The organism is Pseudomonas sp. MCal1 (assembly GCF_026341415.1).
Taxonomy (GTDB): Bacteria; Pseudomonadota; Gammaproteobacteria; order Pseudomonadales; family Pseudomonadaceae; genus Aquipseudomonas.
On sequence record NZ_JAKUMP010000008.1, the window covers coordinates 169,102 to 280,377 of the forward strand.

General features: G+C 60.9%; 107 protein-coding genes and 4 pseudogenes (1 of these 111 only partly in view). 52 read left to right on the plus strand and 59 right to left on the minus strand.

The genetic code is table 11. The features are described from left to right. Window positions 1-699: a CoA transferase subunit A gene (locus tag MKZ87_RS15150; RefSeq protein WP_266201234.1), complete on the minus strand. Its 699-nt coding sequence runs from the start codon at window positions 697-699 to the stop codon at window positions 1-3. A 268-nt stretch (window positions 700-967) separates the two neighbouring features. Here MKZ87_RS15150 and MKZ87_RS15155 point away from each other — a divergent pair, with 268 nt between their 5' ends. Beyond that, on the plus strand, window positions 968-1,846 hold the full coding sequence (locus MKZ87_RS15155; protein WP_085704107.1) for a LysR family transcriptional regulator: 879 nt from the start codon (window positions 968-970) through the stop codon (window positions 1,844-1,846). On the opposite strand, the gene MKZ87_RS15160 is transcribed toward MKZ87_RS15155, so the two are convergent. Further along, window positions 1,830-2,678: an NAD-dependent protein deacetylase gene (locus MKZ87_RS15160; protein WP_085704110.1), complete on the minus strand. Its 849-nt coding sequence runs from the start codon at window positions 2,676-2,678 to the stop codon at window positions 1,830-1,832. The two genes, MKZ87_RS15155 and MKZ87_RS15160, sit on opposite strands and share 17 nt — an antisense overlap. Window positions 2,679-2,759: 81 nt before the next feature. Continuing rightward, complete coding sequence (locus tag MKZ87_RS15165) at window positions 2,760-3,806, minus strand: class I SAM-dependent methyltransferase (protein WP_085698666.1); 1,047 nt, start codon at window positions 3,804-3,806, stop codon at window positions 2,760-2,762. A 305-nt stretch (window positions 3,807-4,111) separates the two neighbouring features. Here MKZ87_RS15165 and MKZ87_RS15170 point away from each other — a divergent pair, with 305 nt between their 5' ends. Then, window positions 4,112-4,951, plus strand: a complete 840-nt coding sequence (locus MKZ87_RS15170) for a DUF692 domain-containing protein (RefSeq protein ID WP_266201235.1) — start codon at window positions 4,112-4,114, stop codon at window positions 4,949-4,951. Continuing rightward, complete coding sequence (locus MKZ87_RS15175; protein WP_266201236.1) at window positions 4,944-5,693, plus strand: DNA-binding domain-containing protein; 750 nt, start codon at window positions 4,944-4,946, stop codon at window positions 5,691-5,693. Before MKZ87_RS15170 ends, MKZ87_RS15175 begins: the two co-directional genes overlap by 8 nt. Before the next feature lies 1 nt (window position 5,694). Here MKZ87_RS15175 and MKZ87_RS15180 read toward each other — a convergent pair whose 3' ends face one another. From MKZ87_RS15180 to MKZ87_RS15195, 4 genes are all read right to left on the minus strand, one after another. After that, entirely contained in the window at window positions 5,695-6,729 is a 1,035-nt protein-coding gene (locus MKZ87_RS15180) for an NAD(P)/FAD-dependent oxidoreductase (RefSeq protein WP_266201237.1), read from the minus strand. Continuing rightward, a complete protein-coding gene (locus MKZ87_RS15185) occupies window positions 6,716-8,899 on the minus strand; it encodes a hypothetical protein (RefSeq protein WP_266201238.1) in 2,184 nt (727 codons plus the stop codon). Before MKZ87_RS15185 ends, MKZ87_RS15180 begins: the two co-directional genes overlap by 14 nt. A 229-nt stretch (window positions 8,900-9,128) precedes the next feature. After that, on the minus strand, window positions 9,129-10,436 hold the full coding sequence (locus MKZ87_RS15190) for a sensor histidine kinase (protein WP_085698670.1): 1,308 nt from the start codon (window positions 10,434-10,436) through the stop codon (window positions 9,129-9,131). Beyond that, a complete protein-coding gene (locus MKZ87_RS15195; RefSeq protein WP_085698671.1) occupies window positions 10,433-11,173 on the minus strand; it encodes a response regulator in 741 nt (246 codons plus the stop codon). Before MKZ87_RS15195 ends, MKZ87_RS15190 begins: the two co-directional genes overlap by 4 nt. A gap of 306 nt (window positions 11,174-11,479) precedes the next feature. Between MKZ87_RS15195 and MKZ87_RS15200 the strand changes: the two genes are divergently transcribed. The 5 genes from MKZ87_RS15200 (at window position 11,480) to MKZ87_RS15220 (ending at window position 14,700) form a co-directional block, all read left to right on the plus strand. Beyond that, entirely contained in the window at window positions 11,480-11,749 is a 270-nt protein-coding gene (locus MKZ87_RS15200) for a DUF2790 domain-containing protein (protein ID WP_085698672.1), read from the plus strand. A gap of 30 nt (window positions 11,750-11,779) precedes the next feature. Beyond that, entirely contained in the window at window positions 11,780-12,076 is a 297-nt protein-coding gene (locus MKZ87_RS15205) for a hypothetical protein (RefSeq protein ID WP_085704127.1), read from the plus strand. A gap of 77 nt (window positions 12,077-12,153) precedes the next feature. Continuing rightward, window positions 12,154-13,368 (plus strand): cytochrome c biogenesis protein DipZ, encoded by a 1,215-nt coding sequence (locus MKZ87_RS15210; protein WP_266201239.1) that lies wholly within the window; start codon window positions 12,154-12,156, stop codon window positions 13,366-13,368. 221 nt (window positions 13,369-13,589) lie between these two features. Continuing rightward, window positions 13,590-13,862, plus strand: a complete 273-nt coding sequence (locus MKZ87_RS15215; protein ID WP_085698675.1) for a DUF4242 domain-containing protein — start codon at window positions 13,590-13,592, stop codon at window positions 13,860-13,862. A 25-nt stretch (window positions 13,863-13,887) separates the two neighbouring features. Beyond that, on the plus strand, window positions 13,888-14,700 hold the full coding sequence (locus MKZ87_RS15220) for a class I SAM-dependent methyltransferase (protein ID WP_085698677.1): 813 nt from the start codon (window positions 13,888-13,890) through the stop codon (window positions 14,698-14,700). 114 nt (window positions 14,701-14,814) lie between these two features. On the opposite strand, the gene pcsA is transcribed toward MKZ87_RS15220, so the two are convergent. Next, window positions 14,815-15,537 carry a phosphatidylcholine synthase gene (pcsA, locus tag MKZ87_RS15225; protein ID WP_041475528.1) on the minus strand — a complete coding sequence of 241 codons (723 nt, stop codon included), beginning with the start codon at window positions 15,535-15,537 and terminating at the stop codon, window positions 14,815-14,817. A gap of 259 nt (window positions 15,538-15,796) precedes the next feature. On the opposite strand from pcsA, the gene MKZ87_RS15230 reads away from it, so the two are divergent. The 4 genes from MKZ87_RS15230 to ligD all read left to right on the plus strand — a co-directional run bounded on the left by MKZ87_RS15230 (window position 15,797) and on the right by ligD (window position 21,591). Then, a complete protein-coding gene (locus MKZ87_RS15230; RefSeq protein WP_234204840.1) occupies window positions 15,797-16,519 on the plus strand; it encodes a tellurite resistance TerB family protein in 723 nt (240 codons plus the stop codon). A 167-nt stretch (window positions 16,520-16,686) separates the two neighbouring features. Further along, a complete protein-coding gene (locus MKZ87_RS15235; protein ID WP_227235202.1) occupies window positions 16,687-18,063 on the plus strand; it encodes an iron-containing redox enzyme family protein in 1,377 nt (458 codons plus the stop codon). Between the two features lie 10 nt (window positions 18,064-18,073). Continuing rightward, on the plus strand, window positions 18,074-19,027 hold the full coding sequence (locus MKZ87_RS15240; protein WP_266201242.1) for a class I SAM-dependent methyltransferase: 954 nt from the start codon (window positions 18,074-18,076) through the stop codon (window positions 19,025-19,027). A 17-nt stretch (window positions 19,028-19,044) separates the two neighbouring features. After that, window positions 19,045-21,591, plus strand: coding sequence for a DNA ligase D (gene ligD, locus MKZ87_RS15245; RefSeq protein ID WP_266201243.1), 2,547 nt, complete (start codon window positions 19,045-19,047; stop codon window positions 21,589-21,591). Here the strand turns inward: ligD and MKZ87_RS15250 are convergent, their stop codons facing one another. Continuing rightward, the gene (locus MKZ87_RS15250) at window positions 21,592-21,996 is read right to left on the minus strand and encodes a hypothetical protein (RefSeq protein WP_176247761.1); all 405 of its coding nucleotides are present in this window, start codon (window positions 21,994-21,996) and stop codon (window positions 21,592-21,594) included. Between the two features lie 130 nt (window positions 21,997-22,126). After that, window positions 22,127-22,441, minus strand: coding sequence for a DUF2388 domain-containing protein (locus tag MKZ87_RS15255; RefSeq protein ID WP_085698689.1), 315 nt, complete (start codon window positions 22,439-22,441; stop codon window positions 22,127-22,129). 247 nt (window positions 22,442-22,688) lie between these two features. Here MKZ87_RS15255 and MKZ87_RS29055 point away from each other — a divergent pair. The 3 genes and pseudogenes from MKZ87_RS29055 to mqo all read left to right on the plus strand — a co-directional run. After that, window positions 22,689-23,447, plus strand: a pseudogene (locus MKZ87_RS29055) (MCP four helix bundle domain-containing protein); the annotation flags it as partial. A 129-nt stretch (window positions 23,448-23,576) separates the two neighbouring features. Beyond that, window positions 23,577-24,302: a methyl-accepting chemotaxis protein gene (locus tag MKZ87_RS29060; protein WP_371917932.1), complete on the plus strand. Its 726-nt coding sequence runs from the start codon at window positions 23,577-23,579 to the stop codon at window positions 24,300-24,302. A 491-nt stretch (window positions 24,303-24,793) separates the two neighbouring features. After that, window positions 24,794-26,443: a malate dehydrogenase (quinone) gene (gene mqo, locus MKZ87_RS15265; protein ID WP_007957153.1), complete on the plus strand. Its 1,650-nt coding sequence runs from the start codon at window positions 24,794-24,796 to the stop codon at window positions 26,441-26,443. Window positions 26,444-26,509: 66 nt separating this feature from the next. Here mqo and MKZ87_RS15270 read toward each other — a convergent pair whose 3' ends face one another. The 3 genes from MKZ87_RS15270 to MKZ87_RS15280 all read right to left on the minus strand — a co-directional run bounded on the left by MKZ87_RS15270 (window position 26,510) and on the right by MKZ87_RS15280 (window position 29,108). Beyond that, window positions 26,510-26,938 (minus strand): nuclear transport factor 2 family protein, encoded by a 429-nt coding sequence (locus tag MKZ87_RS15270; protein WP_085704153.1) that lies wholly within the window; start codon window positions 26,936-26,938, stop codon window positions 26,510-26,512. A 403-nt stretch (window positions 26,939-27,341) separates the two neighbouring features. Then, window positions 27,342-28,208, minus strand: a complete 867-nt coding sequence (locus tag MKZ87_RS15275) for a CAP domain-containing protein (RefSeq protein ID WP_085704155.1) — start codon at window positions 28,206-28,208, stop codon at window positions 27,342-27,344. A gap of 129 nt (window positions 28,209-28,337) precedes the next feature. Beyond that, complete coding sequence (locus tag MKZ87_RS15280; RefSeq protein ID WP_227235207.1) at window positions 28,338-29,108, minus strand: alpha/beta hydrolase; 771 nt, start codon at window positions 29,106-29,108, stop codon at window positions 28,338-28,340. A gap of 111 nt (window positions 29,109-29,219) precedes the next feature. Here MKZ87_RS15280 and MKZ87_RS15285 point away from each other — a divergent pair, with 111 nt between their 5' ends. After that, on the plus strand, window positions 29,220-30,164 hold the full coding sequence (locus MKZ87_RS15285) for an aldo/keto reductase (RefSeq protein WP_085704161.1): 945 nt from the start codon (window positions 29,220-29,222) through the stop codon (window positions 30,162-30,164). 55 nt (window positions 30,165-30,219) lie between these two features. Here the strand turns inward: MKZ87_RS15285 and paoC are convergent, their stop codons facing one another. The 3 genes from paoC to paoA are packed head-to-tail and all read right to left on the minus strand — an operon-like array spanning window position 30,220 to window position 34,009. Further along, window positions 30,220-32,418: an aldehyde oxidoreductase molybdenum-binding subunit PaoC gene (paoC, locus tag MKZ87_RS15290; protein ID WP_266201245.1), complete on the minus strand. Its 2,199-nt coding sequence runs from the start codon at window positions 32,416-32,418 to the stop codon at window positions 30,220-30,222. After that, window positions 32,415-33,371, minus strand: a complete 957-nt coding sequence (locus tag MKZ87_RS15295; protein ID WP_266201246.1) for an FAD binding domain-containing protein — start codon at window positions 33,369-33,371, stop codon at window positions 32,415-32,417. The genes paoC and MKZ87_RS15295 overlap by 4 nt, the downstream gene beginning before the upstream one ends. Next, the gene (gene paoA, locus MKZ87_RS15300) at window positions 33,368-34,009 is read right to left on the minus strand and encodes an aldehyde dehydrogenase iron-sulfur subunit PaoA (RefSeq protein WP_234204850.1); all 642 of its coding nucleotides are present in this window, start codon (window positions 34,007-34,009) and stop codon (window positions 33,368-33,370) included. Before paoA ends, MKZ87_RS15295 begins: the two co-directional genes overlap by 4 nt. A gap of 320 nt (window positions 34,010-34,329) precedes the next feature. On the opposite strand from paoA, the gene MKZ87_RS15305 reads away from it, so the two are divergent. Further along, window positions 34,330-34,536, plus strand: coding sequence for a hypothetical protein (locus MKZ87_RS15305; protein WP_039770932.1), 207 nt, complete (start codon window positions 34,330-34,332; stop codon window positions 34,534-34,536). A gap of 43 nt (window positions 34,537-34,579) precedes the next feature. Here the strand turns inward: MKZ87_RS15305 and MKZ87_RS15310 are convergent, their stop codons facing one another. Next, complete coding sequence (locus MKZ87_RS15310; protein WP_085698720.1) at window positions 34,580-34,852, minus strand: hypothetical protein; 273 nt, start codon at window positions 34,850-34,852, stop codon at window positions 34,580-34,582. Between the two features lie 222 nt (window positions 34,853-35,074). Here MKZ87_RS15310 and MKZ87_RS15315 point away from each other — a divergent pair, with 222 nt between their 5' ends. Together MKZ87_RS15315 and MKZ87_RS15320 are read left to right on the plus strand one after the other, a co-directional pair. Beyond that, window positions 35,075-36,154, plus strand: a complete 1,080-nt coding sequence (locus tag MKZ87_RS15315; protein WP_227235215.1) for a hypothetical protein — start codon at window positions 35,075-35,077, stop codon at window positions 36,152-36,154. Between the two features lie 2 nt (window positions 36,155-36,156). Beyond that, the gene (locus MKZ87_RS15320; RefSeq protein ID WP_085698724.1) at window positions 36,157-36,510 is read left to right on the plus strand and encodes a DUF1428 domain-containing protein; all 354 of its coding nucleotides are present in this window, start codon (window positions 36,157-36,159) and stop codon (window positions 36,508-36,510) included. Window positions 36,511-36,525: 15 nt separating this feature from the next. Here MKZ87_RS15320 and MKZ87_RS15325 read toward each other — a convergent pair whose 3' ends face one another. Next, window positions 36,526-36,720: a hypothetical protein gene (locus MKZ87_RS15325; protein ID WP_085698726.1), complete on the minus strand. Its 195-nt coding sequence runs from the start codon at window positions 36,718-36,720 to the stop codon at window positions 36,526-36,528. Between the two features lie 107 nt (window positions 36,721-36,827). On the opposite strand from MKZ87_RS15325, the gene thpR reads away from it, so the two are divergent. After that, window positions 36,828-37,367: an RNA 2',3'-cyclic phosphodiesterase gene (gene thpR, locus MKZ87_RS15330; protein WP_227235216.1), complete on the plus strand. Its 540-nt coding sequence runs from the start codon at window positions 36,828-36,830 to the stop codon at window positions 37,365-37,367. Between the two features lie 261 nt (window positions 37,368-37,628). On the opposite strand, the gene MKZ87_RS15335 is transcribed toward thpR, so the two are convergent. The 5 genes from MKZ87_RS15335 to MKZ87_RS15355 form a co-directional block, all read right to left on the minus strand. Further along, entirely contained in the window at window positions 37,629-38,726 is a 1,098-nt protein-coding gene (locus MKZ87_RS15335) for a polyamine ABC transporter substrate-binding protein (protein WP_234204851.1), read from the minus strand. A gap of 101 nt (window positions 38,727-38,827) precedes the next feature. Continuing rightward, the gene (locus MKZ87_RS15340) at window positions 38,828-39,712 is read right to left on the minus strand and encodes an ABC transporter permease subunit (protein ID WP_011333555.1); all 885 of its coding nucleotides are present in this window, start codon (window positions 39,710-39,712) and stop codon (window positions 38,828-38,830) included. Beyond that, on the minus strand, window positions 39,709-40,590 hold the full coding sequence (locus tag MKZ87_RS15345) for an ABC transporter permease subunit (protein ID WP_170929740.1): 882 nt from the start codon (window positions 40,588-40,590) through the stop codon (window positions 39,709-39,711). The genes MKZ87_RS15340 and MKZ87_RS15345 overlap by 4 nt, the downstream gene beginning before the upstream one ends. Before the next feature lie 29 nt (window positions 40,591-40,619). Next, window positions 40,620-41,762: an ABC transporter ATP-binding protein gene (locus tag MKZ87_RS15350; RefSeq protein WP_085686388.1), complete on the minus strand. Its 1,143-nt coding sequence runs from the start codon at window positions 41,760-41,762 to the stop codon at window positions 40,620-40,622. Between the two features lie 371 nt (window positions 41,763-42,133). Then, window positions 42,134-42,895: a gamma-glutamyl-gamma-aminobutyrate hydrolase family protein gene (locus tag MKZ87_RS15355; protein ID WP_085698732.1), complete on the minus strand. Its 762-nt coding sequence runs from the start codon at window positions 42,893-42,895 to the stop codon at window positions 42,134-42,136. 282 nt (window positions 42,896-43,177) lie between these two features. On the opposite strand from MKZ87_RS15355, the gene MKZ87_RS15360 reads away from it, so the two are divergent. The 4 genes from MKZ87_RS15360 to MKZ87_RS15375 all read left to right on the plus strand — a co-directional run bounded on the left by MKZ87_RS15360 (window position 43,178) and on the right by MKZ87_RS15375 (window position 48,453). Then, entirely contained in the window at window positions 43,178-44,554 is a 1,377-nt protein-coding gene (locus MKZ87_RS15360; RefSeq protein WP_227235220.1) for a glutamine synthetase family protein, read from the plus strand. Between the two features lie 164 nt (window positions 44,555-44,718). Then, window positions 44,719-46,209: an aldehyde dehydrogenase gene (locus MKZ87_RS15365; RefSeq protein ID WP_234204852.1), complete on the plus strand. Its 1,491-nt coding sequence runs from the start codon at window positions 44,719-44,721 to the stop codon at window positions 46,207-46,209. A 52-nt stretch (window positions 46,210-46,261) separates the two neighbouring features. Beyond that, entirely contained in the window at window positions 46,262-47,545 is a 1,284-nt protein-coding gene (locus MKZ87_RS15370) for an NAD(P)/FAD-dependent oxidoreductase (RefSeq protein ID WP_085698738.1), read from the plus strand. 359 nt (window positions 47,546-47,904) lie between these two features. Next, a complete protein-coding gene (locus tag MKZ87_RS15375) occupies window positions 47,905-48,453 on the plus strand; it encodes a cupin domain-containing protein (RefSeq protein WP_011333561.1) in 549 nt (182 codons plus the stop codon). 73 nt (window positions 48,454-48,526) lie between these two features. Here the strand turns inward: MKZ87_RS15375 and MKZ87_RS15380 are convergent, their stop codons facing one another. Further along, window positions 48,527-49,237, minus strand: coding sequence for a hypothetical protein (locus tag MKZ87_RS15380; protein ID WP_227235223.1), 711 nt, complete (start codon window positions 49,235-49,237; stop codon window positions 48,527-48,529). A 104-nt stretch (window positions 49,238-49,341) separates the two neighbouring features. Continuing rightward, window positions 49,342-49,626: a fructose-bisphosphate aldolase gene (locus MKZ87_RS15385; RefSeq protein WP_227235224.1), complete on the minus strand. Its 285-nt coding sequence runs from the start codon at window positions 49,624-49,626 to the stop codon at window positions 49,342-49,344. A gap of 593 nt (window positions 49,627-50,219) precedes the next feature. Here MKZ87_RS15385 and MKZ87_RS15390 point away from each other — a divergent pair. Next, window positions 50,220-50,633, plus strand: a complete 414-nt coding sequence (locus MKZ87_RS15390) for a hypothetical protein (RefSeq protein WP_227235225.1) — start codon at window positions 50,220-50,222, stop codon at window positions 50,631-50,633. Window positions 50,634-50,699: 66 nt separating this feature from the next. Here MKZ87_RS15390 and MKZ87_RS15395 read toward each other — a convergent pair whose 3' ends face one another. The 4 genes and pseudogenes from MKZ87_RS15395 to MKZ87_RS15410 all read right to left on the minus strand — a co-directional run bounded on the left by MKZ87_RS15395 (window position 50,700) and on the right by MKZ87_RS15410 (window position 53,304). Further along, window positions 50,700-51,131, minus strand: a complete 432-nt coding sequence (locus MKZ87_RS15395; protein WP_227235227.1) for a hypothetical protein — start codon at window positions 51,129-51,131, stop codon at window positions 50,700-50,702. 125 nt (window positions 51,132-51,256) lie between these two features. Next, complete coding sequence (locus tag MKZ87_RS15400) at window positions 51,257-51,877, minus strand: hypothetical protein (RefSeq protein ID WP_234204853.1); 621 nt, start codon at window positions 51,875-51,877, stop codon at window positions 51,257-51,259. 7 nt (window positions 51,878-51,884) lie between these two features. Next, on the minus strand, window positions 51,885-52,778 hold the full coding sequence (locus MKZ87_RS15405) for a glycine zipper family protein (RefSeq protein ID WP_227235229.1): 894 nt from the start codon (window positions 52,776-52,778) through the stop codon (window positions 51,885-51,887). Further along, a pseudogene (locus tag MKZ87_RS15410) lies at window positions 52,775-53,304 on the minus strand (PAAR domain-containing protein). Before MKZ87_RS15410 ends, MKZ87_RS15405 begins: the two are co-directional and overlap by 4 nt. A gap of 167 nt (window positions 53,305-53,471) precedes the next feature. Between MKZ87_RS15410 and MKZ87_RS15415 the strand changes: the two are divergent. From MKZ87_RS15415 to MKZ87_RS15425, 3 genes are read left to right on the plus strand one after another with little or no spacing between them, the layout of a single operon-like run. Next, on the plus strand, window positions 53,472-53,861 hold the full coding sequence (locus MKZ87_RS15415; RefSeq protein ID WP_227235231.1) for a hypothetical protein: 390 nt from the start codon (window positions 53,472-53,474) through the stop codon (window positions 53,859-53,861). Window positions 53,862-53,876: 15 nt separating this feature from the next. After that, window positions 53,877-54,299, plus strand: a complete 423-nt coding sequence (locus tag MKZ87_RS15420) for an HD domain-containing protein (protein WP_064382327.1) — start codon at window positions 53,877-53,879, stop codon at window positions 54,297-54,299. 28 nt (window positions 54,300-54,327) lie between these two features. Beyond that, window positions 54,328-55,347 (plus strand): AbrB family transcriptional regulator, encoded by a 1,020-nt coding sequence (locus tag MKZ87_RS15425; protein ID WP_227235232.1) that lies wholly within the window; start codon window positions 54,328-54,330, stop codon window positions 55,345-55,347. Between the two features lie 18 nt (window positions 55,348-55,365). Here the strand turns inward: MKZ87_RS15425 and MKZ87_RS15430 are convergent, their stop codons facing one another. The 3 genes from MKZ87_RS15430 to MKZ87_RS15440 are packed head-to-tail and all read right to left on the minus strand — an operon-like array spanning window position 55,366 to window position 59,024. Then, window positions 55,366-56,391, minus strand: a complete 1,026-nt coding sequence (locus MKZ87_RS15430) for a DUF2955 domain-containing protein (RefSeq protein WP_266201252.1) — start codon at window positions 56,389-56,391, stop codon at window positions 55,366-55,368. Further along, window positions 56,381-57,478, minus strand: a complete 1,098-nt coding sequence (locus MKZ87_RS15435) for an HlyD family secretion protein (RefSeq protein WP_266201253.1) — start codon at window positions 57,476-57,478, stop codon at window positions 56,381-56,383. The genes MKZ87_RS15430 and MKZ87_RS15435 overlap by 11 nt, the downstream gene beginning before the upstream one ends. Then, window positions 57,471-59,024: an efflux transporter outer membrane subunit gene (locus MKZ87_RS15440; protein WP_266201254.1), complete on the minus strand. Its 1,554-nt coding sequence runs from the start codon at window positions 59,022-59,024 to the stop codon at window positions 57,471-57,473. Before MKZ87_RS15440 ends, MKZ87_RS15435 begins: the two co-directional genes overlap by 8 nt. A gap of 131 nt (window positions 59,025-59,155) precedes the next feature. Between MKZ87_RS15440 and MKZ87_RS15445 the strand changes: the two genes are divergently transcribed. Together MKZ87_RS15445 and MKZ87_RS15450 are read left to right on the plus strand one after the other, a co-directional pair. Next, window positions 59,156-59,671: a transporter suffix domain-containing protein gene (locus MKZ87_RS15445; protein WP_085698766.1), complete on the plus strand. Its 516-nt coding sequence runs from the start codon at window positions 59,156-59,158 to the stop codon at window positions 59,669-59,671. A 273-nt stretch (window positions 59,672-59,944) separates the two neighbouring features. After that, window positions 59,945-60,730 carry a DeoR/GlpR family DNA-binding transcription regulator gene (locus tag MKZ87_RS15450; RefSeq protein ID WP_266201255.1) on the plus strand — a complete coding sequence of 262 codons (786 nt, stop codon included), beginning with the start codon at window positions 59,945-59,947 and terminating at the stop codon, window positions 60,728-60,730. Between the two features lie 49 nt (window positions 60,731-60,779). On the opposite strand, the gene MKZ87_RS15455 is transcribed toward MKZ87_RS15450, so the two are convergent. The 8 genes and pseudogenes from MKZ87_RS15455 to MKZ87_RS15490 form a co-directional block, all read right to left on the minus strand. Then, entirely contained in the window at window positions 60,780-62,063 is a 1,284-nt protein-coding gene (locus tag MKZ87_RS15455) for an NAD(P)/FAD-dependent oxidoreductase (RefSeq protein WP_266201256.1), read from the minus strand. 144 nt (window positions 62,064-62,207) lie between these two features. Beyond that, the gene (locus MKZ87_RS15460) at window positions 62,208-63,572 is read right to left on the minus strand and encodes a glutamine synthetase family protein (protein ID WP_266201257.1); all 1,365 of its coding nucleotides are present in this window, start codon (window positions 63,570-63,572) and stop codon (window positions 62,208-62,210) included. A 423-nt stretch (window positions 63,573-63,995) separates the two neighbouring features. Continuing rightward, window positions 63,996-65,342, minus strand: a complete 1,347-nt coding sequence (gene chrA / locus MKZ87_RS15465; protein WP_266201258.1) for a chromate efflux transporter — start codon at window positions 65,340-65,342, stop codon at window positions 63,996-63,998. 71 nt (window positions 65,343-65,413) lie between these two features. Next, a pseudogene (locus tag MKZ87_RS15470) lies at window positions 65,414-65,557 on the minus strand (molybdenum cofactor biosynthesis protein MoaE); the annotation flags it as partial. Then, the gene (locus MKZ87_RS15475; RefSeq protein WP_085698778.1) at window positions 65,556-65,807 is read right to left on the minus strand and encodes a MoaD/ThiS family protein; all 252 of its coding nucleotides are present in this window, start codon (window positions 65,805-65,807) and stop codon (window positions 65,556-65,558) included. The gene MKZ87_RS15475 and the pseudogene MKZ87_RS15470, both read right to left, overlap by 2 nt. Next, window positions 65,804-66,289, minus strand: a complete 486-nt coding sequence (moaC, locus tag MKZ87_RS15480) for a cyclic pyranopterin monophosphate synthase MoaC (protein ID WP_085698780.1) — start codon at window positions 66,287-66,289, stop codon at window positions 65,804-65,806. Before moaC ends, MKZ87_RS15475 begins: the two co-directional genes overlap by 4 nt. After that, entirely contained in the window at window positions 66,286-67,128 is an 843-nt protein-coding gene (gene fdhD / locus MKZ87_RS15485) for a formate dehydrogenase accessory sulfurtransferase FdhD (RefSeq protein WP_266201260.1), read from the minus strand. The genes moaC and fdhD overlap by 4 nt, the downstream gene beginning before the upstream one ends. A 108-nt stretch (window positions 67,129-67,236) precedes the next feature. Next, on the minus strand, window positions 67,237-68,136 hold the full coding sequence (locus MKZ87_RS15490) for a LysR family transcriptional regulator (protein ID WP_085698784.1): 900 nt from the start codon (window positions 68,134-68,136) through the stop codon (window positions 67,237-67,239). A 298-nt stretch (window positions 68,137-68,434) separates the two neighbouring features. On the opposite strand from MKZ87_RS15490, the gene moaB reads away from it, so the two are divergent. Then, window positions 68,435-68,974 (plus strand): molybdenum cofactor biosynthesis protein B, encoded by a 540-nt coding sequence (gene moaB / locus MKZ87_RS15495; RefSeq protein WP_085698786.1) that lies wholly within the window; start codon window positions 68,435-68,437, stop codon window positions 68,972-68,974. Continuing rightward, complete coding sequence (gene glp / locus MKZ87_RS15500; protein ID WP_266201264.1) at window positions 68,971-70,176, plus strand: gephyrin-like molybdotransferase Glp; 1,206 nt, start codon at window positions 68,971-68,973, stop codon at window positions 70,174-70,176. The genes moaB and glp overlap by 4 nt, the downstream gene beginning before the upstream one ends. Window positions 70,177-70,209: 33 nt before the next feature. Here glp and MKZ87_RS15505 read toward each other — a convergent pair whose 3' ends face one another. After that, on the minus strand, window positions 70,210-70,698 hold the full coding sequence (locus MKZ87_RS15505) for a GFA family protein (protein ID WP_085698790.1): 489 nt from the start codon (window positions 70,696-70,698) through the stop codon (window positions 70,210-70,212). A gap of 229 nt (window positions 70,699-70,927) precedes the next feature. Here MKZ87_RS15505 and MKZ87_RS15510 point away from each other — a divergent pair, with 229 nt between their 5' ends. The 4 genes from MKZ87_RS15510 (at window position 70,928) to MKZ87_RS15525 (ending at window position 75,679) form a co-directional block, all read left to right on the plus strand. Continuing rightward, window positions 70,928-71,812, plus strand: a complete 885-nt coding sequence (locus tag MKZ87_RS15510; RefSeq protein ID WP_266201266.1) for a LysR substrate-binding domain-containing protein — start codon at window positions 70,928-70,930, stop codon at window positions 71,810-71,812. A gap of 99 nt (window positions 71,813-71,911) precedes the next feature. Next, a complete protein-coding gene (gene aguA / locus MKZ87_RS15515; protein WP_085698794.1) occupies window positions 71,912-73,027 on the plus strand; it encodes an agmatine deiminase in 1,116 nt (371 codons plus the stop codon). Between the two features lie 2 nt (window positions 73,028-73,029). Next, on the plus strand, window positions 73,030-74,127 hold the full coding sequence (locus MKZ87_RS15520; RefSeq protein ID WP_266201267.1) for an extracellular solute-binding protein: 1,098 nt from the start codon (window positions 73,030-73,032) through the stop codon (window positions 74,125-74,127). A gap of 157 nt (window positions 74,128-74,284) precedes the next feature. Then, complete coding sequence (locus MKZ87_RS15525) at window positions 74,285-75,679, plus strand: hypothetical protein (RefSeq protein WP_266201269.1); 1,395 nt, start codon at window positions 74,285-74,287, stop codon at window positions 75,677-75,679. Window positions 75,680-75,739: 60 nt separating this feature from the next. On the opposite strand, the gene MKZ87_RS15530 is transcribed toward MKZ87_RS15525, so the two are convergent. Next, complete coding sequence (locus MKZ87_RS15530; protein ID WP_266201280.1) at window positions 75,740-76,366, minus strand: DNA-3-methyladenine glycosylase family protein; 627 nt, start codon at window positions 76,364-76,366, stop codon at window positions 75,740-75,742. Window positions 76,367-76,422: 56 nt separating this feature from the next. Further along, window positions 76,423-77,505, minus strand: a complete 1,083-nt coding sequence (locus tag MKZ87_RS15535; RefSeq protein ID WP_266201270.1) for a bifunctional transcriptional activator/DNA repair enzyme AdaA — start codon at window positions 77,503-77,505, stop codon at window positions 76,423-76,425. A 110-nt stretch (window positions 77,506-77,615) separates the two neighbouring features. Here MKZ87_RS15535 and MKZ87_RS15540 point away from each other — a divergent pair, with 110 nt between their 5' ends. From MKZ87_RS15540 to MKZ87_RS15550, 3 genes are all read left to right on the plus strand, one after another. Further along, on the plus strand, window positions 77,616-78,044 hold the full coding sequence (locus MKZ87_RS15540; protein ID WP_085698802.1) for a VOC family protein: 429 nt from the start codon (window positions 77,616-77,618) through the stop codon (window positions 78,042-78,044). A gap of 169 nt (window positions 78,045-78,213) precedes the next feature. Further along, complete coding sequence (locus MKZ87_RS15545) at window positions 78,214-78,819, plus strand: biliverdin-producing heme oxygenase (protein WP_266201271.1); 606 nt, start codon at window positions 78,214-78,216, stop codon at window positions 78,817-78,819. Further along, window positions 78,816-81,053: an ATP-binding protein gene (locus MKZ87_RS15550; RefSeq protein WP_266201272.1), complete on the plus strand. Its 2,238-nt coding sequence runs from the start codon at window positions 78,816-78,818 to the stop codon at window positions 81,051-81,053. Before MKZ87_RS15545 ends, MKZ87_RS15550 begins: the two co-directional genes overlap by 4 nt. Here MKZ87_RS15550 and MKZ87_RS15555 read toward each other — a convergent pair whose 3' ends face one another. Then, entirely contained in the window at window positions 81,054-81,818 is a 765-nt protein-coding gene (locus tag MKZ87_RS15555) for a type 1 glutamine amidotransferase domain-containing protein (protein ID WP_266201273.1), read from the minus strand. Between the two features lie 144 nt (window positions 81,819-81,962). On the opposite strand from MKZ87_RS15555, the gene MKZ87_RS15560 reads away from it, so the two are divergent. After that, window positions 81,963-82,550 (plus strand): LysE family translocator, encoded by a 588-nt coding sequence (locus tag MKZ87_RS15560; protein ID WP_085698809.1) that lies wholly within the window; start codon window positions 81,963-81,965, stop codon window positions 82,548-82,550. A 57-nt stretch (window positions 82,551-82,607) separates the two neighbouring features. Here the strand turns inward: MKZ87_RS15560 and MKZ87_RS15565 are convergent, their stop codons facing one another. After that, window positions 82,608-86,264, minus strand: a complete 3,657-nt coding sequence (locus MKZ87_RS15565) for a hypothetical protein (RefSeq protein ID WP_085698810.1) — start codon at window positions 86,262-86,264, stop codon at window positions 82,608-82,610. A gap of 738 nt (window positions 86,265-87,002) precedes the next feature. Between MKZ87_RS15565 and MKZ87_RS15570 the strand changes: the two genes are divergently transcribed. Beyond that, entirely contained in the window at window positions 87,003-87,374 is a 372-nt protein-coding gene (locus MKZ87_RS15570) for a DUF6124 family protein (RefSeq protein WP_085698812.1), read from the plus strand. 40 nt (window positions 87,375-87,414) lie between these two features. On the opposite strand, the gene MKZ87_RS15575 is transcribed toward MKZ87_RS15570, so the two are convergent. Together MKZ87_RS15575 and MKZ87_RS15580 are read right to left on the minus strand one after the other, a co-directional pair. After that, the gene (locus MKZ87_RS15575; RefSeq protein ID WP_085698814.1) at window positions 87,415-88,245 is read right to left on the minus strand and encodes a helix-turn-helix transcriptional regulator; all 831 of its coding nucleotides are present in this window, start codon (window positions 88,243-88,245) and stop codon (window positions 87,415-87,417) included. A 35-nt stretch (window positions 88,246-88,280) separates the two neighbouring features. Then, the gene (locus tag MKZ87_RS15580; protein WP_085698816.1) at window positions 88,281-88,784 is read right to left on the minus strand and encodes a VOC family protein; all 504 of its coding nucleotides are present in this window, start codon (window positions 88,782-88,784) and stop codon (window positions 88,281-88,283) included. A gap of 262 nt (window positions 88,785-89,046) precedes the next feature. On the opposite strand from MKZ87_RS15580, the gene MKZ87_RS15585 reads away from it, so the two are divergent. The 3 genes and pseudogenes from MKZ87_RS15585 (at window position 89,047) to MKZ87_RS15595 (ending at window position 89,741) form a co-directional block, all read left to right on the plus strand. Then, window positions 89,047-89,295 carry a transmembrane sensor/regulator PpyR gene (locus MKZ87_RS15585; RefSeq protein WP_085698819.1) on the plus strand — a complete coding sequence of 83 codons (249 nt, stop codon included), beginning with the start codon at window positions 89,047-89,049 and terminating at the stop codon, window positions 89,293-89,295. Window position 89,296: 1 nt separating this feature from the next. Further along, a pseudogene (locus tag MKZ87_RS15590) lies at window positions 89,297-89,602 on the plus strand (NnrS family protein); the annotation flags it as partial. Further along, window positions 89,592-89,741 carry a hypothetical protein gene (locus tag MKZ87_RS15595; RefSeq protein WP_170929737.1) on the plus strand — a complete coding sequence of 50 codons (150 nt, stop codon included), beginning with the start codon at window positions 89,592-89,594 and terminating at the stop codon, window positions 89,739-89,741. The pseudogene MKZ87_RS15590 and the gene MKZ87_RS15595, both read left to right, overlap by 11 nt. 16 nt (window positions 89,742-89,757) lie before the next feature. Here the strand turns inward: MKZ87_RS15595 and MKZ87_RS15600 are convergent, their stop codons facing one another. Next, entirely contained in the window at window positions 89,758-90,429 is a 672-nt protein-coding gene (locus tag MKZ87_RS15600; RefSeq protein ID WP_227235259.1) for a class I SAM-dependent methyltransferase, read from the minus strand. Window positions 90,430-90,467: 38 nt separating this feature from the next. Further along, window positions 90,468-91,616 carry a GGDEF domain-containing protein gene (locus MKZ87_RS15605; protein ID WP_266201275.1) on the minus strand — a complete coding sequence of 383 codons (1,149 nt, stop codon included), beginning with the start codon at window positions 91,614-91,616 and terminating at the stop codon, window positions 90,468-90,470. A 109-nt stretch (window positions 91,617-91,725) separates the two neighbouring features. Here MKZ87_RS15605 and MKZ87_RS15610 point away from each other — a divergent pair, with 109 nt between their 5' ends. Then, the gene (locus MKZ87_RS15610; RefSeq protein WP_234204870.1) at window positions 91,726-92,118 is read left to right on the plus strand and encodes a GFA family protein; all 393 of its coding nucleotides are present in this window, start codon (window positions 91,726-91,728) and stop codon (window positions 92,116-92,118) included. A gap of 38 nt (window positions 92,119-92,156) precedes the next feature. On the opposite strand, the gene MKZ87_RS15615 is transcribed toward MKZ87_RS15610, so the two are convergent. Continuing rightward, window positions 92,157-92,987: an alpha/beta fold hydrolase gene (locus MKZ87_RS15615; protein ID WP_234204871.1), complete on the minus strand. Its 831-nt coding sequence runs from the start codon at window positions 92,985-92,987 to the stop codon at window positions 92,157-92,159. Window positions 92,988-93,214: 227 nt separating this feature from the next. On the opposite strand from MKZ87_RS15615, the gene MKZ87_RS15620 reads away from it, so the two are divergent. The 6 genes from MKZ87_RS15620 to MKZ87_RS15645 all read left to right on the plus strand — a co-directional run bounded on the left by MKZ87_RS15620 (window position 93,215) and on the right by MKZ87_RS15645 (window position 99,206). Further along, window positions 93,215-94,147 carry an acetoacetate decarboxylase gene (locus MKZ87_RS15620; RefSeq protein WP_085698829.1) on the plus strand — a complete coding sequence of 311 codons (933 nt, stop codon included), beginning with the start codon at window positions 93,215-93,217 and terminating at the stop codon, window positions 94,145-94,147. Continuing rightward, window positions 94,144-94,827 (plus strand): type 1 glutamine amidotransferase domain-containing protein, encoded by a 684-nt coding sequence (locus MKZ87_RS15625; protein WP_085698831.1) that lies wholly within the window; start codon window positions 94,144-94,146, stop codon window positions 94,825-94,827. Before MKZ87_RS15620 ends, MKZ87_RS15625 begins: the two co-directional genes overlap by 4 nt. Window positions 94,828-94,963: 136 nt before the next feature. Then, window positions 94,964-95,419, plus strand: a complete 456-nt coding sequence (locus MKZ87_RS15630; RefSeq protein ID WP_007956954.1) for a (2Fe-2S)-binding protein — start codon at window positions 94,964-94,966, stop codon at window positions 95,417-95,419. 17 nt (window positions 95,420-95,436) lie between these two features. Further along, window positions 95,437-97,599: a xanthine dehydrogenase family protein molybdopterin-binding subunit gene (locus MKZ87_RS15635; RefSeq protein ID WP_234204873.1), complete on the plus strand. Its 2,163-nt coding sequence runs from the start codon at window positions 95,437-95,439 to the stop codon at window positions 97,597-97,599. 1 nt (window position 97,600) lies between these two features. Next, window positions 97,601-98,179, plus strand: a complete 579-nt coding sequence (locus MKZ87_RS15640; RefSeq protein ID WP_234204874.1) for a hypothetical protein — start codon at window positions 97,601-97,603, stop codon at window positions 98,177-98,179. Between the two features lie 61 nt (window positions 98,180-98,240). Further along, window positions 98,241-99,206, plus strand: a complete 966-nt coding sequence (locus MKZ87_RS15645; RefSeq protein WP_234204875.1) for a sensor domain-containing diguanylate cyclase — start codon at window positions 98,241-98,243, stop codon at window positions 99,204-99,206. 81 nt (window positions 99,207-99,287) lie between these two features. Here MKZ87_RS15645 and MKZ87_RS15650 read toward each other — a convergent pair whose 3' ends face one another. Then, window positions 99,288-99,713, minus strand: a complete 426-nt coding sequence (locus tag MKZ87_RS15650; protein ID WP_234204876.1) for a VOC family protein — start codon at window positions 99,711-99,713, stop codon at window positions 99,288-99,290. 113 nt (window positions 99,714-99,826) lie between these two features. Here MKZ87_RS15650 and MKZ87_RS15655 point away from each other — a divergent pair, with 113 nt between their 5' ends. Next, window positions 99,827-100,690, plus strand: coding sequence for a LysR family transcriptional regulator (locus tag MKZ87_RS15655; protein WP_085698843.1), 864 nt, complete (start codon window positions 99,827-99,829; stop codon window positions 100,688-100,690). Window positions 100,691-100,735: 45 nt separating this feature from the next. Here the strand turns inward: MKZ87_RS15655 and fabI are convergent, their stop codons facing one another. From fabI to gloB, 8 genes are all read right to left on the minus strand, one after another. After that, window positions 100,736-101,530: an enoyl-ACP reductase FabI gene (gene fabI, locus MKZ87_RS15660; protein WP_085698845.1), complete on the minus strand. Its 795-nt coding sequence runs from the start codon at window positions 101,528-101,530 to the stop codon at window positions 100,736-100,738. 19 nt (window positions 101,531-101,549) lie between these two features. Next, window positions 101,550-103,160 carry an ABC transporter ATP-binding protein gene (locus MKZ87_RS15665; protein ID WP_085698847.1) on the minus strand — a complete coding sequence of 537 codons (1,611 nt, stop codon included), beginning with the start codon at window positions 103,158-103,160 and terminating at the stop codon, window positions 101,550-101,552. A gap of 1 nt (window position 103,161) precedes the next feature. Continuing rightward, complete coding sequence (locus MKZ87_RS15670) at window positions 103,162-104,181, minus strand: ABC transporter permease (RefSeq protein ID WP_085698849.1); 1,020 nt, start codon at window positions 104,179-104,181, stop codon at window positions 103,162-103,164. Window position 104,182: 1 nt separating this feature from the next. After that, window positions 104,183-105,256: a microcin C ABC transporter permease YejB gene (locus MKZ87_RS15675; RefSeq protein ID WP_085686478.1), complete on the minus strand. Its 1,074-nt coding sequence runs from the start codon at window positions 105,254-105,256 to the stop codon at window positions 104,183-104,185. 4 nt (window positions 105,257-105,260) lie between these two features. Beyond that, on the minus strand, window positions 105,261-107,102 hold the full coding sequence (locus tag MKZ87_RS15680) for an extracellular solute-binding protein (RefSeq protein ID WP_085698851.1): 1,842 nt from the start codon (window positions 107,100-107,102) through the stop codon (window positions 105,261-105,263). Continuing rightward, window positions 107,099-108,931 (minus strand): extracellular solute-binding protein, encoded by a 1,833-nt coding sequence (locus MKZ87_RS15685; RefSeq protein WP_234204878.1) that lies wholly within the window; start codon window positions 108,929-108,931, stop codon window positions 107,099-107,101. Before MKZ87_RS15685 ends, MKZ87_RS15680 begins: the two co-directional genes overlap by 4 nt. A 176-nt stretch (window positions 108,932-109,107) precedes the next feature. Next, a complete protein-coding gene (locus MKZ87_RS15690) occupies window positions 109,108-110,583 on the minus strand; it encodes a transglycosylase SLT domain-containing protein (RefSeq protein ID WP_085698855.1) in 1,476 nt (491 codons plus the stop codon). A gap of 99 nt (window positions 110,584-110,682) precedes the next feature. Further along, a protein-coding gene (gene gloB / locus MKZ87_RS15695) for a hydroxyacylglutathione hydrolase (protein WP_085704299.1) crosses the window boundary here: on the minus strand, window positions 110,683-111,276 show its 3' portion. Its footprint extends 174 nt past the window's final position; 594 of the gene's 768 nt are visible here — the last part of the coding sequence; its start codon lies beyond the right edge, outside the window; it ends in the stop codon at window positions 110,683-110,685.

Sequence of the window (111,276 nt, forward strand, 5' to 3'; positions counted from 1 at the left end):
TTATTTGCGGATGGTGCGTTGTTCGATGCGTTTTTTGAACGTGCCGCAAATGACCCGGTCGACGTAGATGCCGGGCGTGTGGATGTGTGCCGGATCCAGTTCGCCGGGTTCGACGATTTCTTCGACTTCGACCACGGTGATCTTGCCGGCGGTGGCGGCCAGCGGGTTGAAGTTCTGGGCGGTGTGGCGGTAGATGACGTTGCCGAAGTGGTCGGCTTTCCAGCCTTTGACGATGGCGAAGTCGCCGGTGATGGACTCTTCCATCAGGTACTTGCGACCGTGGAATTCACGCACTTCCTTGCCTTCGGCGACCGGGGTGCCGACGCCGGTGGCGGTGAAGAAGGCCGGGATGCCGGCGCCGCCTGCGCGCATTTTTTCGGCCAGGGTGCCTTGCGGGGTCAGGACGACTTCGATGTCGCCCTTGAGCAGTTGCTCTTCGAACAGTTTGTTTTCGCCTACGTAGGAGGCGACCACCTTGCGGATCTGACGGTCGGTCAGCAGCACGCCGAGGCCGAAACCATCGACGCCGCAGTTGTTGGAAACGACGGTGAGGTCACGGGTGCCCTTGCGCTTGATCTCGGCGATCAGGTTTTCCGGAATGCCGCACAGGCCGAAGCCGCCGGCGATCACGGTCATGCCGTCTTCAAGACCTGCCATGGCTTCCTCGTAGGAATACACGCGCTTGTCGAAACCTGCCATATGCACCTCTTTTATTGTTTGTCGGGCGGCTGGCTAGCCGAATGGTTGGAGTGTCGCGCTGGAGGATATATTTGTTAAGTTGATTTTTAAGGTTGATTGATTGATAAAGCTCAATATTGGCCTCGTTGATCGTTCCCACGCTCTGCGTGGGAATGCCTCCGGGGACGCTCCGCGTCCCAGTGACGCGGAGCGTCACGGGCTGCGTTACCACGCAGAGCGTGGGAACGATCAATGAGGTGTTCAGCTTAGTCCCTTGAGTGAATCGTTCATGACCATCAAGCAGATCCGCGCCTTTCTCGCCGTGGCCCAGAGCCTGAGCTTCGCCGTGGCTTGCGAGCGCCTGCACCTGTCGCAATCGGCGTTGAGCCTGACCATCAAGGCGCTGGAAGAGGGGCTGGGCGGGCGTCTGTTCAGCCGCAACACCCGCAACGTGGCGCTGACCCCTGAAGGGGAGTCGCTGCTGCCGCTGGCCCGGCGCCTGATCGCCGACTGGGACAACGCCGAAGACGAAATGCGCCAGCGCTTCAGTCTGCAACGCGGGCGAGTGACGCTGGCTGCGATGCCGTCGTTTGCCGGCAACCTGCTGCCGCCGATCCTCAAGACCTTCCGCGCGCGTTATCCGAACGTCAACGTCACGGTCAACGACGTGATCAATGAGCAAGTGCTGGAAATGGTCCGTGATCGTCAGGTCGAACTTGGCGTGGCGTTTGAGCCGATGCAGAACACTTCGCTGAGCTTCACGCCGCTTTACCGGGATCGTTTCGTCGCGGTGGTGCCGCAGGATTCGCCGCTGGCGGGGCGCAGTGACATTGACTGGCAGACGTTGCTGCAGGAACCGTTCATCACCCTGCAACGACCGTCCACGGTGCGGGTGATGCTGGAAGAACACTTGCAGGCCCGAGGGATGAAACTGCCGGTGGAGTTTGAAAGCCATCAACTGGCGACGGTGGGGCGGATGGTGGCGAGCGGACTGGGCGTCAGTGCGGTGCCGGCATTGTGTGCCGGGCAGATGCGCGAACTGGGCGCGCATTGCCTGACCTTGCACGAGCCGGTGGTGGAGCGGGCGATTGGCGTGCTGACGGATTCGGGTAATGAATTGTCGGCAGCGGCTCAGGCGTTGTTCGACATCCTTAAGGCTGAGCATTGAGGCGTTGTGCCAATAGCGGCAGCAACTGTTCGCACGACCCCTCAATCTTCAAATCCAGCAACTCATCCGCCCGGGTCTTCCCCAGATTGATCGCAATCAGCGGTTTGCCCCGATCCGCAATCACCCGGCACAGGCGAAACGCCGAATAGGCCATCAGCGACGAGCCGACCACGAGCATCCCGGCGGCATTTTCCGCCAGCGCCATGGCCCGCGCCGCCGTCGGTTGCGCCACGTTTTCACCAAAAAACACCACGTCCGGCTTCATCCGTTCGCCTGCGCAATGCGGACAATGCGGCACCTGGAACCGCGCCTCGAAGGCCGGGTCGAGCAAGGTATCGCCATCCGGTGCCTGCACGGCATCGACACCCGCCAGGTAAGGGTTCTGCGTTTCCATCAATTGCTGAATCGAGTCCCGCTCGCTGCGCTGGCCGCAATCCAGACACAACACCCGGTGCAGGCTGCCGTGCAGTTCGATGACATCGTGACTGCCGGCCTGATCGTGCAGGGTGTCGACATTCTGGGTGATCAATCCGCCAATCCGCCCCTGGCTTTGCAGGCTGGCCAGCGCTTCATGGGCAGCGTTCGGCCGTGCCTGGCGCACGCGCGGCCAGCCGAGCATGGCCCGGGCCCAATAGCGCCGGCGCGATTGCGGGGCGGCGAGGAATTCCTGGTACATCATCGGCTGCCGGCCACGGCGCACACCGTCAGTGTCGCGGTAGTCCGGGATGCCCGACGGCGTGCTGATACCGGCGCCGGTCAGCACAATGAAGTCGCCGTCGGCCATGACCTGTTGCAGATAATCGAGTGGGTCGACGAAGGGACGGTCGAGCATGATCAGCGCTCCGCAGGCTGTAAGTGCCTTGCAGGTTAGCACCGACGGACGCCTCTTTTCAGAGGCGTCCGCTGCCCGAGGTTACTTTCTCGCCTCCAGAATCAGGTTGAACGGCGTCTGCGTTGCCCGCCGGAAGTGTTTGAAGCCGGCTTCGGTGAACACTTTGCGCAAGCGCGACTCGCCCGCCTGCGCACCGAGGCCGAGGCCCACTTCCTGGGACAGCGAGTTTGGCGTGCAGATGAACGTTGAGGCGGCGTAGAACAAACGCCCGACCGGCGTGATGTTTTCGTCCAGGGTGTCGTTGGCAAACGGCTCGACCAGCAGCACCGTGCCGTCGTCCTTCAAACAATCGTAGGCATGCTTCGCCGCACCGACCGGGTCGCCCATGTCGTGCAGGCAGTCGAAATAACAGATCAGGTCATAGTCATCGCCGGGATAGCTTTTCGCCGTACCCTGGAAGAACCGCGCGCGACTGCTGACCCCGCCTTCTTCGGCGCGTTGGGTGGCGACGGTGATCGAAGGCGCGTGATAGTCGAAGCCAACGAACCGCGAGTTGGGATACGCCTGAGCCATGATCACCGTGGACGCTCCGTGCCCACAGCCCACATCGGCGACCTTGGCGCCTTCTTCAAGTTTGGCCACCACGCCGTTCAGCGACGGCAACCATTCGGCAATCAAATGCCCCTTGTAGCCTGGCCGGAAGAAGCGCTCGGTGCCGGTGAACATGCACGGATGGTGATCGCCCCAGGGCAGGGCGCCGTTGCCGCGCATGGCTTTGACCAGTTTGTCCTTGTCATGGAAAAACGACGCCACCACGCCGAGCCCGCCGGCCACGTACACCGGCGAATCTTCCTTGGCCAGGGCCAGCGCCTGTTCTTCCGGCAGACGGAATTTGCCGTCGTGGTGTTCCATATAGCCGGACGCCGCGTGGGCGCTCAGCCATTCGCGTACCAGTCGCGGATTGCAGGTGGTTTTTGCAGCGAGGGACTCGGGACTGATCGGCTGACTGTCGGCCATTGCCCGGTAGAGGCCGAGTTCTTCGCCGACAATGACATTGGCCAGCATCGCCGCGCCACCCATGTCGTTGACCAGTTTGCCCATGAATTCGTTGAGTCTGGCCTCGTCCATTTCATGTGCTCCTTTGACAGGATCACAGTCCGGTGGCGGTGGGGTGTCGAGGCATTCACCACCGTGCGGTGGTCGTGGAAACGTGCAGGGCGACACTGCTGTCCTGCGGCCCCCTCGACTGGGTACTGATTGAGTCTAGCCGCTGTTGGAATCCGTGGTGGTCATGTATCGCTGTGTATCTCTGTTGCTGTTGGATACACAAGGTGCCAATTGTTCCGGCGGTCGAACACAGCAGCGACACAGTGGGCGCATTAACTGCAATGGTCAGTCGCTGATCTGGCGGCTCCCAAACAGAGTACTTGCCCATGCAGATTCCCCATCCCACCTTGCAGGCCAGCGTCGGGCTCGGCCTGCGTCGCGGCCTGATGAAAGACCTGCAAGCCGCGCGCACCGGCGATTTTGACTTTCTTGAGGTCGCCCCGGAAAACTGGATCGGCGTCGGCGGAGCCCATGGCGCTGCATTGCGCGAGCTGGCCGAGCGATATCCGTTGTCCTGCCACGGGCTGTCGTTGTCGCTCGGTGGTTCTGCGCCGCTGGACGTCGGGTTCCTCCGGGAAGTCCGGGCCTTTCTCGATCATCACAAAGTGCCGCTGTACAGCGAACACCTGAGCTATTGCAGCGACGACGGTCATCTCTATGACCTGCTGCCGTTGCCGTTCACCGAAGAGGCGGTGCACCACGTCGCCGCGCGGATCCGCCAGGCCCAGGACATTCTCGGCCGGCGACTGGCGGTGGAAAATGTTTCCTACTACGCCGCCCCCCGGCAGGACATGAACGAAGTGACCTTCACCAACGCCGTGCTGCGTGAGGCCGATTGCGACCTGCTGCTGGACGTCAACAACGTCTACGTCAACTCGATCAACCATGGTTTCGACCCGCAGGCATTTCTGGCCGCCATTGAACCGGGCCGGGTCGTCGGCATGCACGTGGCGGGGCACTTTGATGAGTCCGACACGCTGAAAATCGACACCCATGGCGCCTCGGTCAAACCGGTGGTCTGGTCGTTGCTGGCCAACGCTTATGCCCGATTTGGCGCGCAGCCGACGCTGTTGGAGCGGGATTTCAATTTCCCGGCGTTTTCTGAACTGGTGGCCGAACTGCAAACCATCCGCCGCCTGCAAACCGAAGGAGCCCCGCGTGGATAATCTTCTGCTGCAACAACAGGCCCTGACCCGCTATCTGCGCGATCCCGAGCACGAAGCGCCGCCGGCCGGCATGAACGCGGCGCGGGTCGATGTCTATCGCGACCTGGTGTTCAACAACGTCTCGCAACTGCTGGGCAGCACGTTTCCGGTGCTGATCCGGATCATCGGCCAGGAGCGCTGGCGCACATTGATTCGAGGCTTCCTGCGGGACTACCGCGCGCAGACACCGAAATTCGGCGAGATCGCCGAGGAGTTCGTCAGCTATCTCGCCTCGGAACCTGCCGTGTTGAACGCGGGCGGGTGGCCGGCGTTTCTGGTGGAACTGGCGCATTACGAATGGGTGGAAATGGTGTTGCAGCAGTCCGACGCCGAAGCCTTGCCTGCGAGTGATCCGGCGCATTTGCTGGAGCGGTCGCTGCAGGTGTCGGCACTGGCCTGGCCGTTGGCTTACACCTGGCCGGTGCAGATGCTCGGGCCGGATCATCAACCGGCCACGCCGCCGGCTCAACCGACGCTTTTGCTGGTGCGGCGCACGACGGACTGGAGCGTGAAATTTTCCGAGTTGAGCCCGCTGGCCTGGCGGTTGTTGCAGCGGATTGAGGAGTTCCCGTTGCTGAGCGGTCGTGAGCAACTGCAAGGGTTGGCGCTGGAGGCGGGATTGCCGGGAACGGTGTCGTTCATGGACAGCGGCCTGGCGTTGTTGCGGCAGTTGCATGAAGATCGGGTCATCGGCATTGTCTGAGTCAGTCGCGAGGTTGCAGCCAGCGCGGCGGATCGGGATGAAGGCGATAGAAGCGACGAAGTTGTGCCATGTCCTTCTCGAACCAGTCGCCCAGCCATTGGCTGTATTGCCTCTGAGCTGACGATTGCACGGAGGGCCGCCCGACGCAGTCGTATACCGCCTGCGCGGCTTGCATTCCGGTCATCAAGGCCTTGAGCACGCCATGGGAAGATGCCGGGTCGAGCTGACTGGCCGCGTCGCCGACCGTAAAGTAGCCGCCACCGGCTGCTGCCGTACTGATGCGCCACGTCACATCGGCGCCGTGGAGGGGGCCGTGCATGGGCAAGTGTTGCAGCGGTTGGGGAACGGCCGTGGAATGCACGTCTGGCGCGTCGAATGTCAGATGCGTCCAGTGCGTCAAATGCGCTTGCACTTTTGCTATCCACGTCCATCCATTGGGATCCGCCGATAGGTGCGGCGCGTTCTGATAAACGGACGGACAACCCCGGACATAACCGTAGCGCGCAATCAGACGTGGCGAACAGTGGCGGATGGTCAACCCCAGTTGTCGATGAAGCCAGGCGGATGCGCCGCTGGCATCGATCACATAGTCGGCGTGCAACGGGCCTGAATCGGTTCGCACGCCGGTCACGCGATGCTTTTCGCTGAGGACTGCGAGTGCGCGACACGGCTGAAGCACCCTCACTCCAAGCGTTGCGGCCTGCTTCAATAACGTCGTGTCCAGCGTTTCACGGGGAATCTGAAAGCCCTGCCATGGACCATTGTCGTCACTACCAAAACCGTTGAAGCGCAGCGGTTCGTGCCATTGCACCCAGTACCCGCTGAAACGCAACGCGTCCTGCGCACACAGTTGTTCGGCAACGCCCAGCTGCTGCAACACAGGTTCGACCCCTGGATGCAGGCTTTCTCCGGGGCGAAATCGCGGGAACTCATCACGCTCGATCAATGCCGTTCGCAGGCCACGCTGGGCGCAGCTGATCGCCGCCGCAGAGCCTGCCGGACCGCCGCCGATCACCACGACGTCAAAGGGCTTCATCGGCGAGTCGCCACGCAGCATCTTCGTGTTTGACCAGTATTGCTTCGGCGCTGACAAACAGTCGCACTTGTTGCTTGACCTGCACATCCCTCCATCTGAAGTCCTCGGCAGGCGTGCTTACGGTGCCACGTTCGTACATCAGGAAGCGAAAGACCCACCCGCGCAACGTTACGCCGACCTGCTGTTGCGCTGAATCAAGTTCCGGATCGGGGCGCTGCACGTGGATGAAGGACAGCAACGGCCACGCATGACGCTGAAGCTTGTCGGTACCTGCGCCGAGTACGTTGTATACGCGGTACATCGAGAGTATCCGGTTCTGGTATTGCTGCTGAGTGATTGCGCCGGTCTGTTGCAGGGAGAACCTGTTTTCAAGGGCGACTTGTGTGTAATCGCTGTATTCGTAGGCGCGGTACCGGACGAATGTGCTGCCGTGGTCCTGTATCAGTTGCGGGGATGGCTGGTTGTCCCAGGCAACGTTGCCGATTCCGGTTTCCGCATCGGTCAACGGGATGATGGTGTGCAGGCTGGAGCGTGGTTCGAAGGTGCGGGCGGAGTCCGGCGCAACGCCTGGCCAGAAGGAACCGAGTGCTGCACAGATACGCTTGTCTTCACAGAAGGGGCTCGCCATCTGATAACCGGCCAGCATATGAATCCAGTTTCCATCCATATCTTGCTGACGGACCTGACCGACCTCCCAGCCCGGACCAAAAATTCCGGCGGCAGCGTCCGGTAACGAAGACGGGCGAGGGGGCGAGGGACTCCAGGTTCCGGAGGCTGGACCCGGCGCCGACTTGTGCGGCAGCGTCACGATGGCGGTGATCCCGCGATCCTCAGACGTGAAGGGCTGATCTTTCAAACCAAGGTTTGCGCAGTTACGCACATTAGATAAGGCTTCCAGCCGCGCATGCCAGATATCGGGGCTGGAGAAGGCAGGTTCTTCCTTCACCCAGTGCAGGAGCCGGCGCTGAACACAAAACGGAAAGTAATCCGTGGCGCCGATGACCGAGTAGGCAGCCTTCGATGGCAGCTCGTCCGTAAGGGGCGGACAGATTGCCCGGACATAACCGTCTGCGGTGCCATCCTGATAGTGCAGGGCACGGTAACCACCTTGCCTGACCAGCTCGGCAACATCTTCACGATCATTCAGGTCCTCGATCTGGCCATCGACTCCCACTTTATGTCGGCCATGGACCATCCCCCCGGTGTTCGCCGGCATCGTGAACGACAGTGGTTGCCCCTTGTAATGAGCTAGCTCGACCAGATGTGGCCTGGGCTCGGGAGACAGAACTCCCGGCCCCAGATCCGGCTGCGCTGCCCAACCCGCAAGGTCTTCGGTGATGATGAACGGATATTCGGAAATCTCTGGTTCCTGCCAGCCAGTGCCGCTGTGGCGCAAGTGCACATGACGGATCTTCTCGTTGATGTGATGGATACCCAGCGTCAGGTTCAGATCCAGCCCAGACAGACACTCCACGCCATTGAAGAGCTTGTGCAATGGCACCTGGAAATCCAGCCCGTCATCCAGTCCCGCCTGAAAGTCCATGGGCCCGAAACGCTCGCCATCCCCCTTCAATTGCACCGCGATATAGGCGCTGTAATGCACCGGCATCACCCGTATCCCGTGGGCATCATCGTCAACGAAGGGCAGGAAGCATCGCAGGCGTTCGTCATAGCGGGCAGCTGCAGTCCCTGTGCGAGCTATCCCGGTGCGGGAGAAACACAAATCGGCATGCTGGCCGTGGACCGTGTCGTCGGCACAGCGGTATTCGCTGGCGAATACCGCCACCGACAGTGGTGCATATTGAGCCTGTTGCATCAGGTCGTTGAGTGTGGGTGGCTGGATGCCGAACACGTAGTTCAGAACCGTTTCGATTTCAGCATGGGTGGGGAAAACCCGCAGTTGCCGTCCAGTCTCGTCAGCCGTGACTCGCGGTGAAGCGAGCGCGTGGTAGAGCAGGCTATGTGCGGGTCGGGCTGGCTCTATGGCGCGGTAACCGTCAGGGCAGAAATCCTCGAAACCTTCCAGAGTCCGGTTGATGGTCAGTGGCTTGAGCAGTTCTGCCTTCAATGAAGGCGCCAGAATATCCAGGCCGTGCGCCAGCATCAGCGAACGCCAGCCACCCGCAGCCAATCGCTGACAGGTTCGGGTTACCGATTCGAGCAGATTCATGCGTGCTCCACGATACGGTTGTATGAGGTGCCATCGCATACCGATCAGTTGACGATTGCGACTGACAGAACTGACAGTCGCGACCAACGGAGCTAAACGCGGCGGCGGTGACCCACGATAGAGCCACGCACCGGATCAAAAAAATCGCCAATTTCCGAGAGAGGTGTAGCCGCCGGCTTCATATGACGTCATCCCTGACGTCCGGTGGTCGGTGTTGTTTAAACAGAGATCACGAATGCAGCGGCAACCTGAGCTCCGCACACAACCCGCCACCGTCGCGATTGCTCAGTGTCAGCGACCCGCCCAGTGCCATCGCCAGTTGCTGGGCAATCGCCAGCCCCAGCCCGGTGCCGCCGGTGCTGCGGTTGCGCGAGTTTTCCACGCGGTAGAACGGCTCCATCACTTGGGCCAGTTCTTCTTCGGCGATGCCCGGGCCGCGATCCATGACCTTGATCGACAGGCCGGTCCCGTCGCGCTGAATCAGCAGCTCGGCAGCGCCGGCGAATTTCAGCGCGTTGTCAGTCAGGTTGACCAGCACCCGGCGCAAGGCGTGGGGGCGGGTGTCGATGACCGCCTCACTCTTGCCGCTCAACTGCACTTCCTTGCCCATGTCCTGATAATCGAACACCAGGCTGTCGAGGAACGAATCCAGGTTGGTACGCCGGCTTTCCTCGGTCGAGCCATGGATGCTGCGGGCGTAGGCCACGCCTTCGCGCACCAGATGTTCCATTTCGCCGAGGTCGTTCCACAGTTTGTCTTTCTCGGCCGAATCGTCCATGAACTCCGCCCGCAGCTTCATGCGGGTGATCGGGGTTTGCAGGTCGTGGGAGATCGCCGCGAGCAGTTGCATGCGCTCTTTCAGGTACGCGGCAATGCGCGCCTGCATTGAGTTGAAAGCGCGGGCGGCGTAAGCCACTTCGTTCGGGCCTTTTTCGTCGAGGTTGATCGGGTGGGCGTTGGGGTCGAGGGTTTCCACGGCGTTGGCGAGGCGGGTGAGGGGGCGGATGGCGATACGCACCGCCAGCCAGGTACAAGCGAGCATCAGCGCCAGTTGCCCGAGCAATACCACCGGCAGCCACGGCGACAGCGGTACCATCGACGGGCGCACATCGATGGTCACCGGGCTGCCGTCGCTCAGGCGCAGGTGGCCCTGAAAGTGTTTTATCGGGCCGGGAATATCGGTGAACGTCAGCGGATAGGCCTCGCCAATTGCGTCGGTAATCGAGGTGACGGCAATCGGCACGTCCTGCGGATCCAGCGGTGTGCCCGGTTCGCCTTCGCTCAGCAGATAGCCGTAATTCTTGCGAGCCAGGCGTTTGAGCCACATCGGGCGCTCTTCGGCGGGCAGGCGGTCGAGGATGGCAATCGAGGTCGAGACGTCGGTTTCGAGGTTGCCGAGCATGGTGTTCTTCGCGCTTTCGTAGCGCTCGTAATATTGCGCGCCGAACGACAGCGCCTGAGCGAGGATCAGGCCGATCAGGAAAATCAGCGACAAGCGGGAGGCGAGGGTGCGCGGCCAGCGCAGGGCGACATTCATGCAGGGGCTCCGAGGACTTCGACCGGTAGCGAGAACACGTAGCCTTCGCTGCGCACGGTCTTGATGTAGGCCGGTTCACGGGCGTCATCCAGCAGGCGCTGGCGCAGACGGCTGACCAGCAGATCGATGGAGCGGTCGAACAGATCGGCGTCGCGGCCCTGGGTCAGGTTGAGCAATTGATCGCGGCTGAGCACTCGTTGCGGATGGTCGAGGAACACCCGCAGCAAGCGGTATTCCGCGCCACTGAGCGCGACCATGGTGCCGTCGGTGTCCAGCAGATGCCGGGCCGAGGTGTCGAGCTGCCAGCGACCGAATGCCAGCAGCCGACCGCTTTCAGTCACCACCAGATTCGGCGGCAGCATCCGTGTGCGGCGCAGCACGGCATTGATCCGCGCCAGCAGTTCGCGGGCGGCGAACGGTTTGGTCAGGTAATCGTCGGCGCCCATTTCCAGGCCGAGGATGCGGTCGGTTTCATCGTTGCGCGCGGTGAGCATCAGGATCGGTGTGGCCTTGTGTTTGCCCGAGCGCAGTTCGCGGCACAGCAGCAGGCCATCGTCGCCGGGCATCATGATGTCGAGCACGATCAGGTCGACGGTGTTGGCCTCCAGGAAACTGCGCATCTGGCGGCCATCGGCAACCACCGTGGTGCGCAGGCCGTTTTTTTTCAGGTAATTGCCGACCAGTTCGCGAATCTCGCGGTCGTCGTCGACGATCAGGATGTGATCGACATGTTCCATGGGGCCAAACCTCAATAAAAGGGGATTGCCGGGCAGTTTATCGAGCCTGCGCGAGGCCGCCTGCCTGCCTTTGTATTGCAGTGTATCCAGCGCTGCGACGGATACACGCCGACGCAAAAAGCGGATTTTCACAGGGTTTTGTATCGCTGTGTATCCCGCACGCGCGCGGATACGTAGCGATTTATACACGGCATTTGCCGACACATGCGCGATACCTCGCGAGCTTTAAATGAGCTCCATCGAGGCACACACAGAACGCCTCGGCCCACTCAACGATTCAACCATTGAAGCCCCGAGGAAAACGCCATGAACACCAAGACCAAATCGATCGCTGCCGCTTGCCTGTTTGCCGCTTTGAACATCTGCACCCTGTCGGCCCGCGCCGAAGCCGATGTCACCCCGCAAACCTACTCCTACGGCAGTCACCTGGACATCCAGAAAGTGGTGTCGCTGACCCAGGACAACTCGATGACCTGCGGCATCGTCGACGCCCGCCTGACCTACCTCGACTCGGCCGGCAAGACCCAGGTGCTCGACTACCGCAAATTTGCCGACGGCTGCAACCAGGACAACTGATTACCTCCTCTCTATAAAAGGAACATCGCCATGAACAACGTATCGCGCTATCTGACCGCTGTTGCCTTCTCCCTCGCCGGCGTTGCGGCCCACGCCAACGCTGCCGTCGAACAGCACAACTGTGGCAGCAGCACCTGCTTTCAACTGGCCCCGGTGGCCAAACCGGGCAGCGACGCTCTGATCGCCGCCGACGGCGCCAGCCGCACACCGCAGGGGCAGATGGTGGCCGCCGACGGTTCCAGCCATACGCCGCAAGGCCAGATGGTGGCGGAAAACGGTGCCAGCCGTACCCCGCAAAGCCAGTGGCTGGAAAGCCGGACGGCTTGAGGATTGAAGGGGGCTGCCTGTAACAGACGGCCCCCGATCCAGTCGACAGAACACCCTTCATTCAAAAGGTGAACCTCATGTTTCTCATCGCTTTCCTGGGCGGTCTGTTGACTGTCCTCAGTCCGTGCATCCTGCCGGTGGTGCCGTTTCTGTTTGCCGGTGCCGACCGCACCCGTTCGTCGATTCTGCTGACCCTCGGCGGGATGGCCCTGACTTTCGCCGTTGTCTCCAGTCTGGCGGTGGTCAGCAGCGAGTGGGTCATTCAGGCCAGCAATACCGGTCGTCACATCGCGCTGGTGGTGATGGTGCTGTTTGCGCTGTCACTGATTTCCGCGCGCATCGGTGACTGGCTGGCGCGGCCCTTCGTGCTGCTGGGCAATCGTCTCGATCCGGACAGCCGGAAAAAGACCGGCCCCATGGCCTCGATCATGATCGGCGTGGCCACCGGTCTGTTGTGGGCGCCGTGCGCCGGCCCGATTCTCGGTGTGATTCTCACCGGTGCCATGCTGCAAGGCGCCAACGCCCAGACCAGCCTGTTGCTGCTGGCCTACGGCGCCGGCAGTGCGCTGTCGCTGGGGACGCTGATTTTCGCCGGTCGCGGCCTGGTCAACCGGCTGAAACCGTCGATTCCGTTCACTGGCTGGTTCCGCCGTGGTGCGGGTGTTGCGGTGTTGGCGACAGCGGCGGTGATCGCCACCGGTGCGGACAATTTGCTGCTGGCCAACACTTCGTCCCAAGGCGTGGCCACGGTCGAAAAAAGCGTGCTGGAAAACGTGCCGAAGGTGGTGGACTACTTCGTCAGCAAAGTCCGTGCGGACTCGACCGAAGACGAGGCCGGCAGAGGTGCGATGCCGTCGCTGTCCGGCGCGGTGCAATGGCTGAACTCGCCGGAACTGACGGCCGAGTCCTTGCGCGGCAAAGTGGTGCTGGTGGACTTCTGGACGTATGACTGCATCAACTGCCAGCACACCCTGCCGTACGTGAAGGAGTGGGAGAAGAAGTACGGCAAGGACGGTCTGGTGGTGATCGGCGTGCACACCCCGGAGTACGGTTACGAGCGGATCATTGACAACGTCAAGGATCAAGTGAAGAAGCTCGGCATCACCTACCCGGTGGCCATCGACAACAATTACACAATCTGGCGCAACTTCGATAACCAGTACTGGCCGGCGTATTACCTGGTCGACGCCAAGGGGCAGGTGCGTTACACCCACTTTGGCGAAGGCAGTTACCAGGCGCAGGAGCAGATGATTCAGCAGCTGCTCAAAGAGGCCAAGGCGCCGGCTGCGTAAACCGCAAAACTCAATGGCTCACAGGTCTCGCATCATGAGCCATTGTTCGTTGTCCCCGACAGTGTTTCGGGGCCTTTACAAAATCCCGCCATTCATCGGCCAGCGCCCGTTTTTACGGGCTCTCCGGACGATTGGCAGGGACGCCGCACGGCGCCAGCGCGATAGTGGGCGAGCAGGGCCGCCGATGGCTCTGACACCCATAAAAAGAAAGCGAGGTTGCCATGCCGAAATTCGTGATTGAACGCGAGATTCCAGGAGCCGGAAAGCTATCGGAGCAAGAACTCAAGGCCGTATCGCAAACGTCCTGCAACGTGCTGCGTGAACTCGGGCCAGAGGTGCAGTGGCTGCACAGTTATGTGACTGCCGACAAGATCTATTGCGTGTACATCGCACCCAACGAAGAACAGGTGCGTGAACACGCAAAGCGTGGGGGATTTCCGGCCAACAGCGTGTCCCGGGTGACGAGCATTATCGATCCGACGACCGCCGAATGACCCCTATGCTGTGGAGCATCCATTCATGAGTACCCCCATTGATCTCACTGCCCTGAAGGAACGCCAGAAGGTCGCCTGGGCCAGTGGTGACTACGCCGTGATCGGCACCACGTTGCAGATCGTCGGCGAAACACTCGCCGAGGCCTGTGACCTGCGCTGCGATGAAGAAGTGCTGGACGTCGCCGCCGGCAATGGCAATGCCACGCTGGCGGCGGCGCGCCGGGGTTGTCTGGTGACGTCCACCGACTATGTCGCGGCGCTGCTGGAGCGCGGCCAGGACCGGGCGCGCGCCGAGCATCTGGACGTGACCTTTCAGGTTGCCGATGCCGAAGCGTTGCCGTTCGCCGATTCCAGTTTTGACGCAGTACTGTCGACCTTCGGCGTGATGTTTGCCCCGGATCAGGCCAAGGCGGCCAGGGAGCTGGGTCGGGTCTGTCGCCGTGGCGGACGGATCGGCCTGGCCAACTGGACGCCGGAAGGCTTCGTCGGCCAGATGTTCAAGATCCTCGGCCGCTACCTGCCACCGCCCCCCGTTGCGCAACCGCCTTCAAACTGGGGCGCGGAAGCCTGGCTGCATTCGCACTTCGACGATCGCCAATTTCAGGTGCAGGTGACTCGCCGTCACTTCAACTTCCGCTATCGCTCGGCAGCGCATTTCATTGATGTGTTTCGCCACTGGTACGGCCCGGTGCACAAGGCGTTCGCGGCATTGCCGCCGGAGAGCGGGCAGGCGCTGGAAGGGGAATTGACGCAACTGATCGACGGACTGAATCGGGCGGGGGCGGGATCGATGGTGGTACCGAGTGAGTATCTGGAGGTAGTGATTACCAAACGCTGAAGCCATTGTGGGAGCGAGCTTGCTCGCGAATGCAGACTGACATTCAACATCTCTGTTGGCTGACACGCCGCATTCGCGAGCAAGCTCGCTCCCACAGGGATCCCGACAGGGCTTCTATTTCAGATGCGCACCGTCAAACCACTCCAGCGCTGTGCGCCAGATGCAGATGCCGAGGAAGTAAGCCGACGCCAGTAGCCACAGGCCCATCACCAGCGGGTTGATCACCGGGTGGTTCAGCACCAGCGACAGACTGCACAGCAGCCAGATTGCCGTCACCGCAATGTTGATCGGCATGAACCGGCGTACCCGGAATGGGTGCAGGAATTTCATGCGGGTCACGGTCAGCAGCGCCAGGCCGATCACTGTCAGGAAAGTGAGCCACGGCCCCGGATCGATGATGTACAGACACAAGGCAACCACGTTCCACGCGGCGGGGAAGCCGACGAAATAGTTGTCCTTGCTCTTCATGTTGACGTTGCAGAAGCAGAACAGCGAAGACACCAGAATCAACGACACGGTCAGCAACAGGGTGTAGTCGGGCAGGGGAATGTAGCGATAGATGAACAGTGCCGGGATGAACACGTAGGTCAGGTAATCGATCACCAGATCGAGGATCGATCCGTCGAAACTCGGCAGCACCGACTGCACGTTGACCTTGCGCGCCAGTGCCCCGTCGAGGCCGTCGACGATCAGCGCCACGCCCAGCCACATCAGGCAGTGGATCGGCTGGTTTTCCAGCAGGGCAAGGGTGGCCAGAAAAGCGGTGACCACGCCGGTCGCGGTGAAACCATGGGCGCCCCAGGCCTTAAGCCTGGCGATGTGGACGGTCGATATCACGAAGGCGTTCTCCAGAAAGTGCAGCAAGCCGCGTAAACCTTTGCGCAGCAAGGGTGGCGACTAACCGGGTCGGGTTGCAGGTATCGACCGGTCGGGCCGGGTCAAGGTTCACCCGTTCATGAAGATTAGCTGGCCGGGGAAAAAAATCTCTGCAGAATCACTCGCCCATGGCCACGTCAGCCCAACGGTGCTGGCACATCGCATCAAGCGGACTATCGTTGCCTGACGCAGTCATGCACCTTTGCCTGAGGACGACGTCATGAACACCAGTGATCTGCTCGAACAACTGCTGCGAGGCCAGGCCTCGGCGGGACAACAAGGTGGCGCGTCGAACGGCGGCGGACTGGGCGGATTGCTCGGTGGTCTGCTGGGCGGTGGCGGTACCAGCGGCGGCGGTTCTCCTGCCGGCGGGCTGGGTGGCCTGGGCGGGTTGCTCGGTGGACTGCTTGGAGGCGGCGGGGCGCTGGGCGGCGGAGCGCAGCGTCGTTCCGGCGGCACCAATTATGCGGCTCTGGCCTCGCTGGGCATGATGGCGTTCCAGGCGTATCAGGCCTGGCAACGCAGTCAGGCTTCTGCTGCGCCGCAGCAAACCCCGCAAACCGCGGACCTGTTGTCCGGCCCGCAAGTCGAAGAACACAGCCACGCTGTGTTGCGTGCGTTAATCGCTGCAGCCAAGGCTGACGGGCGGATCGACGAGTCGGAAAAGCACCTGATCAGCAGCGAAATCGGCCGCCATACCGACGACCCGAACTTGCAGCAATGGCTCGACGACGAAGTCGCCAAACCCCTGAATGCCACCGAAGTCGCCCAGGCGGCGCAGAACGATCCGGCCATGGCCGCCGAAATGTACCTGGCCAGCGTGATGCTGGTTGACGATCAGCAGGACGCCGAGCGCAATTATCTGGATGAACTGGCGGCGGCGTTGCAGATCGACCCCCAGTTGCAGGTTCACCTGGAGCAGCAGGCCAAGGGCGAGGCCTGACCATCCCGTCCCACAGCCTTCGACCGTTCTGTTCAAGCAAGGAGCGAGTCGAAGGCTCCGTCCGTCAGGGCAATTTTCAAGCCGATTGAATTTTTGACGCACCAGGCCTCTCTGCTGCAGTAGAGGCGAGTGACTGAGCGTCCTGCCAATCGATCGAGAATATTGCCATGACTGTCCTGACACGCCTGCAAGATGAATCTGCCCAATCGCAACCGCTTGACTCACTGGGTGAGTGGCGGCGTATCCATGAAGCGCTTTTGTCCGATGAAGATACTCAGCCCCTGGCGCAGGCTTTTTTGCAGCACCATCTGAAAAGCGCCGCGCAATTGAAGGAAGAACTGCCGACCGATCCGGCGCTCTGGCATGCCTGGGTGGCGCAGCACTGTGCCGATGTTGCCCGGCAATATGCCGACTACCTGCAACAACGCAAAGCGGGAGGAGCGCGGCAGTTTTTCAGTTGCAAGGCTCATGCGCTGTATTTTCTGCAAGCGGTGGCGCCGACCAAACTGGTCGACGGCGCCTGGCTTTACGGCTTGCTGGGACAGTGGCGCGATCCGCGATTCAGCACTCTGATCAGCACCTATCTTGAAGAATTGGGCGAGGGCAATCCGGCGCAGAATCACGTGGTGATCTACCGGCAATTGCTCGCCGAACACGGTCTGGAACCTGGCAGCCCGCTGCCTGACGAACGTTACCTGCAAGGCGCGCTGCAATTGGCCCTCGGCGCCTGCGGCATGGATTTTCTGCCAGAGGTGATCGGTTACAACCTTGGCTACGAGCAATTGCCACTGCACCTGTTGATCAGCAGCTACGAACTGAGTGAGCTGGGGATCGATCCTTACTATTTCACCCTGCACGTCACCATCGACAACGCCAGTACCGGCCATGCGCAGAAAGCCGTTCAGGCCGTGCTTGATCTGCTGCCTCTGGAGGCTGATCGCAGCGATTTCCTGCGTCGGGTCTCGCTGGGCTATCGACTCAATGACCTGGGTCAGGGCAGCCGCGCAATCATCGAGGGGTTCGACCTGGAGCGCGAGTTGTTGGCGATGCTTGAGCGCAAGTGTCCGTTCGCTCAGCACATGCACTCCGACTATTGCCGCTTCGAAGGCAAGACCGTCAATCAATGGCTGGCCGACCCGCAGCAGTTGTCCGGCTTCCTGCAAGCCATGCAGAACAAGGGCTGGATCAAGCGCCACGAAGATCCACAGGGCAGTCGCTTCTGGCAATTGATCGATGGCGATGGTGCGGCGATGTTCGGCGTGTTCAGCGCTTATGAAAAACAACTGGTACACGACTGGATTGCCGGTGACTGGATTTCTGCGGACAAACCCGTTGCGTTCCGCCGCCGCCCCTCGGCCCCTGCGCATATCGAGGTGCCTGAACAGGACCCCGATGTGCAGCGACTGAATGCGGCACTGCCGGGACAGGACGCGCACACCCAAATCGCGACGTTGATCCCCTGGCTTGCGCCGGCCCGGCACGCACATCCGGCCGGGCTGCTCGCTACTCGTCGTTTCATCCAACTCAAATCCGGCCAGCGTTAAGGAATCATCAATGAATCAGGAAGAACAACTGACCGCCAACGACCTTGTGCTGCTGCAACTGGGTAGGCGCCTGCAGGCCGACGGCTATCGTTTCATCACCCCGACGCCGCTGACCCATCAACGGGTCAACCAGCGCGACGAAGGGCAGGCCGCCGATTGCCTGCGGGATGTATTCGGATGGTCGCGCCCGTTCGAACCGGGCCTGCTGTCTGCCGATGAACAGCGGCAATTGCAGGACGCCCAAGTGATCGATCAGTTCGACGGGCGCTTGAAGAGCCGCGTGCGCTGGTCGAGCCTGGATGACCTGCTTTTCGTGCATTCCGGATTTCCAACCGATGCCGCCGATTCGGTGTTCTTCGGCCCGGACACCTATCGCTTTGCCCAACTGATCCACAGCCATTTGCAGCAGAGCTTTGCGCCCATCCACCGTGCGGTGGATATCGGTTGCGGCGCCGGAGTCGGCGCGATCCTGATTGGCCGAGCCCGGCGAGAAGCGCAAGTGCTGGCCGTCGATATCAACCCCGCCGCGTTGCGCCTGACCACGATCAACGCGGCGCTGGCTGAAGTGGCCAATGTCGAAGTGCGTGCCAGCGATGTGCTGCAAGGTGTCGACGGCGAGTTCGACCTGATCGTCGCCAACCCGCCCTACATGGCCGATCCGGCCGGGCGAGCTTACCGCCACGGTGGCGGAACACTGGGGGCGGGTCTGTCACTGCGGATCGTCGAACAGGCGCTCAATCGCCTGAGCCCCGGCGGCTCGTTGCTGCTGTATACCGGTGTGGCGATGGTCGATGGCCGCGATCCCTTCCTCGATACGGTATTGCCACGGCTGGATGAAAAACGCTTCGCCTGGACCTATCGCGAACTCGATCCCGATGTGTTTGGTGAAGAATTGCTCAATCCAGGCTATCAGCGCGTCGACCGGATTGCCGTGGTAGCACTGACTGTGACTCGAACTGGCTAAAACAAGGCAGGTGCAGGATGAGCAGGAATCTCGACGACTACAACCGGATGCGCGACTTTTCGGCGACCTCTGAACCGTGGGCCGACCGCCGCCGGGGCAAGAAATCGGCCGGCGATCATGCCCTGCAATTCTGCATTCAAAAGCACGACGCCTCGCACCTGCATTACGACTTTCGCCTGGAACTCGACGGCGCACTCAAGAGCTGGGCGGTGCCCAAGGGGCCGTCGCTGGATCCCAAGGTCAAGCGGCTGGCGGTGCACGTCGAGGATCATCCGCTGGACTATGCGACCTTCGAGGGCAGCATTCCCGAGGGGCATTACGGCGCCGGCGATGTGATCGTCTGGGATCGCGGCGTTTGGATTCCGCTGGAAGACCCCGAGAAGGCCTACGCCAAGGGCAAGCTCAAATTCGAACTGCAAGGCGAGAAGCTCGCCGGGGTGTGGAATCTGGTGCGCACCCACATGCCGGGCAAGAAAGAGCAGTGGTTCCTGATCAAGCATCAGGACAGTGCCGCGCGCCCGCAAAGCGACTACGACGTGCTGGTCGCCGAGCCCGACAGCGTGCTCAGTGAACGCACGATCGTCGACAAACCCCGCCTCAGTGCAAAACAGGTCAAGCCACTGAAGGCTTCGGCGAAAGCTGCGCGCAAACCGGCCTCAGACAAACTCGCCGGCGCGCACAAGGCCAATATCCCCGCGCAGCTCAAACCGCAACTGGCCACGCTGGTGGAGAGTGCTCCGGAAGGGGATTGGCAATACGAGATCAAGTTCGACGGCTACCGGATCATGGCGCGCATCGATCATGGAGAGGTGCAGTTGTTCACTCGCAATGGGCATGACTGGACGCACAAATTGCCGAAACAGGCGCAAGCCCTTGCGGCGCTGGGCCTGGAATCGGCGTGGCTTGACGGTGAGATGGTCGTTGCCGACGCAGACGGCGTGCCGGATTTTCAGGCCCTGCAAAACGCGTTCGATTCCGGGCGCAGCGAAAACATCCTCTATTACCTGTTCGATGTGCCGTATCTCAACGGCGTCGATCTGCGTGAAGTGCCGGTGCAGGAACGACGCGCAGCGCTGGCCACGGTGCTGAAAGCCCATGAAGATCCGCTGCTGCGCTTTTCCGAAGCGTTCGACGAAACCCCGCAGGCATTGCTTAACAGCGCTTGCCAGATGCGCATGGAAGGCTTGATCGGTAAACGTCTCGGCTCACCTTACGTGTCGCGCCGCAGCAGTGACTGGATCAAGCTCAAGTGCAAACACCGCCAGGAATTCGTGATCGTCGGTTACACCGATCCGAAAGGCGCGCGCAGTGCGTTCGGCGCATTGCTGCTGGGTCTGCATGATCGTGACAGCGGCGAGTTGCGGTACGCCGGCAAGGTCGGCACCGGATTCAATGAAACCACCCTCAAGAGCATCCTTGCCCGGCTCAAACCGCTGCGGGTGAAGAAACCGGCAGTGGCCAATCCGCCCACGGGTTTCGAAGCCAAGGGGGTGCACTGGCTCAAGCCGAGTCTGCTGGCGGAAGTGGCGTTTGCCGAAATGACTCAGGACGGCTCGGTGCGCCACGCCGTGTTCCATGGCTTGCGCGAGGACAAACCGGCCAAGGACATCACCGAGGAGCGCGCCAGACCGATGAAGACGTCAAAGGCCCAATCAACCGCGCCGTCCCAATCCGGCCTGGCCGACGGCAAGGTGCGGATCACTCACCCCGACCGGGTGATCGACGCCAGCAGCGGCACCACCAAAATGCAGCTGGCCGAGTATTACGCCAGCGTCGCCGAATGGATTCTGCCGCAGCTCAAGGATCGCCCGGTGGCGCTGGTGCGTGCGCCGGACGGTATCGGCGGTGAGCTGTTCTTCCAGAAGAACGCCGAAAACCTGGCGATCCCCGGCATCCGCACGCTGGACAAGGAGCTGACCGGCCAGCCGGTGATGCTGATCAACAACGCCGAAGCCTTGATTGGCGCGGTGCAGATGAGCACGGTCGAACTGCACACCTGGAACGCCACCACGGTGGATCTGGACAAGCCCGACCGCTTTGTCCTGGACCTCGACCCGGACCCGGCGCTGCCGTGGAAAAGCATGGTCGAAGCCACGGCGCTGACCCTGACCGTGCTTGATGAACTGGGCCTCAAGGCGTTCCTCAAGACCAGTGGCGGCAAGGGCATCCATTTGGTAGTGCCGCTGACCCGCAAGCATGGCTGGGACGAGGTCAAGGATTTCAGCCACGCCATCGTCACTCACATGGCGAAGTTGTTGCCGGAGCGTTTTTCTGCGGTGTCCGGGCCGAAAAATCGGGTGGGGCGGATCTTCATCGATTACCTGCGCAACGGTCTGGGCGCCACCACCATTTGCGCCTACGCGGCCCGTACTCGCGAAGGGTTGCCGGTGTCGGTGCCGCTGTTTCGTGACGAAGTGGGCGAGATCAAGGGCGCCGATCAATGGAACGTGCGCAACGTTCACGAACGGCTCGCGGAGGTGGGCGATGAGCCTTGGGCGCAGATGAAGAAAACCCGGCAGAGCATCACGGCCGAGATGCGCAAGCGGGTGGGCATGAAAAAGTGATCAAGTGCCGCGCAGCAAGTCGTGGGCGTTGAGCAGATCGAACGCGACTTGCGGATTGTTTTCCAGGCCACGGCGGATGGCGGCCGGAATGGTTTTGCGGGTTTTTCGGCAGAGCCCCGCCAGCTCTTCGACCTCGATCTCGATGCCGCCTCGCACCGTCCGCACTTCACCGAACTTCGGTGCGATCAGCACGCGAATCCCCAGCTGATCGAACATCTTGCCTTGCAGACGCTCAAGATCGGCGAGGTCTTTGAGGTTTTCCAGACGCTCTAGCAGACGCTTCTCCTCCTCGCGGGTCAGCAGCAGGATGCGCACATCCGCGCCGGGTGTATCCAGCAACGGATCGCGCCCGCAGATGCATAGACCCGGCGGGCAAGGAGAGCGGAGGGAGGCGGAAATCGTCATGGCCTCCATCATAGAGGCCCTCAGACGGTTTTGCCCATGGTGGTTCGACAGCCGTCCATCGGCAGTGCACACCATCGGCAGGAAACAACGGTGGCGGATCCGTCAGCCACGATCATCGGACGTGCCGTGGTTACTGCGACAGACCTTCGTAATGAACCAGGATGGCATTGGCCAGCTCTTCATCGCTGGCGTTCAGGCCAGGATTGTCCTGACGCACCTGTTGCAGCACCGATTCCAGGTACACGCCACGGATCGTTCCGCCGCTGGCGACGAATGCGGACAAGTCGTCACGGGCCGGAATCACCATTTTGTGATCCTTGAAGGTCGAATACAGCGAAGCTGAAACCCCCGCCGAAGTGGCGACATCCCCTGCGTCCACGCGAGCAAGGGCCGAGCCGAACGGCAGGCACAGCATGAGAGACGAAACGAGTAATAAACGGCGCATGACGGTGTTCCTCCAGCAGCGTAAAGCGAAAAGGAAGTACCACATAATGTGAGAGGTGCCGGACAGCACGGGAGTTCCGTACGCCGGGCCCGGCGGTCGCGAGCGAGAACGAGAAGTGCTGCACAGTCCTCGTTTTTACCGGATGTAACGACACACCCTGCGACGCTCTAAAGCGGCGGATTCACGCAAATAGGCTTAACTGAAGCGTTGAAAGGCGCCGCGTGGCGCGACCAGAGAGGAAATCACGGTGTCGATCAAACTGCGTTTGGTGTTGCTGATTGCGACCAGCCTGCTGACGGCGTTGATCGTGAGCCTGGTCAGTTACGTCGGCAATCAGCGGATGGCGTCGGCGGTCAGTGACAACGCGGTCAGCATGAGCGCGCTGCGCAACCACATGGAAGCCGACATGATGCACGACGCCCTGCGTGCCGATGTGTATTCGGCGATGCTGGTGGGGCTGGGCAAAAGCACGAGTTCGGCGGACGAGGTGCGCCGTTCGGTTGAGGAGCATGCGGCGCATTTTCGCGAGGTGCTGGGTGACAACCTCAAGCTGCCGCTCAATCCGACGATCAGGTCCGGGCTGGAGCAGATCAAGCCCAGCCTCGATACCTACATCAGCGCCGGCGAGCAGATCGTCGGCCTTGCACTGGAAAACCCGGACAGCGCCCAGCAGCATCTGGGCACCTTCAGCACCGCATTCAGCCAGCTCGAAGAACAGATGGCCTCCCTCAGCGAACTGATCGAAACCAATACCCGGCAGACCAGCGAAGGCACCGGGGCGGCGATCCGCAACGCCAATGTCGCACTCGCTATCGTCCTGATCGCCAGCCTGGTGCTGCTGTTGGCCCAGGGTCGCTGGGTGATCCTGAGCATCATGGGGCCGTTGAAATCCGCCAGCCGCATCGCCGAAAGCATCGCCCACGGCAACCTCAGCGAACCGATCGCCGAACCGTCCGGCAAGGACGAAGCCAGTGCGCTGATCCGCACGCTGGCCACCATGCAGCACGACCTGCGGGACATGATCGACGTGGTGCGACGCAACGCTCACGGCGTCAGTGGCATGAGTGAACAACTGAGCCACGGCTGCCATCAGGTGGCCGACAGCAGCCAGCAGCAAAGTACTGCCGCCGGCACCATGGCGGCCGCCGCGAGCCAGATGACCGCCAGCATCGAGGAAATCACCCGCCACGCAGAGCGCGCACTGGACATGGCCAGCCAGGCCGAATCACTGGCGAAAAACGGCGGGCAGGTGATTCATCAGGTGGTCAGCGACATGGACGACATTGCGCGATCCGCCCAGCAATCGGCGCAGGTGATCCGCACCCTGGATCAGGAATCCGAAGGGATCTTCAACATCATCCAGGTGATCAAGAGCATCGCCGACCAGACCAACCTGCTGGCGCTCAATGCGGCGATCGAGGCGGCCCGGGCGGGCGAACAGGGCAGGGGCTTTGCGGTGGTGGCCGATGAGGTGCGCAGTCTGGCTGCACGCACCAGCGCCTCGACCCAGGAAATCGCCGCGATGGTCGCGCGCATCCAGAACAGCACCCGCGAGGCCGTCAGCAGCATGGAGGCCGGTGTTGCACAGGTCGACAAGGGCATGGCCGTCACCGCCGACGTCGAACGCGCCATCCGCGAAATCCTCGACGCCACCCTGAGCACCACGCAACTGGTCAACGACATCACTCGCACCATCGGCGAACAGAGCCAGGCGAGCAACGAGATTGCCCATCAGGTGGAAATGATTGCGGGCATGTCGGAGGGCAACAGCAAGGTGATCGGTCAGACGGCCACTACCACGGATGAGCTGTCGAGCCTGGCGGGGCAGTTGGCGCAGTCGGTGGATCGGTTTCGGTTGTGAGGGGTTTCGGACTGCACAACTGAGTGGTGCAGAGACCCGATTTGTAACAGGTGAAAGTCCGGGTGCCGGATTGGAAGAGCCTGTCAACCAGCTGAAAGGCTTAAGCCAGAGCCGCTGACGGGGTCATGTTCGGGCGCTGTCTGCCGATAAGTCCTTGAACGGATAAAGACTATCGAGTCGCGAACAGACGCGCGGGTTTGCCATGACGTGATATTCTTCGCGCCACTTGTTTTGACCCCATTCAGTCGGGCGCGCTATTCGGCGGGCCAGGCAGAACCCCTGTCGCTCAAGTAGCTGAAGCCAATAATGATAAAAAGTCAGTTCAGAAGGGACATATAACTGAGGTCGACGCAGCCAGTCGGCCTTGTGTGCCCACCCGTCAAAATTGAAGTGTGTCGGAACCCGCGACGCTGGCCTGAGTGTCGCGAAAAAGGGGGAACGCATACGCACAACAGCGGCGGGCGGAAGGCGTTTTATCATAGGTGCAACAGATGTTTAAAAAAGTGAACACAGCCTTGCTGGGGCTGGCTTTGGCGATGGGGATGTCGTCCGCCAATGCCGAAGAAGCAAAGAAAGTCGACGTCCTGCTGATCGGCGGCGGCATCATGAGCACCACCCTGGGTGTGTGGATCAATGAGCTGGAACCGACCTGGTCGATGGAGATGGTCGAGCGCCTCGACGGCGTCGCCCTCGAAAGCTCCAACGGCTGGAACAACGCCGGTACCGGTCACTCCGCACTCGCCGAGCTGAACTACACCCCGGAAGACGACAAGGGCAACGTCACGATCCCGAAAGCTGTCGAGATCAACGAAGCGTTCCAGGTCTCCCGCCAGTTCTGGGCCTGGCAGGTTCGTCAAGGCGTCCTGAAAGACCCTCGTTCGTTCATCAACACCACTCCGCACATGAGCTTCGTGTGGGGCGATGACAACATCAAGTTCCTGAAAAAGCGCTACGAAGCCCTGCAAGCGAGCCCGCTGTTCGCCGGCATGCAGTACTCCGAAGACCCGGCTGTGATCAAGAAGTGGGTTCCGCTGATGATGGAAGGGCGTGACCCGAACCAGAAAATCGCGGCCACCTGGAGCCCGCTGGGCACCGACATGAACTTCGGCGAAATCACCCGCCAGTTCGCCGGTTACCTGCAGACCAAGCCTAACTTCAGCATGAAGCTGTCGAGCGAAGTCCAGGACATCACCAAGAACGCCGATGGCACCTGGCGCGTCAGCTACAAAAACCTGAAAGACGGTACCAAGACTGAAACCGACGCCAAGTTCGTGTTCATCGGCGCCGGCGGCGGTGCACTGCACCTGCTGCAGAAGTCCGGTATCGAAGAAGCCAAGGAATACGCTGGCTTCCCGGTAGGCGGCTCGTTCCTGGTGACCGATAACCCGGCCATCGCCGAACAGCACCTGGCCAAGGCCTACGGTAAAGCTTCGGTTGGCGCGCCTCCGATGTCCGTTCCGCACCTGGACACCCGTGTCCTGGACGGCAAGCGCGTCATCCTGTTTGGCCCGTTCGCGACGTTCAGCACCAAGTTCCTGAAGGAAGGCTCGTACCTGGACCTGTTGACCAGCACCACCACCCACAACATCTGGCCGATGACCAAGGTCGGCATCAAGGAATACCCGCTGGTCGAGTACCTTGCCGGTCAATTGATGCTGTCGGATGAAGACCGTCTGAACGCGCTGAAGGAATACTTCCCGAACGCCAAGGCTGAAGACTGGCGCCTGTGGCAAGCCGGCCAGCGCGTGCAAATCATCAAGCGTGATGAAGCCGCTGGCGGCGTGCTGAAACTGGGCACCGAAATCGTTGCTTCCAAGGACGGCTCAATTGCCGGTCTGCTGGGCGCATCCCCAGGCGCTTCGACCGCTGCACCGATCATGCTGAGCGTGCTGCAGAAAGTCTTCAAAGACAAAGTCGCCAGCCCTGAGTGGCAAGCCAAGCTGCACCAGATCGTTCCAAGCTACGGCACCCAGCTGAACAACGATCCGGCCAAAGTGGCTGAAGAGTGGGCCTACACCGCCAAGATCCTGCAACTGCCAACCCCTCCGGTGATTGGCCAGGCTGCAGCTCCAGCGGCGGACGCCTCGGCTGAAAAAGCCCCGGCTCCAAAAGAAAGCGCTGCACGTGACATGGCTCTGTAACCAGACGCCTGACACACGAAGCCCACTGAACCGGTGACGGTCAGTGGGCTTTTTTGTGTCCGGGGATCAGGCTTTGGCGGCGGCCAGGTACGCCCCCAGACGCCGTCCCATCTCTTCGCCCAAGGCTTGCAGCCCACTCAACGGCCGCACCATCACCTCGAACTCGACAATCTTGCCCTGTTCATCGAAACGGATCATGTCGATGCCCTTGAGCTCCTTCGCGCCGACTTTGGCGCTGAACTCCAGCACCACATTCAGGCCATCGGCCGTCGCCAGTTCACGGTGGTATTTGAAGTCTTCAAACACTTCGAACACGGTATTGAGGATCATCGAGACCACCGGTGCGCCGGGGTAGGGCGTATGGGCCATCGGCGAACGGAATACCGCTTTGGGGTCGAGCAGCTCCGGCAGGGCCTTGAGGTTGCCGGTGCGGATCATCTCGTGCCAGCGGTGCAGGGATTCTGCAACGTGGGGGTGCAGGTTCAGATCGGACATGGTTTCACTCCTGTATTTTTTGTTGTTCTTGGCGCGGCGCCCATGACTCTAGATCAAAGCGGCACAATGGAAACCCTCTGTACTGATCTGAATATCGACCCATGCGCCGGGCCGATCCATCTGATCCGCTTTTTCCTGTCGGATCTGCGTCTGTAACCATCTCAGCCACGGGCCCAGAATAGCCCTGCCGTTCGGCCACACGCGACGCGCTTCATTCCGGAGCGCCCGGTGCGCCGGACATTCAGTAATCAGGAGGCCTTCATGGCTAAGATGGCGATTTTCCTCGGCGGCTTTCTTGTGTTGACCATCATGATCGGCGTTCTTGCCACGATTTCTCCGGTTTGACGATCAGTCGTCGAAGTGCGACTTGCAGCGCTGTTCGAGGTTTGCGGATGACACCGGATCAAGGCGCGCCGAACAGCATCGTCCAGTAAACCCCTTCATCACTGCGCGCCTCACTGGCAAACCCGGCGCCGACCTGGGTGAACATCGGGTTCATCAGGTTGGCGCAGTGTCCGGGGCTGGCCAGCCAGCCGGCCATGGCCTTGCCCGGTGAGCTTTGCCCGGCGGCGATGTTTTCGCCGATCTGCCGGCCACGGTAGCCGGCCGCCCGGGCGCGATCTGCCGGGCCGTCGCCGTCCGGGTCGCGGTGTGCGAAGTAGTTGCCGTAGGCCATGGCCTTGCTGTGGCCCTGGGCGGCGGCGCCGAGCGCCGGGTTCCAGCTCAAGGGCCGGGCGGCGGCGAAGCGCTGGCGACCGCACATGCGCGGGCGGGCGCGGGCGGCGTTGACCTCGGCCAGCAACGCCTTGCCGACGTTGCGGTTGTCGCCGACGCGACTGTCGAGCACCGGCCGGGCCAGCACCACTTGCCATTCACTGCGGGCGCGGCTGATGCCGATGTCGGCGTATTGACCGTCGAGCAACGCGCCACAGTAATCGTCTTGCAGCATTTCGAATGCCTCTTCGGCGTCCTGCGCACCGACGATCCGGATGCTGCGCACCGCCACGGCCGCGTAGCCGGAATCCTTCAATCGTTCGCGCAATCCACCACCGTAGCCATAGCCGACCGGCAACGCCAGGTTTGACTTCAGCGTCAGCGGCGCGAGCCGTTGGGCCGGGCGTCGGTCACAACGTTGCGGATGGGCGCGGTAGTCGTTGATGGCGGCCACCAATTGGCGCTCGGCGCCGGCGTGGGCAGGAGGAGAAAGCAGGGGAGAAAGAATCAACAGGCACAGAGAAACGAAGCGAGACGAACGTACGGCGTGGCGCATGGGACGCAAAGCTCTGAAAAGGACAACGCTGAAGGAAAGTCAACCGCAGAACACGGCGCGGGTAGGACTGGCCTTTTTGCACTTGGTTCACCCGTCAGCAGCGGGTTTCAACGGCTGCCGACGAAGTGCTCAGCGATTCAACACATCCTCGATCCATTGCAGGTATTGCGGCCGTTCGGAAATCGAATTGTGTGCCGAATCCGCCACCACTTTGAGCGTGGCCACACCGTCGGGAAAACTGTGCAGCAGGCGTTCGGTGCTGGCCCGTGGAATCACCTCGTCATCGCTCGCTGCCAGCAACAGCGTTGGCACGCGGATGTGCGCCGCGTACTGGCCTGACCGGAAACGATCCTTGAGCAACCACTGCACCGGTACCCACGGGTATTGGCGGGCGGCGATTTCTTCGAGGCTGTTGTAGGGCGTGACCAGAATCAGCCGCTCCACCGGCCGCTGGCTGGCCAGCCGTACCGCGACCCCGGAACCGAGGCTGCGCCCCAGCAGCGCGATCTGTGAATGACTGGCATACACCTGATCGAACAGCGCCAGCGCGTCCCCGGCGATCGCCTCTTCGGAGGGCGAACCGCCGCTGCCGCCAAAACCCCGGTAATGCAGCAAATACAACGAATAGTCAGGGAACGCCTCGGAAAACTCCGGCAGGTTGCGCGAAACGTCCTCGGCATTTCCGCCGAAGTAGATCAGCGCTTTGGCTCCGGAGCGCTCGCGCACAGCCACGCGGATCTCGGCGTCGGGCATGTTCAGCGTCAACCGTGAATCCGGTGACTCCACGCTGGCGGGCTGGGGGAAATAGATCAGCGCCCGCTGAAATACGAACAGCGCCGCGCACAGGATCAAGTACACGGCGACGATCAATGCGACGAGTGACAACAAGGTTCTGGACATTCGACTAACTTTAACCGGGCGCGCAGGTTGGCTGTCGCAGTGTAGTCCAACGGTTTTACGGGCTGCGTCAAAACACAAGGTGCAACAGATCCACAGGGCAAGGGCGCCAGCATGAACCACACTGAGGGATATTCCCGCCGCCGGTTGCTGACGCTGGCAGCCGGGGTGTCAGCGGTTTTCACCTTTGACCGGGCGCTGGCCGCCATTACGTCGCCGAACGCCACAGGAGCCCAGACCATGCAGACACGTCCCATCCCTTCGAGCTCCGAGCCACTGCCGCTGGTGGGGTTGGGCACGTATCGCGGTTTCGACGTCGCTCCCGGCGATCCGGTCTACAAACAATTGCCAGGGGTGCTCGGCGAGCTGTTCAAAAAGGGCGGCACGGTGATCGACAGCTCGCCCATGTACGGCCGCGCCGAGGAAACCACCGGTGAATTGCTCTCGATCCACGAACCGCGTTCGCCGGCATTCCTGGCGACCAAGGTCTGGACTCGTGGCCGCGAAGAGGGCATCGCGCAGATGGAACAGTCGTTCAGCCTGCTGCGCACCGAGCGCATCGACCTGATGCAGATCCATAACCTGCTCGACTGGCAAACCCATCTGCCGACCCTGCGCGAATGGAAAGAGCAGGGCCGCATCCGCTACATCGGCATAACCCACTACACGCCGTCGGCCTATGACGAGGTCGAAGCGGTGCTCAAGGCCGAGCCGCTGGATTTCCTGCAAATCAATTACGCCCTGGATGATCGCGGGGTCGAGAAACGCATCCTGCCGCTGTGCCGCGAACTCGGAGTGGCGGTGATCTGCAACCGGCCCTTCGGCGGCGGCGACCTGCTCGCGCGGCTCAAGGGCAAACCGCTGCCGGGCTGGGCGGCGCAAGTCGGGGTCAAAAGCTGGCCGCAACTGGCGTTGAAATTCCTGCTGGCGCATCCGGCGGTGACCTGCGTGATTCCCGGCACCAGCAATCCGTTGTACATGGCCGACAATGCCGGCGCCGGATTCGGGCTGATGCTGACCGATGCGCAGAGGCAGCAGTTGATTGCACTGGTCAGTTAGTCATCTCTCGGGAATGAGTCGCGCACTAGCACCCGATGCTGGTGCGCGAGGGGTTTCAGATCATCGGCGGCAACGCATCCAGAATCTTGTCCAGGGTAATCGGATACTCCCGCACCCGCGCGCCCGTGGCGTTGTAGATGGCATTCGCCACTGCCGCGCTGACCCCGCAAATCCCCAGTTCACCGACACCCTTGGCTTTCATCGGCGATGAAATCGGGTCGGTTTCATCGAGGAAAATCACCTCCTGATGCGGAATGTCGGCATGCACCGGCACTTCGTAGCCCGCCAGGTCATGGTTGACGAAAAATCCCTGGCGTTTGTCCACCGCGAGTTCTTCCATCAATGCTGCGCCGACGCCCATGGTCATCGCGCCGATCACTTGGCTGCGGGCCGATTTCGGATTGAGAATCCGCCCCGCAGAGCAGACCGCGAGCATACGCCTTACACGAACTTCGCCAGTGGCGGCATCGACGGCGACTTCGACGAAGTGCGCGCCGAAGGTCGATTGCTGGTACTGCTTGGCGAGGTCTGCGAATTCGATGCTGTCCTCTACTTCGATCGGGGCATGTTGCGCGGCCTCGCGTAACGGCACGTTCTTGTTGCCCAGTCTCACGTGTCCATCGGCAAACTGCGCTTCACCCGCGCTCATGCCAAGTTTGGCGGTGACCGCTTCACGCAGTTTCATGCACGCCGCGTAGACCCCGGCGGTCGAGCAGTTGGCGCCGAACTGGCCGCCGGAGCCGGACGACACCGGAAAATTCGAGTCGCCCAAATGCACAGTCACATCGTCGAGACGCACGCCCATCACTTCGGCGGCAGTCTGGGCAATGATCGTGTAGCTGCCGGTGCCGATGTCCGTCATGTCGGTTTCAACGGTGATCTTGCCGTCACGCTCCAGCCGCACGCGTGCGCCGGACTTCACCAGCAGGTTGTTGCGAATGGCCGCCGCGACGCCCATGCCGATCAGCCAGCGACCTTCGCGACGGCTGCCGGGCGTCGCATTGCGTTTATCCCAGCCAAAGCGTTCGGCGCCGGTTTGCAGGCATTCGATCAGACGCCGCCGGGAAAACGGTCGCTCGGTTTTCACCGGATCGACCTGCGTGTCGTTGAGGATGCGGAACTGGATCGGATCGAGTTTGAGCTTTTCCGCCATCTCGTCCATGGCGATCTCCAGCGCCATCAGCCCCGGCGTTTCACCGGGCGCGCGCATGGCGTTGCCTTCCGGCAGATCCAGCGGGGCCAGGCGCATGCTCACTAGACGATTTTCTGCGGCGTAGAGCAACTGACTGGGTTGCGCCGCGACTTCGACCTTGCCGTCTTCAAGGTTGCCCGACCAGCCCTCATGGGCGATGGCGGTGAGTTTGCCGTCTGCCGTGGCGCCCATGCGGATGCGCTGGACGGTGGCGGGGCGGTGGGTGGTGTTGTTGGCGATCTGCGGACGGGCGAGCGCGACCTTCACTGGCCGGTTCGCCAGACGCGCGCCGAGGGCGGCGAGGATCGCGTCGGCACGAATGAACAGCTTGCCGCCAAATCCGCCGCCAATGTACGGCGAGATCAACCGCACGTTTTCCTTCGGCAGGCCGAGGGTGGTGGCGATGTCGCCGACGCTCCAGGCGATCATCTGGTTGGAGGTCCAGAGCGTCACCTGATCGCCTTTCCAGGCGGCGAGGGTCGCGTGGGGCTCCATCATTGCGTGGGACTGATCCGGCGTGGTGTAGGTCTGATCGAACTGCACGGGTGCGGCGGCGAAGGCGCTGGCGAAGTCGCCGTGGGTGACGTCCGGCAGTTCTTCTTTCGGCTCCACGCCCTGATCACGCACACTGGCCAGATCAAATTGCCCTATGTCGGCCGCGTATTCGACGTTGACCAATTGCGCGGCGGCCCGCGCCTGTTCGAAGGTTTCGGCAACCACCAGCGCCACGGCTTGGTGATAGTGCTGCACTTGCGGCCCGGCCAGCAGGTGCGCGGCGTTGTATTTGCCTTTGCCGAGCTTGCCGGCGTTGGCGGCGGTGACGATCGTCAGCACCCCCGGCGCGGCGCGGGCGGCATCCAGATCGATGCGGGTGATGCGGCCCTTGGCAATGGCCGAACCTACCATCACGCCGTAGGCCTGATTTTTCACGGCTTCATGTTGCTCGTAGGCGTAAGGTGCCTGGCCGCTGGTTTTCAGCGGGCCTTCGATGCGGTCGGTGGGTTTGCCGATGACGTTCAACTGGTCGATCGGGTTGCTCTTGGCGGGCGTGTCGAATTTCATGCTTCATCCCTCGCTTGGGCCAGCACCGAGGCAATGGTGCGCTCGACCAGCGTCACTTTGAACTGGTTGTCAGAGGTAGGCGTGGCGCCGTCGAGCAGGCGCGCGCTGACGGCCTTCGCGCCTTGCGGCAACAGCGCTTCCGCCGCTTCGACCCGCCAGGGTTTCGGCGCGATGCCGCCGACCGCAATGCGACCGCTGCCATCCTTCTGCAGGATCATGCCGACGGACACCAGGGCGAAGGCGTATGACGAACGGTCACGCACCTTGTGATAGAGATGGGTGCCGCCCACTGGCGCGGGCAAGGTTACGCCGGTGATCAGTTCGCCCGGTGTCAGGCTGGTTTCGACATTCGGGGTAGTGCCTGGCAATTGATGGAAGTCCGCCATGGCGATGCGCCGGGTGCTGCCATCGGCCTTGATCGTTTCGACCTGAGCATCGAGCGCGCGCATCGCAATCGCCATGTCACTCGGATGGGTCGCGATGCACGCGTCGCTGACACCGATGATGCCGAGTTGTCGACTGACCCCGCCAATCGCCGCGCAGCCACTGCCGGGATTGCGTTTGTTGCAGGCCTGATTGGTGTCGTAGAAATACGGGCAGCGGGTGCGCTGAAGCAGATTGCCGGCAGTGGTCGCCATGTTGCGCAACTGGCCCGAGGCGCCGGCGAGCAAGGCGCGGGACAGCAGCGCGTAGTCTTTCCGGACCCGACTGTCGGCGGCCAGATCGGTGTTGCGCAGCAAGGCGCCGATGCGCAAACCGCCGTCGTCGGTCGCTTCGATCTGATCGAGGCCCAGGTGATTGACGTCAATCAGCTGCTGCGGTGTTTCGATGTCCAGTTTCATCAAGTCCAGCAGGTTGGTGCCGCCGGCGATGAAACGCGCACCTTCGATTTGCGCGGCCAGGGCTGCGGCTGCGGCGGGAGAGTCGGCGCGGCTGTAGTTGAACGCTCTCATGCTGGCACCTCCGCGACTTCGCTGATGGCTTCGATGATGTTCGAGTAGGCGCCGCAACGGCAGATGTTGCCGCTCATGCGTTCCTGCAATTCGCTGGCGATCAGTTGCGGTGCTTCGGTGAGGCTGGCGCTGGCGTGGCTGGGGATACCGTTGCGAATTTCCTCAAGCACCGCCACCGCCGAACAGATCTGCCCCGGCGTGCAGTAGCCGCATTGGTAACTGTCATGCTTGATGAACGCCGCCTGCATCGGATGCAACTGGTCAGGCATGCCGAGGCCTTCGATGGTGGTGACTTTGGCGCCGTCCTGCATCACCGCCAGGGTCAGGCAGGAATTGATTCGCCGGCCATCGACGATCACCGTGCAGGCGCCGCACTGGCCGTGGTCGCAACCCTTTTTGCTGCCGGTCAGGTGCAGGTGTTCGCGCAGCGCATCGAGCAGGGTGGTGCGGGTGTCAATCTCCAGCGTCTGCGGCTTGCCGTTGACTTCAATTGTCACTTTGGCCATGGCCGGTTGCTCCAGAGTGGCCGCGTAGGCCTTGAGGCTGATGAAGGGCGGCATCGCGAACGCAGTCGCGGTCACGGCCCCGAGAATCAGGAAACGGCGTCGGGAAATCGCCGACGGCGGTTGGTCGTTCATGGCTCAGATTCCTCTTTTCAGGTCGGCAGGTTGCAAATGACCCGCTCGGGCATGCCGGCGTCGTCGCCAGTCTTGGTCTGTTCTAGGAGTGACCGCAGGGGGGAGGAAAAGGTTTTGTCGGATTTCGTCTTGTTATCGTGCCGGTCAGAGCCATCAATCGGCCACCGTGTGGAGGGGCCGTACACGGCGGGCAGGGCGATGAACGGTTGTTGATGGCCAGTGAATCTAAGCCGGTTTCCCCGGTCGTATCTGCGCCAGCGCGTACCCGCGCTGCGTTGACTGTTTCCGTCGTCAAGACCTTGGTTTTAGGGAAAATCTGAATGATGCGTGCAACAAGCCTGCTGCTGACTGTTTCCGCCGCCGTATTGCTGGGCGGCTGTGTGGCGGATTTCGATGATGACCATCGGCATGGCCGGCATTACGACCGCGATCATGGCCGTTACTACGATCATGACCGACGCTGGGACGACCGCGACGACGACCGCCGCGACGGGCGTCGTTATTACCGCGACCGGGATGATGACTGACTGAAACGAAGAGGGCGCTCCCCGACGGGAGCGCCCTCTGGCATTAAAAATGAGCGCTCGCCCGGACGCTGGATCGCGCAGGCACGGAGGCCTCGATGTCCAGCAAATGGGTGGCGAGAATGTCGCTCAGAAAACGGAACTGATCGTTGAAGCCGACCACTTCATTGCTGAAATGATTGCTGGCGGCGGGCATCAACAGATCTTCGAAGGCTTTGTCGAACACCAGCGCTTGTGTCTTGCGCGACACGGCGTGCTGATCGTAGTAGTTGCTGCCGAAGACCGGAAAACTCACGGCGAGGGTGACGGTACTGAACATGATGTGAACTCCTCGTGCTGTGTGTTTCGGATGGGTGCATCGTGCCTTCGGCGAGCGGTCGGCGGAAGGCGATCGTCGCAATGGTGAATATCGACGCCATTGATGGTTGGACTGCTCCAGTCTGGACCTGCGGATAATCGGCGCACCGCACGCACCTATACTCATTTCATCGCTCCCGGAATCTCAGGTCTTGCGACCGCAGAACAGATAAGGACCGCCACCGTGAACCTGCGCGCGCTGCTCGTCGCCGCACTGGTGTTGCTGGCCGGCTGCGCCACCACGGCGCGGGCCCCGGTGACCGCGCCTGCAGTGGTGGTCTCGCCGGCCACCTGGCAGCAGATCGATCGGGAAATCATCAGCGCCTCGAAGCAAGCCACCGAGCAGGTCAAGCTGTTCGCCCGTGGCTCGATGGAACATTGGCGCATTCGGGTCTATGAGCAAACTGAAGAAAATTTCATCCCGTGGTTCAGCAGTTACTGGACCCAGGAATGGCTGTCGATGAAGGTCAGCTGGTACACGATCAGTGCCAGCGGCGAGCAGGATGCTTCGGCCAGGCGTCTGGCGGCCTATCTGCTGGAGCAATATCAGGAACGGGTGCTGGCGCCGGTGGCGGTGGAGATTGATCCGGACGCGATTCTCGGCCAGTCCACGGCGTTCTACGCGCAACTGATGGCGCAGCAGATGCCGCTCATCGCCCAGCGCCACGGCGTGCCCATCGCCCAGCTCAACGGACGGTTGCAGAAAATCCCTGCCATCGCCCTTGGCCCGCCGCCGGCCCGCGATGCCTCGCTGTATCAGGTTGTCAGCGCTGAGCCGTTGAACACGCTGCCGGCCTACGCCGCGCTGATCGACAAGATCCACACCGACGGCGGCTCGAAAGGCGTGGCCTCGACCGATACGGCGATGGCGCCGGTGGCCAGGCGTGCCAGCCAGCGCATGGAGGCGGAAATGGCCCCGCGCGGCGCTGCCAGTGCGGTGGCGGCAGCGGCAGGCAAACTGGCCGGGGCGCTGATTTCAGTCGGGGTGGCGGGCATCCGCGCGATCATTCAGGCCAACGATCGTCCCGACAGCGAAGCGCTGATCCGCAGCAGCCTGGGTAACACCTTCGACAAGGCCTGGCTGAAACTGGTGCAAGACCCCAACACCGGCGTGATGGCCGGCACGCTGCACATGGCGGCGCAGGTCGAGGGCAATCTGCGCGGGCGGGACGAACCGTCGGTCGGGTTGGGCGTCCACCGTGTCGAATGGCGGCCGCCCGAGTCGACTACTCAGCAGATCGAACCCAACCTGCAAGGAGAATGATCATGGCTTACATCGATGTGTTCGTGGCGCCCGTGCCGAATGCCAACCGCGAACAGTACAAAAAACACTGCGAGATCGCCGCGAAGCTGTTCAAGGAGTACGGCGCCCTGGAGGTGATTCAGGGCTGGGGCGATGATGTGCCGGACGGCAAGGTCACCTCATTCCCGATGGCCGTGAAACTCAAGGAAGGTGAAACCGTATCGGCGGGCTGGCTGGTCTGGCCGGACAAGGCCACCCGCGACGCCGGCATGGGCAAAATGATGGAAGATCCGCGCATGCAGCCGGACGTCAATCCAATGCCGTTCGATGGGCAGCGGATGATTTTCGGCGGCTTCAAGGACATTCTCGAGTCCTGATGCTGCGTTGCCGGATCACTCCGCCGACGGGGTGATCCGGCAGCCTTTGCGGTTGCGGATCTGCTCGTCCGACGGCCGTTCGCGGACGAATTCGAAACGCGGCTCTCCTTCGCTGTAATGCACCAGCCAGCCCCATTCCAGTTCACTCTCATCCTGTCCGGGATCCGGCGGTCGGGCCCACCAGGGTTCTTTGCTGAGGATCTCGCGCATGACGTCCTCCGGTTGATGGCAATCGTTGAACTATAAACCTCATGCCGAGAGTCGCCAGAAACGGGCGTGTAGAATCCAGGGATTTCGACGAACGAAGGAGCGTGACCATGACGGACGAAACGCGCGGGGATCAACCCTTCAAGCGGCTGTTCTTCGCCCTGGACTGCCCGCCGGCGCAGCGCAAGGCGATTGCCCAGTGGCGCAGCGAACTGGGTTTGCGCACCGGCAAACCGGTGCCGCCGGACAATTTTCACCTGACGCTGCTGTTTCTCGGCGCGGTGCCATTGGCGCAGATCGGCGAAGTCTGCGAGGCGGTGGCGAAAGTGCGCACTCCGGGGGAAGCGCTGAGGATTTCATTGGATCGGTTGCAGGTCTGGCGACGTGCCGGAGTGTTGTCGCTGGCGCCGGAGCAGGCACCGCAGGGATTGCTGCGTCTGGTGTATGCGCTGGAGCAGGCGATGTTGCCGTTCGGGTTTGAAGAGGCGACGCGCGAGTATCGTCCGCACCTGACGCTGGCCCGGGACTATCGCGCGCCGGAACCGGAATCCGCCACGCCGCCGGAGTTCTTCCTGCGCGCCGAGCGCTTTGCGTTGTTCGAATCCCACAAGGGGCGTTATCGAATTGTTCAGGATTGGCCGCTGATCTGAGACCACAAAAAAAGGCGCCCGAGGGCGCCTGAATTCACCTGAACCGAGGAAAGCCAGGTGAGGCCGTTCAGAGCAGGGGGCAGCGGTGGTAAGGCGCTGCGTGAACGGAAACTTGTCACTCTGATCGCTGACTGGCTGATCGTTCCCACGCTCTGCGTCGGAATGCAGCCCGGGACGCTCCGCGTCCCAAAGCGGACGCAGAGCGTCCATTGAGGCATTCCCACGCAGAGCGTGGGAACGATCACCGCGAGTACTCCGGGTTTACTTGCCGAGTTTCACGCGGGTCCAGCCCCGGGTCATGATCCGTTGCGTGGCAATCGGTTGATCCGGCACCGCATACAGCGTGGCCATCACCGCTTGCGGCGGGTACGAGCCCGGGTCGTTGCGGATCGCTTCGTCCACCAGCGGCGTCGCGGCTTCGTTGGCGTTGCTGTAGCCAATGCTGTTGGTGACTTCGGCGATGATGTCCGGGCGCATCAGGAAGTTCATGAACAGGTAGGCGTTCTCGACGTTGGCGGCATCGCGAGGGATGGCGACCATGTCATAGAAACTGCCGGCGCCCTCCTTGGGAATGCTGTAGTCGATCTCGACCTTGTTGCCCGACTCCACCGCGCGGGCCTTGGCCTGCAACACGTCACCCGAATAGCCGACGGCCACGCAGATGTTGCCGTTGGCCAGGTCCGAGATGTACTTGGACGAATGGAAATAGGCCACCGACGGCCGGATCTTCATGAACAACGCTTCGGCTTTGGCGATGTGTTTCACGTCCTTGTCGTTCACCGGATAACCCAGGTAGTGCAGGGCGGCCGGGAGCATTTCGGTCGGCGAGTCGAGGAAGCTGATGCCACAAGCCTTCAGCTTCTCGGCATTCTCCGGTTTGAACAGCAGGTCCCAGGAATTGGTCGGCGCGTTCTTGCCGAGCACTTCGCGCACCTTGTCCGGGTTGAAACCGATGCCGATCGAGCCCCACATGTACGGGAACGCATGGGCGTTGTCCGGATCACTGGCGGAGGCGTTTTTCAGCAGCACCGGGTTGAGGTTTTTCCAGTTCGGCAGCTTCGATTTGTCCAGGGTCTGATAGACCCCGGCCTTGATCTGCTTGGCCAGGAAACTGTTGGACGGCACCACGATGTCGTAGCCGGATTTCCCTGCGAGCAGACGTGCTTCGAGGGTTTCATTGCTGTCGAACACATCGTAGGTCACGCGGATGCCGGTCTCGTCCTCGAACTTCTTGACGGTGTCCGGGGCGATGTAATCCGACCAGTTGTAAACGCGCAGCACCTTGTCGTTGGCCTGGGCGCCCGTGGCGATTGCGCCCAATAAGGACAGTGTCAGCAGAGTCCTGCCAAACATTTTCATCGGTACAACTCCATTCTTTTTATTCAAAAGCTTTATTCAAAAACACAAAGCGGAATTTCAGTGAATCGGTGGCGGGGAGAGGCTCCCGCGCCACCCGGTACTCAGGCTGTCGCTGCCACTCGTTGAGGTTGCGGTTGCTGCCACGATTCGTTGGCGGTCTGATCCATCGCTTCCTGAATCGCACGCTTGCGGTTGGCTTCTGCCTTGCGGCCGAAGTACCAGACGAGGAAGGTCACCAGCGACACCGCCAGCAGAATAAGACTGGCCACGGCGTTGATCTCCGGTTTCACGCCCAGACGCACGGCCGAGAACACTTCCATCGGCAGGGTGGTGGAGCCCGGCCCCGATACGAAGCTCGCCAGTACCAGGTCATCCAGCGACAGGGCGAACGACATCATGCCGCCCGCCGCCAGCGACGGCGCGATCATCGGGATGGTGATCAGGAAAAACACCTTGAACGGTTTCGCGCCCAGATCCATCGCCGCTTCTTCGATCGACAGGTCCAGCTCGCGCAAGCGGGCGGAGACTACCACCGCCACATAAGCGGCACAAAACGTGGTGTGGGCGATCCAGATCGTGACGATGCCGCGCTCCTGCGGCCAGCCGATCAGTTGCGCCATCGCCACGAACAGCAGCAACAGCGACAGACCGGTAATCACCTCAGGCATCACCAGCGGCGCGGTCACCAGACCGCCGAACAGCGTACGACCCTTGAAGCGCGTCACGCGGGTCAGTACGAAAGCGGCGAGGGTGCCCAGCGCGACGGCGGCGATCGCGGTGTAGCAGGCGATTTCCAGCGAGCGCACCACCGAGCCCATCAGTTGAGTGTTGTCGAGCAAACCGACGTACCACTTCACCGACCAGCCGCCCCAGACCGTCACCAGTTTGGAGGCGTTGAACGAGTAGATCACCAGGATCAGCATCGGCAGATAAATGAACATCAGACCGAAGATCAGCATGAACTTTGAAAATCCGAAGCGTTTCATCCCCGTCCCTCCATCTCTTTGGCCTGGCTGCGGTTGAACAGCAGAATCGGCACAATCAGGATCAACAGCATCACCACTGCCAGCGCGGACGCCACCGGCCAGTCGCGGTTATTGAAGAACTCTTGCCACAGCACGCGACCGATCATCAGGGTCTCCGGGCCACCCAGCAGTTCCGGAATCACGAACTCGCCCACCACCGGGATGAACACCAGCATGCAGCCGGCGATGATGCCGTTCTTGGCCAGCGGCACGGTGATTTTCCAGAAGTTGTTGAAGTTGCTCGATCCCAGATCCTGCGCCGCTTCCAACAGGCTGCCGTCGTGCTTTACCAGGTTGGCGTAGAGCGGCAGCACCATGAAGGGCAGGTAGGCGTAGACCACGCCGATATACACGGCCGTGTTGGTGTTGAGGATCTCGATCGGGTGATCGGTGAGCCCGGTCCACATCAGGAACGCGTTGAGCAGACCGTTGTTGCTGAGGATGCCCATCCACGCGTAAACGCGGATCAGGATCGCGGTCCAGGTCGGCATCATGATCAACAGCAGCAGGACGTTTTGCGCTTCCTTGCTGGCCTTGGTGATCGCGTAAGCCATCGGGAAGCCGATCACCAGGCACATCATCGTGCTCAGCGCCGCGACCTTCAACGAACCGAGGTACGCCGACAGATACAGCTCGTCTTCGCCGAGCATGGTGTAGTTGCCGATGTTCAGCAGCAGCTGGAATTTCTGTTCGGCGTAGGTGTAGATCTCCGAGTACGGCGGGATCGACAACGCGGCTTCCGAGAAGCTGATCTTCATCACCAGGAAGAACGGCAGCATGAAGAACAGGAACAGCCAGATGAACGGGATGCCGATGACGAACTTTCGCCCGCTGGGCACCAGGCGCAGGAATTGCTGATTGAAGGTTCTCATGAGCGCAGTACCACGCCGCTGTCGTCTTCCCACCAGACGTAGACCTTGTCATCCCAGGTCGGCCGCGCACCACGGCGTTCGGCGTTGGCCATGAACGACTGGACGATCTTGCCGCTCGGCAACTCGACGTAGAACACCGAGTGGCCGCCGAGGTAGGCGATGTCATGCACCTTGCCTTCGGACCAGTTGTAGCGGGTCTCCGGCTTGATCGTGCTGACCAGCATTTTTTCCGGGCGGATCGCGTAGGTGATCGACTTGTCTTGCACCGAGGTGCTGACGCCATGACCGACGTAGATCTTTTGCTGCAAGTCCGGGCTGTGAATGATCGCGTGACCTTCAAGGTCCTCGACCACGGTGCCGTCGAAGGCGTTCACGTTGCCGATGAATTCGCAGACCATACGGTTGACCGGCGCCTCGTAAATGTCGACCGGGCTGCCGACCTGAGCGATCCAGCCCAGGTGCATGATCGCGATACGCTCGGCCATGGTCATGGCCTCTTCCTGATCGTGAGTCACCATCACGCAGGTCACGCCGACGCGTTCGATGATCTCCACCAGTTCCAACTGCATTTGCGAGCGCAGCTTTTTATCCAGTGCGCCCATTGGCTCGTCGAGCAGCAACAGCTTCGGACGCTTGGCCAGGGAGCGGGCGAGGGCCACGCGCTGACGCTGACCACCGGACAGTTGATGCGGGCGGCGCTTGGCGTATTGGGTCATGTGGACGAGGCGCAGCATCTCTTCGACACGGGCGTCGATTTCGCTGGCCGGCAAACGGTCCTGCTTGAGGCCGAAGGCGATGTTCTGCGCAACCGTCATGTGCGGGAACAGGGCGTAGGACTGGAACATCATGTTGATCGGCCGCTCGTACGGCGGCATGTCGGTGATGTCGACTCCGTCGAGCAGAATGCGTCCTTCAGTCGGCCGTTCGAAACCGGCGAGCATGCGCAGCAGGGTCGATTTGCCCGAGCCGGAGCCGCCGAGCAAGGCGAAGATTTCGCCCTGATGGATCTCCAGGGACACGTCGTCCACCGCAGTGGTTTCGTCGAACTTCTTGGTGACTCGATCGACTTTCACCAGAACCTTTTTCGGTTGCTGATGACCTTCAAGAGCCTTCCTGTAAGTGCTGGAGGCGTTTGCCATGTGAAACTCCCAACAGGTTTCAGTCGCCGGGCCAACGCGGCCTGGCTTAAGAGTGGATTGCAGACCCGCAAGAGCATTTCCTGTCGGACCACATCCCCTGTGGGAGCGGGCTTGCCCGCGATGGCGGCGGGTCAGTCACCTCTATGTCGAAAGTGACGGCCTCATCGCTGGCAAGCCAGCTCCCACAGGGTTTTGCATTGATCCGATTGGCACTGCTCTTGCCGATCCGTCTTGGTCGGCGCCGCCGTCCTGGCTGCCTGGGTAGTACTTGTTGTTATTACGGTTTGTTGTTTTCACGGATGACGGATGCGCAAGCGCGCAGCCGCCGTCCCCGTGGGGGCAGTAAATGGTTTTGCAATCGTTGGGTGGCGTCAGCGCTGGTTGCGTCGCGCCGCACGCTGGCGGCAAGCCTCGCCGAACGCCTGGAAAATCCGCAGATAGTTCGGGTTGTCCAGCACTTGCCATTCGGGGTGCCATTGCACGCCAAGGGCGAAGGTCGGGCTGTGCTCCACCGAGACCGCCTCGATCAGGCCGTCCGGCGCCACGGCCTCGGCGCGCAGGCCGGGAGCGAGGCGGTCGATGCCTTGGCTGTGAATCGAGTTGACCTGGAATTCGCCCGGCAGCTCCAGCGCTTCGAACACCCCGCCCGGCAGTACCGACACAGCGTGAGCCGGGGCGTACTGCACGGCGACATCCGGGCTGTCGGCTTCGCGGTGATCGAGCATGCCCGGCAGCTCATGCACTTTCTGGTGCAGGCTGCCGCCGAACGCCACGTTCATTTCCTGGAAACCCCGGCAAATGCCGAGTACCGGAACGCCCGCCGCGATGGCTGCACGCAATAGAGGAAGGGTGGTGGCATCGCGCGCCGGATCGTGATCCGTGCCGGGAGCGCTGTCCGGGCCCTGATAGTGGAAAGGTTCCACGTTGGACGGCGAGCCGGTCAGCAGCAGACCGTCGAGCTGACCCAGCAGGTCGTCGATTTCAGTCAGTTTGCCAAGGGAAGGAATGACGACGGGCAACCCCAGCGCCGCAACGCTGACAGCGCGAACGTACTTGTCGCCGCTGATGTGATAGGGGTGCAGGCCAATCTGTTTGACGCACGCAGTAACGCCGATCAATGGCTTGAATGCCATTTTTATTCACCTCGAAGTTTGACACTTGAACGAGCTTTTCCGGAGCTTAGCCTCGTTGATTTTAATTAACAACTCCTATGTAAAAAATTCTAAACGCCGCTCATCAAATCTTCATGATTCCCGGGCCCCTGGTGCCTGATCTGGCACGTGAGTGTTAAAAAAAGCCTGAAAAATAAACGCTGAACGGCCCTGTGTTCGCTATTGACTTCACTTTGCCGTTCGGGTTGACTGGCTCCGCGAAACAGCAGTGAACATAATAATTAACAGCTAAATAGGTGCATCATGTCGGTCCCTCTGCGTGCCGTTCAACTCAACGAAGCAAACGCATTCCTTAAGAAACATCCTGAGGTTTTGTACGTCGACCTTCTGATTGCAGACATGAACGGTGTGGTGCGCGGCAAGCGCATCGAGCGCACCAGTCTTCATAAGGTGTACGAAAAAGGCATCAACCTGCCGGCCTCGCTTTTCGCCCTCGACATCAATGGCTCCACGGTGGAAAGCACCGGCCTGGGCCTGGACATTGGCGACGCCGACCGCATCTGCTACCCGATCCCCGGCACCCTGAGCATCGAGCCCTGGCAGAAGCGTCCGACCGCACAACTGCTGATGACCATGCATGAACTGGAAGGCGAGCCGTTCTTCGCCGACCCGCGTGAAGTGCTGGCCAACGTGGTGCGCAAGTTCGACGCGCTGGGCCTGACCATCTGCGCCGCGTTTGAACTCGAGTTTTATCTGATCGACCAGGACAACGTGAACGGCCGTCCGCAATCGCCGCGTTCGCCGGTATCGGGCAAGCGTCCGGTATCGACTCAGGTTTATCTGATCGATGATCTCGACGAGTACGTCGACTGCCTGCAAGACATCCTCGAAGGCGCAAAAGAGCAGGGCATTCCTGCCGACGCCATCGTCAAGGAAAGCGCCCCGGCGCAGTTCGAAGTCAACCTGCATCACGTGTCCGACCCGATCAAGGCGTGTGAATACGCAATCCTGCTCAAGCGTCTGGTGAAGAACATCGCCTACGATCACGAGATGGACACCACCTTCATGGCCAAGCCGTATCCAGGCCAGGCGGGCAACGGTCTGCACGTGCACATTTCGATTCTGGATAAAGAAGGCAACAACATCTTCGCCAGCGAGGATCCCGAGCAGAACGCCGCGCTACGCCACGCGATCGGCGGTGTGCTGGAGACCCTGCCTGCGCAAATGGCCTTCCTGTGCCCGAACGTCAACTCGTACCGTCGCTTCGGCGCACAGTTCTACGTGCCGAACTCGCCGAGCTGGGGCATCGACAACCGCACCGTGGCCGTCCGCGTACCGACCGGTTCGCCGGATGCCGTGCGCATCGAGCACCGTGTCGCGGGTGCCGACGCCAACCCGTACCTGCTGATGGCTTCCGTGCTGGCCGGTATCCACCACGGCCTGACCAACGAAATCGAGCCGGGCGCCCCGGTCGAAGGCAACAGCTACGAGCAGAACGAGCAGAGCCTGCCGAACAACCTGCGCGACGCCTTGCGCGTGCTGGACGACAGCGAAGTTATGGCCCGCTACATCGACCCGATGTACATCGACGTGTTCGTCGCGTGCAAGGAAAGCGAGCTGGCCGAGTTCGAAAACTCGATCTCTGACCTTGAGTACAACTGGTATCTGCATACCGTCTGACGCTCAAGCGCGATCTCGCTAACACCACAAAACCCTGTGGGAGCGGGCTTGCCCGCGAAGAGGCCATCACCTTCAACATTGAAGGTGACTGACCCACCGTATTCGCGAGCAAGCTCGCTCCCACAGGGATATCGGTCACTAATTTTCCTGTGTGAGTCACCCCCATGACCATGACCCGCAACGACTGGGAACAACGCTTCCAGTCCCTGACCCTCGAATCCCGTGCCTTCATCAACGGCGAATACCGCCCGGCCATCAGCGGCGAGACCTTTGAATGCCTGAGCCCCGTCGACGGCCGTTTCCTGGCCTCCGTGGCCAGCACCGATGAAGCCGACGCCAACCTTGCCGTTGAAGTCGCGCGCCAGTCCTTCAACTCCGGCGTATGGGCGAACAAGGCCCCGGCCGAGCGCAAGCGCATCCTGATCCGCTTCGCCGATCTGATCCTGCAGCACCAGGAAGAGCTGGCGCTGCTCGAAACCCTCGACATGGGCAAACCGATCAGCGACTCGATGAGCATCGACATCCCGGCAACCGCCAACGCGATCCGCTGGAGCGCCGAGGCCATCGACAAGATCTACGACGAAGTCGCTGCCACCCCGCACGACCAACTCGGTCTGGTGACTCGCGAGCCGTCCGGCGTGGTGGCGGCCATCGTGCCGTGGAACTTCCCGCTGATCATGGCCAGCTGGAAATTCGCCCCGGCGCTGGCGGCAGGTAACTCGTTCATCCTCAAACCTTCGGAAAAATCCCCGCTGACCGCGATCCGTATTGCGCAGCTCGCACTGGATGCCGGCATTCCGAAAGGCGTGTTCAACGTCCTGCCAGGCTTCGGCCACACCGTCGGCAAGGCGCTGGCGCTGCACATGGACGTCGACGTGCTGGCCTTCACCGGCTCCACGGCGATTGCCAAACAACTGATGATTTATGCCGGCCAAAGCAACATGAAACGCGTCTGGCTCGAAGCAGGGGGCAAGAGCCCGAACGTGGTGTTTGCCGACGCACCGGACTTGCGCGCGGCAGCACAAGCGGCGGCCGGCGCCATTGCGTTCAACCAGGGCGAGGTCTGCACCGCCGGCTCGCGCCTGCTGGTGGAGCGTTCGATCCGCGAGCAATTCATTCCGTTGCTGGTGGAAGCGCTGCAAGCGTGGAAACCGGGCCACGCCCTCGATCCGTCGACCAACGTCGGCGCCGTCGTCGATCAGCGTCAACTGGACAACGTGCTGCGCTACATCAGCATCGGCCGGGAGCAGGGCGCCGAGCTGATCGCCGGTGGCCGTCGCACCCTCGAAGAGACCGGCGGCACCTACGTCGAGCCGACGATTTTCGACGGTGTGACCAACGCCATGACCATCGCCAAGGAAGAAATCTTCGGCCCGGTGCTGTCGCTGATCACCTTCGACACCGTTGAAGAAGCGCTGCAGATTGCCAACGACAGCATCTTCGGCCTCGCCGCCGGGGTCTGGACCAACAACCTGAGCAAGGCCCACACCTTCGCCCGTGGCCTGCGCGCCGGCAGCGTATGGGTCAACCAGTACGACGGCGGCGACATGACCGCGCCGTTCGGTGGCTTCAAACAGTCGGGCAACGGTCGCGACAAATCGCTGCACGCGTTCGACAAGTACACCGAGCTGAAAGCGACCTGGATCAAGCTCTGACTCTTTTACAGCGGTGGTCGCCTGCAATCGGCGACCCTCGGAGAATAAAAAAATGAAACAGCAACACGTGAACAGCTACTACGCCGCCACCCGCAACGAAGTGATCGATTTTCCGACGCTTGAAGAGTCGGTGGACTGCGATGTGTGCATCATCGGCGCCGGCTACACCGGCCTGTCCTCGGCGCTGTTCCTGAGCGAAGCCGGCTATAAAGTGACGGTGCTGGAAGCGGCGAAAGTCGGCTACGGCGCCAGCGGTCGCAACGGCGGCCAACTGGTCAACTCCTACAGCCGCGACGTCGACGTGATTGAAGAGCGCTACGGCGACAAGACCGCGGAAATCCTCGGCAGCATGATCTTCGAAGGCGCCGACATCATCCGTTCGCGCATCAAGGAATACGACATCAAATGCGACTACCGCCCGGGCGGCATTTTCGCAGCGATGAACAACAAGCAACTCAAAGGCCTCGCCGAACAAAAACGCAGCTGGGAACGTTACGGCAATAAAAACCTGAAGATGCTCGACGCTGCGGACATTCGCCGCGAAGTCGGCTCCGACGCCTACGTTGGCGGTCTGCTGGACATGCAGGGCGGCCACATCCATCCGCTGAACCTGGCCCTCGGTGAAGCCGCCGCCATCGTGCGTCTGGGCGGCAAGATCTACGAGCAGTCCGCTGCGGTGGAAATCAAATACGGCGAGCCCAACGTCGTGCGCACCGCCAAAGGCCAGGTCCGCGCCAAGTACCTGCTGATCGCCGGCAACGCCTACCTGCCGCAAGGCCTCGACAACCGCGTGACCGCCAAGAGCATGCCGTGCGGCTCGCAGATCTGCGTCACCGAACCGCTGACCGAAAAACAGGCCCGCAGCCTGATCACCAACAACTACTGCGTCGAAGACTGCAACTACCTGCTCGACTACTACCGTCTCACTGCCGACAACCGTCTGCTCTACGGCGGCGGTGTGGTGTACGGCGCCCGTGAACCGGACGACATCGAAACCCTGATCCGCCCGAAAATGCTCAAGACCTTCCCGCAGCTCAAGGACGTGAAAATCGACTACCGCTGGACCGGCAACTTCCTGCTGACCATGTCACGCATGCCGCAATTCGGCCGCATCGAGAAAAACGCCTACTACATGCAGGGCTACAGCGGTCACGGCGTCACCTGCTCGCACCTGGCCGGCAAACTGATCTCGGAAATGATCCGCGGCGACGCCGAACGCTTCGACGCTTTCGCTTCGCTTCCGCACATGCCAATGATCGGCGGCCGCACTTTCTCCGCGCCGCTGACCGCCCTCGGCGCGGTGTACTACTCGCTGCGCGACCGTTTCGGCATCTGATTAACCTCCCCGGCGGTGGCCCCGCACAGGCGCCGCCGGTTTTTTACTTGGCAAGCAACACCACAAACCCTGTGGGAGCGAGCTTGCTCGCGAAAGCGGTCTATCAGCAAAAGGGATGTTGAATGTGCCGCCCAATCGCGAGCAAGCTCGCTCCCACAGGTCTTGTGCCTGACCCGCAATTACCATCAACAGGCTCTTTTCAGGTGCCGTCCATCGAACCTGCTGAGCAACACCGACAAACGTGATTTAATAGCCGCCTTTCACGGTTCCGGGACACGGGAGCAACGTGATCCGCGCGCCTTGCGCGGCACCCGCCACCCACCCCCATTACCCTTAAGTCGTTCTCACATAAGGCTGTCATGGATACGGGTTCTCGACTCAAACTAGTACGCGAAAGCTACAAACTCTCCCAGCGCGAGCTGGCCCGGCGTAGCGGCGTGACCAATGCCACCATCTCCCTGATCGAACAGAATCGTGTCAGTCCTTCCGTCAGCTCACTGAAAAAGCTGCTCGAAGGCATCCCGATGTCCCTGGCCGACTTCTTCACTTTCGACCAGCCTCCCCGCGAACACCAATACGTCTTCCGCGCCAACGAACAACCCGACCTCGGCCGCCACGGCCTGCGCCTGCTCCTGATCGGCGCCTCGGTCCCCAGCCGCCAGATGCGTTTGCTGCGCGAGCAATACGCACCGGGCGCCAGTTCCGGGGAAGAGCCGATTGTTCATGCTGAGGGTGAGGAGTGCGGATTGGTGACGCGCGGCACGGTCGAGTTGACGGTGGACGGGCAGGTGAGCGTGTTGAGTGCCGGGGACGGGTATTACTTCCCGACGACGCTGCCGCACAAGTTCCGGAATATCGGGGCGGATGAGGCAGAGATTATTAGTGCGAATACGCCGGCGAATTTTTAGCGTGCAGCAACCGGCGATTCAGTATTTTTAATGGAGGGCGTTTCTCGGGTGAAGCGCCGTCCACTTGTGAACTCTATTTTTCGACTGTGATGGAGGGAGAGGAGACTACTTTGACTTCAAGAGCTCCTAGCTGCGTCAGGTTTAAGTCGAGTATTCCAAGAAAGTTGATAATGTACTGCCCATAGATTTTAGTCGCTCTCTGTGAGTTTGTTTTTGCCTCGTTAGTTTCTTTCATGACTGAACCGAGATTATCAAATACGCTGCTTTCGTTGTTGAAGAATTTGGTTGCTTCCCCTTGTAGCATAACGGTTGACGCATTTGCTCTAAAGGCTTCACCCCAGGCTAGCATCAAACTGCTTTCTCGATCGGGATTCTCATTTGATTCGCCGTCAGTTGGGTTAAGTTTGAAATTTGCAAGTAATAAAAGTTGTTGGGCTGTGGCTTTTCCGTAATACCGACTAACTTTGAAGTAAAGAGCTATAAGGTTTTTGTGCCATTCTTGTTCAAAGGCCGAGAATTTTGCGAAATCCTCGGAGGCCAGGAAATCATCCCAGCCTTTCTCGGATTTTCTCGCAGCCTCATTAAAACGTTGAAGCTCCTCGTAGCTTTTTATAAGAAGTTGTGTCGTTTCTTGTGCAGTTTGCTGAGCACCATCTACAAACCGTTGCCGATCTGACCGTTCGTTGGCTTTCGCTGATTCTGAAGCGGTGTAATAGGCGCCTAGGGATGCTGTGACTATCGCAGTCAGTATGGAGGTTGCCAGGTTTAGGGAAATAGTATTCATAATGTTTGAACTGGAATTGTTTTTTTGGTTGGCTGCACATTGGGTTTTAATCTGTGCGGGGAAATTTGGTTTTGAACTATTTAATTGATGCCTTTCGTGATTGATTACGTGATCGCTACTCTGCGTCTTTCAATCACTCTAAATACATCACTCACGTCCTGAACCAAGATTCTGGCGATAGTGGTGACTGTGTTGATGTCTTGTTCGGCGTGATCGGGAAGGTGGACGCAGGCCATGAGGTCGAGGTATTTGAGCACTGCATTCAAGCGTTCGCTGGCGCAAGCACGTAGGTCGCGTAGAGGAGCGTCGGCATCGATGAACAGGACGGGATGATCGGTGGCGGGGTGGGACATTGGGACGTAGTTGCACAACGGTGACTTACTTGTCATGGGTAAAAATCCTTAGCTCAGAAAATGAATTACCGCCGTTCGCTGCGAAACGAGTTGGGTGGCAGTTATGCGTGGGTTCGCAGACCGAGGAGCTAAGACCCGGCAGACCCGAAGGTCTCCCACGCACAACCGCCATGAAAATGAAGCACAGGCAAGTAGCCGGGCCGCATTGTGCCGGGTGTGGACTTAGCTCGCTAGGGCTGCGAAACCCTATCGCCAAATTCGTTCAGCGACAGACCCACTCTAGGCACCGATCCCCACCGCTGCAATCAGCCTGTAGGACGCGAAACCACTACGTTTGGCCAAAGACTTGGCTTCAGTTCGGCGGCGGAACCGACGTAAATCAAGGCTTGCGATGTATCTGGAAAAAATTACCTGCCGAGTTTGGTGCAGCTTCTCAGTCCAGAAGAAATAATCTCCCTCACCACGCGCGGTCATTTCCTACGCGGTTTTCAGATCCCAAAATCCAGCACCAATTCCTGCGCCGGAACTTTCCTCAAAACCGATGTCAATTTGATGGCGTGTCGCAACGCTGATATCGAACGGGTCACCCAGTGCCAGGCTGTTTCCCGGCAAGCCCAAGGAAGTGTGAGATGAAATTGATTCTTGCAATGTTGTTGCTGTTCAGCGGTTACGTTTCCGCCAGTTGTTCCAGTATCAGTGATCACGACAAGCGCAGTTATTGCCAGGCCACGGAGGAAGGCAGCAGCTGTTCTTCCATCGGCGACCATGACTTGCGTTCGGCCTGCGAAGCGGAGAAAGGCAGTTCGTGTTCAAGTATTGGCGATCATGACCAGCGCGCTTATTGCGAAGCCAAAAAGGGCAGCAGCTGTTCCTCCATCGGCGATCACGACATGCGCGCGGCCTGCGAAGCGGAGAAGGGCAGTTCGTGTTCAAGCATTGGTGATCATGACCAGCGGGCGTTTTGTGAAGCGAAGAAGGGCAGTAGTTGTTCGTCAATCGGCGATCATGATCTGCGCAGTCAGTGTGAGGCCATGAAAAGCTGAATCCACCCGCCATTGAAACCAAAAAGGGACACCCATCGGTGTCCTTTTTTCATGCGCTTAACGCCGCTATTTCGCCTTCCAATGCCCACCCCCGTTCTCGCAATCAATCCGCGCCTGCGCCAGATGCTCCACGTCGTAGTAATACGTGGTCACTTGCGCGGTGTCCGGAATGTTCAGGGCCTTGGCGTTTTGATCCTTACTGGTGGAGTGCGGGTTGGCCAGGGATTCCTGGGTGAGGGTGGCGATACACGAGGCCTGATAGTGGTCGGCGCAGTGTTCGACCTTGTTTTTGCTGCTGTTGAGCATGTCCTTGCTTTCGTTGCTGCATGACCAGTCGATGGCGTTGACCGGCATGCCTTCGTATTCGTAGCAGCTGTGCGTCTCGACGGCGGGCACCGAGGGGCTGGAGGAGCGGGTCTTGACGTCGCATCCCTCGGCCATGACGCAGGTGGGGATGACGCTGAAAGTGGCGATCAGGAGCAACAGTCGGATGTTCATCTTGGAACTCTCCCATGGCGCCGTGTGTGATCGTGTGCGGGGCGCTTATGGTTTCGAGGTTGGGTCGTCTCGGAAGGTTCCATCAACCATTCCGGTGAGAGTACGCGAAGATGCTCCTGTTCAACTCACTCGGTGTCGTACATTAACTCTAATCTTTCGATCCATTCATCAGTTGCGCGAAACCTCGAATAATAAGATTGCTTTTCGACGTCACTCAATTGAGTGAAAAAACTGAAAAAATAGTTGTGGTCGTAATATTCTTGAGCACCTTGCATGCTGCCTCCCCACCAAGAAGGCTTGTAGCCTTCGAACGCAAACCATGGCGGAGGAACCGCGAATTTTTTGCGGTTAAGCATCGTTAGAAAGTGAAGGCTGTTCGTTATCAAACGAATAGTGACGGAGTTGAATTCTCTAGTAGATGCGAAGAATATCAGTCGGTCTCCGCTCAAAGCGTTTTCGTATTCAAATACCGGAAGATCATTGAAGGTTCTTTCAGTATTTTTTCTGAAGTGAGATTCAACGAGTGCTTCGAATTCAACTAAATCTTTAGGTTCGATAAGGAACTGCGAAAAAAATGCGCAGATATCGGCGCTTTCCAATGAGGTAGTGGGAGGCTGAACGGGTAGGTTGGTATGAGCTAAAGGCCGAGAGAATAAGCTTTCAAGCTCCTGCTTGCTGTACCCGGCAATTTGCTCTTGTCTAGGTTCTGGCTTCAGCAGTGTAATTATTTTTTTGATAAAACTCATGCTGCTCTCACTCTTGCATATATTCAGTTAGCCAAGTAGCACCTAAATAACCGGCAGTGCCAAATATAATGCCCCCGATAGCACCGCTGACAACTGCGCCAGGGCCTGTTTCGATTCCCACTGCTGCTCCGACCACCACGCCAATCCTGGCGCCGGCTATCGCCGCACCCCAGCCACCAGCCTGTTTGACAACCTCAACGGATATAGGCTTGATGCTGTTTTGTTTAATTGACTCTTCAGTCGCGATCTTCAGATCGTATGCAGTGAATGCAATCCCGAACACCCGCACAACTCTTGCGCCTTTTATAAAGGCGTTTGTGACTTTGTGGGAGGTCGGTGTGAAAATCGCCTTCGCTGGGACTTTATCTGCTTGAACTAAAACTTCTTTGTCGATGTTCTTTACCCAGCCAGCAATTTCATCGATTTTTGCTACGTTTTTTGGTGCGTGTTTTTTGTAGTCTTCAAGGGCTTTTAGAATTTCATCAGTTGATACTAGCTTTGCGCCTGCGGCTTTAGCTTTCTCAATATCAATGTAGACAGTTTTTCCTTCAAATCTTGGTGAGCCATTCGGGAATTCGGAGCTCGTAGAAATATAGCCTGAGGGGTACTTTCGGCTACTGTAAACATGTTGGGCAACTGTGGCGCCAGAATCCGGTGCAACAGAACGCATTCCGTATTTTTCCGGCCAGATCTCGTTTTTGATCTGAAGTTCGGAAAGATTTTTTGCAATCAGGTGAGGGTTGTCGGGCGACGAGTAAATTTTCCTGACTAGGAATCCGTCCTTGCCGATCTCATCTACCACAACAAATAAATGAATATTGGCCGGCATCAAATAGCCGGGCACATTGCTAACGGAGTTTGCCTGCTTGTTTGTTGGTATTTTGCAAGAGAACTCCGTCATACGTCCTCCCATTTTTCAAGCGCGGCTACACCGGTTGTCACTTCAAGGGTTTCTTGCTTGCTAGTTGAGATGCGAGGTGTGTGACCAGATTCATCAGAAAAGCCTGTATAAACCCTGCCTGCTTCGTCTTTGATGTGGTACGGCACATTGGCGAGGGGCTGGCCGTCACTCCCGACGATGCAAAACTTTTCGTCAAATTTCATGGCCCAGAGAGGCATGGCTGACGGGGGATGAATTCTGCGGGTGTGTGCGAATTTCCGATAATTACAGTTGATGAGCCGGCGATTACTTTATTGCCGTGGCCTCCGACACTTCCCACAGTTGCGGCAGGCATGCCGTTGATGAGCACGCTAGACGCAACGTCTCCCACGATGGGGCTGCCACAGGCACTCTGATCGTTCTGTCTGGCCGCGGGTAGACCATCAAAAAAAACGTCGGGGGAGCCAGCAGCGATAGGATTGACGCCATGCCCAGGTAGCGGACAGGAAGTTGGATCAGTAACTCGGGCAGCAGGTTTTCCAGACACAGTGAACATCCTTGTAAATACGCTGTTTTGGAAATGTTACACAAAAGAAGGTGGTTTGGACCATTTCACTCGTTCCCCACATCTCATCACCAAAGGTTCCCCCCATCCACACCACGTCGTAGACTGCGAAACAAGTTGTAACGCCTCTCCCACGGACGGATCCGCGCATGATTCAGATCGGCAGCCGCAACAACGCCCCCACGCCGCAGCACAAAACCCAGGACATCTACATCTTCAGCATCGACCTGTCGCGCCCGGCGACGCCGTTCTGTTTCGAGCAATCGATTGGCGGCGGGCATGTCGAGCAGGGCGGTGCGCGGTGGCTGGCGCTGGATGAGCTGGATGGCTGGCCCGGGGAGTGGCGCGAGCATTTGAATAAGGCCAATTGCGCCTGGGTGGCCGAGTTGCTGGATGCGCACCCGGGGGAGGGTCAGGCTGATCTGGTCTCGCTGATCCTCCAGCGCTACGCCGAGCCGGCGCAGCCATCCGGGCGTTTGCAGGCGATTGGGCGCTGGTTCAAGCGTCACTTCTATATTGGCGGCCGGTACGGCGTCTGACCCGAGGAAACACCCATGACCCAGACTCTGGAACGCGCCATCGCCATTGCTGCCACAGCCCACGCGGGGCAGGTAGACAAGGGCGGTGCGCCGTACATTTTGCATCCGCTGAAAGTCATGTTGCGCATGAGTAGCCTGGAAGAACGCATCGTCGCGGTGCTGCACGATGTGGTCGAGGATTGCGGCATCAGTCTGGAGGATTTGCGCAAGGAAGGTTTTAGCGAAGCCGTTTTGTCCGCCATCGAATCGGTGACCAAAGTGCCCGGTGAATCCTATGAGGACTTTGTCGAACGTGCGGCGCAGAACCCGATCGGGCGGGTGGTGAAACTGGCGGATCTGGAAGAGAACAGCGACCTGTCGCGGATTGCCTCGCCGAGTTGGGAGGATCTGGAGCGGATCGAAAAATATCGGCGGGCGATTGGACGGCTGCGCGCCTGACTCAAATTGAATAGCCAGGAAGGCGACCATGAAATCCATTCTGTGTTTGTTGATTGCTGCCGGCTTCGGCGCTCTGTTGCAGTTCGAAGGCGTGCCCCACGGTTTGCTGTTGGGCTCGATTCTTGTCACTGCACTTGTCGTTACCAAATTCGGCTTCGCACCTAAAACTCCCTACGGCCTGGGTTACATTCAGGTCACGCTGGGGATTGCCACCGGGTTGATGTTCGATGCATGGGACAGCGCGACTGTTTCGACGATGTTGCCGAGCCTTGGCGTGTTGCTGTTGTGTCTGGCGGTGCAAGTCGCGCTTTCCGCGCTGTGGCTGTCGCGCGGCGCAGGATGGAATCGCACGGACGCGCTGCTGGCGGTATATCCGGGCGCGTTGGCGGCGGTGTTCGATTTGCTGGAATCGCATCAGGCATCGAGCAAGGTGATCATCGTGCACTTGATGCGCCTGCTGCTGATCACGGTGCTGGTGAGTTTGCTGATTCCCGGATCGGCGCCGGTTGACGTGACCGAGGTCCCGCCGCTGTCGACGGGCATGGCGTTGACCGTGCTGTCGGTGATCGGTTTGAGCTTGGTGGTCGGGCGCTTGCTGCTCGCCGTCGGTGTGCCGGCGCCGTTCATGCTGACGGCAATCATCATCACCGCCGTGTTTGTGAAATCAGGGTGGCTGCAGGGCTTTCACATGCCGGACTGGAGTTTGAATCTAGCGGCGCTGATTCTCGGTGCGCGGATCGGCTCCCGTTTTCAGGGATTGGGCCTCGCGGAACTGGGACGTCATGGCCGCACGGCGCTGGTGTCGGTCGGTTTGATGATTCTGGTCGCGGCGATTTTTGCATTGGCGGCGGCGCGGTTGCTGGGCAGCGATGCGTTGTCGCTTTGGCTCGCCTACATGCCGGGGGCCATCGAAACCATCGCGATTGTTGCGTTCGCCGGCGGGCTGAACGTGGTGTTTATCCTCACTCATCATCTGGCGCGAATGGTGGTGCTGCACTTTGCACCGGCATTGTTGGTGCAGGTACGGCGGGTGCGAGAAGACGCTTGATGATTCCGCGCACGGTCGTCAGGTCACACCCTGACGACTCTCCCGGTTTGCCACCAGCAAATGCATCATCACCCCGGCATAAACCGTCACCAGAATGAACAACCCCATCCTCACCGCAAACGCGGTGTAAACATCTTTGCCCACGGCACTGTCCTCCACCGATTGCCCGAGCAGGATGATCATGGTGATCAAAGTATTGAGCCAGAACCCCGGCGTCAGTTGCGTCGAGTGCAGCCGATAGAGTTTGCGCGCTACAAGCAGCCCGAACAGCAGCATCCACAGAAAGAACATCCACAGGTGCACGAACAGGCTCAACGCGCACCAGAACAGCACCGCCAGCAGCCCGCCGAGCAAGGTCGAGCCGAGCAGTTCGCGCCCGGCGTGGTGGGTGCGGGTGGTGGTGCTTTGCTGGCCGAGGCTGACGGCTTTGAGGATGATCGGCAGGTAGCTGGCGGGGTCGATCAGCACCAGCAGGAAGGTCGGCAACACGATCAATGTCGCGCGCATCGCTACGCGGGGCACGTCTTCGGCGGGCAGGGCGGGAGCGGGTGGTGGCGCGGGGCTGTTGGCCGGTTCCGGGAACAGGACGTGGCTCAGGCCGACGATGACGACGGCCAGCAACAGGCCTTTGACCAGCGCGCCGATCACCGCCATCGCCAGCTCGAATGAGGCGAAGCCTGCGGCGGAAATCATGGTCATGCCGATCACCAGAAACGTCATGATCAGCACGTTGCCGCCGCGCAAACCGTAAGTGAACACCAGAAACAGCCCGACACCGATCAGCAGCACGCCGCACACCGGGTAATAACGCAGCAACGGCACCAGCAACAGGCCGAGACTGGTGGTGAATGCGGCGACCAAAGTCAGCACCAGCGCCATTTTCACCGGCAACGGTCGAGGCATGCTGGCCAGCAGCAACACCGCGAGCACCGGCGACAGAAACGACAACGGCAAGGCGAGCCCGTAACTCGCGGCGGTGCACAACGCCGTGCCGCAAGCCAGGCGCAAGGCCCGTTGCGCCGGGACGCTGCGCTCAATAGGCATACGACAGCCAGCTCATCAGCCAGACAAACACCCGGCCCAGCGGATTGAGCAGATTGCCTTCGCTGGGAAACGCCATGACTTCAGCCTGCCCGCCGGCGCGAATCGAACGGCTCTCGAACAGGCGCTTTTTCGCCTCTTCGCTGAACTCGATGATCACCGGAAAGCGCTGGGCCGGACGCAGCCAGTCGCGGCTGTTCTGGATCGTCGGCAGCGTGCCGGGCGGCGGCGTCTGGCCGACGCTGACGCCATAACCGACGCTGCGTACCCGGCCGTCGAGCACTTCGCCGGGCAAGGCGTCGAGGATGATCGACACCGGCGTGCCGGGCTTGATCCGGCCAAGGTTGTTTTCGGTGAGGTCGGCGCTGACCCACACATCCTGGATCGTGATCAGCGTCATCACCGGGCTGCCGGCAGCGGCAAACTGGCCGACATCGGTGCGCAGGTCGGTGATCAGACCCGCCGAGCGCGCGCGGATGCGGGTGTTGGCCAGATCCAGTTCGGCCTTGGCCAGTGTGGCGGCGGCGCTGAGCAGTTTGGCGTTGGTGTCGCTGTTGCCGCCTTCCTGCTCCTGCGCGCGCAGCACTTCGGCCCGGGCGGCGGCAACCTGGCTGAGCGCCGCTTCGTGGTTGGCCCGGGACACTTCCAGAAGCCTTACGGACACCGTGCCCGGATCTTCTTTATACAAGCCTTCCAGCCGTCGATTGTCCTGGCGCGCCTTGAGCTCGTTGGCCTGGGCCGCACGTAATGACGCCTGGGCCGACGCGATGCCGGCGGTGCTGGCGCCGACCGTGCGACGGGTGTTTTCCAGATCGGCGCGGGCCCGGTCGACGGCGATTTGCAGCGGCTGCGGATCGAGCTCGAAGAGGATGTCGCCGGCCTGCACGTCCTGATTGTTGCGCACGTTGACCTTGATCACCCGGCCCGCGACTTCCGCCGCCACCGGGATCACGAATGCGCCCACCCGTGCCTGCTGGGTATACGGCGTAAAGCGGTCGGCCAGCAGATACCAGACCAGGCTCAGCACAATCACCAGCAGCACCCAGCGGATGCCTTTTTTCGCCGGATCCGGCGGCGCTTCATCACTCATGGCGGTCTACCTGCGAGGGAATCGGATAGGTCGGTGGGGGCGGCGGGGCGCTCAGCAGATCCCCCCAGTCGGTGCGTTGCTGCATTTGCTGGCGGGTCGCTGGATCGATCTGCGGCCCGGCGCTTTGCCAGCCGCCGCCGACGGCGCGGTACAGGGCGATCAGGTTGCTCACGGCGTTGCTGCGGCTGACCAGATAGTTGTCCTGTAGCTCCAGCAACGCACGTTGGGCGTCGAGCACCCGCTGAAAGTCCGAATAACCTTCACGATATTGGGTGTTGGCCAGCACCAGCGAACGTCGCGCCGCACGTTCGGCCTCGCCGAGAATGCGCTCGCGTTCCAGCGCTTTGGTCAGGCCGCTGGCGGCATCGTCGGCTTCACGGGCAGCCTGGCGGACCTTGTCGCGATAGGCTTCGATCAGTTGCTGCAAGCGCGCATCCTGCACGCGGATGTTGTTGTGGATGCGACCGTAGTCGAACAGGTTCCAGCGCAGGCTCGGGCCACCGATCAGGTCGAGGCTGCGCGGGGTGGCGCCGAGGGTGTCGCTGGACCAGACGATGCTGCCGAGCAGCGTCAGCGACGGATACAGATCGGTTTCAGCTACGCCGACCAGCGCCGATTGCGCGGCAACGTTCAGCTCTGCCGCACGCACATCGGGACGGCGCAGCAGCAGGTTGGCCGGGACATCCTGCAGCACGGCGCGATCCACCAGCGGAATCAGCCCCGATTGTTCCGCCAGAAACGCCGCGCCACCGGGCGGCTGGCCGACCAGCACCGCCAACGCATTACGGGTGCGCAGCAACTGGTCTTCGAACGCCGGAATGCTGCTCAGGGTGCCGAGGTATTGGGTTCTGGCTTGTTGCAGGTCGAGTTCGGCGGTCTGGCCGCTGCGAAAGAGTTTTTCGGTGATTTCGAAATTGCGCTTTTGCTGGGCGGCGTTTTCTCGGGCGACTCGCAGCCGGGCTTCGGTGGTGCGCAGGGCAAAGTAGGTGTCGGCCACCTGAGCGCGTAACAGAACGAGGGCGTCTTCGTAGTTGGCCTGGGCGGCGAAGTAGCTGGCGTCGGCGGACTCGATGGCGCGGCTGAAACGGCCCCAGAAATCCAGTTCCCAGCCGACATCGAATGCGGCGCTGTGCTGCCAGAAGTGCAAGTCCTGCGGATTGTTGCCACCGGATTGGTGGCGGTCGATGTACAGGCTGTCGGCGCTTGCCTGTTGCAATTGCGGGTAGCGACCGCTGTTGGCGATGCCCAGTTGCGCGCGGGCTTCGAGCACCCGCAGACCGGCGATCTTCAGGCTGCTGTTGCGGGCTTCGGCGTCACTGATCAAGCGGTCGAGCACCGGATCGGCAAACACCTGCCACCACTGACGCAGGTCCGGTACCGCCCCGCGTTCGCTGGCCTGTTCCAGCGCCGGACTTTGCCACTGCTTGCTCCAGGCCTGGGCCGGTGGCTGGAAATCCGGGCCCAGCCGCAGGCAGCCACCAAGGCTCAGCGCACCGAGCAGCAACAGGTGGCCGGGACGGATCAGCAGGGCTGGCGTTGCAGGCATACCGGGTGGCCCCAACGGGAATTGTCACTGGAGCATAGACCGCAGATTGCAGGTTGATCGAAGCAATCAGCTGCTACGCTTTTTCAGGCGAACTTCACTGAACCGCCCCCGATGAAAAGGTAGGAAACACCATGGACACTGCTCAAGAACCGCTTGCCCCCGCCAGCGCCAATTGGCGTTTCAAGGTCGGCGTGGCAATCCTCTGCCTGATGCTCGGTTCGTGGTTGATGGTGCCGCTTGCCGCCGCCCTCGATGTACCGGGCTCGAAAGTCGCGGCGCTGACCGGGGTGTTGTTCATCAGCAATAAAGTGCTGTTGCTGCTGGTGATTGCGGTGATGGGCAAGGCCGGGTTCGCCGAGCTCAAGCGCACGATTGGCCGCTATATCTCCGGCGTGATTCCGACCCCGGTGGCCGAAGTCAGCCCGATGCGCCACAAGATCGGCGTGGTGATGTTCTGCCTGCCGCTGCTGTCGTCTTTCCTGGAACCGTATTTCGACAACTTCTTTCCAGGCGTGCGGCCCAACCTCTGGCAGATGCAGGCGCTGGGCGACTTGATGTTTGTCGGCAGCTTTTTCGTGCTGGGCGGCAATTTCTGGGACAAGGTGCACGCGTTGTTCGTGCGCAAGGCACGGGTGTTTACGGAATAAAAGTGCACTTTTCAGCAATCGCCTTCGATCAGGCATGCCCAAGCGCAATGGCAAACGATACGACGACCATGCAGGCAAAAGCGAAATTGAGGTTCATGGGGTGTTCATCCTGGTCCTTTTGAAAGTGCGGCCATTCTGCCGGGGGCGGGTCAAAAGAAAAAATTCGGCTTCGTGATTCCAATGATCGAAGCCATTGATACCGGCGTTGTGTTTGCCTGTTTGCTTGGCTAAACTCGCAAAAACCTGCAATGACAAGCACAAACAGGCAAAACCATGCACGATCATTCCGCTTCCGAGCTTCCTTCCCTGCGCCGACAGAAAATCCTCCTGATCCTCGAACGTGACGGCAAGGTCATGGCGTCCGAGTTGAGCCAGCATTTTGCGGTGTCGGAAGACACCATCCGCCGTGATCTGGCCGAGCTGGACAGTGCCGGGCTGGTGCAGCGGGTGCACGGCGGCGCGCTGCCGAGGCCCAAGGACACCGGCAAGGATTACTTCACCCGGCTGGACGAGATCGACGAGGTGAAGATTCGTCTGGCGCAATTGGCGGCACAGCAGATCAGGAACGGGCAAACGGTGGTGTTCGACTCCGGTTCCACTGCGTTGCAGGTGGCGCGCTCGTTGCCCAGGGATATCAACCTTACGGCGGTCACGGCATCGCCGATGACGGCGATTGCGTTGTCCGAATATCCGGGCATCAAGGTGATTCTGGCGGGCGGGCAGTTGAATCCGAAAACCATGTCCGCCGGTGGTCATGAGGCGCTGCGGCTGCTGTCGGGGATCAAGGCGGATCTGGCAATCACCGGGGTCTGCGCGATTCATCCGGAGGTGGGCATCACCTCGCTGCATTTCGATGAAGTGCCGGTCAAGCAGGCGCTGCTGGACTGTGCGGCGCGGGTGATTGCCGTGACCACGGCGGACAAGTTCGGCGCGGTGGAACCGTTTGTGGTGGCGCCGTGCGAGCGCTTGCATACGCTGATCACCGAGCGGCATGTGGCGTCAGGAAGTGTCGAGGATTATCAGCGGTTGGGGATTGAGGTTGAGCAGTTGCCTGACTGAGGTTTTGCGGCAAAAAAAGGCCCCATCACTGGCGATGGGGCCTTTTCGGTCAGCGCAGTTTTTCCAGCATCTGGTAGTACCACATGCCCGCCGCCAGCATCGGATTGCCCAGCAGATCGCCCATCGGCACGCGAATGTGCGAGCACGCGGCAAACGTGTCGAACTGCTGCATCTGCCCGGTGATCGCCCGGCTCATGATCTCGCCCATGATGTGGGTTGTGGCGATGCCGTGGCCGGAGTAGCCCTGGCAATACCAGACGTTGTCCGAGAGCTTGCCCAGTTGCGGGATGCGGTTGATGACGATGCCCATCGCGCAACTCCACTGGTAGTCGATCTTCACCCCTTTGAGCGCCGGGAAGGTCTGTTCGATGCACGGCCGCAGTTCGCCGGCGATGTCCCGTGAGTCCTTGCCGCTGTAGTTGGCGCCGCCGCCGAACAACAGGCGACCGTCGGCGGTGAGGCGGTAGTAGTCGAGGACGAAGCGGCAGTCGTAAACGGCGAGGTCTTCGGGGTTGATCTGCTTGGCCAGATCCCCCAGCGGTTCGGTGGTGACGATGCCGCCCATGGCCGGGAAGATCTTGCCCTTGAGCTGGCCCGGTTCGAGCTTGTGGTAGACGTCGCCGGCCAGCAGGACCTGATTGGCGTCGATCTGCCCGTGAGCGGTGCGTACGCCGGGGCTGACGCCGTGGATGATCTCCAGCACTTCACTGTTTTCGAAGATCAGCGCGCCAAGGCTTTCCGCCGCCCGCGCTTCACCGATGCACAGGTTGAGCGGGTGCAGGTGCATGTTGCGGGTGTTCTTGATTGCGCCGTGATAGAGGTCGCTTTGCAGCAGGTCACGCACCTGGCTGCGGTCGAGCAGGCTGACCTCATCACCCATGCCGCGACGCACGGCTTCGTCGTAGTCGCTGCGCAAGCCGTCCATGTGGCTCGGCTTGTACGCCGCATGCAAATGACCGTGCTTGAGGTCGCAATCGATGCCGTATTTTTCGACCCGTTGCTGGATGATTTCGTGGCCGCGCCAGCGCAGGTGCCAGATGAAGTCGTCGACCTCATCGCCCAAGGTGTTGCGCATCTGTTTGCGCATCGCGCCGTCGCCGGACAGGCTGCCGGTGACCTGACCGCCATTGCGCCCGGTGGCGCCCCAGCCGATCTTGTGGCTTTCGACGATGGCGACTTTCAGGCCTTTTTCCGCCAGCTCGACAGCCGTGGCGACGCCGGTGAAACCGCCGCCGATGATTACCACATCGACCTTGTGCCGGCCTTGCAGGGTCGGGTAGTCGGTGTCGCGGTTGAGGGTCGCGGTGTAGTAGGAATTGCTGCGTTCAGTCATTTCAGTGTCCAGATTCGGGATTCGGTGCACGGACCTTGTGGGAGCGAGCTTGCTCGCGAAAAGCGTTGTGTCAGTCACCTGAAATGTTGAATGTGACGACGCTTTCGCGAGCAAGCTCGCTCCCACAAGGGGCGGAGTGATTAATCAGGCTTCTGTGAGGTACCAGCGCCAGTCCTGCTCACCCACTTCGGCCATGAACTGCCGGTACTCCGCCCGTTTGACTGCCAGATACACCCCGAGGAATTCCTGCCCCAGCGCATCCCGTGCCCACGCCGAATTTTCCAATGCCGTGAGCGAGGTCAGCCAGTCGGTCGGCAGCAGTTCTTTCGCCTGCGCGTAACCGTTGCCCTCCACCGGCTCACCCGGATCGATGTCTTCTTTTATGCCGCGATGAATGCCTGCCAGGATCGCGGCCGCTGCCAGATACGGGTTGGCATCGGCGCCGCAGATGCGGTGTTCGATGTGCCGGGTGTGGGCCGGGCCGCCGGGCACACGCAGGCTGACGGTGCGGTTGTCGACGCCCCAGGTCGGCGCCAGTGGCGCGTAGCTGTTGGCCTGGAAACGGCGGTAGGAGTTGGCGTTGGGGCAGAACAGCAGCAGCGAATCGAGCAGCGAGGCGAGCATCCCGCCAATCGCCGTGCGCAGCAGCGGGGTGCCGGCCGGGTCTTCGGAGGCAAACAGATTGCGTCCCTCGGCATCGGCGAGGCTGACGTGCATGTGCATGCCGGTGCCGGCCAGGTGATCGAACGGCTTGGCCATAAAGGTCGCCTGCATCCCGTGCTTGTGCGCCACGGCCTTGACCAGCCGTTTGTAGCGCACGGCCTGGTCCATCGCCTCCAGCGCATCGCCGTGTTCGAGGGTGATTTCCACCTGGCCCGGCGCGTATTCCGAGATCGCCGTGCGTGCCGGAATGCCGTGCAGCTTGCAGGCACTGTAGAGGTCGGCGAGGAACGGTTCGATCTGCTCCAACTCACGCAAACCGTAGACCTGGGTGTGTCTCGGTCGACCACCGTCGGCATCCAGCGCCGGTTGCGGGCGACCGTTGAGATCGCGTTTGGCGTCGAGCAGGTAGAACTCCAGCTCGCAGGCCATCACCGGGTGGTAACCCTCGGCCTTCAAGCGGTCGATGACCTTGATCAACAGATGACGCGGGTCGGCGATGCTCGCCGGCATGCCTTGTTCCGGGTGCATGCTGACCTGCACCGCCGCAGTCGGAATCTGCCGCCACGGCAGCCGCACCAGACTGCCTTCCAGCGGGTAGGCGCGGCAATCGATGTCGCCGACGTCCCACACCAGACCGGAGTTTTCCACGTCTTCGCCGTGCACGGTCAGGCCGAGAATGGTGCTTGGCAGCGGGCGGCCACTTTCGTACACCGCGAGCAGTTCTTCGCGGTGCAACAGCTTGCCGCGGGGCACGCCGTTGGCGTCGAGGATGAACAGCTCGATCATGTCGATGTCGGGGTTCTGCTTGAGGAATTTACGGGCGTCTTCAATGGCTGCGAATTTCATAATCAATCACTCACGATGGCGCCGCACAGGCGCGCAGATTCGGGCCGGACGCAGCGCGGCAAAAGGCTCGGGCGTCCTGGCAGGGATATCGAAAAAAGAGGGGAAGCTGTCGCGATTTTTAGCGGCGCGATCAGACGTGCAGGCAGATATCCGGCGGGCGTGCGGAGTGACGCAGCTTGGAACGGCTCAGGGCCATGGGGAGATTGACGATGCGATTCATGCGCGGCCCCTGTGAAGGAGGGCGCACAGTGCAGAGACGTTCAACGATTCCGATTGTTGTAGTGACGTGCTCATGACGCGTGTTTCCGTTGGCGGAAAACGTCGGCGGCGGGAGTGTCCCGCCATGCCGGTGTGGCTGGATAGTAAGGGGGAAGTCCGGGATAAGTAAACGCCTGATTCCGACGCGGGCGGCAAGTCGCCGGCTCAGCGCAACAGATGAAACCCCAGCCCGACGAGGGCGCAAACGATCAACACCTCGATCACGCCGCGCTTGAAAACAAACAGCGCGAGGGTGGCGCCGAGCGCAAGTAACAGCGCAAAAAAATCAGGCTGTGCGGCAAAACCCTTGGGAAAGAACACGTGGTAAGCAAAGAAACACGCCAGATTCAGGATCACCCCGACCACCGCTGCCGTGATCGCGGTCAGCGGTGCGGTGAATTTCAGTTCGTTGTGGGTCGACTCCACCAGTGGCCCGCCGGCGAGGATGAACAGGAACGAAGGCAGGAAGGTGAACCAGGTCACCAGCGTCGCGGCCAGTGCACCGGCGGCGAACGCGTGTTGCGGGCCGAACGTCGGCTGCACGTAAACGCCGACGAACCCGACAAACGCGACCACCATGATCAGCGGCCCCGGCGTGGTTTCGCCCAGCGCCAGGCCGTCGATCATCTGCGTCGGCGTCAGCCAGCCGTAATGCCCCACCGCGCCCTGGTACACGTAAGGCAGCACGGCGTAAGCGCCACCGAAGGTGAGCAGCGCCGCTTTGGTGAAGAACCAGCCCATCTGCGTGAAGGTGCCGTTCCAGCCGAACAGCGCGGTCAGCAACGCCATCGGCAGGCACCACAGCAGCGCGCCGATCAGTACCAGACGCAACAGTCGCGGCAGGCTGAACCGCACATGCTCGGGCGGGGCTGTGTCGTCATCGATCAGCGCCGGGCCGAAGGATTTTTCGCTACCACGATGACCGCCGTTGCTGAAGCGCTGCGGGGCCCAGCGTCCGCCGACATAACCGATCAACGCTGCGCCGAGCACGATCAGCGGAAACGGCACGTTGAAGGCGAAGATCGCCACGAACGCCGCTCCGGCAATCGCCCACAGCCAGCTGTTTTTCAAGGCTCGCGAACCGATGCGATGGGCCGCGTGCAGCACGATCGCGGTCACCGCCGGTTTGATCCCGTAAAACACCCCGGCCACCGCCGGCACGTCGCCAAACGCGATGTACACCCAGGACAGGGCAATCAGGATCAGCAGCGAAGGCAGCACAAACAGCGCCCCGGCCAGCACGCCGCCACGGCTTCGATGCAGCAGCCAGCCGATATAGGTCGCCAGTTGCTGGGCCTCGGGGCCGGGCAGCAACATGCAGTAATTGAGTGCGTGCAGGAAGCGCCGCTCGGAGATCCAGCGCCGGCGCTCTACCAGTTCCTGATGCATGATCGCGATCTGCCCGGCGGGGCCGCCGAAGCCGATGCAGCCGAGTTTGAGCCAGAAAGGCCAGGCCTGACGCAGGCTGACAGGCTGGGGGCGGGGCAAGTCCTCGGGGGGCGTTGTGCTCAAATGCGGCTCCACGGTCGAGTTGGCAGGAGCCGCTATCTAATCAGGCTTTTGTTGCAGCCGACAGTGACCCGTCAGGCATGCGCCAAACTCCAGCGAGCCGCCGCATTCTGATCACTCTGCCGCGCCTCGACCCAATGTGAACCCTGCGGCGTAGTCTCACGCTTCCAGAGCGGCGCACGGGTCTTCAGCACATCCATGATGAACGCCCATGCCTCAACCCCCCGTAACCGGTGGGAAAAACGCAATTTCGTCGAAATCCTCGATCGCCTGATCCGGCTGGCACAGCTCCTGATTGACCGCGCACATCAGGTTGCCGGCGCCGAGCACTTCCCGCCACAGATCGCCGCGCTGCATCAGCATTTGCCGCACGTCCTCGACACAAATGAGGGTGTCGCTGGCCGGGATTTTTTCACCGCCCAGATTGAGGCGGTCACGGTAGCTGGCGAAGTAGTTGATCAGAATCATTGCGGGTTCTCCCATTGAAAGTGGCCGGAGCGGCCGCCCTGTTTGCTCAGCAGACGGATGTCGCCGATGACCATCGCCCGGTCTACCGCTTTGCACATGTCGTAGATCGTCAGCGCGGCAACGCTGGCGGCGGTCAGGGCTTCGAGCTCGACGCCGGTCTGGCCGGTGAGGCGGCAGGTGCTGGTGATCTGCACGCGGTCCGGTTCGCAGGCCTTGAGCTCGACGTGGATCGAACTGAGCAGCAGCGCATGACACAGCGGAATCAACTCGTGGGTGCGCTTGGCCGCCTGAATCCCGGCGATCCGCGCCACGGCGAACACGTCGCCCTTGGGGTGGCCGTTGGACTGGATCATTTGCAGGGTTTCGGGGCGCATCTGCACCCAGGCTTGCGCGGTGGCTTCGCGGCGGGTCGCCGCTTTGTCGCTGACGTCGACCATGTTGGCGCGGCCCTGATCATCGAGGTGGGTGAGGGTGTCGCTCATGGGGTGGGCTCCTGGATCGGGCTGTAGATTCGCGGGGCGTTGCGGTGCGGGACGTGGATCAGGTTCAAGCGGTGCTTGAGCGCCCAGCGCACGGTCAGCGCAGTCGGGGCGGACAGGCTGACGAGGGTGCCGAGGCGAGCGCGCACGGCTTTGTGGATCAGCTCGAGGCTGCAACGGCTGGTGACCACGACGAAGCCCTGACGCGCATCGAGGCCTTCGAATTGCAGGGCGCCAATCAGCTTGTCGAGGGCGTTGTGGCGGCCGATGTCTTCGCGACACAGCAGCGCTTCGCCAGCGGCGTCGAAGTACAACGCCGCGTGCAGGGCACCGCTGCTGCGGGCCAGTTGCTGGGCCTGTTCGATGCGCTGGCGGATACCGTCGAAATGCACGGCCGGTGGCAGCGGTGTCGGGGGCAGGATTTCCAGTTGCGGCAGCGCCTGCTCCAGGGCTTCCACGCCGCAGAGGCCGCAGCCGCTGGTGCCTGCCATCTGCCGCCGGTGATCCTTCAGGGCCCAGAATGCACGGCTGGAAATCTGCACGTCGGCCTGGCAGGCCTGGTCGAAGTGGGTCAGGCGAATGTCATGGATATCGTCGAGGCGGTCGACGATCGCATTGCTCAGGCTGAAGCCGCGAATGAAGTCCTCGATGTTGCCTGGCGAGACCATCATCACGGCTTGATTCAGGCCGTTGTAGCTGATGGCCAGTGCGATTTCGGCCGCCAGTGCCGCGTGGGATACCGACGCGTCGTCGAGGTATTCGCGGTACGCCACTTGCGCCGGTTGGGGCGCGGGGGCGTTGGCGTCGCCCGGTTCGATGGGTAGTTCAACTTGGCACAGCATCCTGAAAGTCCCCGAAGCGCTGAAGTGGTTTCAGGCTACGGGGCAGGGAAAAAGGCGTCCAATCGCTTGTTCCGATGCAGTGATTGGATTGGTCGATCACTGGAGGCGTTAATCGGCAGGCGCCTCGATCCCGAACATCTTGCGCGCCTCGGCAAAACACTTCTCGGCAATCGCCGAACGCGGTTCGGTCTTGCGCATCACCAGCCCCAGCGGCGCGAGCACGCTGGCGTCCGGCAGATTGATGAAAGCCAGGTGTTCGATCGGCTCTTGCAGACCGCTGTCCAGCGGCATGATCGAGCAGCAGAAACCCTGGTGAATCGCCTGCAACAGCTGATAGGTCGAATCGCTTTCCATGATCGGCTGTGGATTCAGCCCGCGACTGCGAAAACTCAGGTCGATGGATTTGCGGTAGTGCATGCCGGTGGTGATCATTCCCAGCGGCAGTTCGGCGGCGTCTTCCCAGCTCATTTCCGGGCCTTCGAAATGGAAGTGGCGGGTGTCGTAGAGCAGGCCGACGCGGGTTTCGCCAATCTCGAAAAAGTCGAAATAGTTCGGGTTGACGTGGTCCAGATAACACACGCCCAAATCCAGCTGATTGTTGCCCAGGCCTTCGATGATCTCGTCCGAACTCAGCGACGACAGGCTGTATTTCAGCTCCGGATAAGTCCCGGACAAACCCTGAATGTAATTGACCGGATTGAAGTTGCTCAGCGGCACCAGACCCAGACGCAGGCTACCGACCAGTTGCCCCCGGCAGGCGGCGGCTTCGGCGAACAACCCGTCGTGGGCCGCCAGCAGCGTGCGGGCCCAGGCCAGTACGCGTTCGCCGGCCTGGGTGAAACCTTCGAAGCGCTGACCGCGATTGACCAGCACCAGATCCAGCTCGTCTTCCAGGTTGCGCAGGCGCATCGACAGGGTCGGCTGAGTGATGTGACAGCGCGCGGCGGCCTGGCCGAAGTGGCGGGTTTCGTCCAGCGCGATCAGGAACTTGAGTTGTTTGATGTCCACGACGGCACCTGCTCGATAAGGAATTTTGATTGAGTATTGACGCAGATGCGTACGGCGCACGGAAAGCGCAGGGAGCGACGATCCCATCGACGGCTTTTTTCGTCCAATCGGCCGTGTTTAAGAGCTTATCGAGGGCTTCGATGACGCCCGGTTTGATTGGGCCGGACAGGGAATGAAGTGCTGAAAAAAATCACCGATAGAGCAGGTCGATAGTGTGGTTGGCCAGAGTGATTAGACAGTCCTCACAAGCGGCACTTAGGCTCGTCATCCATTGAGTTGACGACGGTCGGAGAGTGCCATGAGTGTTAAATCGGATGCCTTGTTCCTTCCCCTGAATATTGCCGTACTGACGGTCAGCGATACCCGCGACTACGCCAGCGACACCTCCGGCCAGTTGCTGGTCAGCCGCCTGCTGGAAGCCGGCCACACCTTGAGTGAACGCAACCTGCTCAAGGACGACCTGTACAAAATCCGCGCCCAGGTTGCGCAGTGGATCGCCGACGACACCATTCAAGTGGTGCTGATCACCGGCGGCACCGGTTTCACGGGGCGTGACAGCACCCCGGAAGCCGTGGCTTGCCTGCTGGACAAGCAGATCGACGGCTTCGGCGAGCTGTTTCGCGCCATCTCGATTCTCGACATCGGCACCTCGACCGTGCAAAGCCGTGCGCTGGCCGGGCTGTCCAACGGCACGCTGGTGTGCTGCCTGCCGGGCTCCACCGGCGCGTGCCGCACCGCGTGGGAAGGCATCCTCGCCGAACAGCTGGATAACCGTCACCGCCCCTGCAACTTCGTTCCGCACCTCAAACCGGTGCAAGCCTGCGGGCCGCGCGGATGAGCAAGCCGGGATTGATGCCGGTCGAGGAGGCGCTCGACCAACTGTTGGCGATGGCCGATGAACGACGCCTGCCGGACAGCGAATCCGTGCCGCTCAATGACGCGCGCGGACGTGCGCTGGCCAGCGATCTGGTCGCCACCCTCGACCTGCCGCCATGGCCGAACAGTGCCATGGACGGCTACGCGTTGAACCTCGCCGACCTGCATCGCCAGCCGTTGAGCGTGTCGCAGCGGGTCTACGCCGGGCTGGCGCCGGACACCCTGTTGCCTGGCACCTGCGCACGAATCTTCACCGGCGCGCCGTTGCCCAATGGCGCCAATTGCGTGGAGATGCAGGAAAACGTCGAGGTGCTGGAAGACGGCCGCGTACGTTTCCTGCAACCGCTGAAGGCCGGTCAGAACATCCGCGCCCAAGGCCAGGAAAATCGCGTTGGCGACACCCTGCTGCGCGCCGGCAAACGCCTCGGCCCGTTCGAACTGGCTGTCGCCGCGGGGCAGGGCATGACTCATCTGCCGCTGGTGCGTCGCCCGCGCGTGGCATTGCTGTCGACCGGTGATGAGCTGGTGGAGCCGGGGCAGCCGCTGCGTCCCGGCAGCCTCTACAACAGCAACCGCACCTTGCTCGACCACTGGTTGCGCGAACTGGGTTGCGAAGTGATCGACGCCGGCATTCTTCCCGATCGCCCGGCGCAGACCCGGCTCAAACTCGAGCAACTGCAAGTGGCGGCCGATTTGATTCTGACCACCGGCGGCGTATCTGCCGGTGACGCCGATTGCCTCGGCCAGGTGCTGCGCGACAACGGCAAACCGCTGCTGTGGAAACTGGCGATCAAACCTGGCAAACCGCTGACGGTCGGCCATTTCGGCACGGTGCCGGTGATCGGTTTGCCGGGCAATCCGACTTCGGCACTGGTGACCTTCGGCCTGCTGGCGCGCCCGTATCTGCTGCGCATTCAAGGCGTGGAGGAGGTGATGCCGCTGAGCTTCACGGTCAACGCCGGCTTCGACTGGCCGAAACCCGGCAGCCGCCGCGAATACCTGCGGGTGCGTCTGGAAGGCGGGCGGGCGGCGCTGTATCCGAACCAGAGTTCCGGGGTTTTGCTCGGCGCAACCTGGGCCGACGGACTGGTGGAAATCCCCGAAAACAGCACCTTGCAGATGGGTGATCCGTTGCGTTTCATTCCTTTCAGCGAGCTGTTCTGAGCGCGATCAACAATCTGTCGAAGACTGGGGCGGCTATCGGGTCAATTTCAGTCGTTCGTGCCACTGGGCGATGGATTCTTCCGGGTAGACCTCGAATTGCTGATCCTTCGCGCTGGCCTGCACTTCGACCCACGGCGCTTTCGAGCCGAGCATCAGATGAGTGTGTTCCGGCGGTACCGGCAATGGCGTGTCGATGGCCGAGGCGAACGGGTGGATCAGCTCCGGCCACTCCGGGCTGAACAGCCATAGACCGCTGCCGCACAGCGAGCAGAAGTGCCGTTCGGCGGTGCTGCGGTGGGCGCGGGCATCGCCTTCGTCTTTCATTTTCGCGTGGTAAATCGTGATGTGTTTGCGCCCGCGCACCTTGAGGCTGGCCGCGTCGCCGCCGAGGTTGATGGCAAAGCCGCCACCGCCCTGGGTCTTGCGGCAGATCGAGCAGTAGCAGCGTTGATAAGGGTAGGGGTGGGCGCTGTCGAGGGTGAATGAAACCGCGCCGCAGTGGCAGGAGCCTTCGAGGTGCATGAGTGGCCTCCGGATTTTTTGTCGGTGCGGTTCAGCCTAGAAGAGATGTCGCGCCTGTGCCGCCGCTATCGCGAGCAAGCTCCCACAGGGTTATTCAGAGTTTGAAAGATTGAGGGCACACCGCAAAACCTGTGGGAGCGAGCTTGCTCGCGATGAACGATAAAGCGGTACAACTGGACGCCCACGAATCCGAAGGTCAGCATGTCCGCAAAAAAAGGGACCCCAACCCATGCGCCGACTACCTTCCCTGGCCGCCCTGCGGACCTTCGAATGCGCCGCCCGCCACGCGCATTTCGGCCGTGCCGCCGCCGAACTGTGCGTCACCGACAGCGCCGTCAGCCACCAGATCCGCCAACTCGAAGAGCAACTGGGCGTGTCGCTGTTCATCCGCGAAGGCCGGCAGATTCGCCCGACCATCGCCGCCGGGCGCTTGATGCAGAGTCTGCAACAGGCCTTCGAACTGATCGGCGATGCCTGCGATGAATTGCGCGATCCGTCCTCGCTCGCCGTGTTGCGGCTGGCGGTCACGGCGGAGCTTGCGCAGAAGTGGCTGATGAACCGTCTCACCGATTTCTACGCGCGTTATCCGCACATCACCTTGCATCTTTACGAACAGCCGATCGACGCCACCGCGCCCGGCGAAGACATCGATCTGGCGATCACCTACGGCACCGGCCCGGTGGACAGCAGCGCGTACTTCGTCCGCCCGTTGCCGGCGTTGCAGTTCTTCCCGGTGTGCAGCCCTGGCCTGTTCAACCAGGGCACTCTGAAAACCCCGAAGGACCTGGCCCGCCATTGCCTGCTGCATGACGATCAGGACGGCAAGACCTGGACCGCGTGGCTCACCAGCCATGCCGGCGACTTGCGTCCGGAGCGCCAGTTGTATTTCGCCCACGCCGGGCTGGCGCTGGAGGCGGCGGCACAAGGGCAGGGCGTGGCGATGGGCGACAATCTCACGGCGCAGGAAGACTTGCAGAACGGGCGTCTGGTGCGACCGTTCACCTCCAGCATGACCGCGCTGGGCCAATACGCGCTGGTTTGCGAGCGGGTGCGGCTGGAGCGTCCGGCGGTGGCCCAGATGCTGGAATGGTTCAACGAACAGCTGGCGGATTGATGAGTTGAATTCAACTGTTCCGAAATAATCATCGTTGGCGACGTGACGGCCCGCGACCGTAGCCTGAGGTCATTCCCATCCCGATGACGAGGTTTGACCATGGCACGTTTGCTCGACACCACCCCGAAACAGGACGGTTTCCGTCTGCCCGGCGAGTTTGAAGCCAAGTCCGGTTGCTGGCTCGGCTGGCCGGAGCGCACCGATGTCTGGCGCAACGGCGCCAAGCCTGCGCAGAAAGTCTGGGTGCAGATCGTGACGGCGATCTCCCACAGCGAACCGGTGACGGTGTGCGCCTCGGCGGCCCAGTTCGCCACCGCCCGCCGCCAGTTGCCGCCGCAGGTGCGGGTGGTGGAGATGACCTGCAACGACACCTGGTTCCGCGACAGTGGCCCGTGCTTTGTGGTCAATGACCAGAGCGGTGAAGTGCGTGGTGTCGACTTCGAATTCAACGCCTACGGCGGCCTCGATGGCGGGCTCTACTACCCGTGGGACAAGGACGATCAGATCGCCAGCAAGATCCTCGAGATCGAACGCTTCGATCGTTATCGCGCGCCGTTGATTGCCGAACTTGGCGGCATTCAGAGCGACGGCCAAGGCAGCCTCCTCACCACCGAGCAATGCCTGCTCAATCGCAATCGCAACCAGCACCTGGGCAAGGACGAGGTGACCCGCCGCCTGACCGACTATCTCGGCGCCGAGCAAGTGATCTGGCTGCCGCGCGGTTGCAAGTTCGACGAAACCGACGGCCATGTCGACGACCTCGCGTGCTTCGTGCGCCCCGGCGAAGTGGTGCTGCAATGGACCGACAACCGCGACGACCCACAATGGGAAATCTATCAGGAGGCCTACGACATCCTGCGCAGCACCCGCGACAGCCGGGGCCGCGAGCTGATCGTGCACAAACTGCCGCAACCGGATGTGCTGGAGTGGACCGCCGAAGAAGCAGAAGGCCTCGATCAGCAGGACAGCACTCACACCCGCCAGGCCGGCACCAGAATCTGTGCGTCGTACATCAACTATTACGCAGGCAACAGTTCGATCGTGGTTCCGCTGTTCGGTGATCGCAACGATCAGGTGGCGCTGGCAACCCTCGCCGAACTGTTCCCGCAGCACAAGATCGTCGGCATCGAAAACTCCCGGGAAATCCTGCTCGGTGGCGGTAACGTCGCGTGCATCACCATGCCGCAATACGCCGGCCAGAAAAGAGGAGCCTGAGCATGGGCCTGCACAACCTGAGTAAAGCGTTATTGCTGGTGCTTGCACCCCTGTGTGTGCAGGCCGCCGAAACGGCGAAGCCGGTGGTCAACCTGTACATCTGGGGCGAGTATCTGGCCCCCGATACCCTGAAGAATTTCGAGGCGAAAACCGGGATTCGGGTGGTCGCCGATCACTTCGATTCGCTGGAAACCGTCGAGACCAAACTGCTCACCGGCCGCAGTGGCTACGACCTGGTGCTGACCGCCGGCCAGCACTTGTCACGGGCTATCGAGAGCGGCGCGATCCAGACCTTGAACAAGCAGCAGCTCCCGCACTTTGCCGGGGTCGGCGATGAGTTCCGTCAACACATGGCGGTGTTCGATCCGGGCAACCGCTACGCCGGCATCTACGCCTGGGGCACCACCGGTGTCGGCTATCAGGAAGAGGCCGTGAAGCAGCGTCTGCCGGACGCGCCGAGGGATAGCTGGGCGATGCTGTTCGATCCGGCAGTGGTGTCGAAATTCGCCGATTGCGGAGTGAGCCTGCTCAATGATCCGAACGAAGTGTTCGCCGCGGTCATGAAGTACATGGGTCTGGACATCAACCGCCAGAGTCTGGATGACCTGAAACTCGCCGAGCAGCAACTGGCGAAGATCCGCCCGTACATCCGCTACTTCGACAACGACCTGAACATCAGCGACCTGGCCAACGGCAACACCTGCGTGGCGATGTCGTGGAACGGCAACGTCGCCATCGCGGCTGGCCAGGCTGAAGCAGCGAAAAAACCGTTCAAGTTGAATTACCGGATCCCGAAGGAGGGCACGCTGATCTGGTTCGATGCCATGGTCATTCCCAAGGATGCACCGCATCCGGAGGCCGGGCTGGCACTGATGGATTACTTGATGACGCCTGAAGTGATTGCGCCGATTACTGACACCATTCACTACGCCAACGCGATCACGGCAGCGGACGGCTTGGTCAATCCGGCGATTCGCAACGATCCGGGGACTTATCCGCCGGCGGCGGTGAAGGCTTCGCTGTACAGCAAGAACGACAATGGCAAGGCGTTCAACCGGGCGTTGATCCGGGCTTTCAGCCGATTGAAATCAGGGTTGTGAGCAGACGCCTGGAATCATCTTGAAGCGGTTTGGGCGTGGGTGTGCTGCGGGCAGTCTGATAGGTTTTTCGCCATGGATTTGAACCGGCAATGACGCCGGACGCCCTGTCAGTTGCTGATATCAGGCTCTGAGATGTCCATCATTCAAGGAAGAAAACATGCCAATCAAACCGCCAACCAAGGGCAACGGCCCGGGTGATGTACACCTGAAACCTTCCCTCGATGCCGCTACGCCGGGCCCGGCCATCAGGCCCGGGGTCTCTGTTACCCCGCCCGCGCCGCATGTGCACCCCGATGTCGTCAGCACGCCGAATGTCAGTGGTGGAGGGCGAGTCAGCCCGGTGCCATCGGTCAGCTTGCGCGATGCAATGCCAGTCATCGATTCCGGCCCGGGCCCCGAGCTAGGTCAACGATCGTTGGACGCGTATCACGTCCCGGCAGCAGGCCGGCTGACCGACATCGATGCCGAAGGCTTCAGGTCTTTCAAGGGGCGTCAGTTTGCCGAATTGCCAGGACAGGGCATTGTCCTGGTGGGCGCCGATCCGCAGACCGGTCTGTTCCGGGCCAGACTGCCCAGCGAAACCCACCCCTCCGGCCCGGTTCTGAAGCGCGACAGCGACGGCCGGGTCTGGCACCCGCTTGAGGAGTTTGCCACGGAGCGCTACCGCATCCCCGATCCGCGCACTGATGCCGACGCGACGCTGGAAAACGTGTCTCGCCCGGAGGGCGATGAAGGACGGCCGCGCCATGACTCTTCCGATGACGAGTTCGAGCTGGCTTCGGAATCCATGCCGATCAAGCCCTTCACCGAAAAGGAACTCGACACCATGCGCCAGGAGGTTTGCTATTCGTTGCGGGGAAATCACCTCGGTACCTACGACCGCGCCAACAATGGTAAATACCCGTTGCGCGATACCTTTGGCAGGCCGGTGCGGATCCGCAAACTGGAAACCCTGGCCACCCTGACCACGGGTGAGCGGTTTCGCTCGGGGCCGATCAAGCCTTACATCCAGTTTGAAGGCTATGAAAACGTGGCCAGGCTCTATGAAGAAAATCTCGAACTGCGCATTTTTACCGAGGCCGACGTGAAGGTCCCGGGCGAAAAAGCCCTCATCGGACAAAACATGGTGGTCGCCAACCGGCGCATCGCCAAAGGCGAAGCGCTGGGCCTTTATGGCGGAACACTCAGTCCGCTGCGCCTGATAAGGCGCGAAGAGCAGACATTCACCATGCTGGCGGGCGTGTACTTGCGTTACGGACCGGGCAAGTTCATTGAAGAGCCGGTAGTGGTCATCGGTGACAACATCATTTCGCGAATCAATACGAACTTTGAATACGACGCCTCGGGCAAGCCGGTTCGTCAATCGCCGGACGGCTACAACGTTCAGACCGTCGGTTTCAAGGTCGAAGCGGACATTCTGATCGGTGACCGGCTGGTCAACCGGCCATACGTCCTGAACGCGATGTTTGCCTCACAGGATATTCCGGCAGGAACCGAGTTGCGTTGGAACTACAGCTACTCGGACAAGGAGATAAAAATGATTTTCCCGTAAGAACTGGCGGGGGATTGCACCTGAATACGCTTGTCCAGCCTTCCCGAGATTTCGGGAGGATCAGGCTGAAACCGCTTTTGGCACCCGCCACAAATACCAGGCCGCCACTGTGCGAAACGGGCGCCACGCCAACCCGATATCGATCATCTGCTTGCGCGTCGGCTGCACCTCCAGCCCCTTCAATCGCCGATAGCCCTCGCGCACGCCAAAGTCATCGGCCGGCAGAATATCCGTTCGCTCCAGGCTGTAGATCAACAGCATTTCTACCGTCCAGCGCCCAACCCCGCGCAGGCTGACCAAACGCTCGATCAGCGCTTCATCCTCCATCACCAGCGCCGTGGCGTAATCCGGCACCACGCCGTCCAGGGTCGCCTGAGCAATCCCCTGAATCGTCGCAATCTTGCCCGCCGAAAACCCGCAACTGCGCAGCCGTTCGAAGTCTGTCGCCAGAATCTGCTCGGGACGTGGAAACGTCTGTTCGGGAAACAACCCCACCAGCCGACCGACAATTGCATCCCCGGCCTTGGCGTGCAGTTGCTGATAGGCGATGGCCCGCACCAGCGATTCATAGGGATCACGCGCCGGGTGCGGCCGATGCAGACATGGGCCGACCGCAGCGATATGGCGTTGCCAGTCGGCGTCGAGGCTGGCCAGAAACGCGCTGGCCGGTTGGTAGGGATCGGGTATCGGCAACGTCAGTGATCCATTGATTTGAAAGCCGGGAAGGCGTGAGTGTCGGTGTGTCAGAACGCCAAAGGTTGCGTCAGTTGCACGGCGGCATTTTCCAGCCGGAGCAGAAACGCCTTGCGCGGTTGCCCGCCACCATAACCGGTCAGCGAGCCGTCCGCACCGATCACCCGATGGCATGGCACCACGATCGACAGCCGATTGTGCCCGTTGGCCAGGCCCACGGCGCGACTGGCGCCGGGCTTGCCCAGCCGGGCGGCGATGGCACCGTAGGTACTGGTGTGGCCGTAGGGGATTAGTCGCAGTTGGGCCCAGACCTGACGGGCAAACTCGCTGCCGGGCAGGTGCAAGGGCACGCTGAATTCGTTCAGCTTGCCGGCGAAGTACAGCGCCAGTTCGTTTTCGATCTGCTGCAAATGTGCGTTGTGTCCCGGTGCGACCACGTAGCCGTAGCGGTTCTGCAACTCCTCGACTTCCCTCGTCAGCGCCGGGCGGTCGAGAAACTCCAGCAACACCAGCCCACGCCGCTCGGCCATGGCGATCATCGGGCCCAACGGCGTTGTCAGACGGGTGAACAGCAGTGGTTCGCTGGCCGCTGCACGGCCCGGCGTGATGTGGAACGACTTCTGAAACGCATCGCGAAAACCGCTGAGGGATTCATAGCCGGAATCGAACGCGGCGTGGTCGATGGACGTGCCTTGCCTGATCCCGCCCAACGCCATGCCGAGCCGGCGGGTGCGCAGCCACGCATGGAAGGTCATGCCGAAATGCTGCTTGAACCAGCGCCGCAGCTTCAGCGGTTCGATGCCCTCGGCAAGCAATTGCGCATCGCTCCAGCGTAGTTCCGGATCGGCGTCGACGGCTTTCAACAGCCGTTGTATCCAGTCCGGGGCGATGGCGGCAGCGTCCAGCGGTTTGCAGCGCAGGCAGGCGCGATAACCGGCGGACAGGCAGTCGTCAGCGTGGGCGAAGAATTCGACGTTTTCCGGTTTCGGCTTGCGCGCCGTGCAGCTCGGGCGGCAAAAGATCCCGGTGGTTTTCACGGCCGTGAAGAACACGCCTTCATAGGCAGTGTCGCGTTCGAGCATGGCGCGAACCATTTCGGCGTGAGGGGGCAGGACAGCGGTCTGTATGTTCATGGGCCGAGGATAAAACCGGTTATTCGATGGCTCCACCGAAAAATCGACAGTGAATTTTCGGGCCGCTGCACTACAGTGTCCGGGTCGTTACAACTCGGGGGAAAAAAGGTATGCCACCGTTCACGATTAAACACATCGATCACATCGTGCTGCGCGTCGCCGATCTGCAACGCAGCATTGATTTCTACGACCGGGTCTTCGGTGCCGAAGTGGTCAAGCGCAACGAAAAGTTCGGTCTGGTGCACCTTCGTGCCGGCACGTCGATGATCGATCTGGTCGACCTCGACGGCGAAATCGGCCGCAAGGGCGGCGCCGCTGCCGGCAGTGAACGGCGCAATGTCGATCACTTCTGCCTGCGTATCGAACCGTTCGATGAAGCGGCGCTGATCAGCCATTTGCAAGCCTGTGGCCTGACCGTCGACAAGGCCGCCACCCGTTTTGGTGCCGAGGGCAACGGCCTGTCGCTCTACTGCTTCGACCCGGACGGCAATCAGGTCGAGCTCAAAGGCCCGTCCGAAACTGGCGATGGACGGGCGTGAATCCATTCGAACTTTCTACCGTACCGTCAACTCTGAAACCGTTACAGGGTGATAAATCTGCCAGAAAAAACCATCTGATGGGTCAGAAAGGACAATTGCCGTGTAAGCTTTCACGCCAAGCTTTTCCATTCCCCCATGGCCGCAGGCGGCCCACTGTACGAGCGACTACATGCAAGCAAAGGCTCGCGAGGTTCATGTGCCACCGGTGTTGCAAGATCTGCGCGCTGGCACGGCCGAACTGCACATTGCGCTGGAAAAACGCCTTCCTTTTTTCTCCGACACCCTTGATCTGCAAGCTTTCGAGCGATTGATGCGTGCCTATTACGGCTTCTACCAGCCACTGGAAAGCGCATTGCAGGACAGTGGCCAACTTCCCGCCGATTTCGATCTGGTTTCGCGCCTCAAAACGCCGACCCTGAAACGCGATCTGCACGCGCTGGGCGCAAGTGACGGGGACTTTTCGCTGTGCCGCCAGTTGCCCGCCATCGACTCCACCGCCGCCTGCCTGGGCGTGCTGTACGTGCTGGAAGGCGCGACGCTCGGCGGTCAGATTCTGCGCCGGGAAATCGCCACACGGCTTAATCTGGGCGCGAACAACGGCGCGGCGTTTCTGGATATCTACGGTGCTGCCACCGGCCGACGCTGGCGCGACTTCATCGAATACCTGGGCAGCCGCCCGATGGACGCCGACGAGCGTGAAGACGTTGTAGCGGCTGCCCACACGACATTCAGCTGTTTCGAGCGCTGGCTCGAAAGCCAGGAGGTTCTGGTATGACCCCGCAAGACAAAGAAGCCTTTGAAGAGTTGCTGGCCAACTGCGCCGACGAGCCGATCCGCTTTCCCGGCGCGATCCAGCCGCACGGTCTGCTGCTGACCCTGAGCGAGCCGGAGCTTTCGATTATCCAGATCAGCGCCAACGTCGAGACCTTGCTCGCGCGCCCGGCGCAAGAGCTGATCGGCCAGCCATTGCAAAGCCTGATCGGTGATGCCCACGCCGCGCAGGTTCGCGAAGCGTTGCAGCAACCGGCCTGGACCGATGCGCCGCCGCTGCACTTTCGCCTTAATGGCACGGCGTTCGAAGGTTTGCTGCACCGGCATCAGGATGTGCTGATCCTGGAGCTGGAAATCCACGTCGAAAACTTCCAGCCGCGCAACGTCGCCGGTACTGAAACCCACCTGGGGCGGATGCTCGCACGTTTGCAAAAAGCCCAGAGCCTGCAGGCGCTGTACGACATCAGCGTCAAGGAAATCCAGGCCATGACCGGTTACGACCGGGTGCTGATCTATCGCTTCGAAGAGGAGGGCCACGGCCAGGTCATCGCCGAAGCGTCCGATCCGTCGATGGAAGTTTTCAACGGGTTGTTCTTCCCGGCCTCGGACATCCCCGAGCAGGCTCGGGAGCTGTATCGCACCAACTGGTTGCGGATCATCCCGAACGCTGATTACCAACCAGTGCCGCTGGTCCCCAAGCTGCGCCCGGACACCCAGACCCCGCTGGACCTGAGCTTCGCCACCTTGCGCAGCGTGTCGCCGATCCACTGCCAGTACATGAAGAACATGGGCGTGCTGTCGTCGATGAGCATTTCCCTGCTCAAGGGCGACAAGCTCTGGGGCCTGATCAGTTGCGGCAATCGCCAGCCGCTGCATGTGCCGCACGAGTTGCGCACCGCGTGCCAGACCATCGGTCAGGTGCTGTCGTTGCAGATCAGTGCGATGGAAGCGCTGGAAGTCAGCCGGCAGCGCGAGGAAAAGGTCGAAGCGCTGGCGCTGCTCAATCAGGCGATGATCGACTCGCCACAAAATGTCTTCGATGGCCTGGCCAACCAGCCGCAGGTCCTGATGGCGCTGGCCAATGCCGGCGGCATCGCGATCATCGAAGACAAGCAATTGCACCGTTACGGCAATTGCCCGGAGCCGGAAGAGATTCGCGCGCTGCACAAATGGTTGCAGGAGCGCGGCGAGCCGGTGTTTGCCAGTCATCACCTGGCCAGTGTCTATCCGCCGGCCGCGCACTATCAGCAGGTCGCCAGCGGCGTGCTGGCCATGAGCCTGCCCAAACCGGTGGACAACGGCGTGCTGTGGTTCCGTCCGGAAGTCAAAGAGAACATCAACTGGAGCGGTGATCCACGCAAGCCGCTGGACCTGGAAAACTCCGACGCCGGCCTGCGCCTGCGGCCGCGTACCTCGTTCGAAATCTGGAAGGTCGAGATGGCCGGAATCTCCACCAAGTGGAGCCATGGCGATTTGTTTGCGGCCAACGACCTGCGTCGCTCGGCACTGGAAAACGACCTGGCCCGCCAGGTGTGCCGCGAGCAGGAAGCGGTGCGCGCGCGCGACGAGCTGGTGGCGGTGGTGTCCCACGATCTGCGCAACCCGATGACGGTCATTTCGATGCTGTGCGGCATGATGCAAAAGGCCTTCAGCTCCGACGGGCCGCACACTTCGCGGCGCATCTCGACCGCGATCGACACCATGCAGCAAGCCGCCGGGCGCATGAACACGCTGCTGGAAGACTTGCTCGACACCTCGAAAATCGACGCCGGGCGCTACACCATCGCGCCGCAGAAACTCGATGTCGCGCAGATGTTTGAAGAGGCTCAATCACTGCTTGCGCCGCTGGCGCTGGACAAAGACATCAGCATCTCGTTCGAGGCTGATCCCGACCTGAGCATTCATGCCGACCCCGAGCGGCTGTTTCAGGTGTTGTCGAATCTGGTCGGCAATGCGATCAAATTCACCCCGCGCCTGGGCACTGTCGATGTGTATGCCAAATCGGTCGGCGACGACATCGTCTTCACGGTACGCGACAGCGGCGAAGGCATCCCCAAGGATCACTTGCCGCACGTGTTCGACCGTTACTGGACGGTAAAGGAAGGCAATCCGACCGGCACCGGGCTGGGGCTGTACATCACGCAGGGCATCGTCGAGGCCCATGGCGGGCAGATCGTTGCCGAGAGCGAGCCGGGGCAGGGCAGTGAGTTCCGTTTCACCGTGCCGCGTCTGGACTAATCAAGCGGATCGGCGTTTGGGGGCCTGCAACATGGCCACCCACTCGGCGGCGAATCGATGGCAATCGCCGGGCCAGCGCGCCGTCAGCAGTTGCCCGTCGCGCACCACAAATCCCGTTTGTGGTGCCTGCGCGCAATCTCGTTTGGCGACCAGCGGCCCGCGTATAAAGTCGGATTTGCTGGCCAGCGCTGTTTTCACTTCCGCTTCGACGGTCTGCTTGTAGGTGCGGTAGTAGCGCCCCAGCCAGGCAGCGGTCATCAGCCACGCCGGCAACTCCATGGTTGCCGCGAGCAACGCCGTGACCTTGCGCCCGAACAACACCGAACGCCCGGTATCGGGGTCGAGCGTGCGCGCCAGCAACAGCACGCCATGACACACCGCCGCCACGGGTTTTTCGGCTTTGAAAAATTGCAGTGTGATTTGCTGGGCCTGTTTGGATTCCAGCAGTGTGCGCATCCCTTTGGCATGTCCGCCGGGAATCAGCAGACCATCGAACCGGCTCGTGTCGACATCGGCATACGCCAGCGGCTGCCTGAACGCTTCGGATTCGATCATTTTCGCGTAACTGTCCAGATCGGCCTTGCGCGTCATCAGCAGCGAACTCAACGGGCCGAAGCCGACATCCACCAACCGTGGGTCGGCGTGGGCAGGCAAGCCTTGGGGCGTGGCAAAACGCACCTCAATGCCTGCATCACGCATCGCCTGCCAGGGCACGCTGCTTTCGGTGGGGTCGTAATCGGCGCAGGGCAACAGAATCAGAATCATCGAGGACAGACTTCCAGGTCGTGAGTAATCGCATAGCCAGAGCGTAGTGGGTCTGCGCGAGCGGGGGGGTAATTTCCTTCAATACCGCCTGCTGTGCGCCGGCTACCGTGAGCGCCTTGTTCCTCGATTTGAAGCAGGTGTGCGATGAGTCTGATTGTGTCGATGGCGGCGTTTGCCCTGGCCGCGTCCATTACTCCGGGGCCGGTGAATATCGTGGCGTTGAGCTCGGGGGCGCAGTTCGGCTTTCGTGCCAGTCAACGGCATGTAGTCGGAGCGACGCTGGGGTTTGTGCTGTTGCTGGTGTTGATGGGGCTTGGGCTGCATGAAGTGCTTGCGCTGTGGCCGTCGCTGACCCGCGTGGTGCAACTGGCCGGGGTGGCGTTTCTGCTGTTCATGGCCTGGAAACTGGCCACCGATGACGGACAGTTGAATGCCGGGGAATCAGGCAGAGCACCATCGATGCTCTACGGCGCAGTGATGCAATGGCTCAATCCCAAGGCCTGGCTGGCCTGCGTGGCGGGGATGGGCGCGTTTGTCGCCGATGGCGAGGCGCGGCTGGTGTGGCAGTTTGCGGCGGTGTATCTGGTGATCTGCTATCTGTCGGTGGGTTGCTGGGTGTACGCCGGGACGTTTTTGCGCGGCTATCTGCACAACCCGGCGGGGATGCGCTTGTTCAACCGGGTGATGGCGTTGCTGTTGGCGGTCAGTGCGGGGTATTTGCTGCTGCCCTGATCCGTACTCCGGCAAGTGGAGTACGGATCAGCTTGTAGTCAGATCAATCGGGCATCGTCAGAAAATGCCGTTGAGTTCCCGGAAAACGTGGGGCGGCATGGCCGTAAATCGGTTATTTCGCAGTTGGCTGATCGAATACAGCGCGCTGGCCGTACGACCGTTGCCGTCACCGAAGCCCTGAAAGCCGACTACCGCGCCCAATACCTGTTTATCGAAGTGCGGATGGCTTGGGTTCAGGTTTTTCAGATGCTGTTCGAGCAGCGCGAACCCGGTAGGGCTGCTGCCGTACCTGGTAGGGGCACCAGCATCGCGCACTTTGCCGAAAGCATCCGGTACCAGTTTTCGATGAATCTCCCTGATCACGTTCGGGTCGTTCAGGGGGGCCTTGTTCGCGGTGTAATCGCGCAATACCCCAAGGATATTGTCGAAGTCGTTACCGCTGGAGCTCGAGCCGTTCAACATCCACGCGGTGGCTCGTTGTGAAGGATCGGTATAGCCAAGGGGATTGAAGCTCGCTTCCGGCATCACGTCGTTGTACGGCGATTTGCCCAGATCCAGTTTCAGAATGTCTTGCTGATAGCCCTTCATGTATCGGGCTTTTCTGCTCTCGAGTTCGTAGAGGACAGCCAGTGTTTCGGTGTAACCCTGCACCGTGCTGCGCGCATCGTTGAGCTGGACGGGGTGGCCCTTGATGAATGCTTCTGTCAGTTCTTCCAAAGCCCCTCGACCGATCAGCGACTCCAGATCGCCTGCCTGTTTCGACTGGTAAGCGGATTCCTTCACGGCGTTGTTCGCGAGGTGGCGCCATTCTGTTTCAGTTGCCCCTTTGGGCAGCTTGAAATTCTTGTCGCTCAAACGCGTAACGACGTGTTGTACCGTTTCGATGGCATCGCTTTTGAGCAGTGCCCGAGCATGAGAAACCGTGTCCAGCGACATCCGCGCGTGCGCTGCCGAGCCGCTGTGATCAATGACTTTGAGCAGGTCATAACTGTTGGCGCCGGTCAGGTATCTCAGTTGCTGTTTCGCCTGGTGCGCAAGTGAGCGGGCACTTCCGCTCAATTTCGCAACACCTCGGCCGAGCAGTTTTCCACCGACCTTAAGCAGTTGCGGCAAACCGGATAACGGGTTGAACAGACTGAGGGCCGTGCTGGCCAGAACCCGCGAAGCCGACAGTAGTTTGCCGGCGATGCTCGCGGCTTTACTGGCGGCGGCAGCGATTGCCGCTGGCGCAGCGAAGAGGGTCATTGCGAGAACGGCGGCATCGACAATGCAGTCGAAAATTGCACCACCCTGTTTCTTCGGATCCCCTGACGTCAGTCCTTCGACGCAGCTCTTGAAGGGGATGATCAGGTTAAGAATCATGTTGAAGATGGCCTCGGTCTTCTCGATCGCCTTCTCCCGTACCGTTTGTTGCAGACCCAGTTGGTGGATTTCCTGCTCGGTGATATACGGATTTTTTCTGGCGATCAGTGAACCCAGGTCTTTCACGCGTGCGGATCGGTACAGGGGTGTTTGATCGTCCCGGTTTTTATACGGGTCGGGGGCTTCAAACGCACCAATCTTGCGCACCTGGATTCTGGATTTGACGTTGGCCCTGGGGGTGACGTTTTGCAGGTAGGCCTGTAGATCAACGGGGGCTCTTTCGAGTTGCTTCTGATCGGTGAATCGAGTGTCGAGCTGGAAGACGCTTCCGGAAACCAGCGGATTGAAGAGTGTTTCCAGATCAGGGTTGTGCCGACACTCCATCCGCAGAGGAAACAGCTCAAAACACTTGATGGCGTAGCCATGCTGTACACAGAGAATGACGCCATAACGGCCGGTTTCTCCCGGGATGTAAGTGGCAGGGCTGAAGCCATAACGACCGGTGACTCTCGCCGGTTTGTAGTTCATCTGCTGAACGCAATAGATACCGATCGCTCCATCTTCAATAGACGCTGCATCTTCCGGAAACAGCTGTGAAATGGCGATCTGGATGTTGCGCGTCAGACCTTCGAGGACGGCGTCGAAATGACTGGCGGTCGCCGTTTCGTAAAGCTCGGCAACGGGAAACAGATCGGGCAACCTCGGAAAGGACTTGTAGATACTGGTGCCTTTGATGCGATCCCAGTCCCGGGTGTGCAGTTCGTCACCCAAGTAGAGATCCAGCACCGATACTTTGCGACCGGCGCCACCGCCACTGCCACGATGTTTGACCAGCAGTTCATTGGGGTCGCATTCCGGTTCGCGGGACTTCAGTTCTTGCAGTGCGAGCTGTCGGCGATCGGGCAATGGCCTGGAAAAACGTTCGGTGGCTTCCAGCATTATGGCGACGTACTGGTCGTACTCGCGTATGGCGTGCTCGATGTCATCGGGCTTGAGATTGCCTTGCGCATCGCGTGTGATGAGGCCGTTCATCCAGGCCCAGGTCACCACCGGATCCACTGATCCCTCGGCCTGCAATGACGCCAGTGGCGCGAGTGATTTAGTCGACTGGCTGAACCCCATCAAATGTTGATAGGTCATTTTGCGGCTGGCGCCGGGAACCAGCGCTTCAACCAGATGTATAGCCTGCGTAGCGATCACGCAGGCCGGTGTCCCCATCTGCAGGCTGGGCGGCCAGTCTGGAAAAAGGTACTCGGGGGCCATGCCTGCCAAAATCATTTGTGCCACCAGCGGCGCGAGTGGGGGGGCGACGTGCAGGTTCTTGATCAGATGCGCTTCCAGGTCGACCCGAATCCGGGAGGGGTGCTGTTTGAAGTAGCTTTTTGAATACAGATCGAAGCCGGCGAAGTGGGTATTGGCGATATTGAGCCCCGGGTCGAGGTCCAGCAAGATCACGGCAGCCGCCAGTTGTTCTGCCAGCTCAGTCGTTTGGTTTGTTGCTGCTGGTTCATCAAGCCAGCCCAATTTCGACAAGTAATATTGCCCGTGCCGGGACGCCGCACTTTCGAGCACTTGCTGCAGGCGATAGTCCGTGCTGGTTGTAGCGCCGTCGCCCGGTACGCTTTCAATCAGCACACGTCTGCCGAGGCCATTGATGATGGCTTCAGAACCCTGCCTGCAACTTTGTGTCAGATCAAGAATCATGACCCGCTTGTTTCCCACAAGTTTGAACGGCGACTCGTCGGGCGCGTCCAGAAGTTGCCAATAGTTTCCGAACTTCGGAGGCTCAGGCAATGTCGAGAAGTTCAACAGATCGAGCAAGTTGCGGGTGTCTTGTTCGGTATCCGGCACTTGCAGCCCGTTGAATCGCAGCCACTGGCCGACCGTGACTTCGTTTCCCGTAATGATCCACCCGCCAGTGAGTTCCGCGACCTTGGCCAGAAGTTCGAGGCTGTCGTCAAAGCTCGCCAGCCCTGCGACATCCGCGGTGATATCACGGGGAAAAACAAAGACGGTCGCGGGCCGGTTGTTGCTGGCGACCATGTTTCGGTAACTGAAGTAGAGTCGCCCATGCTTATCCAGCAGAAAAACCGCGTTGTCCGGAATCTGGCGCCGAGCGCGGACAAAGTGAAAATCCTCGTGGCGCAGAAGTATGGAAAGCGACACTTTACCGTTGCGATGAACTCGGTCGAGTGCGCTGTTTTCTATACACGTAACCAGGATTTCGTTGCATTTCCAGTCGAGGCGTTCAGCGGCGTATTCATCGCTGATAAAGTTTGTAATGGTCTGGGTTACGTTTTTTTTCTGAAGTGAGTCTGTGGAATCGTAAGCGTAGTTGTCTGTTGGTTTCATGATTCGGAATCCATTCTCTAATAGTGAAATAAACAGAAATAGATGATCGTTTTCTGATTGTCGTGTTTGTGAAAGTGGCTTTTTAGAGTACGGCGACAAAACGTAAAGTTAGTGGGGATTGCTGTTCCAGGTATTTCTTTACGGTGTCCGGATTGGAGGGGAAGGTTGATTTAAAAGGCCTGGGATGTTGGGGGCGATAAATATGTATATTTTTCCGGGTGTGTAGAGTCAGGAAGGCAGCTGGGCAAAACAGTTGAGTAGAGAAAAAGGAGAGAAAAAGGAGGAAAAAGAGGGGAAAAAGGGGACGCATTTATTTACCAGTCCCACTATGTAAACCCGCAGCTCCTTGCAACGGGGAGCGCGGGTTTTGTCGTTTCCGGGCCTTCGGAAACCCTCGTTGAAGAGTGTTTAAGTTTATGTCCGTAAAGCCACGCAACCTTGCGCCTTTGCCTACGCATCCGCCAGAATCCGCCGGCTTGTGGGCCTTGGGGTCGGGTTCTATTGTGGGTCGGTCGCTGACGAATCAGCGATCGGGTTTCGCAGCCCGGATCAATCAAGGCGCCCAGCGCGCCGTTTCCGTTCAGCTTGATTTGGCTGATCGCGTAATGGCGGTTGTGCGCGGGATACCTTCGGGTATGCCGGGTTCCTTGATTCCCGGTCTGCGAACCCGCGTACAGCTGCCACCTTTCTTCGTTTCGCAGCGAACCCTGGCAGCTCCATTAATCAAGGAGTTTTACCATGATCAAACCAACGCCAAACCCGCCTGAAACCGACCCGACCTCGCCCTACGAAACCCTCGACTCCAAGAAATTCCACGAAGCCGCCGAGCGCGCCCTCGATCATTACCTCAATCCGCTGCTCCCCCGAAAACCACTCCTCAAACCCAATACTCGCTACCTCATCGCCCCCGGCATCCCGAGCGAAGAACTGCTGGCCGATGCCTGCGAAACCCTGACCTCGGCCAAAACCATGGCCAGCGATTTCGCGGGGATGATCGAGGCGCCGCAGCGGCATGTGCTGTTGGGCATCGGGCAGCTGATCATGCTGGCGGAACTGGCGGTGAACCGGGTGCTGGATAATCTGGATGTGGCGGCTGAGCCGCGTGTCTGAGTGCTGAAACCGAAACGGCCCATCGCGGGCCGTTTTGTTGTTATCCCCGATACTGCCCCGGCGTAGCCGCCAGATGTTGCTTGAACGCCCGTTGAAAGTGCGCCTGATCGGCAAACCCTGCCTCCAGCGCAACATCCGCAATCAACTGCCCGCGACGCAGACACTCGCGAGCAAACTGAATACGCTGGTTGACCAGAAACGCATGGGGCGTCATGCCGAAGTGCTGTTTGAAGGCGCGGATCAAATAGGACGGTGACAGCTCGGCAGCGGCGCAAATGTCGTCGAGGCTGAGCAGATCGGTGCAGTGCTGACGGATGAAGTCGGCGGCGCGTTCGAGTTTGAAGTTCGGTTCGCGCAACGATGGCTCGACAGGGTTCAGGCGCAGTTGCAAGTCACTGAAAAACTCCACCGCCGCGCTCTGTTTGCGCAGCACGTCTTGCTGCTCGTCGACCAGTACCGCGTACAACGCATTCAGGTCGCGAAACAGTCGGGCGTCATTCAAGTGGGTATCGGAAAACCGCCGAAACTCAAGCTCCGCACTGAACCCCAACTGATGCTGCAGATCAGTCAGCCACGGCGTTTCCACGTACAACATCAAATACGACCAAGGCTGATCATCGATCGGATTACACGCGTGCACGTCCCCCGGATTCATCAGCACCACGGTACCGGCCGCCACTTCGAACGTGGCTTGCTCATGCACATAGGTGCTGCGCCCGGCGGTGATCGCGCCGATGGAAAAGTGCGCGTGGGAGTGCCGTGAATAGCAGACCTCACGCCCGTCGGCGATGGCCCGCGCTTCGATAAAGGGCAGGGCGTCGTCGCGCCAGAAGCGCGGGGCTTGTTCGGGGTTCTTGGTGGCAGCTTTCATTGTTGGGGTTCTCGGCAGACCAGTGCCCGAGTGTATTAGCTCTTGCCGGCGAAGGCTCGTTCCAGTTCGGCGATGTCGAGTTTTTTCATTCCGAGCATGGCCTGCATCGCCCGTTGCGCCTTGGTCTGGTCGGGATCGGTCATCATGTGCGTCAACGCTACCGGCACGATCTGCCACGACACGCCGAACTTGTCCTTGAGCCAGCCGCACTGTTGCGCTTCCACCGGCCCGCCGGCGCTGAGGTTGCCCCAGAAATGGTCGACCTCTTCCTGGGTCTGGCAATTGACTTGAAACGAAATCGCCTCATTGAACTTGAACATCGGCCCGCCATTGAGCCCGGTGAAGGTCTGGCCGTCGAGTTCGAAACTGACGGTCATCACCGAGCCTTCCGGGCGGCCGTGAAACTCCTGGCCGGCCTTGCCGTAGTGGGTGACGGTGGTGATTTTCGAGTGGTCGAAGATCGAGCAGTAAAACTTCGCCGCCGCTTCGGCCTGATCGTCGAACCACAGGCAGGGCGTGAGTTTTTGAAAGCGTTGCATGGCAGTCTTCCTCGGCAGGTTGGACACGCTGGATTAATAGCGTAGCCAGTCTGTGCTCGGCTGGCTGTGCCCCGGATCGATGGTTGGATGCAAGGAGGACGGGATGTAGTCGTATTGACCTTGTTGTTTGTTAAAACGACTGTTTTCGTCTGTGTCAAATTGACTCGTGTTTGCGCAACTGACTGATATTGCTGGGCGAATAATCTGGCACGCAAGTTGAAGTGTCTTGAGTACAAACCGATCCGCTCAGGAGTACGAAAACATGTTCGCTTTCTTCGAGAATCCGCTGAACGTTCTGCACCTGTCGAGCAAAGTGCTCGTCGCCGGTCTAGTCATGTTGCTGGCGGGAATCTACGGCGCTTATCTGTATCAGGGCCACATGCCCATTGCGTTGCTGGTGGCGATGCATGCGATGACCATCGTCGGCCCGACGTTGATCAAGATTGGCTATGTGATGCGCCTGCTGTCGCAGTATCGGTTGGGCCAGTCACCCGCACTGGCGGTGGCCTGAGATGCGCAGACTCGCGGCGGCGCCAGTGTTCAGCTTTGGCTTTCGGCCGCTGTTTCTGGCCGGGGCCGGATTCGCCGCTCTGGCGGTGCTGATCTGGGGTCTGTGGCTTTACGGCCATTGGTTCGATCTGCAACCGACGGGCGGCATGCTCGCCTGGCATCGGCATGAAATGCCGTTTGGTTTTGCGGCGGCGATTGTTGGCGGATTCCTGTTGACTGCGGTGCCCAACTGGACCGGCATTCCCGGCGTACGCGGCGGGGCATTGATCGCGTTGGTGTCGGTCTGGCTGCTCGGGCGTGGTGCTTGGGTTTGCACTGGTGTTGATCGCGGCGGGTTGCCGGGTGTTGGTGGTGCCGTTTTCCAGCCTTGGCCTCGGCTTGTCCGTGGTGCTCTGGGGCGCGGGGTTCGGGCTGTTTTTACGGCATTACACCGGGATCCTGCTCTAGCCAAGGCTCTAGCGTTTTACCCGCGACGCTCGGCAATCATCAGCAATGACTGCGGCACCGGGCTTTGCGGATGCTGCGGCTCGCGCAGGTCGGTCAATTGCAGGCCGGCCATGTCCAGCGCATTCAGCCAACTGGACAAGGTGCGGAAATACCACGGCATCGGCGACCACTCGCCCTGGAACCCGTCGAAGGTTTCTTCCCGCCAGCCATCCTGATAATCACCGGCGGCCACCGCCCATGGATGCAGCGTCTGGATCACCAGCGCACCGCCCGGCGCGAGCAGGCCATTCATCGCCGCGAGCAGCGGGATGATGTCCTGATGTAGCAGGGAAAAGTTGGCGCAGATCAGGTCGTAGTCGCGGCCAATCTCGACTTTCGCCTCAACCAGATCTTCGTAACTGGCGACATGCACGGGCGATGAACCGGCCAACTGCGCAGCCTCGACCAGTGTCGCATCACCGTCCACGCCGACCGCCTCTAATCCTCGCTCGACCAGCGCCCGCAACAGCCAGCCTTCGCCGCATCCCAGATCGAGCACGCGCTCGGGCTGGCGTCCCATCACCGCCAGCAGAATGGCCTGATCGGTCACTTGCCGGCGACTCTCGATGGCGCCGCTGCGCACGGCTTCGGTCCAGGCCCGGGCGTTGTGGTGCCAGCTCTGGAGGAGGGTGGATTCAGGCGAGGACATGACAAACTCCGGGATCGCGGGATGCAGGCAAGGATAGGTCAGGTGTAGTCGACCAGTTGAATGCGGTTGCGCCCGGCGCGCTTGGATTCGTAGAGCGCGCTGTCACCTTGCTCGATCAACGCTGCGAGGCTGGCCGGCGGCTGATCGAACACCTTGGCGCCGATGCTCAGGGTGACGGCCTGCGGGGTGGTGTAGGTCTGGGTCGTCATCTGCTGAAACTGCTCACGCAGCGCACTGCCCAGCAGCATGATCTGTGCGTGGGATGCATCGCCCAGCAGCATCACGAACTCGTCACCGCCCAGCCGTGCCGCCAGCGCGCCTTTGGGCAGCACCGCGCGGATCATTTCGCTGAGGGCAATGAGCAAGCGGTCGCCGGCGGTATGGCCATACAGGTCGTTGATCAGTTTGAAGTTGTCGATGTCGATCAGCAGCAGGGCGCCGGGGCGGGCGTTGGAGACTTCATCGAGCAGGCGCGGTGCACGGACTTCCAGGGCGCGACGGTTGTACAGCGCGGTCAGCGGATCCCGGGCGGCCAGTTCGGCGATCTGTTTTTCCCGACGATAGCGCTCGGTGCCGGTCATCGACAGCGCGATCAGCATGATCGCCATTGCGCCCTCGACCAGGGAAATCTGAATGATCTCGCCGCGCAGCGACGCCAGATCGATCAGCGTGCCGGGAATCACCGCGATGATCGCCTTGGTGAAATAAAACGTGCCGTGGATCAGCAGCACATAACGCAATTGCACCGCGCCGACGCTCAGCGAACTGCCATGCGGGCGCAGTAACAGGCTGGCCCGCAGCATCAACGCGGCCACCAGCAGCGAGTTGGCCATCAGCATGATCTTTGACCACGATGGACTTTCAGGTAACAGCAGCAACGCCAGCCACAGCAGGAACATCAAGTACCAGGCTCGCGACAACCGGCGCTGGGTAAACCGCGCGACCCCCAGCAGAAACAGCCAGTGCGCGACCACCAGCAAGCCGTTGGCGAACCAGATGCCGATCAGCGGATAACCGTTGGCGCGCAACAGGGCCAGGCTCGAGCCGACGGTGATGGTGGCGAAACCGGCGCTCCAGAACAGCAGGGAGGGTTCGCGGATGCTGCGCCATTCGACCGCCAGATACAGGGCGGCCGCCGCGGCCAGGGCGGTGGAAATGGTGAGCATCGTGAGAGGATCGAGCGCCATGAAAGAACAGGTCTGCCTGAGTAGTATTAATGGGCCACGATTGTAAGCGTTCCCCCATTGGGCTGCTATTTTCACTCACCGGATATTCCATTTTCAGACGAGGTGTCCCATGTACCGAGTGACCGGCGGTTGTCTGTGCGGCGAAGTGCGGATCGAGGCATCGGGGCGCCCCTACAGGGTTGGCGTTTGTCATTGTCTGGATTGCCGCAAACACCATGGCGCGCTGTTTGCCGTGTCGGCGATCTTTCCCGAGGACGCGGTGGCGATCAGCGGCGAAACCCGTGACTTTGCGGGGCGACATTTCTGTCCGCGCTGTGGCTCCTCGGTGTTCGGCCGCAGTGGCGATGAAGTCGAGGTCAATCTGGGTGTGCTGGATGCGCCCGATCAGTTGCAGCCGACTTATGAACTCTGGACGGTGCGTCGCGAGTCGTGGCTGCCGGCGTTTCCATTGGCCAGACACTACGCGCGTGATCGCGAGGGAACGGGGCGAACCGAAGAGTAAGCGGGGTCAGGCTGGGCGCCTGACCCCGGCCAATAAAATCAGCCGCGAATAAAGGCCAGCAAATCCGCGTTGATCGTCGGCGCCTCGGTGGTCGGCATGCCGTGGGGGAAGCCCGGATAGATCTTCAGCGTGCTGTTCTTCAGCAGTTTCGCCGAGAGTACGCCGGCGTTTTCGTACGGCACGATCTGGTCGTCATCGCCGTGCATCACCAGCACCGGGATCGAAATGCCTTTCAGGTCTTCGGTGAAGTCGGTCTGCGAGAACGCGACGATACCGTCGTAGTGAGCCTTGGCGCCGCCCATCATGCCCTGACGCCACCAGTTGAGCACGACGGGTTCCGAAGGCTTGGCCCCCGGCCGGTTGTAGCCATAGAACGGACCGGCCGGCACATCGTGATAGAACTGCGAGCGATTGGCTGCCAGTTGCGCCTGAAGATCGTCGAATACCGACTTCGGCAAGCCGCCGGGATTGCTCTCGGTTTTCACCATCAGCGGCGGCACGGCACTGATGATCGCGGCTTTGGATACCCGATCCTCGCCATGCCGGGCGATGTAATGAATGACTTCGCCACCACCGGTGGAGTGGCCGACGTGCACGGCTTTCTGCGTCCCCAGATGATTGACCACCGCCGCCACGTCGTCGGCGTAATGATCCATGTCGTGGCCGTCCCAGACCTGGCTCGAACGCCCGTGGCCCCGTCGATCATGGGCCACGACCCGGAAGCCCTGAGCAAGGAAGAACAGCATCTGCGCATCCCAGTCATCCGCGCTCAGCGGCCAGCCGTGGTGGAAGTGGATTACCGGAGCGTCTTTCGGGCCCCAGTCCTTGTAGAAGATTTCGACGCCGTCTTTCGTTGTGACAAATCCCATGTTTGCGACTCCTGGAAATGCGGAACGTGACCCCGAAGGGAGTGATGACAAGCGTTATCAACTCTAGGATTGAAGTGCACTTCAAGGTCAAGCAAGTTCCGAACGGTCATTGCTGGAGTGAATGGTGGGTCATAGGCGTTGTGCGCTTGACCTTAAAGTTTGGTTGAACCTTAGAGTTCTTGCTCACCGGCCATTCGCCGGGTCAATCAGCGAGAGGGTCAGCGAACATGAACAAGCGCTTTACAGAGGTGGAATTCGGAACGCACAAGGTTGAAGTGCTGGAGGGCGGCTACTACGACCGATTCCGGATGAACCCCAACCTCGACGAAGTGGCCCGGGACAATGCAGCCGGCAACATCGACTTCTTCCGGCGCATTCCCAAGCTACAGGTCGCGTCGAGAGTCGGGCCGACCTGGGCGCCGAACTTCTATTACCGTTCCGGCAGCGTGCAGTTGCTGTTCCTGGCGCCGCTGGACCGTCTGCGCGCCACCTTGCCTGCGCCGCTTGAACCGCTGCGGGCGTTTCCCGGTTACGGACTGGTGGCGCTGACGTTTTTCTCCTATTCGGTTTGCGACAACGACCCGTACGACGAAGTCTCCGTGGCGATTGTCGTGCGTCGCCCCGGCGCCCGCGGCTCCCATGCGCGGGAACTGATGGACGCCATGCGCCGACGCAGTTTCACCGCCCATGTGCTGGCGCTGCCGGTGAACACCGAAATCGCCCGGGTGCGCGGCGTGCACGGCTATCAATTGCCCAAGTGGCGCGCCGACATCAACGTGAACATCGGCACCAGCGTCAGTGCCCACATCGACGGGCCCAAGGGCTTGCCGGACCTGGTGCTGAAAGCGCCGTTGCCAACCCTGAAAAACGTCACGCCGCAATCGCGCATGAGCACCGCCACCATGATTCATCAGGTCGATGGCCTGTGGCACCAGAGCGTGGTGCAGAGCAACACACTATCCTTTGCCCAACGCCTGTTTCCCCGCGATGTGCAGCTGGATCGCAACGGCGGCCCGCTGAGCCAGTTGCTCGATGGCCTCGGGGCTACGCGGATCCTGCGGCTGGACGTGATCAAGGACGCGCAGATCGTGCTGAACCTGCCGGTGCCGCTGACGGCGTTCGGTCAGGCCGGTGTTACCCAGAGAGAGGCTGCCAAATGACCCACCGTATCCTGCATGTCGTGACCAATGTCGCTCACTATGCCGATCCGACCGAACCCACCGGGCTGTGGTTGGGGGAGTTGACCCATGCCTGGCAGGTGTTCGCGGAAAAAGGCTTTGAGCAGCAACTGGTCAGCCCCAAGGGCGGGCAAAGTCCGTTGGAGCCACGGGCGCTGAAGTGGCCGATGCTCGACCGCTCGGCGAAGGCCTGGCTGAACGACCCCGCCAGCATGGCGCTACTGGCGAATACCGCCAGCCCGGAACAGATCGACAGCGCGGATTTCGACGCCATCTACTTCACCGGTGGCCATGCGGTGATGTGGGACTTTCCCGATGACCCCGGTCTGCAACGGCTGACCCGGGAGATCTTCGAGCGCGGCGGGATCGTTTCGTCGGTCTGCCATGGTTATTGCGGGTTGCTCAACACGCGACTATCGGACGGCAGCCTGCTGGTGGCGGGGCGCAAGGTCACCGGTTACTCGTGGATGGAAGAAGTGTTGGCTGGTGTCGCGAAAAAAGTACCGTACGACTCGGAACAACAGATGAAAGATCGCGGGGCACGCTACGAAAAGGCGTTTCTGCCGTTCACGTCGAATGTGGTGACCGACGGCAAACTGGTAACCGGGCAGAACCCGCAATCGGCCAAGGCTACGGCGCAACGTGTTGCCGCGATGCTGTAGATCCATGACCGGTGGTCGCGGCAACTGGTCGTCGAGTCAAAATGCGCTTAGCTGAAAGGGATAAGCCGAGGCGCGCGCAGCCATCGAAAGCTGTAGCCGCGCCCTTCAGAACACCGTGAGTCTGAGGAAATCCCCGATGCTGACCTTGAACATCAATGGCAAGGATCAGGAGCTCGATGTCCCTGCGGACATGCCGTTGCTCTGGGTTCTGCGCGATGTCGCGCACCTGACCGGTACCAAATTCGGTTGCGGCATGGCCCAGTGCGGTGCTTGCACCGTGCATGTCGATGGCGCACCGCTGCGCTCGTGCATCACGCCGGCCACCGCCGTGGCCCACGGCCAGAAAATCCTCACCATCGAAGGTTTGTCCAGTGACGGTTCGCACCCGGTGCAGCAGGCCTGGGCCGAGCTGGACGTGGTGCAGTGCGGCTATTGCCAGTCCGGGCAGATCATGTCCGCCGCCGCGTTGCTGGCGAAAATCCCCAAACCCACCGACAGCGATATCGATCAGGCGCTCTCCGGCAACATCTGCCGCTGCGGCACGTATCCAAGAATCCGTGCGGCGGTCAAACGCGCTGCCGACATCGGTTGAGCGAGGGGAAGTGAGTGATGAACAGTCCTGTATCCCGTCGCGGATTTCTCAAGGGCAGCGCCGTGCTTGGCGGTGGTCTGGTGGTGGCGTTCGTGGTGCCTGGCGGCAACCGCTTTGCCACGGCAGCGGAAAATGAAGGCAAGGCCTTTGCGCCGAACGCATTCCTGCGGATTGCCCCGGACAACAGCGTCACAGTGCTGCTCGGCCATTCGGAAATGGGGCAGGGTATCTGGACCGGCCTGACCATGTTGATCGCCGAAGAACTGGACGCCGATTGGTCGAAGATTCGTGTCGAGCACTCACCGGCGTCGGCAGCCGATTACGGCATGCCCGCGTTTGGCGGGATGCAGATCACCGGTGGGTCGACCTCGACCTGGATGGAGTTCGACCGCTACCGACTCGCGGGCGCTACGGCGCGGCAGATGTTGATCGAGGCCGCGGCCAAGCGTTTCAACGTGGCACCCTCGACGATCCGCACCGAGTCCGGCGTGGTGATTGCCGGTGACAACCGCGCCACCTACGGCGAACTGGCGGACGCCGCCGGGCAACTGCCGGTGCCGGATCCGAAGTCGATCACGTTCAAGGAAGCCAAGGACTGGAAGGTCATCGGCAAACCCACCAAACGCCTCGACACCCCGGAGAAAATCACTGGCCGCGCGAAGTTCGGCATGGACGTGCAGTTTGAGGGATTGATGACGGCGATGGTCGCGCGTGCCCCGGCGTTTGGCGCCACGGTGAAATCCTTTGAAGGCGCTGGGGCGCTGGCGATCCCCGGCGTGCACAAAGTGGTGCAGGTGCCGACCGGTGTGGCGGTAGTCGCCGAGCATTACTGGGCGGCGAAACTCGGGCGCGATGCGCTGAAGGTCGATTGGGACCTTGGGCCTGGCGCTGACCTGAGCAGTGAAAAGCTGTTGGCGAGTTTCCGCAAACTGGCGGCCACGCCGGGCACCTCGGCGGCGCAGGCTGGCGATGCCAAAGGCAACTTCGGCAAGGCTGCGAAGAAAATCGACGTCGAATACAGCGTGCCGTACCTGGCTCATGCACCGATGGAACCGCTGAACTGCACGGTGAAGATCAGTGCCGACAAGTGCGAGATCTGGACCGGCACCCAGTTCCAGACGCTGGATCAGATGGTCGCCGGCAAAATTACCGGGCTTAAACCGGAGCAGGTCGAGATCCACACCGAGTTCCTCGGTGGCGGTTTCGGTCGCCGGGCCAACCCGACCTCGGACTTTGTCGCCGAAGCGGTGCAAGTGGCCAAGGCTGCCGCGATGCCGGTGAAAACCGTGTGGTCGCGTGAGGACGATATTCGCGGCGGTTATTACCGCTCGATGTTCCTGCATCAGGCGAAGATCGGCCTCGGCCCCGACGGCATGCCGCTGGCCTGGCAGCATGTGCTGGTCGGGCAGTCGATCATGGCCGGCACCATGCTCGAGAAAACCATGGTCAAGAATGGCGTCGACCAGACGTCGGTCGAAGGCGTTTCGGACAGCCCGTACATCAAGGGCCTGGCCCATCATCAGGTCGATCTGCATTCGCCGACCACCGGGATCAACGTGCTGTGGCTGCGTTCGGTGGGCCACAGCCACACCGCGTTTGTCGTGGAATCGCTGATCGATGAAATGGCCACGGCGGCGGGCAAGGATCCGGTGGAGTACCGACGAACGCTGCTCAAGGACCACGCCCGGCATCTCGGCGTGCTGAACCTGGCGGTGGAGAAGGCCAACTGGAAAGCGCCGCTGCCGGACGGTCATGCGCTGGGCGTGGCGGTGCATGAGTCGTTCGGCAGCTATGTGGCGCAAGTCGCCGAGGTGTCCCAGGACAATCTGGCGATCCGCGTGCATCGCGTGGTCTGCGCGGTGGACTGCGGAGTCGCGGTCAACCCGCAGAGCATCGCGGCGCAGATGGAGTCGTGCATCACCTTCGGCCTGGGCATGGCGCTGCACAGCAAACTGACGCTCAAGGACGGCCAGGTCGTGCAGTCCAACTATCACGACTATCAAGTGTTGCGGCTCAATGAAATGCCGGTGGTCGAGGTGCACATCGTGCCGAGCACCGACAAACCCGGCGGCATCGGCGAGGCCGGTGTGCCGCCGACCGCGCCGGCGGTGGCCAACGCGGTGTTCGCCCTGACCGGGCAGCGTTTGCGGGAACTGCCACTGCAACTGTCGGGGGGGTGAGATGAAACGACATCTGTTGTTGGGCACGGTGATGCTGGTCGGGCTGGGCGGTTACGCGTCGGACCTGTTTGCCGACGATCAGGAAGCCTTGAAAGCCTTCGGCACGGTGCAGAAAGTCTTCCAGAGCCCGCGTTGCCAGAACTGCCACATTCCCGGCGATTCACCGTTGCAGTTCGACGCCGGCATTCCCCACGCCATGAGCGTGGTGCGCGGCATGGACGGCAAGGGCGCGGCTGGTTTGCCTTGCGCCACCTGCCACGCCGAGAGCAATCCGCCGGCCAGTTACGGTCCTCACGCGCCACCCGGCGCGCCGCACTGGAGCCTGCCGCCAGCCGCCCACAAAATGGCCTGGATCGGTCTGTCGCCGGACCGCTTGTGCGCAATGATCAAGGACCGCGCCAGCAACGGCGACCGGGATTTCGCCGCACTGATCAAACACGTCAGCGAGGACAAACTGGTGCTCTGGGGCTGGAATCCCGGAGCAGGGCGCGCGCCGGTTCCGGTGCCGCACGATATCTTCGTGACCCAGTTCAAACTGTGGGCCGATGCGGGCGGGCCGTGTCCGGTGGTCGGCGGTTGAGAGGTTGAGTGATCGCTGATTCGGGCTACTCTCAACTGCATCGACGTCAAAGGAGTGTGTGATGCTGGTACCCGGCAAACCCGCCAATGAAGCTGTCCGTATTCAAGCGTTGCAGGACCTGAAACTGCTCGACACCGCACCGGAAGAGCGCTTCGACCGGCTGACGCGACTGGCCAAGCGTCTGTTCAACGTGCCGATCGCACTGGTCACGCTGGTGGATAAGGAGCGGCAATGGTTCAAGTCCTGCGTGGGTCTGGACACGACCGAAACGCCGCGCTCGGTTTCATTCTGCGGTCATGCGATTCTCAGGGACGAGCTCATGCTGGTGCCTGACGCCCGAGAGGACGACCGTTTCCACGACAACCCGTTGGTTACCGGGGAGCCAAACATCCGGTTCTACGCCGGTTATCCGCTGACCGTGCCCAACGGCAACAAGATGGGCACCTTGTGCCTGATCGACACCAAACCCCGCGATCTTGACGATGAAGAACGTGCCTTGTTATGCGATCTGGCCGGCATGGCCGAACAGGAACTGATGGCCGTGCAGATGGCGAGCATGGATGAGCTGACGCTGCTGTCCAACCGTCGTGGCTTCAAGATGCTGGCCCAGCATGCGCTCGACGCCTGCGCACGCCTGGAAAAACCGGCGACGCTGCTGTTTTTCGATCTCAATGACTTCAAACAGATCAACGATCTTTATGGGCATGCCGAGGGCGACAGCGCGCTGAAGAACTTCGCCGATGTGCTGCGCATCGCCTTTCGCGAGAGTGATGTGGTCGGGCGCCTGGGTGGCGATGAATTCGTGGCGCTGCTGACTGGCTCAAGTCACGTGGAAACCACCCGGATCATGGCGCGGCTCAAGGACATTCTCGAAGAGCGCAATGCCACATTGCACCGGGGTTACGCGATTCGCTTCAGTGTCGGCCAGATCGAATACGACCCGCGACGGCATGAAACGGTAGACAAGTTGCTGGCGGATGCGGATGCAGCGATGTATGAGCACAAGCAGGCATTGAAGCGTTGTTAGTGCGGGCCTCTTCGCCAGCCGGCTCGCTGCCACCCGGATTGTGGGAGCAAGCCTGCTGGCGAAGCGTCTTTGAAGACGCTGCTATTTGGCAAACAACTGCCCGATATCCCTGAACGCCTTGAACTCCAGCGCATTGCCGCATGGGTCAAACAGAAACATCGTCGCCTGTTCTCCCACCTGACCCTGAAAGCGAATGCCGGGCTCAATCACGAACCGCGTGCCCAGTGATTTCAGACGCTCGGCCAGGGCGTGCCATTCTTCCATGCCCAGCACCACACCGAAATGCGGCACCGGCACGTCATGCCCGTCCACGGCGTTGGTGTGGGCGGCTTCCTGTGAGGCGTTTTTCGGCGCCAGGTGAATTACCAGTTGATGACCGAAGAAATTGAAGTCGACCCAGTGATCGCTGGAACGACCTTCCTCCAGGCCGAACACTTCACTGTAAAAGTGCCGGGCGGCTTCGAGGTCGTATACGGGAATGGCCAGATGGAAGGGGCTGAGTGGCATGGGGCTGGTCTCGATCAGCGTTTGGGATGGGCTGAGTCTAACGCTGTGCATTTCGATTGAAAGACGATAGTTTTTGCGCCGAGCTCAAATTATTTCGATCAATCGAGGTGTCCATGCTGCGTGAATTAAGAACCTTTCTGGCAGTGGCGCAGCACGGCACCTTTGCCTCGGCGGGCCTGCATGTCGGCCTGACGCAATCGGCGGTCAGTGCGCAGATTCGCAATCTGGAACAGGCGCTGGGCGTAAAACTGTTCGATCGCACCGGGCGGCAGGCGATCCTCAATCCGGCCGGACAGCGCGCGGTGCCGATGGCGCAGGAAATGCTCGCCACTTTCAGCCGCATGGCGATCAGTGAAGACGCCAGCGAGTTTCGCGGTGAGCTGAAAATCGGTGCCGTGGCCACCGCGCAGACCGGGTTGTTGCCTGAGGCCTTGCTGCGTTTACGCCAGCAGGCGCCGGGCGTGGAGCCGAAGCTGGTGCCGGGTGTGTCGTTGAACCTGTTGAGCCAGGTGGATGCCGGGGAAGTCGATCTGGCGATCATGATCAAGCCACCGTTCGAATTGCCCAAGGAGTTGTCGGCGCAGGTGATCCGGCGCGAGCCGTTTGTGCTGATCGTGCCGCCCGACGTCGAGGGCGACGATCCGCTGCAATTGCTCGCAGAACAGCCGCACGTCCGCTATGACCGTAATTCGTTTGGCGGAAGGCTGGTGACGCGATTTCTGCGAGAGCAGCGGATAGACGTTCACGTAGCGCTGGAGCTGGATGAGCTGGAAGCGATCGTGAAGATGGTCGAGTGCGGGCTCGGGGTTTCGTTGCTGCCCAGAGCCGGGCTATGGCTGGAGCATCCGCTGAAGGTGAGGGTGATCGAACTGGGAGAACTGACGTTTCATCGGGAGATGGTGGTTTTGCAGCGCTACAGTCAGCGTTCTCAACCGATTCAACAGATGTTTGCCCGTTGCCTGGAATCGCAGGCATGAAAAAGCCCGCCTGAACAGGCGGGCTTTTTATCGGCAGCGCGAAGATTACTCTTCGATGTTGCCCATGGCGGTGGTGTTGAAGCCGCCGTCCACGTAGGTGATTTCACCGCTGATGCCGGACGCCAGGTCCGAGCACAGGAAGGCGCCGACGTTGCCGACTTCTTCGATGGTGACGTTGCGACGCAGCGGGGTTTGCGCTTCGTTGGCGGCCAGCATCTTGCGGAAGCTCTTGATGCCGGAAGCGGCCAGGGTGCGGATCGGGCCGGCCGATACGCAGTTGACGCGAGTGCCTTCCGGGCCCAGGGAGCCGGCCAGGTAGCGCACGCCGGCTTCCAGCGAAGCCTTGGCCATGCCCATGACGTTGTAGTTCGGCATGGTGCGCTCGGCGCCCAGGTAGGACAGGGTCAGCAGGCTGCCGTTGCGGCCCTTCATCATTTCGCGACCAGCCTTGGCCAGCGCGACGAAGCTGTAGGCGCTGATGTCGTGGGAGATGCGATAGCCTTCACGGGTGGTGACTTCGGTGAAGTCGCCGTCCAGTTGGTCGCCCGGGGCGAAGCCGACGGAGTGCACGATGCAGTCCAGGCCGTCCCACTTCTTGCTCAGCTCTTCGAAGACCTTGGCGATTTCTTCATCGCTGGCTACGTCGCACGGGAAGCACAGCTCAGGGCTCGAACCCCAGCCCTGTGCGAACTCTTCCACGCGACCTTTCAGTTTTTCGTTCTGATAAGTGAAGGCAAGCTCAGCGCCCTCGCGATGCATGGCGGCAGCGATGCCGGATGCGATGGACAGCTTGCTGGCGACACCGACGATCAGTACGCGCTTACCGGCGAGAAAACCCATGTGTTGCTCCTCTTTCAGGTTATTGCGCAGTGGCTGGTGCCAGGAAAGCGGCCTCCAGCAACTGCTGTGTATACGGATGTTGGGGGGCGGCAAAGATACTTTGCGCGTCTCCCTGTTCGACCACTTGGCCATGCTTGACCACCATCAGCTGGTGGCTCAGCGCTTTCACAACAGCCAGGTCATGGCTGATGAACAAATACGTCAGGTTGTACTTGGCTTGCAGTGAACGCAACAACTCCACCACTTGCCGCTGCACCGTCCGGTCGAGGGCCGAAGTCGGCTCGTCCAGCAGGATCAGCGCCGGTTTGAGCACCAAGGCCCGGGCTATGGCAATTCGCTGCCGTTGCCCACCGGAAAATTCGTGGGGGTAGCGGTGCCGGGTTTCCGGATCCAGACCTACCTCCTTCAATGCCGCAATAATTGCCGCTTCCTGCTCGGCGGCGGTGCCCATCCTGTGGATCCGCAAACCTTCGCCAACGATGTCGCTTACGCACATCCGCGGGCTCAGGCTGCCAAACGGGTCCTGAAACACCACCTGCATCTCCCGGCGCAGCGGCCGGACTTCGCTTTGCGTCAGGCAATCCAGCTGTTTGCCCTCAAAACGGATCGCACCCTGGCTGCCGATCAACCGCAGGATCGCCAGACCCAGGGTGGATTTACCGGAACCGCTTTCTCCCACAATCCCCAGGGTCTGACCCTGAGGCAAGCTGAAATTGATGCCGTCCACTGCCTTGACGTGATCCACCGTGCGCTTGAGCAGGCCTTTCCTGATCGGGAACCAGACTTTCAAGTCCTCGACCTCAAGCAGCGGCGCCCCGATTTTATTGCTTGCCGGGCCTCCGCTGGGCTCCGCGCCAAGCAGTTCCCGAGTGTACGGATGCTGCGGCGAACGGAACAGCTCTTCGCACGATGCCTGTTCGACGATGCAACCGCGCTGCATGACACATACACGATGCGCAATTCTTCGCACGAGGTTCAAATCGTGACTGATCAGTAACAGCGCCATGCCCAATCGGGCCTGCAATTGCTTGAGCAGGTCGAGGATTTTCAGCTGAACGGTCACGTCCAGCGCGGTGGTCGGTTCGTCGGCGATCAGCAGTTCCGGCTCGTTGGCCAGGGCCATGGCGATCATCACCCGCTGGCGCTGGCCGCCGGACAATTCGTGGGGCAGGGCCTTGAGACGCTTGTGTGGCTCGGGGATGCCGACCATTTCCAGCAGCTCGAGCGTGCGCTTGGTCGCGACCTTGCCGGTCAGGCCCTTGTGGATGCCCAGCACCTCGTTGATCTGCTTTTCGATCGAGTGCAGCGGGTTGAGCGAGGTCATCGGCTCCTGAAAGATCATTGCGATCCGGTTGCCGCGAATGTGACGGATGGTCTTTTCGCTCAGCCCCAACAGGTTTTGCCCGGAATAGTTGATGCTGCCGGACGGATGTCGCGCCAGCGGGTAGGGCAGCAGGCGCAGGATCGAATGCGCCGTCACCGACTTGCCCGAGCCAGACTCGCCGACCAGCGCCAGGGTTTCGCCGCGTTTGATGTCGAAACTCACGCCCTCGACCACCCGTTGCACGCGATCGCCGAGGCCGAATTCGACGGCGAGGTCGCGGATTTCGATCAGATTGTCCTGATTCATGTCACTTCCTCGGGTCGAAGGCATCGCGAGCGGACTCGCCGATGAACACCAGCAAACTCAACATCAGCGCCAGCACCGCAAACGCACTCATGCCCAGCCATGGCGCCTGCAGGTTGGATTTGCCCTGGGCTACCAGTTCACCCAGCGACGGACTGCCGGCCGGCAAGCCGAAACCGAGGAAGTCCAGGGCGGTGAGGGTGCCGATGGCGCCGGTCAGGATGAACGGCATGAAGGTCATGGTCGAAACCATCGCGTTGGGCAGGATGTGGCGGAACATGATCGCGCCGTTCTGCATGCCCAGTGCTCGGGCCGCGCGCACGTACTCGAGGTTGCGCCCGCGCAGGAACTCGGCGCGCACCACGTCCACCAGGCTCATCCACGAGAACAACAGCATGATCCCCAGCAGCCACCAGAAGTTCGGCTGGACGAAACTGGCGAGAATGATCAGCAGATACAGCACCGGCAAGCCCGACCAGATCTCCAGGAAGCGCTGGCCGGCCAGATCGACCCAGCCACCATAGAAACCCTGCAAGGCGCCGGCAATGACGCCGATGATCGAGCTGAGCACGGTCAGGGTCAGGGCAAACAGCACGGAGATACGGAAGCCGTAGATCACCCGCGCCAGCACATCGCGGCCCTGATCGTCGGTGCCCAGCAGGTTGTCCGCCGATGGCGGGGCGGGGGCCGGGACTTTCAGGTCGTAGTTGATGCTCTGGTAGCTGAACGGAATCGGCGCCCACAGCACCCACGCGTCCTTGGCCTTGAGCAGTTCGCGGATGTACGGGCTCTTGTAGTTGGCCTCCAGTGGGAACTCGCCGCCGAAGGTGGTTTCCGGGTAACGCTTGATCGCCGGGAAGTACCAGTTGTTGTCGTAGTGCACCACCAGCGGCTTGTCGTTGGCGATCAGTTCGGCACCGAGGCTCAGGCCGAACAGGATCAGAAACAGCCACAGCGACCACCAGCCGCGCTTGTTGGCCTTGAACAGTTCGAAGCGCCGGCGGTTGAGAGGGGACAGGTTCATCTCAATGCTCCCGGCTGGCAAAGTCGATGCGCGGATCGACGAGGGTGTAGGTGAGGTCGCCGATCAGTTTCACCACCAGCCCCAGCAGGGTGAAGATGAACAGGGTACCGAACACCACCGGGTAATCGCGGTTGATCGCCGCTTCGAAACTCATCAGGCCGAGGCCGTCGAGGGAGAAGATTACTTCCACCAGCAGGGAACCTGTGAAGAAGATGCCGATGAACGCCGACGGGAACCCGGCGATCACCAGCAGCATCGCGTTGCGAAATACGTGGCCGTAGAGCACGCGATTGCGGGTCAGGCCTTTGGCCTTGGCGGTGACCACGTACTGCTTGTTGATTTCGTCGAGGAAGCTGTTTTTGGTCAGCAGGGTCATGGTCGCGAAGTTGCCGATCACCAGTGCCGTCACCGGCAGCGCCAGGTGCCAGAAGTAATCGAGAATCTTGCCGCCCAGGCTCAGTTCATCGAAGTTGTTCGACGTCAGGCCGCGCAAGGGAAACCAGTCCAGATAACTGCCGCCGGCAAACACCACGATCAGCAGGATCGCAAACAGGAACGCCGGGATCGCGTAACCGACGATGATCGCCGAACTGGTCCAGACGTCGAAATGACTGCCGTGCCGCGTGGCCTTGGCGATCCCCAGCGGGATCGACACCAGGTACATGATCAGCGTGCTCCACAATCCGAGCGAGATCGACACCGGCATCTTTTCCTTGATCAGGTCGATGACCTTGGCGTCGCGAAAGAAACTGTCGCCGAAATCCAGCCGGGCGTAGTTCTTGACCATGATCCACAGACGCTCAGGGGCCGACTTGTCGAACCCGTACATCTTTTCGATTTCCTTGATCAGCGCCGGGTCCAGGCCCTGCGCTCCGCGATAGGAGGAACCGGCCACCGACACTTCGGCACCACCGCCGGCAATGCGGCTGGTGGCGCCTTCGAAGCCTTCGAGCTTGGCGATCATCTGCTCCACCGGCCCGCCGGGCGCGGCCTGGATGATCACGAAATTGATCAGCAAAATGCCGAACAGGGTCGGGATGATCAGCAGCAGTCGCCGAAAAATGTACGCCAGCATCTGATTACTCCGTGCCCGCAGGGTCGGCTTGCAGTTGGGTTTCGACTTCTACCGCCGGTTTCGCATCGGGTTTGACCCACCAGGTGTTAATGCCGATGTCGTACTTGGGGGAGACTTTCGGGTGGCCGATGTGGTTCCAGTACGCCACGCGCCAGGTCTTGATGTGCCAGTTCGGAATCACGTAGTAACCCCATTGCAGCACGCGGTCGAGGGCGCGGGCGTGGGCCACCAGGCTTTTGCGCGAATCGGCGTTGATCAGGCTTTCCACCAGATGATCGACCACCGGATCCTTGAGGCCCATCGAGTTGCGGCTGCTGGCCTTGTCGGCGGCCGCGCTCATCCAGAATTCGCGTTGTTCGTTACCCGGCGAGTTGGACTGCGGAAAGCTGCCGACGATCATGTCGAAATCCCGCGATCGCACGCGATTGACGTATTGGGAGACGTCGACACGGCGGATCACCAGATCGATGCCCAGGTCACTGAGGTTGCGCTTGAACGGCAACAGCACGCGTTCGAACTCGGTCTGCGCCAGCAGGAATTCGATGACCACCGGTTTGCCGGTGGCGTCGACCATTTTGTCGTCGACGATTTTCCAGCCGGCCTCTTGCAGCAACTGATACGCCTCGCGCTGTTGCGCGCGAATCATGCCACTGGCGTCGGTTTTCGGATTTTCGAAGGCTTCGCTGAACACCTGCGCCGGCAGCTTGCTGCGAAACGGATCGAGGATCGCCACCTGCTCGGCATCAGGCAGGCCGGTGGCGGCCATTTCCGAGTTTTCAAAATAACTGCGGGTGCGCGCATAAGCACCGTTGAACAGTTGCTTGTTGGTCCATTCGAAGTCGAACAACAAGCCCAGAGCCTGTCGTACCCGAACGTCCTGAAACACCGGGCGGCGCAGATTGAAGACGAAACCCTGCATCCCGGTCGGGTTGCTGTTGGCAATCTGTTCCTTGATCAGCCGCCCTTCGTTCACTGCCGGCACGTTGTAGGCGTTGGCCCAGTTTTTTGCGGCCATTTCCAGCCAGTAATCGAACTGCCCGGCCTTCAACGCCTCCAGCGCGACGGTGTTGTCACGGTAATAGTCGGTGGTCATCACATCGAAGTTGTAGAAACCGCGGTTGGCCGGCAGGTCCTTGCCCCAGTAGTCCTTGACCCGCTCATAGCGCACCGAGCGTCCGGCCTTCACTTCGGTGACCTTGTAAGGACCGCTGCCCAACGGGATTTCCAGGTTGCCCTTGTTGAAATCACGATCGGCCCACCAGTGCTTCGGCAGCACCGGCAACTGACCGAGGATCAGCGGCAGCTCGCGATTGTTGGTGTGCTTGAACTTGAACAACACCTTGAGCGGGTCTTCGGCGATCACTTCTTCAACGTCGGCGTAGTAGCCGCGGTACATCGGCGCGCCTTCCTTGGTCAGGGTCTGGAAGCTGAACACCACGTCGTCGGCGCGTACCGGGTGGCCGTCGTGAAACTTCGCTTCGGGGCGCAGGTAGAAGCGCACCCAACTGTTGTCCGGGGCCTTTTCGATCTTGGCGGCGATCAGGCCGTATTCGGTAAACGGCTCGTCCAGACCCTGTTTGGCCAGCGTGTCGTAGATCAGGCCGATATCGTCCGCCGGCACACCCTTGCTGATGAAAGGGTTGAGGCTGTCGAATCCGCCGAAGCCGGCCTGGCGGAAGATCCCGCCCTTGGGCGCGTCGGGGTTCACGTAATCGAAGTGCTTGAAGTCGGCGGGGTATTTCGGCGGCTCGTTGTACAGGGTCACGGCGTGTTGCGGGGCGGCAAAGGCCAGCCCGGCGAACAGCAGACCGCTGGCCTGCACGAGCAGGGCGCGGATAGGCTTCATCGATCTTTCTCCGAAGATTTCAGCCACCACGCGCTCAGGCCCAAGGTGTAGGGCGGCGTAGTGACAAAGGCGAACCGGTTGCGGTACGCCAGACGGTGATAATTGAGGTACCAGTTGGGAATGCTGTAGTGCTGCCAGAGCAGCACGCGGTCCAGCGCCTTGCCGGCGGCGACCTGTTCATCGCGGGTACGGGCGGCGAGCAGTTGCTCGAGCAAGTGGTCGACCACCGGGTTGGCGATGCCCGCGTAATTCTTGCTGCCCTTGACCCCGACCTGGCTGGAGTGGAAGTACTGCCACTGTTCCAGCCCTGGGCTGAGGGTCTGGTTGAGGGTCATCAGGATCATGTCGAAATCGAACTGGTCCAGACGCTGTTTGTACTGGGCGCGGTCCACCGTGCGCAGGCGCGCGTCGATGCCGATGCTGTTGAGGTTTTCAATGTACGGCTGGAGGATTCGCTCCAGGTTCGGATTGACCAGCAGCAGCTCGAAACGCAACGGCTGGCCGGCGGCGTTCTGCAGGCGCTGGCCGTTGAGCTTCCAGCCGGCCTCGGCCAGCAGGGCCAAGGCTTTGCGCATGGTTTTCCGGGGGATCCCGCGGCCGTCGGTCTGCGGCAGCGTGAACGGTTCGGTGAACAGGCGCGCCGGCAGTTGATCCTTGTACGGCTTGAGCATCAGCCATTCATGACCGACCGGCAGGCCAACGGCACTGAACTCGCTGTTGGGGTAGTAACTGGTGGTGCGCTTGTAGGCGTCGCTGAACAGTGCGCGATTGGTCCATTCGAAGTCGAACATCAGGCCCAACGCTTCACGCACCTTGATATCGGCAAACGCCGGGCGCCGGGTGTTCATGAACAGGCCCTGACTCTGGGTCGGGATCTGGTGGGGGATTTGTGCCTTGATCACGTCGCCGCGACGGATCGCCGGAAAGTTGTAACCGTTGGCCCAGTTCTTGGCCTGATGCTCGATATAGATGTCGAACTCGCCGGCCTTGAACGCCTCGAAGGCCACATCGCTGTCGCGATAAAACTCGACTTCCATGCGATCGACGTTGTACTTGCCGCGATTGACCGGCAGATCCTTGCCCCAGTAGTCCTTGACCCGCTCGAAAATCAACTGCCGCCCCGGCGTGACCGAGGTGATGCGGTACGGCCCGCTGCCCAGCGGTGGCTCGAAGGTGGTGGCCTTGAAGTCGCGACCCTTCCAGTAATGCTGGGGCAGCACCGGTAATTCGCCCAGGCGCAGGATCAGCAACGGATTGCCGCTGCGCTTGAGCACAAAACGGATACGTTGCGGGTTGAGGATATCGACGCGCAGCACTTCCTGAAGGGCGGTGCGGTACAGCGGATGACCTTCCTTGAGCAGCAGGCGATAGGAAAACGCCACGTCGTACGCGGTGATCGGCGTGCCGTCGTGGAAGCGCGCCTGCGGGCGCAGATTGAACACCACCCAGCTGCGATCTTCGCTGTACTCCACCGATTGGGCGATCAGACCGTAACTGGACGCTGGTTCGTCCCCCGACGGTGCGTATTGCCCGGTGCCGACCATCAGCGGCTCGTTCAGCTCGTTGATGCCGTATTGGAGGAAGTTCGCCGTGGTGACCGGGCTGGTGCCCTTGAAGGTGTAGGGATTGAGCGTATCGAAGGTGCCAAACGCCATCACCCGCAAGGTGCCGCCCTTGGGCGCTTGCGGGTTGACCCAGTCGAAGTGGGTAAATCTGGCCGGGTACTTGAGCGTGCCGAACTGCGCATAACCGTGGCTTTCGGTGATCGTCGCGCTGACGGGGGAGCTCAAGGCCAGGCTGATCAGGAGCAGGAGGAGGGGACGCTTCAAGTCAGATCCGATCCAGGCGGCTTGGGCTTTGTGGGCCGTACAGTAACAGCTTGTATGGACAGGAAAAAGACAGGGGCTTAATGCGCGGTTAATTGTGGGAGCCGTCTGCGCCGATCTACGCAAATATCAAAAAAATGACAGACGAAAAAAAGCCCCTGAAAAGCAGGGGCTCCTTGTCAGTGCGGCTGGTAGACCGTGAGCATTTGCCCAGGCTTGAGCGCCTTGCCAGCGCCCGGATTCCAGCGCTTGAGGTGCTGCATCTCGACGTTGAAACGCTTGGCCACCACGTACAGGGTGTCGCCGCGCTTGACCTTGTACTGGGTCTGCTTGCCGTCGTCGTTGTCTTTGGTCTTGCTGCTGGTCTTGCTGTTGGCAGCGATGACCGTATTGATGCGCCCGCCACTCTTGCGTACCGGCGTACGTTTGGTGGTGTCCTGCATGACCAGGGTCTGGCCGACCTTGAGGTTCTTGCCGGTCAGCTTGTTCCAGCGTTGCAGATCCTTGACCTCGACCTTGTTGGCCTTGGCGATGGAGCCAAGGTTGTCGCCACGCTTGACCCGATAGGCGCGCTTGGCCTGGGCGATTTCGCTCGGATCGGCACCTTCGAACACTGGTTTCAGCGAACGCGGGCTGATCAGCTCTTCAGGGCGCATGGTTTGCAGGCTGGCGGTCAGCAGTTGCGCCTTCGAGGTCGGCACCAGCAGGTGCTGCGGGCCATCGATGGTGGTGCGCTGCTTGAACGCCGGGTTGAGCTGGAACAGTTCGTCTTCGTCTATGTTGGCCACCGCTGCGACCTTGGAGAGGTCCATGCGCTGGTTGATTTCGACGACCTGGAAATACGGTTCGTTGGCGATCGGGTTGAGGTTCACGCCATAGGCTTCCGGGGTCAGAACCACTTGCGAGAGTGCCAGCAGTTTCGGCACGTAAGCCTGGGTTTCCGCCGGCAGGGGCAGGTTCCAGTAATCGGTCGGCAGGCCGAGCTTCTCGTTGCGCTCGATGGCGCGGCTCACTGTGCCTTCACCGGCGTTGTACGCGGCCAGTGCCAGCAGCCAGTCACCGTTGAACATGTCGTGCAGACGGGTCAGGTAGTCCATCGCTGCGGTGGTCGAAGCCGTAATGTCGCGACGGCCATCGTAGAAACGGGTCTGACGCAGGTTGAAGTAGCGCCCGGTGGAAGGGATGAACTGCCAGAGGCCCACCGCATCGGCCCGGGAATAGGCCATCGGGTTGTAGGCGCTTTCGATGACCGGCAGCAGCGCCAGTTCCAGCGGCATGTTGCGTTCTTCGAGGCGCTCGACGATGTAATGAATGTAGAGGCTGCCGCGTTCACCGGCGTTCTCGAGGAAGGAAGGGTTACTGGCGAACCACAGGCGCTGTTGCTCGATGCGCGGGTTTACGCCCAGGCCTTCCTGCAGCTGGAAACCGCTGCGCATGCGCTCCCAGATGTCCTGGGGTACCTGCGGGCTGGGCTTTTCCGACAACCAGATAGGCTTCTGCTTGGCTCGCGCAGCAATGTTCGGCGTATGCGTCGCTTCAGTCTGCGGAGCATGGCTGGAACAACCCGCCAGTGTGGCGGACACAGCCACCGCGATGGCTTGCGCCAGGCGGGTCAATGCATCTGAATTGACGGACTTACGTATGGATGACGACATTGGCTGGAAGTAAGTTCCGGGCAAAAATGTCGGGCGATTCTAGAAAGCGCACCCCCTGCGGTCAACCATTCAGAACTTTTGAACCAAGCGGTGCGCTGCTTAGAACGTATCTTTCCATGCCCGCAGAGCCGCAAAAACCTCACTCGGCGCCCGGTTTTGAGGGCCGTTCCGTTCGTCCACTTTTTGTGTAACTAATATTTCACTGGTGCGCAGAAAGGGGTTTGTGAGCTTTTCCAGTGCAAGGGTCGAGGGCAGGGTCATGACGCCGTTCGCACGTTGCTGGGTGACTTTTTCCAGACGGGCGGCGATGTCCCGGTTGCCCGGCTCGACGGCGGCGGCAAATTTCAGGTTGCTCAGGGTGTATTCGTGGGTGCAGTAGACCAGCGTGTCTTCCGGCAACGCTGCCAGACGGCTCAGTGACTGGTGCATCTGCTGCGGCGTGCCTTCAAAGAGACGGCCGCAACCGGCGGCGAACAGGGTGTCGCCACAGAACAGCAGGCCGTGATGGTAGTAGGCGATATGTCCCAGGGTGTGGCCGGGCACGGCATGGACGTCGAAGTCCCAGCCGAGCACGCGCACCGTGTCGTTGTCCTTGAGGGCCACGTCCCGCCCCGGAATGCTCTCGCTGGCCGGTCCGTAGACCGTGGCGCCGGTGGCCTTTTTCAGTGTCTCGACGCCGCCGACATGGTCGTG

Coding starts and splice junctions, on each gene's coding strand:
- MKZ87_RS15150 (WP_266201234.1), bottom strand. CDS start 699: ATGGCAGGTTTCGACAAGCGCGTGTATTCCTACGAGGAAGCCATGGCA.
- MKZ87_RS15155 (WP_085704107.1), top strand. CDS start 968: ATGACCATCAAGCAGATCCGCGCCTTTCTCGCCGTGGCCCAGAGCCTG.
- MKZ87_RS15160 (WP_085704110.1), bottom strand. CDS start 2,678: ATGCTCGACCGTCCCTTCGTCGACCCACTCGATTATCTGCAACAGGTC.
- MKZ87_RS15165 (WP_085698666.1), bottom strand. CDS start 3,806: ATGGACGAGGCCAGACTCAACGAATTCATGGGCAAACTGGTCAACGAC.
- MKZ87_RS15170 (WP_266201235.1), top strand. CDS start 4,112: ATGCAGATTCCCCATCCCACCTTGCAGGCCAGCGTCGGGCTCGGCCTG.
- MKZ87_RS15180 (WP_266201237.1), bottom strand. CDS start 6,729: ATGAAGCCCTTTGACGTCGTGGTGATCGGCGGCGGTCCGGCAGGCTCT.
- MKZ87_RS15185 (WP_266201238.1), bottom strand. CDS start 8,899: ATGAATCTGCTCGAATCGGTAACCCGAACCTGTCAGCGATTGGCTGCG.
- MKZ87_RS15190 (WP_085698670.1), bottom strand. CDS start 10,436: ATGAATGTCGCCCTGCGCTGGCCGCGCACCCTCGCCTCCCGCTTGTCG.
- MKZ87_RS15195 (WP_085698671.1), bottom strand. CDS start 11,173: ATGGAACATGTCGATCACATCCTGATCGTCGACGACGACCGCGAGATT.
- MKZ87_RS15200 (WP_085698672.1), top strand. CDS start 11,480: ATGAACACCAAGACCAAATCGATCGCTGCCGCTTGCCTGTTTGCCGCT.
- MKZ87_RS15205 (WP_085704127.1), top strand. CDS start 11,780: ATGAACAACGTATCGCGCTATCTGACCGCTGTTGCCTTCTCCCTCGCC.
- MKZ87_RS15210 (WP_266201239.1), top strand. CDS start 12,154: ATGTTTCTCATCGCTTTCCTGGGCGGTCTGTTGACTGTCCTCAGTCCG.
- MKZ87_RS15215 (WP_085698675.1), top strand. CDS start 13,590: ATGCCGAAATTCGTGATTGAACGCGAGATTCCAGGAGCCGGAAAGCTA.
- MKZ87_RS15220 (WP_085698677.1), top strand. CDS start 13,888: ATGAGTACCCCCATTGATCTCACTGCCCTGAAGGAACGCCAGAAGGTC.
- MKZ87_RS15230 (WP_234204840.1), top strand. CDS start 15,797: ATGAACACCAGTGATCTGCTCGAACAACTGCTGCGAGGCCAGGCCTCG.
- MKZ87_RS15235 (WP_227235202.1), top strand. CDS start 16,687: ATGACTGTCCTGACACGCCTGCAAGATGAATCTGCCCAATCGCAACCG.
- MKZ87_RS15240 (WP_266201242.1), top strand. CDS start 18,074: ATGAATCAGGAAGAACAACTGACCGCCAACGACCTTGTGCTGCTGCAA.
- ligD (WP_266201243.1), top strand. CDS start 19,045: ATGAGCAGGAATCTCGACGACTACAACCGGATGCGCGACTTTTCGGCG.
- MKZ87_RS15250 (WP_176247761.1), bottom strand. CDS start 21,996: ATGACGATTTCCGCCTCCCTCCGCTCTCCTTGCCCGCCGGGTCTATGC.
- MKZ87_RS15255 (WP_085698689.1), bottom strand. CDS start 22,441: ATGCGCCGTTTATTACTCGTTTCGTCTCTCATGCTGTGCCTGCCGTTC.
- MKZ87_RS29060 (WP_371917932.1), top strand. CDS start 23,577: ATGGCGGCCGCCGCGAGCCAGATGACCGCCAGCATCGAGGAAATCACC.
- mqo (WP_007957153.1), top strand. CDS start 24,794: ATGTTTAAAAAAGTGAACACAGCCTTGCTGGGGCTGGCTTTGGCGATG.
- MKZ87_RS15270 (WP_085704153.1), bottom strand. CDS start 26,938: ATGTCCGATCTGAACCTGCACCCCCACGTTGCAGAATCCCTGCACCGC.
- MKZ87_RS15275 (WP_085704155.1), bottom strand. CDS start 28,208: ATGCGCCACGCCGTACGTTCGTCTCGCTTCGTTTCTCTGTGCCTGTTG.
- MKZ87_RS15280 (WP_227235207.1), bottom strand. CDS start 29,108: ATGTCCAGAACCTTGTTGTCACTCGTCGCATTGATCGTCGCCGTGTAC.
- MKZ87_RS15285 (WP_085704161.1), top strand. CDS start 29,220: ATGAACCACACTGAGGGATATTCCCGCCGCCGGTTGCTGACGCTGGCA.
- paoC (WP_266201245.1), bottom strand. CDS start 32,418: ATGAAATTCGACACGCCCGCCAAGAGCAACCCGATCGACCAGTTGAAC.
- MKZ87_RS15295 (WP_266201246.1), bottom strand. CDS start 33,371: ATGAGAGCGTTCAACTACAGCCGCGCCGACTCTCCCGCCGCAGCCGCA.
- paoA (WP_234204850.1), bottom strand. CDS start 34,009: ATGAACGACCAACCGCCGTCGGCGATTTCCCGACGCCGTTTCCTGATT.
- MKZ87_RS15305 (WP_039770932.1), top strand. CDS start 34,330: ATGATGCGTGCAACAAGCCTGCTGCTGACTGTTTCCGCCGCCGTATTG.
- MKZ87_RS15310 (WP_085698720.1), bottom strand. CDS start 34,852: ATGTTCAGTACCGTCACCCTCGCCGTGAGTTTTCCGGTCTTCGGCAGC.
- MKZ87_RS15320 (WP_085698724.1), top strand. CDS start 36,157: ATGGCTTACATCGATGTGTTCGTGGCGCCCGTGCCGAATGCCAACCGC.
- MKZ87_RS15325 (WP_085698726.1), bottom strand. CDS start 36,720: ATGCGCGAGATCCTCAGCAAAGAACCCTGGTGGGCCCGACCGCCGGAT.
- thpR (WP_227235216.1), top strand. CDS start 36,828: ATGACGGACGAAACGCGCGGGGATCAACCCTTCAAGCGGCTGTTCTTC.
- MKZ87_RS15335 (WP_234204851.1), bottom strand. CDS start 38,726: ATGAAAATGTTTGGCAGGACTCTGCTGACACTGTCCTTATTGGGCGCA.
- MKZ87_RS15340 (WP_011333555.1), bottom strand. CDS start 39,712: ATGAAACGCTTCGGATTTTCAAAGTTCATGCTGATCTTCGGTCTGATG.
- MKZ87_RS15350 (WP_085686388.1), bottom strand. CDS start 41,762: ATGGCAAACGCCTCCAGCACTTACAGGAAGGCTCTTGAAGGTCATCAG.
- MKZ87_RS15355 (WP_085698732.1), bottom strand. CDS start 42,895: ATGGCATTCAAGCCATTGATCGGCGTTACTGCGTGCGTCAAACAGATT.
- MKZ87_RS15360 (WP_227235220.1), top strand. CDS start 43,178: ATGTCGGTCCCTCTGCGTGCCGTTCAACTCAACGAAGCAAACGCATTC.
- MKZ87_RS15365 (WP_234204852.1), top strand. CDS start 44,719: ATGACCATGACCCGCAACGACTGGGAACAACGCTTCCAGTCCCTGACC.
- MKZ87_RS15370 (WP_085698738.1), top strand. CDS start 46,262: ATGAAACAGCAACACGTGAACAGCTACTACGCCGCCACCCGCAACGAA.
- MKZ87_RS15375 (WP_011333561.1), top strand. CDS start 47,905: ATGGATACGGGTTCTCGACTCAAACTAGTACGCGAAAGCTACAAACTC.
- MKZ87_RS15380 (WP_227235223.1), bottom strand. CDS start 49,237: ATGAATACTATTTCCCTAAACCTGGCAACCTCCATACTGACTGCGATA.
- MKZ87_RS15385 (WP_227235224.1), bottom strand. CDS start 49,626: ATGACAAGTAAGTCACCGTTGTGCAACTACGTCCCAATGTCCCACCCC.
- MKZ87_RS15390 (WP_227235225.1), top strand. CDS start 50,220: ATGAAATTGATTCTTGCAATGTTGTTGCTGTTCAGCGGTTACGTTTCC.
- MKZ87_RS15395 (WP_227235227.1), bottom strand. CDS start 51,131: ATGAACATCCGACTGTTGCTCCTGATCGCCACTTTCAGCGTCATCCCC.
- MKZ87_RS15400 (WP_234204853.1), bottom strand. CDS start 51,877: ATGAGTTTTATCAAAAAAATAATTACACTGCTGAAGCCAGAACCTAGA.
- MKZ87_RS15405 (WP_227235229.1), bottom strand. CDS start 52,778: ATGACGGAGTTCTCTTGCAAAATACCAACAAACAAGCAGGCAAACTCC.
- MKZ87_RS15415 (WP_227235231.1), top strand. CDS start 53,472: ATGATTCAGATCGGCAGCCGCAACAACGCCCCCACGCCGCAGCACAAA.
- MKZ87_RS15420 (WP_064382327.1), top strand. CDS start 53,877: ATGACCCAGACTCTGGAACGCGCCATCGCCATTGCTGCCACAGCCCAC.
- MKZ87_RS15425 (WP_227235232.1), top strand. CDS start 54,328: ATGAAATCCATTCTGTGTTTGTTGATTGCTGCCGGCTTCGGCGCTCTG.
- MKZ87_RS15430 (WP_266201252.1), bottom strand. CDS start 56,391: ATGCCTATTGAGCGCAGCGTCCCGGCGCAACGGGCCTTGCGCCTGGCT.
- MKZ87_RS15435 (WP_266201253.1), bottom strand. CDS start 57,478: ATGAGTGATGAAGCGCCGCCGGATCCGGCGAAAAAAGGCATCCGCTGG.
- MKZ87_RS15440 (WP_266201254.1), bottom strand. CDS start 59,024: ATGCCTGCAACGCCAGCCCTGCTGATCCGTCCCGGCCACCTGTTGCTG.
- MKZ87_RS15445 (WP_085698766.1), top strand. CDS start 59,156: ATGGACACTGCTCAAGAACCGCTTGCCCCCGCCAGCGCCAATTGGCGT.
- MKZ87_RS15450 (WP_266201255.1), top strand. CDS start 59,945: ATGCACGATCATTCCGCTTCCGAGCTTCCTTCCCTGCGCCGACAGAAA.
- MKZ87_RS15455 (WP_266201256.1), bottom strand. CDS start 62,063: ATGACTGAACGCAGCAATTCCTACTACACCGCGACCCTCAACCGCGAC.
- MKZ87_RS15460 (WP_266201257.1), bottom strand. CDS start 63,572: ATGAAATTCGCAGCCATTGAAGACGCCCGTAAATTCCTCAAGCAGAAC.
- MKZ87_RS15475 (WP_085698778.1), bottom strand. CDS start 65,807: ATGATTCTGATCAACTACTTCGCCAGCTACCGTGACCGCCTCAATCTG.
- moaC (WP_085698780.1), bottom strand. CDS start 66,289: ATGAGCGACACCCTCACCCACCTCGATGATCAGGGCCGCGCCAACATG.
- fdhD (WP_266201260.1), bottom strand. CDS start 67,128: ATGCTGTGCCAAGTTGAACTACCCATCGAACCGGGCGACGCCAACGCC.
- moaB (WP_085698786.1), top strand. CDS start 68,435: ATGAGTGTTAAATCGGATGCCTTGTTCCTTCCCCTGAATATTGCCGTA.
- glp (WP_266201264.1), top strand. CDS start 68,971: ATGAGCAAGCCGGGATTGATGCCGGTCGAGGAGGCGCTCGACCAACTG.
- MKZ87_RS15505 (WP_085698790.1), bottom strand. CDS start 70,698: ATGCACCTCGAAGGCTCCTGCCACTGCGGCGCGGTTTCATTCACCCTC.
- MKZ87_RS15510 (WP_266201266.1), top strand. CDS start 70,928: ATGCGCCGACTACCTTCCCTGGCCGCCCTGCGGACCTTCGAATGCGCC.
- aguA (WP_085698794.1), top strand. CDS start 71,912: ATGGCACGTTTGCTCGACACCACCCCGAAACAGGACGGTTTCCGTCTG.
- MKZ87_RS15520 (WP_266201267.1), top strand. CDS start 73,030: ATGGGCCTGCACAACCTGAGTAAAGCGTTATTGCTGGTGCTTGCACCC.
- MKZ87_RS15525 (WP_266201269.1), top strand. CDS start 74,285: ATGCCAATCAAACCGCCAACCAAGGGCAACGGCCCGGGTGATGTACAC.
- MKZ87_RS15535 (WP_266201270.1), bottom strand. CDS start 77,505: ATGAACATACAGACCGCTGTCCTGCCCCCTCACGCCGAAATGGTTCGC.
- MKZ87_RS15540 (WP_085698802.1), top strand. CDS start 77,616: ATGCCACCGTTCACGATTAAACACATCGATCACATCGTGCTGCGCGTC.
- MKZ87_RS15545 (WP_266201271.1), top strand. CDS start 78,214: ATGCAAGCAAAGGCTCGCGAGGTTCATGTGCCACCGGTGTTGCAAGAT.
- MKZ87_RS15550 (WP_266201272.1), top strand. CDS start 78,816: ATGACCCCGCAAGACAAAGAAGCCTTTGAAGAGTTGCTGGCCAACTGC.
- MKZ87_RS15555 (WP_266201273.1), bottom strand. CDS start 81,818: ATGATTCTGATTCTGTTGCCCTGCGCCGATTACGACCCCACCGAAAGC.
- MKZ87_RS15560 (WP_085698809.1), top strand. CDS start 81,963: ATGAGTCTGATTGTGTCGATGGCGGCGTTTGCCCTGGCCGCGTCCATT.
- MKZ87_RS15565 (WP_085698810.1), bottom strand. CDS start 86,264: ATGAAACCAACAGACAACTACGCTTACGATTCCACAGACTCACTTCAG.
- MKZ87_RS15570 (WP_085698812.1), top strand. CDS start 87,003: ATGATCAAACCAACGCCAAACCCGCCTGAAACCGACCCGACCTCGCCC.
- MKZ87_RS15575 (WP_085698814.1), bottom strand. CDS start 88,245: ATGAAAGCTGCCACCAAGAACCCCGAACAAGCCCCGCGCTTCTGGCGC.
- MKZ87_RS15580 (WP_085698816.1), bottom strand. CDS start 88,784: ATGCAACGCTTTCAAAAACTCACGCCCTGCCTGTGGTTCGACGATCAG.
- MKZ87_RS15585 (WP_085698819.1), top strand. CDS start 89,047: ATGTTCGCTTTCTTCGAGAATCCGCTGAACGTTCTGCACCTGTCGAGC.
- MKZ87_RS15600 (WP_227235259.1), bottom strand. CDS start 90,429: ATGTCCTCGCCTGAATCCACCCTCCTCCAGAGCTGGCACCACAACGCC.
- MKZ87_RS15605 (WP_266201275.1), bottom strand. CDS start 91,616: ATGGCGCTCGATCCTCTCACGATGCTCACCATTTCCACCGCCCTGGCC.
- MKZ87_RS15610 (WP_234204870.1), top strand. CDS start 91,726: ATGTACCGAGTGACCGGCGGTTGTCTGTGCGGCGAAGTGCGGATCGAG.
- MKZ87_RS15615 (WP_234204871.1), bottom strand. CDS start 92,987: ATGGGATTTGTCACAACGAAAGACGGCGTCGAAATCTTCTACAAGGAC.
- MKZ87_RS15620 (WP_085698829.1), top strand. CDS start 93,215: ATGAACAAGCGCTTTACAGAGGTGGAATTCGGAACGCACAAGGTTGAA.
- MKZ87_RS15625 (WP_085698831.1), top strand. CDS start 94,144: ATGACCCACCGTATCCTGCATGTCGTGACCAATGTCGCTCACTATGCC.
- MKZ87_RS15630 (WP_007956954.1), top strand. CDS start 94,964: ATGCTGACCTTGAACATCAATGGCAAGGATCAGGAGCTCGATGTCCCT.
- MKZ87_RS15635 (WP_234204873.1), top strand. CDS start 95,437: ATGAACAGTCCTGTATCCCGTCGCGGATTTCTCAAGGGCAGCGCCGTG.
- MKZ87_RS15640 (WP_234204874.1), top strand. CDS start 97,601: ATGAAACGACATCTGTTGTTGGGCACGGTGATGCTGGTCGGGCTGGGC.
- MKZ87_RS15645 (WP_234204875.1), top strand. CDS start 98,241: ATGCTGGTACCCGGCAAACCCGCCAATGAAGCTGTCCGTATTCAAGCG.
- MKZ87_RS15650 (WP_234204876.1), bottom strand. CDS start 99,713: ATGCCACTCAGCCCCTTCCATCTGGCCATTCCCGTATACGACCTCGAA.
- MKZ87_RS15655 (WP_085698843.1), top strand. CDS start 99,827: ATGCTGCGTGAATTAAGAACCTTTCTGGCAGTGGCGCAGCACGGCACC.
- fabI (WP_085698845.1), bottom strand. CDS start 101,530: ATGGGTTTTCTCGCCGGTAAGCGCGTACTGATCGTCGGTGTCGCCAGC.
- MKZ87_RS15665 (WP_085698847.1), bottom strand. CDS start 103,160: ATGAATCAGGACAATCTGATCGAAATCCGCGACCTCGCCGTCGAATTC.
- MKZ87_RS15670 (WP_085698849.1), bottom strand. CDS start 104,181: ATGAACCTGTCCCCTCTCAACCGCCGGCGCTTCGAACTGTTCAAGGCC.
- MKZ87_RS15675 (WP_085686478.1), bottom strand. CDS start 105,256: ATGCTGGCGTACATTTTTCGGCGACTGCTGCTGATCATCCCGACCCTG.
- MKZ87_RS15680 (WP_085698851.1), bottom strand. CDS start 107,102: ATGAAGCCTATCCGCGCCCTGCTCGTGCAGGCCAGCGGTCTGCTGTTC.
- MKZ87_RS15690 (WP_085698855.1), bottom strand. CDS start 110,583: ATGTCGTCATCCATACGTAAGTCCGTCAATTCAGATGCATTGACCCGC.